Origin of the sequence: Limimaricola cinnabarinus (assembly GCF_002723615.1) — a bacterium.
GTDB classification, from domain to species: Bacteria; Pseudomonadota; Alphaproteobacteria; order Rhodobacterales; family Rhodobacteraceae; genus Limimaricola; species Limimaricola cinnabarinus_B.
Genome location: NZ_KZ304954.1, coordinates 1 through 111,851 on the forward strand (window position 1 = coordinate 1; position 111,851 = coordinate 111,851).

Annotated in this window: 105 protein-coding genes and 1 tRNA gene; 53 read left to right on the forward strand and 53 right to left on the reverse strand. The window is 68.9% G+C overall.

Going from position 1 to position 111,851, the window contains the following annotated elements:
- The coding region (locus CJ301_RS05770) for an alpha-ketoglutarate-dependent dioxygenase AlkB family protein (RefSeq protein ID WP_099275240.1) at positions 1-608 on the reverse strand (608 nt) is incomplete at its 3' end.
- A 202-nt stretch (positions 609-810) separates the two neighbouring features.
- Between CJ301_RS05770 and dnaK the strand changes: the two genes are divergently transcribed.
- The 3 genes from dnaK to radC all read left to right on the forward strand — a co-directional run bounded on the left by dnaK (position 811) and on the right by radC (position 4,801).
- Positions 811-2,736, forward strand: coding sequence for a molecular chaperone DnaK (gene dnaK / locus CJ301_RS05775; RefSeq protein ID WP_099275242.1), 1,926 nt, complete (start codon positions 811-813; stop codon positions 2,734-2,736).
- Between the two features lie 82 nt (positions 2,737-2,818).
- Positions 2,819-3,976: a molecular chaperone DnaJ gene (dnaJ, locus tag CJ301_RS05780; RefSeq protein ID WP_099275244.1), complete on the forward strand. Its 1,158-nt coding sequence runs from the start codon at positions 2,819-2,821 to the stop codon at positions 3,974-3,976.
- 63 nt (positions 3,977-4,039) lie between these two features.
- Positions 4,040-4,801: a RadC family protein gene (gene radC, locus CJ301_RS05785; protein WP_099275246.1), complete on the forward strand. Its 762-nt coding sequence runs from the start codon at positions 4,040-4,042 to the stop codon at positions 4,799-4,801.
- Here the strand turns inward: radC and CJ301_RS05790 are convergent.
- The 3 genes from CJ301_RS05790 to secA all read right to left on the reverse strand — a co-directional run bounded on the left by CJ301_RS05790 (position 4,798) and on the right by secA (position 10,275).
- Positions 4,798-6,447, reverse strand: coding sequence for a phosphate ABC transporter substrate-binding/OmpA family protein (locus CJ301_RS05790; protein WP_254050081.1), 1,650 nt, complete (start codon positions 6,445-6,447; stop codon positions 4,798-4,800). The two genes, radC and CJ301_RS05790, sit on opposite strands and share 4 nt — an antisense overlap.
- Entirely contained in the window at positions 6,444-7,349 is a 906-nt protein-coding gene (locus CJ301_RS05795) for a hypothetical protein (protein ID WP_099275248.1), read from the reverse strand. The genes CJ301_RS05790 and CJ301_RS05795 overlap by 4 nt, the downstream gene beginning before the upstream one ends.
- A gap of 112 nt (positions 7,350-7,461) precedes the next feature.
- Positions 7,462-10,275: a preprotein translocase subunit SecA gene (gene secA / locus CJ301_RS05800; protein WP_099275250.1), complete on the reverse strand. Its 2,814-nt coding sequence runs from the start codon at positions 10,273-10,275 to the stop codon at positions 7,462-7,464.
- Between the two features lie 186 nt (positions 10,276-10,461).
- On the opposite strand from secA, the gene CJ301_RS05805 reads away from it, so the two are divergent.
- The 4 genes from CJ301_RS05805 (at position 10,462) to CJ301_RS18965 (ending at position 13,204) form a co-directional block, all read left to right on the forward strand.
- On the forward strand, positions 10,462-11,304 hold the full coding sequence (locus CJ301_RS05805) for a peptidylprolyl isomerase (RefSeq protein ID WP_099275252.1): 843 nt from the start codon (positions 10,462-10,464) through the stop codon (positions 11,302-11,304).
- A gap of 2 nt (positions 11,305-11,306) precedes the next feature.
- A complete protein-coding gene (argJ, locus tag CJ301_RS05810) occupies positions 11,307-12,524 on the forward strand; it encodes a bifunctional glutamate N-acetyltransferase/amino-acid acetyltransferase ArgJ (protein WP_099275254.1) in 1,218 nt (405 codons plus the stop codon).
- The gene (locus tag CJ301_RS05815; RefSeq protein WP_099275256.1) at positions 12,521-12,919 is read left to right on the forward strand and encodes a (deoxy)nucleoside triphosphate pyrophosphohydrolase; all 399 of its coding nucleotides are present in this window, start codon (positions 12,521-12,523) and stop codon (positions 12,917-12,919) included. The genes argJ and CJ301_RS05815 overlap by 4 nt, the downstream gene beginning before the upstream one ends.
- A gap of 141 nt (positions 12,920-13,060) precedes the next feature.
- On the forward strand, positions 13,061-13,204 hold the full coding sequence (locus CJ301_RS18965; RefSeq protein WP_099275258.1) for a hypothetical protein: 144 nt from the start codon (positions 13,061-13,063) through the stop codon (positions 13,202-13,204).
- A gap of 316 nt (positions 13,205-13,520) precedes the next feature.
- Here the strand turns inward: CJ301_RS18965 and infB are convergent, their stop codons facing one another.
- The 5 genes from infB to dps all read right to left on the reverse strand — a co-directional run bounded on the left by infB (position 13,521) and on the right by dps (position 19,560).
- Positions 13,521-16,019, reverse strand: a complete 2,499-nt coding sequence (gene infB, locus CJ301_RS05825) for a translation initiation factor IF-2 (RefSeq protein WP_099275261.1) — start codon at positions 16,017-16,019, stop codon at positions 13,521-13,523.
- Positions 16,020-16,024: 5 nt separating this feature from the next.
- Positions 16,025-16,648 (reverse strand): RNA-binding protein, encoded by a 624-nt coding sequence (locus CJ301_RS05830; RefSeq protein WP_162620432.1) that lies wholly within the window; start codon positions 16,646-16,648, stop codon positions 16,025-16,027.
- Between the two features lie 8 nt (positions 16,649-16,656).
- Positions 16,657-18,276 carry a transcription termination factor NusA gene (gene nusA / locus CJ301_RS05835; RefSeq protein ID WP_099275265.1) on the reverse strand — a complete coding sequence of 540 codons (1,620 nt, stop codon included), beginning with the start codon at positions 18,274-18,276 and terminating at the stop codon, positions 16,657-16,659.
- Entirely contained in the window at positions 18,276-18,854 is a 579-nt protein-coding gene (gene rimP, locus CJ301_RS05840) for a ribosome maturation factor RimP (RefSeq protein ID WP_099275268.1), read from the reverse strand. Before rimP ends, nusA begins: the two co-directional genes overlap by 1 nt.
- Positions 18,855-19,086: 232 nt before the next feature.
- Positions 19,087-19,560 (reverse strand): DNA starvation/stationary phase protection protein Dps, encoded by a 474-nt coding sequence (dps, locus tag CJ301_RS05845; protein ID WP_099275270.1) that lies wholly within the window; start codon positions 19,558-19,560, stop codon positions 19,087-19,089.
- Between the two features lie 330 nt (positions 19,561-19,890).
- On the opposite strand from dps, the gene CJ301_RS05850 reads away from it, so the two are divergent.
- On the forward strand, positions 19,891-20,166 hold the full coding sequence (locus tag CJ301_RS05850; protein WP_099275272.1) for a hypothetical protein: 276 nt from the start codon (positions 19,891-19,893) through the stop codon (positions 20,164-20,166).
- Positions 20,167-20,308: 142 nt separating this feature from the next.
- On the opposite strand, the gene CJ301_RS05855 is transcribed toward CJ301_RS05850, so the two are convergent.
- The 5 genes from CJ301_RS05855 to pip form a co-directional block, all read right to left on the reverse strand.
- Complete coding sequence (locus CJ301_RS05855; RefSeq protein WP_099275274.1) at positions 20,309-21,853, reverse strand: ABC transporter substrate-binding protein; 1,545 nt, start codon at positions 21,851-21,853, stop codon at positions 20,309-20,311.
- A 57-nt stretch (positions 21,854-21,910) separates the two neighbouring features.
- The gene (locus tag CJ301_RS05860; RefSeq protein ID WP_099275276.1) at positions 21,911-23,554 is read right to left on the reverse strand and encodes an ABC transporter ATP-binding protein; all 1,644 of its coding nucleotides are present in this window, start codon (positions 23,552-23,554) and stop codon (positions 21,911-21,913) included.
- Positions 23,551-24,723, reverse strand: coding sequence for an ABC transporter permease (locus CJ301_RS05865; protein WP_099275278.1), 1,173 nt, complete (start codon positions 24,721-24,723; stop codon positions 23,551-23,553). The genes CJ301_RS05860 and CJ301_RS05865 overlap by 4 nt, the downstream gene beginning before the upstream one ends.
- Complete coding sequence (locus CJ301_RS05870; protein WP_099275690.1) at positions 24,720-25,712, reverse strand: ABC transporter permease; 993 nt, start codon at positions 25,710-25,712, stop codon at positions 24,720-24,722. The genes CJ301_RS05865 and CJ301_RS05870 overlap by 4 nt, the downstream gene beginning before the upstream one ends.
- 119 nt (positions 25,713-25,831) lie before the next feature.
- Positions 25,832-26,833 (reverse strand): prolyl aminopeptidase, encoded by a 1,002-nt coding sequence (gene pip, locus CJ301_RS05875; RefSeq protein WP_099275280.1) that lies wholly within the window; start codon positions 26,831-26,833, stop codon positions 25,832-25,834.
- A 63-nt stretch (positions 26,834-26,896) separates the two neighbouring features.
- Between pip and ubiG the strand changes: the two genes are divergently transcribed.
- A complete protein-coding gene (gene ubiG, locus CJ301_RS05880) occupies positions 26,897-27,664 on the forward strand; it encodes a bifunctional 2-polyprenyl-6-hydroxyphenol methylase/3-demethylubiquinol 3-O-methyltransferase UbiG (RefSeq protein WP_099275282.1) in 768 nt (255 codons plus the stop codon).
- A 22-nt stretch (positions 27,665-27,686) separates the two neighbouring features.
- Here the strand turns inward: ubiG and CJ301_RS05885 are convergent, their stop codons facing one another.
- The 4 genes from CJ301_RS05885 to CJ301_RS05900 are packed head-to-tail and all read right to left on the reverse strand — an operon-like array spanning position 27,687 to position 29,984.
- Positions 27,687-28,130: a MarR family winged helix-turn-helix transcriptional regulator gene (locus CJ301_RS05885; protein WP_099275284.1), complete on the reverse strand. Its 444-nt coding sequence runs from the start codon at positions 28,128-28,130 to the stop codon at positions 27,687-27,689.
- Entirely contained in the window at positions 28,127-28,960 is an 834-nt protein-coding gene (locus CJ301_RS05890; RefSeq protein WP_099275692.1) for a carbon-nitrogen hydrolase family protein, read from the reverse strand. Before CJ301_RS05890 ends, CJ301_RS05885 begins: the two co-directional genes overlap by 4 nt.
- Complete coding sequence (gene grxC / locus CJ301_RS05895; protein WP_099275286.1) at positions 28,960-29,229, reverse strand: glutaredoxin 3; 270 nt, start codon at positions 29,227-29,229, stop codon at positions 28,960-28,962. Before grxC ends, CJ301_RS05890 begins: the two co-directional genes overlap by 1 nt.
- 35 nt (positions 29,230-29,264) lie before the next feature.
- On the reverse strand, positions 29,265-29,984 hold the full coding sequence (locus CJ301_RS05900) for a ComF family protein (RefSeq protein ID WP_099275694.1): 720 nt from the start codon (positions 29,982-29,984) through the stop codon (positions 29,265-29,267).
- A gap of 22 nt (positions 29,985-30,006) precedes the next feature.
- Here CJ301_RS05900 and CJ301_RS05905 point away from each other — a divergent pair, with 22 nt between their 5' ends.
- Both CJ301_RS05905 and hemH read left to right on the forward strand, forming a co-directional pair.
- Positions 30,007-30,846 carry a methyltransferase domain-containing protein gene (locus CJ301_RS05905; RefSeq protein WP_099275288.1) on the forward strand — a complete coding sequence of 280 codons (840 nt, stop codon included), beginning with the start codon at positions 30,007-30,009 and terminating at the stop codon, positions 30,844-30,846.
- 127 nt (positions 30,847-30,973) lie between these two features.
- Positions 30,974-32,023 carry a ferrochelatase gene (gene hemH / locus CJ301_RS05910; protein WP_099275290.1) on the forward strand — a complete coding sequence of 350 codons (1,050 nt, stop codon included), beginning with the start codon at positions 30,974-30,976 and terminating at the stop codon, positions 32,021-32,023.
- Positions 32,024-32,133: 110 nt separating this feature from the next.
- Here the strand turns inward: hemH and CJ301_RS05915 are convergent, their stop codons facing one another.
- Together CJ301_RS05915 and CJ301_RS05920 are read right to left on the reverse strand one after the other, a co-directional pair.
- Positions 32,134-32,532 carry a cytidine deaminase gene (locus CJ301_RS05915; RefSeq protein ID WP_099275292.1) on the reverse strand — a complete coding sequence of 133 codons (399 nt, stop codon included), beginning with the start codon at positions 32,530-32,532 and terminating at the stop codon, positions 32,134-32,136.
- Positions 32,533-32,729: 197 nt separating this feature from the next.
- Entirely contained in the window at positions 32,730-33,329 is a 600-nt protein-coding gene (locus CJ301_RS05920) for a L,D-transpeptidase (protein WP_099275294.1), read from the reverse strand.
- Between the two features lie 165 nt (positions 33,330-33,494).
- Between CJ301_RS05920 and CJ301_RS05925 the strand changes: the two genes are divergently transcribed.
- Positions 33,495-34,004: a CAP domain-containing protein gene (locus CJ301_RS05925; protein ID WP_099275298.1), complete on the forward strand. Its 510-nt coding sequence runs from the start codon at positions 33,495-33,497 to the stop codon at positions 34,002-34,004.
- A 79-nt stretch (positions 34,005-34,083) separates the two neighbouring features.
- Here the strand turns inward: CJ301_RS05925 and CJ301_RS05930 are convergent, their stop codons facing one another.
- From CJ301_RS05930 to CJ301_RS05960, 7 genes are all read right to left on the reverse strand, one after another.
- Complete coding sequence (locus CJ301_RS05930; protein WP_099275696.1) at positions 34,084-34,578, reverse strand: L,D-transpeptidase family protein; 495 nt, start codon at positions 34,576-34,578, stop codon at positions 34,084-34,086.
- 87 nt (positions 34,579-34,665) lie between these two features.
- Entirely contained in the window at positions 34,666-35,916 is a 1,251-nt protein-coding gene (locus CJ301_RS05935) for a class I SAM-dependent RNA methyltransferase (protein WP_099275300.1), read from the reverse strand.
- A gap of 17 nt (positions 35,917-35,933) precedes the next feature.
- The gene (locus tag CJ301_RS05940) at positions 35,934-37,766 is read right to left on the reverse strand and encodes an ABC transporter ATP-binding protein (RefSeq protein ID WP_173812330.1); all 1,833 of its coding nucleotides are present in this window, start codon (positions 37,764-37,766) and stop codon (positions 35,934-35,936) included.
- On the reverse strand, positions 37,763-39,628 hold the full coding sequence (locus tag CJ301_RS05945; RefSeq protein ID WP_099275302.1) for an ABC transporter ATP-binding protein: 1,866 nt from the start codon (positions 39,626-39,628) through the stop codon (positions 37,763-37,765). The genes CJ301_RS05940 and CJ301_RS05945 overlap by 4 nt, the downstream gene beginning before the upstream one ends.
- An 81-nt stretch (positions 39,629-39,709) precedes the next feature.
- The gene (locus CJ301_RS05950) at positions 39,710-40,867 is read right to left on the reverse strand and encodes a CCA tRNA nucleotidyltransferase (RefSeq protein ID WP_099275304.1); all 1,158 of its coding nucleotides are present in this window, start codon (positions 40,865-40,867) and stop codon (positions 39,710-39,712) included.
- A complete protein-coding gene (locus tag CJ301_RS05955) occupies positions 40,864-41,472 on the reverse strand; it encodes a CoA pyrophosphatase (RefSeq protein WP_099275307.1) in 609 nt (202 codons plus the stop codon). Before CJ301_RS05955 ends, CJ301_RS05950 begins: the two co-directional genes overlap by 4 nt.
- Positions 41,459-42,502, reverse strand: a complete 1,044-nt coding sequence (locus tag CJ301_RS05960; protein WP_099275309.1) for an Hsp33 family molecular chaperone HslO — start codon at positions 42,500-42,502, stop codon at positions 41,459-41,461. Before CJ301_RS05960 ends, CJ301_RS05955 begins: the two co-directional genes overlap by 14 nt.
- Positions 42,503-42,572: 70 nt before the next feature.
- Here CJ301_RS05960 and CJ301_RS05965 point away from each other — a divergent pair, with 70 nt between their 5' ends.
- From CJ301_RS05965 to msrA, 3 genes are all read left to right on the forward strand, one after another.
- Positions 42,573-43,076, forward strand: a complete 504-nt coding sequence (locus CJ301_RS05965) for an NUDIX domain-containing protein (protein WP_099275311.1) — start codon at positions 42,573-42,575, stop codon at positions 43,074-43,076.
- Positions 43,077-43,098: 22 nt separating this feature from the next.
- A complete protein-coding gene (locus CJ301_RS05970) occupies positions 43,099-44,325 on the forward strand; it encodes an argininosuccinate synthase (RefSeq protein ID WP_017927770.1) in 1,227 nt (408 codons plus the stop codon).
- 105 nt (positions 44,326-44,430) lie between these two features.
- Positions 44,431-45,072 carry a peptide-methionine (S)-S-oxide reductase MsrA gene (gene msrA / locus CJ301_RS05975; protein WP_099275313.1) on the forward strand — a complete coding sequence of 214 codons (642 nt, stop codon included), beginning with the start codon at positions 44,431-44,433 and terminating at the stop codon, positions 45,070-45,072.
- Positions 45,073-45,076: 4 nt separating this feature from the next.
- Here msrA and CJ301_RS05980 read toward each other — a convergent pair whose 3' ends face one another.
- The 7 genes from CJ301_RS05980 to tsaD form a co-directional block, all read right to left on the reverse strand.
- On the reverse strand, positions 45,077-45,667 hold the full coding sequence (locus tag CJ301_RS05980) for an HD domain-containing protein (protein ID WP_099275315.1): 591 nt from the start codon (positions 45,665-45,667) through the stop codon (positions 45,077-45,079).
- Positions 45,668-45,736: 69 nt separating this feature from the next.
- On the reverse strand, positions 45,737-46,471 hold the full coding sequence (locus tag CJ301_RS05985) for a hypothetical protein (RefSeq protein ID WP_099275317.1): 735 nt from the start codon (positions 46,469-46,471) through the stop codon (positions 45,737-45,739).
- Positions 46,472-46,697: 226 nt separating this feature from the next.
- Positions 46,698-47,093: a DUF1761 domain-containing protein gene (locus CJ301_RS05990; RefSeq protein WP_099275319.1), complete on the reverse strand. Its 396-nt coding sequence runs from the start codon at positions 47,091-47,093 to the stop codon at positions 46,698-46,700.
- 49 nt (positions 47,094-47,142) lie between these two features.
- The gene (locus CJ301_RS05995) at positions 47,143-47,568 is read right to left on the reverse strand and encodes an EVE domain-containing protein (RefSeq protein ID WP_099275321.1); all 426 of its coding nucleotides are present in this window, start codon (positions 47,566-47,568) and stop codon (positions 47,143-47,145) included.
- Positions 47,568-47,840 (reverse strand): YciI family protein, encoded by a 273-nt coding sequence (locus CJ301_RS06000; protein ID WP_099275323.1) that lies wholly within the window; start codon positions 47,838-47,840, stop codon positions 47,568-47,570. The genes CJ301_RS05995 and CJ301_RS06000 overlap by 1 nt, the downstream gene beginning before the upstream one ends.
- Entirely contained in the window at positions 47,837-48,805 is a 969-nt protein-coding gene (locus CJ301_RS06005; protein ID WP_099275325.1) for an NAD(P)H-dependent glycerol-3-phosphate dehydrogenase, read from the reverse strand. The genes CJ301_RS06000 and CJ301_RS06005 overlap by 4 nt, the downstream gene beginning before the upstream one ends.
- Complete coding sequence (tsaD, locus tag CJ301_RS06010) at positions 48,802-49,893, reverse strand: tRNA (adenosine(37)-N6)-threonylcarbamoyltransferase complex transferase subunit TsaD (protein ID WP_099275327.1); 1,092 nt, start codon at positions 49,891-49,893, stop codon at positions 48,802-48,804. Before tsaD ends, CJ301_RS06005 begins: the two co-directional genes overlap by 4 nt.
- A gap of 79 nt (positions 49,894-49,972) precedes the next feature.
- Here tsaD and CJ301_RS06015 point away from each other — a divergent pair, with 79 nt between their 5' ends.
- From CJ301_RS06015 to CJ301_RS06030, 4 genes are all read left to right on the forward strand, one after another.
- Complete coding sequence (locus CJ301_RS06015) at positions 49,973-50,704, forward strand: uroporphyrinogen-III synthase (protein ID WP_099275329.1); 732 nt, start codon at positions 49,973-49,975, stop codon at positions 50,702-50,704.
- A gap of 86 nt (positions 50,705-50,790) precedes the next feature.
- Positions 50,791-52,356 carry a COG4223 family protein gene (locus CJ301_RS06020; protein WP_162620433.1) on the forward strand — a complete coding sequence of 522 codons (1,566 nt, stop codon included), beginning with the start codon at positions 50,791-50,793 and terminating at the stop codon, positions 52,354-52,356.
- Between the two features lie 10 nt (positions 52,357-52,366).
- Positions 52,367-53,932: a heme biosynthesis protein HemY gene (locus tag CJ301_RS06025; protein ID WP_099275333.1), complete on the forward strand. Its 1,566-nt coding sequence runs from the start codon at positions 52,367-52,369 to the stop codon at positions 53,930-53,932.
- A gap of 42 nt (positions 53,933-53,974) precedes the next feature.
- Positions 53,975-54,050: transfer RNA gene (locus CJ301_RS06030), tRNA-Thr, on the forward strand.
- A gap of 68 nt (positions 54,051-54,118) precedes the next feature.
- Here the strand turns inward: CJ301_RS06030 and CJ301_RS06035 are convergent.
- Both CJ301_RS06035 and CJ301_RS06040 read right to left on the reverse strand, forming a co-directional pair.
- Positions 54,119-54,670, reverse strand: coding sequence for an ActR/PrrA/RegA family redox response regulator transcription factor (locus CJ301_RS06035; protein ID WP_099275335.1), 552 nt, complete (start codon positions 54,668-54,670; stop codon positions 54,119-54,121).
- Positions 54,671-54,722: 52 nt separating this feature from the next.
- Entirely contained in the window at positions 54,723-55,349 is a 627-nt protein-coding gene (locus CJ301_RS06040; protein WP_099275337.1) for an SCO family protein, read from the reverse strand.
- 91 nt (positions 55,350-55,440) lie between these two features.
- Between CJ301_RS06040 and regB the strand changes: the two genes are divergently transcribed.
- The 10 genes from regB to hslU all read left to right on the forward strand — a co-directional run bounded on the left by regB (position 55,441) and on the right by hslU (position 69,489).
- The gene (gene regB, locus CJ301_RS06045) at positions 55,441-56,841 is read left to right on the forward strand and encodes a sensor histidine kinase RegB (protein WP_254050082.1); all 1,401 of its coding nucleotides are present in this window, start codon (positions 55,441-55,443) and stop codon (positions 56,839-56,841) included.
- Positions 56,842-56,899: 58 nt separating this feature from the next.
- Positions 56,900-58,540 carry a PAS-domain containing protein gene (locus CJ301_RS06050; protein ID WP_099275339.1) on the forward strand — a complete coding sequence of 547 codons (1,641 nt, stop codon included), beginning with the start codon at positions 56,900-56,902 and terminating at the stop codon, positions 58,538-58,540.
- 48 nt (positions 58,541-58,588) lie between these two features.
- Positions 58,589-59,056, forward strand: coding sequence for a tRNA (adenosine(37)-N6)-threonylcarbamoyltransferase complex ATPase subunit type 1 TsaE (gene tsaE / locus CJ301_RS06055; RefSeq protein WP_099275341.1), 468 nt, complete (start codon positions 58,589-58,591; stop codon positions 59,054-59,056).
- Complete coding sequence (locus CJ301_RS06060) at positions 59,049-59,996, forward strand: aminoglycoside phosphotransferase family protein (protein ID WP_099275343.1); 948 nt, start codon at positions 59,049-59,051, stop codon at positions 59,994-59,996. The genes tsaE and CJ301_RS06060 overlap by 8 nt, the downstream gene beginning before the upstream one ends.
- Positions 59,993-60,694, forward strand: coding sequence for a nucleotidyltransferase family protein (locus CJ301_RS06065; protein WP_254050083.1), 702 nt, complete (start codon positions 59,993-59,995; stop codon positions 60,692-60,694). Before CJ301_RS06060 ends, CJ301_RS06065 begins: the two co-directional genes overlap by 4 nt.
- Positions 60,684-63,653, forward strand: coding sequence for a double-strand break repair protein AddB (gene addB / locus CJ301_RS06070; RefSeq protein ID WP_099275345.1), 2,970 nt, complete (start codon positions 60,684-60,686; stop codon positions 63,651-63,653). The genes CJ301_RS06065 and addB overlap by 11 nt, the downstream gene beginning before the upstream one ends.
- Entirely contained in the window at positions 63,650-67,024 is a 3,375-nt protein-coding gene (gene addA / locus CJ301_RS06075) for a double-strand break repair helicase AddA (RefSeq protein ID WP_099275347.1), read from the forward strand. The genes addB and addA overlap by 4 nt, the downstream gene beginning before the upstream one ends.
- 58 nt (positions 67,025-67,082) lie before the next feature.
- Positions 67,083-67,403 carry a thioredoxin gene (trxA, locus tag CJ301_RS06080; RefSeq protein ID WP_099275349.1) on the forward strand — a complete coding sequence of 107 codons (321 nt, stop codon included), beginning with the start codon at positions 67,083-67,085 and terminating at the stop codon, positions 67,401-67,403.
- Between the two features lie 195 nt (positions 67,404-67,598).
- Positions 67,599-68,153 carry an ATP-dependent protease subunit HslV gene (hslV, locus tag CJ301_RS06085; RefSeq protein WP_099275351.1) on the forward strand — a complete coding sequence of 185 codons (555 nt, stop codon included), beginning with the start codon at positions 67,599-67,601 and terminating at the stop codon, positions 68,151-68,153.
- Between the two features lie 37 nt (positions 68,154-68,190).
- Positions 68,191-69,489: an ATP-dependent protease ATPase subunit HslU gene (gene hslU, locus CJ301_RS06090; RefSeq protein ID WP_099275353.1), complete on the forward strand. Its 1,299-nt coding sequence runs from the start codon at positions 68,191-68,193 to the stop codon at positions 69,487-69,489.
- Here the strand turns inward: hslU and CJ301_RS06095 are convergent.
- Positions 69,486-70,274 carry a metallophosphoesterase family protein gene (locus CJ301_RS06095; protein WP_254050084.1) on the reverse strand — a complete coding sequence of 263 codons (789 nt, stop codon included), beginning with the start codon at positions 70,272-70,274 and terminating at the stop codon, positions 69,486-69,488. The two genes, hslU and CJ301_RS06095, sit on opposite strands and share 4 nt — an antisense overlap.
- On the reverse strand, positions 70,271-71,227 hold the full coding sequence (locus CJ301_RS06100; protein WP_099275355.1) for a diacylglycerol/lipid kinase family protein: 957 nt from the start codon (positions 71,225-71,227) through the stop codon (positions 70,271-70,273). Before CJ301_RS06100 ends, CJ301_RS06095 begins: the two co-directional genes overlap by 4 nt.
- A gap of 117 nt (positions 71,228-71,344) precedes the next feature.
- On the opposite strand from CJ301_RS06100, the gene CJ301_RS06105 reads away from it, so the two are divergent.
- Positions 71,345-72,592 carry an MFS transporter gene (locus CJ301_RS06105; protein WP_099275357.1) on the forward strand — a complete coding sequence of 416 codons (1,248 nt, stop codon included), beginning with the start codon at positions 71,345-71,347 and terminating at the stop codon, positions 72,590-72,592.
- On the opposite strand, the gene CJ301_RS06110 is transcribed toward CJ301_RS06105, so the two are convergent.
- Genes CJ301_RS06110 through CJ301_RS06120 form a run of 3 tightly spaced genes read right to left on the reverse strand, consistent with a single transcriptional unit; the run spans position 72,589 to position 74,872 of the window.
- Positions 72,589-73,185 (reverse strand): Smr/MutS family protein, encoded by a 597-nt coding sequence (locus tag CJ301_RS06110; RefSeq protein ID WP_099275359.1) that lies wholly within the window; start codon positions 73,183-73,185, stop codon positions 72,589-72,591. The two genes, CJ301_RS06105 and CJ301_RS06110, sit on opposite strands and share 4 nt — an antisense overlap.
- Positions 73,185-74,216, reverse strand: coding sequence for a murein transglycosylase A (gene mltA, locus CJ301_RS06115; RefSeq protein ID WP_099275361.1), 1,032 nt, complete (start codon positions 74,214-74,216; stop codon positions 73,185-73,187). The genes CJ301_RS06110 and mltA overlap by 1 nt, the downstream gene beginning before the upstream one ends.
- A complete protein-coding gene (locus tag CJ301_RS06120) occupies positions 74,213-74,872 on the reverse strand; it encodes a Tim44/TimA family putative adaptor protein (RefSeq protein ID WP_099275363.1) in 660 nt (219 codons plus the stop codon). The genes mltA and CJ301_RS06120 overlap by 4 nt, the downstream gene beginning before the upstream one ends.
- A gap of 141 nt (positions 74,873-75,013) precedes the next feature.
- Between CJ301_RS06120 and CJ301_RS06125 the strand changes: the two genes are divergently transcribed.
- Complete coding sequence (locus tag CJ301_RS06125; RefSeq protein WP_099275365.1) at positions 75,014-75,526, forward strand: FxsA family protein; 513 nt, start codon at positions 75,014-75,016, stop codon at positions 75,524-75,526.
- Between the two features lie 53 nt (positions 75,527-75,579).
- Positions 75,580-76,125, forward strand: coding sequence for a protein-export chaperone SecB (gene secB, locus CJ301_RS06130; RefSeq protein WP_099275367.1), 546 nt, complete (start codon positions 75,580-75,582; stop codon positions 76,123-76,125).
- Positions 76,126-76,128: 3 nt separating this feature from the next.
- On the opposite strand, the gene dnaQ is transcribed toward secB, so the two are convergent.
- From dnaQ to CJ301_RS06150, 4 genes are read right to left on the reverse strand one after another with little or no spacing between them, the layout of a single operon-like run.
- The gene (gene dnaQ / locus CJ301_RS06135; protein ID WP_099275369.1) at positions 76,129-76,818 is read right to left on the reverse strand and encodes a DNA polymerase III subunit epsilon; all 690 of its coding nucleotides are present in this window, start codon (positions 76,816-76,818) and stop codon (positions 76,129-76,131) included.
- Complete coding sequence (gene coaE / locus CJ301_RS06140) at positions 76,811-77,404, reverse strand: dephospho-CoA kinase (RefSeq protein WP_099275371.1); 594 nt, start codon at positions 77,402-77,404, stop codon at positions 76,811-76,813. Before coaE ends, dnaQ begins: the two co-directional genes overlap by 8 nt.
- Entirely contained in the window at positions 77,401-78,231 is an 831-nt protein-coding gene (locus tag CJ301_RS06145; RefSeq protein ID WP_099275373.1) for a shikimate dehydrogenase, read from the reverse strand. The genes coaE and CJ301_RS06145 overlap by 4 nt, the downstream gene beginning before the upstream one ends.
- Positions 78,228-78,827, reverse strand: coding sequence for a Maf family protein (locus CJ301_RS06150; RefSeq protein WP_099275375.1), 600 nt, complete (start codon positions 78,825-78,827; stop codon positions 78,228-78,230). Before CJ301_RS06150 ends, CJ301_RS06145 begins: the two co-directional genes overlap by 4 nt.
- A gap of 417 nt (positions 78,828-79,244) precedes the next feature.
- On the opposite strand from CJ301_RS06150, the gene hemJ reads away from it, so the two are divergent.
- The 7 genes from hemJ (at position 79,245) to CJ301_RS06185 (ending at position 86,559) form a co-directional block, all read left to right on the forward strand.
- Positions 79,245-79,694 carry a protoporphyrinogen oxidase HemJ gene (hemJ, locus tag CJ301_RS06155; RefSeq protein WP_099275377.1) on the forward strand — a complete coding sequence of 150 codons (450 nt, stop codon included), beginning with the start codon at positions 79,245-79,247 and terminating at the stop codon, positions 79,692-79,694.
- Between the two features lie 129 nt (positions 79,695-79,823).
- Positions 79,824-81,098 carry a transcription termination factor Rho gene (rho, locus tag CJ301_RS06160; protein WP_099275379.1) on the forward strand — a complete coding sequence of 425 codons (1,275 nt, stop codon included), beginning with the start codon at positions 79,824-79,826 and terminating at the stop codon, positions 81,096-81,098.
- A gap of 20 nt (positions 81,099-81,118) precedes the next feature.
- Positions 81,119-82,399 (forward strand): tRNA uridine-5-carboxymethylaminomethyl(34) synthesis GTPase MnmE, encoded by a 1,281-nt coding sequence (mnmE, locus tag CJ301_RS06165; protein WP_099275707.1) that lies wholly within the window; start codon positions 81,119-81,121, stop codon positions 82,397-82,399.
- A gap of 3 nt (positions 82,400-82,402) precedes the next feature.
- On the forward strand, positions 82,403-84,268 hold the full coding sequence (gene mnmG, locus CJ301_RS06170) for a tRNA uridine-5-carboxymethylaminomethyl(34) synthesis enzyme MnmG (protein WP_099275381.1): 1,866 nt from the start codon (positions 82,403-82,405) through the stop codon (positions 84,266-84,268).
- Positions 84,265-84,894 carry a 16S rRNA (guanine(527)-N(7))-methyltransferase RsmG gene (rsmG, locus tag CJ301_RS06175; protein ID WP_254050085.1) on the forward strand — a complete coding sequence of 210 codons (630 nt, stop codon included), beginning with the start codon at positions 84,265-84,267 and terminating at the stop codon, positions 84,892-84,894. Before mnmG ends, rsmG begins: the two co-directional genes overlap by 4 nt.
- The gene (locus tag CJ301_RS06180; RefSeq protein ID WP_099275383.1) at positions 84,887-85,669 is read left to right on the forward strand and encodes a ParA family protein; all 783 of its coding nucleotides are present in this window, start codon (positions 84,887-84,889) and stop codon (positions 85,667-85,669) included. The genes rsmG and CJ301_RS06180 overlap by 8 nt, the downstream gene beginning before the upstream one ends.
- Before the next feature lie 8 nt (positions 85,670-85,677).
- Complete coding sequence (locus CJ301_RS06185; RefSeq protein WP_099275385.1) at positions 85,678-86,559, forward strand: ParB/RepB/Spo0J family partition protein; 882 nt, start codon at positions 85,678-85,680, stop codon at positions 86,557-86,559.
- Positions 86,560-86,566: 7 nt separating this feature from the next.
- On the opposite strand, the gene hemW is transcribed toward CJ301_RS06185, so the two are convergent.
- Genes hemW through rph form a run of 3 tightly spaced genes read right to left on the reverse strand, consistent with a single transcriptional unit; the run spans position 86,567 to position 89,035 of the window.
- Positions 86,567-87,718, reverse strand: a complete 1,152-nt coding sequence (hemW, locus tag CJ301_RS06190; RefSeq protein ID WP_162620444.1) for a radical SAM family heme chaperone HemW — start codon at positions 87,716-87,718, stop codon at positions 86,567-86,569.
- Positions 87,719-87,722: 4 nt separating this feature from the next.
- On the reverse strand, positions 87,723-88,328 hold the full coding sequence (locus CJ301_RS06195; RefSeq protein WP_099275389.1) for a non-canonical purine NTP pyrophosphatase: 606 nt from the start codon (positions 88,326-88,328) through the stop codon (positions 87,723-87,725).
- Positions 88,328-89,035, reverse strand: a complete 708-nt coding sequence (rph, locus tag CJ301_RS06200; RefSeq protein WP_099275391.1) for a ribonuclease PH — start codon at positions 89,033-89,035, stop codon at positions 88,328-88,330. Before rph ends, CJ301_RS06195 begins: the two co-directional genes overlap by 1 nt.
- Positions 89,036-89,233: 198 nt before the next feature.
- On the opposite strand from rph, the gene hrcA reads away from it, so the two are divergent.
- A complete protein-coding gene (hrcA, locus tag CJ301_RS06205) occupies positions 89,234-90,268 on the forward strand; it encodes a heat-inducible transcriptional repressor HrcA (RefSeq protein WP_254050086.1) in 1,035 nt (344 codons plus the stop codon).
- Between the two features lie 15 nt (positions 90,269-90,283).
- The gene (locus CJ301_RS06210; RefSeq protein WP_099275395.1) at positions 90,284-90,844 is read left to right on the forward strand and encodes a nucleotide exchange factor GrpE; all 561 of its coding nucleotides are present in this window, start codon (positions 90,284-90,286) and stop codon (positions 90,842-90,844) included.
- 102 nt (positions 90,845-90,946) lie between these two features.
- On the opposite strand, the gene mutS is transcribed toward CJ301_RS06210, so the two are convergent.
- Positions 90,947-93,601: a DNA mismatch repair protein MutS gene (gene mutS / locus CJ301_RS06215; RefSeq protein ID WP_099275397.1), complete on the reverse strand. Its 2,655-nt coding sequence runs from the start codon at positions 93,599-93,601 to the stop codon at positions 90,947-90,949.
- A gap of 144 nt (positions 93,602-93,745) precedes the next feature.
- Between mutS and CJ301_RS06220 the strand changes: the two genes are divergently transcribed.
- The 6 genes from CJ301_RS06220 to CJ301_RS06245 all read left to right on the forward strand — a co-directional run bounded on the left by CJ301_RS06220 (position 93,746) and on the right by CJ301_RS06245 (position 101,051).
- The gene (locus tag CJ301_RS06220; protein WP_099275399.1) at positions 93,746-96,007 is read left to right on the forward strand and encodes an NADP-dependent malic enzyme; all 2,262 of its coding nucleotides are present in this window, start codon (positions 93,746-93,748) and stop codon (positions 96,005-96,007) included.
- Positions 96,004-96,873, forward strand: a complete 870-nt coding sequence (locus CJ301_RS06225; protein ID WP_099275401.1) for a ribokinase — start codon at positions 96,004-96,006, stop codon at positions 96,871-96,873. The genes CJ301_RS06220 and CJ301_RS06225 overlap by 4 nt, the downstream gene beginning before the upstream one ends.
- A gap of 20 nt (positions 96,874-96,893) precedes the next feature.
- Entirely contained in the window at positions 96,894-97,664 is a 771-nt protein-coding gene (locus CJ301_RS06230) for a sulfite exporter TauE/SafE family protein (protein WP_099275403.1), read from the forward strand.
- 93 nt (positions 97,665-97,757) lie between these two features.
- Positions 97,758-98,546, forward strand: coding sequence for a hypothetical protein (locus tag CJ301_RS06235; protein WP_099275405.1), 789 nt, complete (start codon positions 97,758-97,760; stop codon positions 98,544-98,546).
- A 185-nt stretch (positions 98,547-98,731) separates the two neighbouring features.
- Positions 98,732-99,568 (forward strand): flagellar motor protein MotB, encoded by an 837-nt coding sequence (locus tag CJ301_RS06240; RefSeq protein ID WP_099275407.1) that lies wholly within the window; start codon positions 98,732-98,734, stop codon positions 99,566-99,568.
- 70 nt (positions 99,569-99,638) lie between these two features.
- Positions 99,639-101,051, forward strand: a complete 1,413-nt coding sequence (locus CJ301_RS06245; RefSeq protein ID WP_099275409.1) for a flagellar hook protein FlgE — start codon at positions 99,639-99,641, stop codon at positions 101,049-101,051.
- A 213-nt stretch (positions 101,052-101,264) separates the two neighbouring features.
- Here the strand turns inward: CJ301_RS06245 and CJ301_RS06250 are convergent, their stop codons facing one another.
- Together CJ301_RS06250 and CJ301_RS06255 are read right to left on the reverse strand one after the other, a co-directional pair.
- Positions 101,265-101,615: a hypothetical protein gene (locus CJ301_RS06250; protein WP_099275411.1), complete on the reverse strand. Its 351-nt coding sequence runs from the start codon at positions 101,613-101,615 to the stop codon at positions 101,265-101,267.
- Entirely contained in the window at positions 101,612-101,923 is a 312-nt protein-coding gene (locus CJ301_RS06255; protein ID WP_099275413.1) for a rod-binding protein, read from the reverse strand. The genes CJ301_RS06250 and CJ301_RS06255 overlap by 4 nt, the downstream gene beginning before the upstream one ends.
- Before the next feature lie 2,092 nt (positions 101,924-104,015).
- On the opposite strand from CJ301_RS06255, the gene CJ301_RS18650 reads away from it, so the two are divergent.
- Both CJ301_RS18650 and CJ301_RS06265 read left to right on the forward strand, forming a co-directional pair.
- Complete coding sequence (locus tag CJ301_RS18650; RefSeq protein ID WP_162620435.1) at positions 104,016-104,474, forward strand: flagellar hook-length control protein FliK; 459 nt, start codon at positions 104,016-104,018, stop codon at positions 104,472-104,474.
- Between the two features lie 9 nt (positions 104,475-104,483).
- Positions 104,484-105,146 carry a flagellar hook capping FlgD N-terminal domain-containing protein gene (locus tag CJ301_RS06265; protein ID WP_099275417.1) on the forward strand — a complete coding sequence of 221 codons (663 nt, stop codon included), beginning with the start codon at positions 104,484-104,486 and terminating at the stop codon, positions 105,144-105,146.
- Here the strand turns inward: CJ301_RS06265 and ubiB are convergent.
- On the reverse strand, positions 105,143-106,669 hold the full coding sequence (gene ubiB, locus CJ301_RS06270; protein WP_099275711.1) for a 2-polyprenylphenol 6-hydroxylase: 1,527 nt from the start codon (positions 106,667-106,669) through the stop codon (positions 105,143-105,145). The genes CJ301_RS06265 and ubiB overlap by 4 nt on opposite strands.
- Complete coding sequence (gene ubiE / locus CJ301_RS06275) at positions 106,666-107,463, reverse strand: bifunctional demethylmenaquinone methyltransferase/2-methoxy-6-polyprenyl-1,4-benzoquinol methylase UbiE (RefSeq protein WP_437438408.1); 798 nt, start codon at positions 107,461-107,463, stop codon at positions 106,666-106,668. The genes ubiB and ubiE overlap by 4 nt, the downstream gene beginning before the upstream one ends.
- A 30-nt stretch (positions 107,464-107,493) precedes the next feature.
- Between ubiE and mutM the strand changes: the two genes are divergently transcribed.
- The 4 genes from mutM (at position 107,494) to dnaA (ending at position 111,761) form a co-directional block, all read left to right on the forward strand.
- A complete protein-coding gene (mutM, locus tag CJ301_RS06280) occupies positions 107,494-108,345 on the forward strand; it encodes a bifunctional DNA-formamidopyrimidine glycosylase/DNA-(apurinic or apyrimidinic site) lyase (protein ID WP_099275421.1) in 852 nt (283 codons plus the stop codon).
- Positions 108,346-108,399: 54 nt separating this feature from the next.
- Complete coding sequence (locus CJ301_RS06285; protein ID WP_099275423.1) at positions 108,400-109,176, forward strand: enoyl-CoA hydratase-related protein; 777 nt, start codon at positions 108,400-108,402, stop codon at positions 109,174-109,176.
- A 110-nt stretch (positions 109,177-109,286) separates the two neighbouring features.
- Positions 109,287-109,553 (forward strand): 30S ribosomal protein S20, encoded by a 267-nt coding sequence (rpsT, locus tag CJ301_RS06290; RefSeq protein WP_085895157.1) that lies wholly within the window; start codon positions 109,287-109,289, stop codon positions 109,551-109,553.
- Positions 109,554-110,405: 852 nt separating this feature from the next.
- Complete coding sequence (dnaA, locus tag CJ301_RS06295; protein WP_216823251.1) at positions 110,406-111,761, forward strand: chromosomal replication initiator protein DnaA; 1,356 nt, start codon at positions 110,406-110,408, stop codon at positions 111,759-111,761.
- Positions 111,762-111,851: the final 90 nt, after the last annotated feature.

The window sequence follows — 111,851 nt, forward strand, 5'->3', positions numbered from 1 at the left end:
GCCCGCACCACGCGCAGCGTGACGTTGATCCGCCCGCCGCCCGGGATCAGTGTCGAGGAGCCCTCGCGCAGCCGGTCGATGCCGTGATGCACCAGCCGCGCCGCGCCGGCCATCACCGCCACGTCGCCCGAGCGCAGCCAGAGCGAGGCGGTCGGGCCGCCCTTCTCGACCGAGCCGACGCGAAACAGCGCCTCGTCGCCAAGCGAGATCGACACCACCGGGAAGGAGAAATCCCCCTCGTCGCGATCCTGGTGCATCCCCATCCTCGCCCCTTCGCGGTAGAGGTTGACGAGGCAGCTGTCGGGATCGGCCTCCACGCCCGAGACCGCGCGCCAGACCGCCAGCACGCTGTCGGGGATCGGCGGCCAGGGCGCGCCCGTCTCGGGATGCACGGCCTCGTAGCGGTAGCCGCGCCGGTCGGCGACCCAGCCCAGCCGCCCGGCCGAGGTCATGCGCACGCTCATCGGCCCGCGCCGGGTCACGGGCCGCATCACCGGGGCGGCGCGCGCCACCTCGCGCAGATCGGCCAGCATCGCCGCCTGCGCCCCGGCTTCGATGAGGCCGGGCAGCACGCGCACCCCGCGCAGGTCGATCTCGGGCTCGCCCATGTGCCTTCCCCCGGCTTTGGTTCCATCCGCATCAGAAAATGGCGCTCTCGCACCACCTCTGCCAGTTGCAGCCCGAAAACGCCCTCCCTATATAGCCCAGTGATCCGCGACGGGCTCCAGTTCCGTCGCTTCTCTCCTGTCCGGGGCAGATGCCTCAACGGGTCCGCACCGGAAAACCGCCTAGAGCTAGAGGGTTTTGAACATGGCTAAAGTAATCGGCATCGACCTCGGGACCACCAACTCCTGCGTCGCGATCATGGACGGCTCGCAGCCCCGCGTGATCGAGAACTCCGAAGGCGCGCGCACCACGCCGTCGATCGTCGCCTTCACCGATGACGAGCGTCTGGTCGGCCAGCCCGCCAAGCGGCAGGCCGTCACCAACCCGTCCAACACCATCCACGCGGTCAAGCGCCTGATCGGCCGCCGCATGTCCGACGCCGCGGTCGAGAAGGACCGCAAGCTGGTCCCCTACACCATCGTCGACGGCGGCAATGGCGACGCCTGGGTCGAGGTGAAGGGCGAGAAGTACTCGCCGTCGCAGATCTCCGCCTTCACGCTGCAGAAGATGAAGGAAACCGCCGAATCCTATCTCGGCGAAGAGGTGACGCAGGCCGTCATCACCGTTCCCGCCTATTTCAACGACGCCCAGCGTCAGGCGACCAAGGACGCGGGCAAGATCGCCGGCCTCGAAGTGCTGCGCATCATCAACGAGCCGACCGCCGCGGCGCTGGCCTACGGCCTCGACAAGAAGGACAGCAAGACCATCGCCGTCTACGACCTCGGCGGCGGCACCTTCGACGTCACCATCCTCGAGATCGATGACGGTCTGTTCGAGGTGAAGTCGACCAATGGCGACACCTTCCTCGGTGGCGAAGACTTCGACATGCGGATCGTCAACTACCTCGCCGAGGAGTTCAAGAAGGAGCACGGCACCGACCTGACCGGCGACAAGATGGCGCTGCAGCGCCTGAAGGAAGCCGCCGAGAAGGCCAAGATCGAGCTGTCCTCCTCGAACCAGACCGAGATCAACCAGCCCTTCATCTCGATGGACGGCAAGACCGGCACGCCGCTGCACCTCGTCATGAAGCTGACCCGCGCCAAGCTGGAAAGCCTCGTGGGCGACCTGATCAAATCCTCGATGAAGCCCTGCCAGGCCGCGCTCAAGGATGCCGGCATCTCGACCTCCGAGATCGACGAGGTCGTGCTGGTCGGCGGCATGACCCGCATGCCCAAGGTGATCGAGGAGGTGACCAAGTTCTTCGGCAAGGAGCCGCACAAGGGCGTGAACCCCGACGAGGTCGTGGCGCTGGGCGCGGCGATCCAGGCCGGCGTGCTGCAGGGCGACGTCAAGGACGTGGTGCTTCTCGATGTGACCCCGCTGAGCCTCGGCATCGAGACGCTGGGTGGCGTGTTCACCCGTCTGATCGACCGCAACACCACGATCCCGACCAAGAAGAGCCAGATCTTCTCGACCGCCGAGGACAACCAGAACGCGGTGACCATCCGGGTCTTCCAGGGTGAGCGCGAGATGGCCCAGGACAACAAGATGCTGGGTCAGTTCAACCTCGAGAACATCCCGCCCGCGCCGCGCGGCATGCCGCAGATCGAGGTGACCTTCGACATCGACGCCAACGGCATCGTGTCGGTCTCGGCCAAGGACAAGGGCACCGGAAAGGAGCAGAAGATCACCATCCAGGCCTCGGGCGGTCTCACCGACGAGGACATCGAGAAGATGGTGCGCGAGGCGGAGGAGAACGCCGATGCCGACAAGCAGCGCCGCGATCTGGTCGAAGCCAGGAACCAGGCCGAGAGCCTGATCCACTCGACCGAGAAGTCGCTCGAGGAGCATTCCGACAAGGTCGATCCCTCGACCGTCGAGGCGATCGAGCTGGCCATCGCCGCGCTCAAGGACGAGCTGGACGGGGACAACCCCGAAAAGATCCGCTCGGGCATCCAGAACGTCTCCGAGGCCTCGATGAAGCTCGGCGAGGCGATCTACAAGGCCAGCCAGGAAGAGGCCGGCGAGGAAGAGCCGCAGGGCACGGACGCCAAGTCGAAGGATGCCGATGACGACGGTATCGTGGACGCCGACTTCGAGGATCTGGACGACGACAAGCGGAGCCGCTGAGGCGCCGCGCGAGCTCTAGTCCAAGGAGCCGGCCCGGCGACCGGGCCGGCTCCTTTCCGTTTCAAGAATGTTGGATGATCCCATGGCCAAACGCGACTATTACGAAACGCTCGGGGTCTCTAAGGGCGCCTCCGCCGACGAGATCAAGAAAGCCTATCGCCGCAAGGCCAAGGAGCTTCACCCCGACCGCAATTCCGACAATCCCAACGCCGAAGAGCAGTTCAAGGCCGCCAATGAGGCCTATGACGTCCTCAAGGACGCCGACAAGAAGGCCGCCTATGACCGCTACGGCCACGCCGCCTTCGAGGGCGGCATGGGCGGCGGTCGTCCGGGCGGCGGCGCGGGCGGCTTCCGCGGCCAGGGCGATTTCGCCTCGGCCTTCTCGGACGTGTTCGACGACCTGTTCGGCGATTTCATGGGCGGCCAGCGCGGCGGTGGCGGTCGCAGCCGGGCCGCGCGCGGCAACGATCTGCGCTACAACCTGCGCATCAGCCTCGAAGACGCCTTTGCCGGCATGCAGAAGACCGTGACGGTGCCCACCTCCGTCACCTGCGGCAAATGCTCGGGCTCGGGCGCCTCCGACGGCTCGGAGCCCGCCACCTGCCCGACCTGTTCGGGCATGGGCAAGGTGCGCGCGCAGCAGGGCTTCTTCACCGTCGAGCGCACCTGCCCGACCTGCAACGGCATCGGTCAGATCATCAAGGACCCTTGCCGGGTCTGCCAGGGCGCGGGCCGGGTCGAGAAGGAGAAATCCCTCTCGGTCAACATCCCCGCCGGTGTCGAGACCGGCACCCGCATCCGGCTCGCCGGCGAGGGCGAGGCCGGGCTCAGGGGCGGCCCCTCGGGCGATCTCTACATCTTCATCGACGTGGCCGAGCATCAGCTCTTCAAGCGCGACGGCCACGATCTCTATTGCCGCGTGCCCGTCTCCATGGCGACGGCGGCGCTGGGCGGCGACATCGAGGTGCCGACCATCGATGGCGGCAAGAGCCGCGTGAAGATCCCCGAGGGCAGCCAGTCGGGCCGGCAGATGCGGCTCAGGGGCAAGGGCATGCCCGCGCTCAGGGGTGGCCAGCGCGGCGAGATGTTCATCGAGCTCGCGGTCGAAACGCCGGTGAACCTCACCTCGCGCCAGCGCGAATTGCTGCGCGAATTCGACGAGGCGAGCGAGAAGAACAACCCCGAAAGCTCGAACTTCTTCTCCGCCGTGCGCGGATTCTGGGATTCGATGAAGGGCTGAGCCCGGCCCCCGCCGCTCTGGCGTTAAGCCTGCATTAACCATGCCCGCGAGACACTCGCGGGCATGGATTTCGACCCTTCATTCGCCGAGCGTTCCCTGCCCTTCGACCATGACGAGGTGGCCGAGGTCGCGCCGCTGCCGAAGGGGCGCATCCCCTCCTACATGGCCGATCATCGCCGCCGCTTGCGCGAGAGGTTCCTCTCGGGCGGGGCCGACGCCATGCCCGATTACGAGCTGCTGGAGCTTTTGCTGTTCCGCGCCATTCCGCGCCGCGACGTGAAGCCATTGGCGCGCCGCCTGATCGACGCCTTCGGCGATCTCAACCGCGTGCTCGCCGCGCCTGCGCCCCGGCTGTCGGAGATCGAGGGCGTCGGCCCGGCGGTGCTTTGCGAGATCAAGGTGGCCGAGGCGGTGGCGCACCGCATGGCCCGCGCCCGGGTGATCTCGCGTCCCGTGCTCTCGGGCTGGGAGCCGCTCCTGGACTACTGCCGCACCGTGATGGCGCATCGCGACACCGAGCAGTTCCGCGTGCTGTTCCTCGACCGGCGCAACGTGCTGATCGCCGACGAGGCGCAGGGGCGCGGCACGGTCGACCATGTGCCGGTCTATCCGCGCGAGGTGGTCAAGCGGGCGCTGGAGCTCAACGCCTCGGCGCTGATCCTCGTGCACAACCACCCCTCGGGCGACCCGACCCCTTCGCAGGCCGACATTACCATGACGGCACAGATCGAGGCGGCGGCGCGGGCGCTCGGGCTGGTGCTGCACGATCATCTCGTCATCGGCAAATCGCGCGAGACCAGCTTTCGCGCCGACGGGCTGCTCTAGTCCAGCGGCGCGACCCAAAGCTCGACCCGGCGGTTGATGCCGCGCCCGGTCGCGCTGTCGTCGCAGCCCATCGGCATCGCCTCGCCGAAGGCCGCCACATCGAGCGTCACCCCCGGCGGCAGCGCGCCGCCCAAAAGCGACAGCACCGCCGCGCGCACCGCCGTCGCGCGGTCGAGCGAGAGATCCTGATTGGCGACCGGCCCGCCGCGCCCGTCCGAAAAACCCGCGAGCAGCAGCGCGTCGCCATTGTGGCGCCCGTCGCGGATCGACTGGGCGAGCTGCACCACGCGGCTACGCGACACCGCGTCGAGCACGGCCTCCCCCGCCTCGAAGCGGAAGGTGGTGGAGAGCCTTTGATGCCCATCGAGGGTTTCGAGCATCCGCTGCAGATCCGCGAGCCCGACATCCTCCCCGGCCGACAGCACCGCGCCGGCCAGCCGCGCGCCCTGATCCTCGATCGGGATCGGGATCGGCGCCAGCCCGGTCACGCCGGCGCGGCGCAGCACCAGCTGCGCCTCCGCCGTGGCGATCCAGCCGAGAAAGGCTTCCGCCGCGTCGGGCAGGCGGCGCATCGGGCGGTAGAGCACGAGCGGCAAAGTCAGCGGGAAATCCCCGGTGGAGACGGTTTCGGGCCGCGCCGTGCTGCGCAGCCCGCATGGACCGCTCAGCGCCAGCGGCTGCGTCGCCCCCAACTGCCCGAAGGGCAGCATGCCGATCGCGCCGGGATCGGCCGCGACCGCCTCCGCCAGCGCCGCGGCATCGGGATGGCGGATCACCTCTTCGGACAGCGCGCGCCCCATCCCCTCGATCACCAGCGCCTCGAAGCCCTGCATCTGGCCGCTCGTCCCGGCCTCCAGATGCAGCCGCACCGGCCCCGCCGCGCCGCCCAGCCGCGACCAGTCGGCGATCTCGCCCGCAAAGAGCCGCGACAGCTGCGACAGCGACAGCGCGCGCAGATCATGGCCCGGCGCCACCACCGGCACCAGCGCATCGAGCCCGACGAGTTGCAGCCGCCCCGGCGCGTCGAGCCGCCCGAGCCCGGCATCGCGCGCCAATGACAGCTCCTCGGCATCGAGCAGCCGCTCGGCCATCGCCATGTCGGCCTCGTTGGCCAGCAGATCGGCAAAGCCGTCATCGGTCGAGGTCAGCCGGAACGAGATGCGCAGCCGCTCGCGCCCGGCGCTCTCCGCCGCGTCCGTCTCCTCGGCCCCTTCGGTCTCCCGCGGCAGGGCAAGGCTGTAGAGCGCGTGTCCGTCATCGGTCTCGATGCGGGCGGGCTCCCAGCCGCGGGCGCGGGCATAGCCCTCGACCAGCGCCGGCAGCACCAGCTCGCCCAGCCGCCCCGCCCCCGAAAGCCGCAGCTCGGGCACCCATGTCTCGGGATCGGGGCAGTCCGCCCCCTCGCAGATCACGCTCGCCAAGGGCAGCGTCAGTTCGCCATGTTCGGTGGCGATCCGCAGGTAGCGGCCGTCATAGCCCAGAAAGCTGCCCGTGAGGCTCAGCGAGCCGCTGCGCGAGGTCAGCCGCAGCCGGCCTTCGGGCTCCTGCGCGAAAGCCGCCTGCGGCGCAAGCGTCAGCGCGGCCCAGAGGGCCGCGCATCGCAGGATCTTTGCTGGAAAGAAAAATGGGGATCTGTCGGGCGTCATCTTGCCGCAAGTGTCAGCTCCGCCCCGAGATTTTGCAAGACGAGAAGCTCGCCCAGGGCCTCGCAGCCCGGAAGCGTGACTTCGAGGTCGAGGCTGGAGAGCCCGCCCGCGCCGTCGCTGCGCACCATCTCGGCCAGCACCGGCGCGCCGCAATTGCTCTCGGTGACCTCGATCTCGACGCGCAGGCTGCGCCTCTCCTCCGCCGGGGCGGAATAGACCTGCGCCAGCCGCGCCGCGGGGGCCGCGGCATGGCCCAACGCGGTCACCCGCGCCGCCATCGGCCCTGCCGCCTCGGGGGTCGAGAGGCCGAGGTCGCCCGCCCCGCCGGGCCGCCCGCCCGGGGCCAGCGCATGCAGCGAGACGCCATCGCTTTCGCGCCATTGCAGCGCCACGCGCTGCCATTCGGCCATGTCGGGCAGATCGACGCTGGCGATCGCGGTCTCGCCACCGGTTTCGGCCATGAAGACGGCGCTTTCAGCAAGGGCGGGAAACAGCGTCTCGGCCCGGCCCTGCGCGTCGGTGAGCAGGGTGACGCTGAGCCCCTGATGGCGCAGCACGACGCGCGCCTCGGGCGCGCAGGGCGCCTTGAGGCGCAGCGCGGCCATCGCGCCGGGGCGGGCCTCGGCCGAGAAGGACAAGGCGCAGGCGGCGCGGGCCTCCGGCACCGGCAGCCGGACCAGAGGCGCGGGCGCGCGCATCGGCACCGGCCTGTCGAAGGCGATGGCGGCGGGCGGGGCGGTCTCGGGCATCGGACCCACCATCATCGGCGGTTCGGGATAGGTGACGGGCAGGTCCACGGGGGTGGCGGAGGCGCGCGAGACGCCGGTCTGCATGAACTGGCCGATGGCCAGCGCCGCAGCGGCGCAGGCCCCGGCGGTGGCGAAAAAGCGCAATACGGCCATGACGTGCTCCTTACCCTTCTGCTGGCTCCAGCCTAGAGAAGGCAAAAGGCCGGCCTGCGACGGCAAGCCGGCCCCTTGGGGGAGTCATGCGGGCGAAATTGCGGCAGGCGCTTCAGATCCGCCCGTGGCAATGCTTGAACTTCTCGCCCGAGCCGCAGGGGCAGGGCCCGTTGCGCGAGGGCGAGCCCCAGCTTGCCGGGTCGTTCTCGTCGAAGCCCGGCGCCGGGGCGCGCGACGGCGCGGCAGCGGACGCATCAGCCCCGGCTCCGGCCATCTCGGGCGTCGCCGGTTGCGCGGCAGCCGAAGACGCGGCGGCGGCGGCGGGTGCCGCGGCCTTCGCGCCCTGTGTCGCAGCGCCCTGTGCGCCCGCGCCCGTGCCGGAGGCCTGGGCGCGGGCGGCCTGCGCCTGCATCGCGCGCTGCAGCATCGCCTGCTGCTCTTCCTTGGAGATCGGGCGCACCTGCGCCAGCTTCTCGGTCACCTCGGCGCGCAGCCCGTCGAGAAGGCCCTCGAACAGCTGGAAGCTCTCGGTCTTGTATTCGTTGAGCGGATCGCGCTGCGCATAGCCGCGAAAGCCCACCACGGAGCGCAGATGTTCGAGCATCAGCAGATGCTCGCGCCACTTGGCGTCAATGGTCTGCAACAGCACCTGCTTTTCGATGCTCTTCATGGTCTCGGGGCCGAAGGCCTCGGTCTTCTCGGCCATCAGCTTGTCGGAGGCCTCTTCGAGCCGCTCGCGGATCACCGCGTCGTCGACGCCCTCTTCCTGCGCCCATTTCATCACCGGCACGTCGATGCCGAGCCGCTGGATCGCCTGGGCATAGAGCCCTTCGGTGTCCCATTGGTCGGCATAGGCCTTGGGCGGGATATGGGTGGCGACGAGATCCTCGATCACCTGATGGCGCATGTCGGCGACGATCTCGCTCAGATCCTGCGCCTCCATGATCTCGCGGCGCTGGGAGAAGATCACCTTGCGCTGCTCGTTCATCACGTCGTCGTATTTCAGGAGCTGCTTGCGGATGTCGAAGTTGCGCCCCTCGACCTTGGCCTGCGCGCGCTCGAGCGACTTGTTCACCCAAGGGTGCACGATCGCCTCGCCTTCCTTCATGCCAAGACCGGCGAGCACCTTTTCCAGCCGCTCGGAGCCGAAGATCCGCATCAGGTCGTCTTCGAGCGACAGGAAGAAGGACGAGCGGCCCGGGTCGCCCTGACGGCCCGAGCGGCCGCGCAGCTGGTTGTCGATGCGGCGGCTCTCGTGGCGCTCGGTGGCGAGCACGAAGAGACCGCCCGCCTCGAGCACGGCCTTCTTCTCGTCGGCATGCTCGGCCTCGATCCGCGCGCGGATCTCGTCGGGGTTGGCCTCGGGATCGGCGGCCAGCGCCTCGAGCACCTTCAGCTCGACATTGCCGCCAAGCTGGATGTCGGTGCCGCGCCCGGCCATGTTGGTGGCGATGGTCACCGCGCCGAGCTTGCCCGCATCGGCAATGATCTGCGCCTCCTGCTCGTGCTGGCGGGCGTTCAGCACGTTGTGCCTGATGCCCTCCTTTTCGAGCATCTGGCTCAGGAACTCGGATTTCTCGATCGAGGTGGTGCCGACGAGGATCGGCTGGCGCTTTTCATGCGCCTCCTTGATCGCCTTGACCACGCCCTCGAACTTCTCGCGCGCGGTGCGGTAGACCTGATCATGCTCGTCGATCCGCTGGATCGGGCGATTGGTCGGCACCTCGACCACACCGAGGCGGTAGATCTCGAAGAACTCGTCGGCCTCGGTCAGCGCCGTGCCGGTCATGCCGGCGAGCTTGTCGTAGAGGCGGAAATAGTTCTGGAAGGTGACGGAGGCCAGCGTCACGTTCTCGGGCTGGATGTCCAGCTCCTCCTTGGCCTCGATCGCCTGGTGCAGGCCGTCCGACAAGCGGCGGCCCTGCATCATGCGGCCCGTGAACTCGTCGATCAGCACCGCCTGCCCGTCGCGGACGATGTAGTCCTTGTCGCGGGTGAAGAGCTTGTGCGCGCGAAGCCCCTGGTTGACGTGGTGCACGATGGTCGTGCTCTCGGGGTCGTAGAGCGTCTGGCCTTCGGGCAGGATGCCGAGCGCCTGCAGCCGCTCTTCGAGAAACTCGTTGCCCTCGTCGGTATAGGTGACCGAGCGGGTCTTTTCATCGAGCGTGTAATGCTCGTCGGTCAGGTCGGGGATCACCCGGTCGATGGTGCGGTAGAGGTCCGAGCGGTCCTCGCTCGGGCCGGAGATGATCAGCGGCGTGCGCGCCTCGTCGATCAGGATGCTGTCGGTCTCGTCGACGATCGCGAAGTTGTGGCCGCGCTGGTTCATCTGGCTCAGCTCGGACTTCATGTTGTCGCGCAGATAGTCGAAGCCCAGCTCGTTGTTGGTCGCATAGGTGATGTCGGCGGCGTAGGCGCCCTTCTTCTCGGCCTCGGGCTGCTGCGGATAGACCACGCCCGTGGTCAGGCCGAGCGCGCCATAGACCTTGCTCATCCATTCGGCGTCGCGCTTGGCGAGGTAGTCGTTGACGGTGACGACATGCACGCCCTTGCCCGACAGACCGTTGAGATAGGCCGGGAAGGTCGCGACCAGCGTCTTGCCCTCGCCGGTCTTCATCTCGGCGATGTTGCCCTGATGCAGGAAGATGCCGCCCATCAGCTGCGTGTCGAAGGCGCGAAGCCCCAGCGCCCGGCGCGCGGCCTCGCGGCAATTGGCGAAGGCCTCGGGCAGCAGGTGGTCGAGGCTCTCGCCCTTTTCGATCCGGTCCTTGAATTCCGCGGTCTTGGCCTTGAGGCCCTCGTCGTCGAGCGCCTGGAACTCGGGCTCGAGCGCGTTGATCTTGTCGATCAGCGGTCGCGTGGACTTGATCTTGCGGTCGTTCGGCGTGCCGAAGACCTTCTTGGCCAGCGATCCGATACCCAGCATTGGCGATTGTCTCCTGCCGTCGTCCATTGATCTGCAAGGAGGTCGCTTGTCGCCCCCGCATGTGGGGCATAGATAGGGCGCAAGTGCCGCCCTTTGCCAGCCCATCCGGCGATGTAAGGGGCGGGAGACCGAGTGTCAACGTCGCGCCCGGGATGCGGTCCCCGCGCGGCCAGGGAAGGAAACCACATGATCCGCACGCTGCCCGCCGCCGCCCTGATGGCCGGCCTCGCCTCCATGGCCTCCGCGCAGCAGGCCTCCGATGTCGTCGCCACCGTGAACGGCACCGAGATCACGCTGGGCGAGATGATCATCACCCGCAGCCAGCTGCCGCAGCAATACCAGCAGCTGCCGCCCGAGGCGCTGTTCCAGGGCATCCTCGACCAGCTCGTGCAGCAGCAGGTGCTGGCCGACACGCTCGACGAGACCCCGGCCCGCGTCGAATACGCGCTCGAGAACCAGCGCCGCTCGCTGCTCGCGGGCGAGGCGATCAACGCGATGATGACCGAAGAGGTCTCGGAGGAGGAGCTGCAGGCCGCCTATGACGAGGCCTTCGCCGATGCCGAGGCGACCAAGGAATACAATGCCAGCCACATCCTCGTGGAGACCGAGGAAGAGGCTGAGGCCGTGATGGAGCGGCTCGAGGCGGGCGAGGATTTCGCCGAAGTCGCCAAGGAGGTCTCGACCGATCCGGGCTCGGGCGCGCAGGGCGGCAGCCTCGGCTGGTTCGCCGATGGCATGATGGTCGCCCCGTTCCAGGAGGCGGTGGCGTCGCTGGAGACGGGCGAGACCACCGAGACCCCGGTCGAGACGCAGTTCGGCTTCCACATCGTCCGGCTCGACGACACCCGCACCCAGGAGCCGCCGGCGCTCGACGACGTGCGCGACGATCTCGCCAGCCAGATCCAGCAGGGCAAGATCGAGAGCCGCTTGGCCGAGCTCGAGAGCGACGCCGACGTCACCCGCCCCGATGAAGGCGCCTTCGACCCTGCGGTGCTGACCGATCTCGGTCTGCTCGAAGATGGCAACTGATCATGGCCGGTCCGGTCTCGCCCCTGGCGCCCGCCGCCTTTCCCGCCCTGCCCGAGATCGCGGGCCTGCGCTTCGCCTCGCTCGCGGCCGGGGTGCGATATGCGAACCGGACCGACGTGATGCTCGCCGAGCTGGCGGAGGGCTCGGCGGTGGCGGGGGTGTTCACGCGCTCCTCCACCCGCTCGGCCCCCGTCCGCGACTGCGAGGCCAAGATCGGCACACAGACCTCCCGCGCCGCCTTCCTCGTGAATTCGGGCAATTCCAACGCCTTCACCGGGGCTGCCGGAGAACGCTCCGTGGCCGAGATCTGCGCCGCCGTGGCGCAGGCCACCGGCATCGACGCGGACCGCGTCTATACCTCCTCGACCGGCGTGATCGGCGAGCCGCTGCCGCATGAGCGGATCGTGGCGAAGCTCGGTGAGCTGAACGCCGCGCTCGACCCTTCGGGCATCGAAGGCGCCGCGCGCGCCATCATGACCACCGACACCTTTCCCAAGGGCGCGACCGAAACGGTCGAGATCGGCGGGCGCGAGGTGAAGATCGTCGGCATCGCCAAGGGCTCGGGCATGATCGCGCCCGACATGGCGACGATGCTGGTCTACATCTTCACCGATGCGAAACACGACCAGCCCGCCTTGCAGAGCCTGCTGCGCGAGATCACCGACCGCACCTTCAACTGCATCACCGTCGACAGCGACACCTCGACCTCCGACACGCTGCTGATGGCCGCGACCGGGGCCTCGGGCGTGGACGCCACCGGCAACAGCGATTTTGCCGCCGGGCTGGAGCGCGTCATGCTCGACCTCGCGCATCAGGTGGTGCGCGACGGCGAGGGCGCGACCAAGTTCGTCGAGATCCGCGTCACCGGCGCGGCCTCCGACGCCGATGCGCGCAAGGTCGCCATGGCCACCGCCAATTCGCCACTGGTGAAGACCGCGATCGCGGGCGAGGACCCGAACTGGGGCCGCGTCGTCATGGCCGTGGGCAAGTCCGGCGCCGAGGCCGACCGCGACCGTCTCTCGATCCGCTTCGGCGATCTCCTCGTGGCCGAAAAGGGCTGGGTCAGCCCGTCCTACAGCGAGGAGAAGGCCGCCGCCTACATGAAGGGCGACGAGATCGTCATCGCCGTCGATCTCGGGCTGGGCACGGGCGAGGCCGTGGCCTGGACCTGCGATCTCACCCATCGCTACATCGAGATCAACGCCGACTACCGCTCGTGAAGATCGTCCTCGTTTCCGCCGTCGCCCTGATCGACGCCGATGGAAGGGTGCTGCTCGCGCAGCGCCCCGAGGGCAAGCCCATGGCCGGGCTGTGGGAGTTTCCGGGCGGCAAGGTCGAGCCGGGCGAAAGCCCCGAGGCGGCGCTGATCCGCGAGCTGCACGAGGAGCTGGGCATCGACACGCAGGAAAGCTGCCTCGCGCCGCTGACCTTCGCGAGCCACGCCTATGAGAGCTTTCACCTGCTGATGCCGCTCTTCGCCTGCCGCCGCTGGCAGGGCACGGTGCAGGGCCGCGAGAATCAGGATCTGGCATGGGTGCGCCCCAACCGGTTGCGCGACTATCCGATGCCGCCGGCCGACCTGCCGCTCATTCCCGTATTGCGCGACTGGCTGTAAGAGGCGCACATCCTCACCGATCCCGCACCGCGCAGGCGCGGCACATTTGGTTCCAATCCGTCTCACAAAAGCGTCACATGGAATAGGTTGTCCACCATTCAGAGCTTATAATGGACCTACGGCAGAGCTGAGGAGTCCATCATGCTGCAAACCATCATCATCGGTAGCTGCATTTCGGTGCAGGGTCTTTTGGTCAAGCAACTGGAAAACGGCCGGATGCTGATCCGCGTCGGCGAGCGCCTCTATGAGGGCCGCCCCGCCAATGCCCCGGCCGCAGCCGCCTGACGCCCTTTCGCGTACAGAGTTTCACGAGTGTCCGAACGCGAAAGGGACGGCCCATGCCGTCCCTTTTTCCGTTCAGCGGTGCGGCAGTCCGAGATTGCCGCCCGCCACCATCTGCGGCAGCCCGCGCGTACAGCTTCGCGCGCATCGAGCGTCCCGCCTGCCGGATGAAGGCCGGGCCGGGCCGCTCCGGGCCGCCCGGCGATCATCACCCGCTTCATGCGCAGTGCCCCGCGATGCGGAAGGCCCCGGTCAGGCCCAGACATGAAAAAGGGCGGCCCGAAGGCCGCCCCCTTGTCGCTCGATGGCGAAACCCGGATCAGAGCGAACGCTCGACCGATTCCCGCTCGAAGATCTCGATGACGTCGCCGGGGCGGATGTCCTCGTGGTTCTCGAAGGCCATGCCGCATTCCTGGCCCGACTGCACCTCGGACACTTCGTCCTTGAAGCGCTTCAGGGTCTTCAGCGTGCCCTCGTGGATCACGACGTTGTCGCGCAGCAGGCGGACACCGGCGGAGCGGCGCGCCACACCTTCGGTGACGAGGCAGCCCGCGACCTTGCCGACATTGGAGACCTTGAAGACCTCCTTGATGTTGGCATAGCCGATGAACTTCTCGCGGATCTCGTTCGACAGCAGGCCCGAGGCCGCCGCCTTCACGTCGTCCACGAGGTCGTAGATCACGCTGTAGTAGCGGATCTCGACGCCCTTCTGGTTCGCGGCCTGACGCGCCGGTGCATTGGCCCGGACGTTGAAGCCGAAGACCGGCGCACCCGACGCCTCGGCAAGGCCGATGTCGCTCTCGGTGATCGCGCCGACGCCCGAATGCAGCACCCGGACCCGGACCTCGTCATTGCCGATCTTCTCCATCGCCTGAACGATGGCCTCGGCCGAGCCCTGCACGTCCGACTTCACCACCACCGGCAGCTCGGAGACGTTCTTGTCGTCCTTGGCCTTGGCCATCAGCTGCTCGAGGCTGGTCGCGGCACCGGCGGCGGCGCGCTTCTCCTTGGCGGCGTTGGCGCGGTACTCGGCAATCTCGCGGGCCTGCGCCTCGGTCTCGACGACGTTGAGCACGTCGCCCGCCTCGGGCGTGCCGTTGAGACCCAGCACCTCGACCGGAACCGAGGGACCGGCCTCGTCGACGCGCTCGCCCTTGTCGTCCACCAGCGCGCGGACCTTGCCCCACTGCTCGCCCACGACGAAGATGTCGCCGCGCTTGAGCGTGCCGTTCTGCACGAGCACGGTCGCGACCGGGCCGCGGCCCACATCGAGCTGCGCCTCGATCACGGCGCCCTGCGCCGGACGGTTCGGGTTGGCCTTGAGCTCGAGGATCTCGGATTGCAGCGCGATCGCTTCGAGCAGCTGGTCGAGACCCTTGCCCGAAATCGCCGACACCTCGACATCCTGCACGTCGCCCGACATCTTCTCGACGATGACCTCGTGCTGAAGCAGGTCGGTGCGGACCTTGTCGGGGTTGGCCTCGTGCTTGTCGATCTTGTTGATCGCTACGATCATCGGCACCTTGGCGGCCTTGGCGTGGTTCAGCGCCTCGATGGTCTGCGGCATGACCGCGTCATCGGCCGCGACCACCAGAACCACGATGTCCGTCACATGCGCGCCGCGGGCCCGCATCGAGGTGAAGGCGGCGTGGCCCGGCGTGTCGAGGAAGGTCAGCCGCGTGCCATTGGCCGCGTCGACCTGGTAGGCGCCGATATGCTGGGTGATGCCACCGGCCTCGCCCGAGACGACCTTGGTCTTGCGGATCGCGTCCAGAAGCGAGGTCTTGCCGTGGTCGACATGGCCCATGACGGTGATGATCGGCGCGCGATCCTGCAGGTCCTCGGGCTTGTCCTTGACCTGCTCGATCACCTGCTCGACATCGGCGTCCGAGACACGGACGACGCGGTGGCCGAAATCCTCGATGATCAGCTCGGCGGTGTCGGCGTCGATCGACTGATTCTGGGTCGCCATGATGCCGTTCTGCATCAGCGCCTTGACCACGTCGGCCACGCGCTCGGCCATGCGATTGGCCAGCTCGCCCACGGTGATCACCTCGGGCAGCTGCACGTCGCGCGTCACCTTCTCGCGCTGGACGGGGCCGCCCATCGCCTTCTGGCGCGCGCGCTCCTGCTTGCGCTTCATCTGCGCCATGGAACGCTGGCGGCCGCCCTCGCCCGAGAGCGCCTGGTTCAGCGTCAGCTTGCCCGAGCGACGGTTGTCGCCGCCGCCCTTGCCGGCGGGCTTGGATTTCTTGTCGGCGCGGTCGCGGTCGCCGGCCTTGCGCGGGCCGGAGCCGGGGCGCGGGCCGCCGGCCGGGGCCTCGCCGGGCTGGGCCGGCTGGGCGGCGGGCTGCTGGGGCGCGGGCTGGGAGGCCTTGCGCGCGGCCTCGGCGGCCTCGCGCTTCTTGCGCTCCTCTTCCTCGGCCTTGGCCTTGAGCGCTTCCTCGCGCTCGCGGTCCTCGCGTTCCTTGGCCTCGATCTCGGCGCGGCGACGCTCGCGCTCGGCGGCGCGGGCGGCCTCCTCGGCGGCGCGCTTCTCGGCCTCTTCCGATTCGCGGGCACGGGCGAGCGCGAGCGCGCGCATGCGGCGCTCGAGTTCGGCCTCGCTGATGCCTGCCGGGCGCTTGGAGGGATCGCCCCTCACAACGCCGGTCGCGGCCGAGCCCTGCGCCGCGCCACCGGGCTTGGGCACCACGACGCGCTTGCGTTTGGTCTCGACCACGACGTTCTTGGTCCGGCCATGACTGAAGCTCTGCTTGACGTTCCCCGGACGGGACCCGTGCAGACCAAGAGGTTTCTTGCCGTCGGTATCGCTCATCAGATTTACATATCCTTCCCGGAGGCCGTATCGCCGCCGTTGCTCTCTCGCAGACCGCGCAGTTTCGCGGCCTCCTCTACAACACGGTCGCTGAGTCCGCCAGCCGCGAGCGCGCCGTGTATCACACTTTGCCGGCCGAAAGCCAAACCCAATTCATCCGAGGTCAGGCAGCCGTAATATCTTGCCCCCGTGGGGGTCCACAATTTGGTCTTGCCGCGCTCGGAGCCGTCCGAGGCCTGCAACAGCACGCGGACGTGATCGCCCGCGAGCGCCGATTTGACCTTTTCGAAGCCCGCGATGGCGAGCCCCGCCTTGCGCGCCAGCGCGATCAGATCGACCACGCGCCGCGCCTGCTGGCGCTCCACCTCCGCCGCGAGCCCCTCGGGCACCGTGACCGGCGCCTTGGCCGCGCGGGCGAACTGCCCGCGCCTGGCCGTCTCGATCACCGCCTTTTCGGCGATGACGTAGATCCCCCGCCCCGGCAGCTTGCCGAGGATGTCTGGGACCACCTGGCCGTCGGGGCCGATCACGAAGCGGATCAGACCGGATTTCGGCTGCACGTCACCCGTGACGATGCATTTCCGTTCCGGCCCGTCGGCCCGCTCCGCCTTCATTCCACCGCGACCCATCTCGTGTCTCAGGCCTCTTCCTCTTCGTCGCTCGCGGCCGCAGCCGCGGCCTCTTCGGCGGCCAGCTCGTCGGGATCGACCCAACCCAGCGCCACCCGCGCGGTCATCACCAGCTCCTGCGCCTCCTCGAGGCTGACCTCGAAGGGCTCCAGCACGCCGTCATCCTTCACGCGCTCGCCGTTCTGGGTGGTCCAGCCGCCGGCCAGCTCCCAGTCGGCGCAGGTCGCGAAGTCCTCGAGCGTCTTGACGCCGTCCTTGGCCAGCGCCTCGACCATCTGCGGGCTGAGGCCCGGAAAGCCGATCAGGCTGTCCTCGGCGCCCAGCTCGCGGGCGCGCTCCAGCGCGGCCTTGTTCTGGGCGTCGATGTAGTCGCGGGCGCGCGCCTGAAGCTCGGCGGCGGTGTCGCTGTCGACTCCGTCGATCACCAGAAGCTCGTCCTGATCGACATATGCGACCTCTTCGAGATTTGTGAACCCCTCGGAGACGAGAAGTTGCGCGAAGAACTCGTCGAGATCGAGCGTGTCCATGAACAGCTTGGTGCGGGTCTCGAACTCGGCCTGACGGCGCTTGCTCTCCTGCTCCTCGGTCATGATGTCGATGTCGAGCCCGGTGAGCTGGCTGGCCAGACGCACGTTCTGGCCGCGCCGGCCGATGGCGAGCGAGAGCTGCTCCTCGGGCACGACCACCTCGATCCGCTCGGCTTCCTCGTCGAACACGACCTTGGAGACCTCGGCGGGCTGCAGCGCGTTGACGAGGAAGGTCGGCATGTCCTCGTTCCACGGGATGATGTCGATCTTCTCGCCCTGAAGCTCGCCCACCACGGCCTGCACGCGGGAGCCGCGCATGCCGACGCAGGCGCCGACCGGGTCGATCGAGCCATCATAGGAGATCACGGCGATCTTGGCGCGGCTGCCGGGGTCGCGGGCCACCGACTTGATCTCGATGATGCCCTCGTAGATCTCGGGCACTTCCATCTTGAACAGCTCGGCCATGAATTCGGGCGCGGTGCGCGACAGGAAGATCTGCGGGCCGCGCACCTCGCGGCGCACATCCTTGACGTAGCAGCGGATGCGGTCGCCGGGGCGGTAGGCCTCGCGGCCGATCTTCTCGTTGCGGCGCAGCACCGCCTCGCCCGCGCCGGGAAGCTCGACGACGATGTTGCCGTATTCCTCGCGCTTGACGGTGGCGTTGATGATCGTGCCGGCGCGGTCCTTGAACTCCTCGTATTGCCGGTCGCGCTCGGCCTCGCGGACCTTCTGCAGGATCACCTGCTTGGCCGATTGCGCGGCGATGCGGCCCAGCTCGACGGGCGGCACCTCCTCCTCGAAGGTGTCGCCGACCTTGGGGTCGTCCATGTACTGGCGCGCCTGCTCGACGGTGAACTCGGCCTGGTAGTTCTCCAGATCCTCATCCTCGACCACGGTGCGCACGCGGGTGAAGCGGGCGCGGCCGGTCTTGCGGTCGATGCTGACGCGGATGTCCATCTCGGCGCCGTAGCGCGACTTGGCGGCCCGCGCGAGGCTCTCTTCCATCGCCTCGACCACGAGCGCGGGGTCGATCATCTTCTCGCGCGCCACCGCCTCGGCGGTCTGCAGAAGCTCCAGCTGGTTTGCGGACGTGATGGCCATCAGTCGTTCTCCTCATCACCATCAATGATGGTTTCAACATCGTCGAATTGGGTCTCGTCGATCTGCCCGGCATCCTTGCGGCTGCGCAGCACCTCGCGAATGAGATCGTCGGTCAGCACCAGCTTGGCGTCCGAGAGCCACTCGAACTTCAGCCCGATCGTGCCTTCCTCGATCTCGATCAGCACCTCGTCATCCTCGACGCCCTGAAGCTCGCCCTTGAAGCGGCGGCGGCCGTCGATCAGCTCCTCGGTCTCGATCTTGGCCTCGTAGCCCTTCCACTGCTCGAAATCCTTGAGCCGGGTCAGGGGCCGGTCGATGCCGGGCGAGGAAACCTCGAGCGTATAGGCGTCGAGAATCGGGTCCTCGACGTCGAGCACGGCCGAAACGGCGGTGGAGATCTGGCCGCATTCGTCGACCTCGATCGTGCCGTCGGGCTTCTGCGCCATGATCTGCAGCGTCGTGGACTTGCCCGACATCAGCCGCACGCGCACCAGCTCGAAGCCCATGTCGGCAATGACGGGCTCGATGATCTCCTGGACGCGGCGGTCGATCGCGGCCTTGGCGATGAGGTCGGACATGGGGTCCTCCAAGCACAAAAAAACGGGCCAGCGGCCCGTCGATCTTTCCCGGTGGGCGCCGGTTTCGAAGGCCGGCGCGCCGCTGTTCTGAAGGGCATATAGGGGTGTTGGCGCAAATAGGCAAGAGTGATCGCCTCGGCCCGCGTTTCGCCCGCGTTCCGACTGCCGCTCGAAGCGCCGCCCAAGGCCATGCGCGGCTTTGGGCGGCGGCTGCGGGCGGCGGCGGGCCCGGTCAGGCGTTGGCGCCGATGAACCAGGCATCCTTGTCGAGCGTGCGGCTGACTTCGGTGAAGAGATCGGCGGTGTCCTCGTCGCCCGCGTCGCCCGCTTCCTCCATCGCCTTGCGGACCTCGCCGCCGACGAAGACATAGCGTGCCTTCAGCTCCTCGACATGCTGCTTGATGTCGGAAAGCTCGACCGGGTAGGCATCCATCTGCGCCTTTTCGGCCGCGACCTCGACCGTGCCGCGGGCATAGCCGCCGAGGATCACGGCGCGCTCGGCCATCAGGTCCGCGCCCTCGCGCAGCCGGTCGGCCGCTTCGTCCAGAAGCTCGTGCACGCCGATGAAGCCCGGCCCCTTGAGGTTCCAATGCGCCTGCTTCACCGCCAGCGTCAGGGCCAGCATGTTGACGAGGTTCTTGTTGAGCAGGTCGACCATCTGCGTGCGGACGTCCTGGTTCAGCTCTCCTGCGAAATTCTCGGGCATGGGTATCCTCTCTCAAAGCGAGACTGCGTGCGTTGTGCATCCAACGCCCATATGACAGAGCGGTTCCTGTCGGCGCCGGGATCGGACCACCCCCCATCGGACCGCCGCCTGCCAACAGCGCCCGTCACCCCGCCGCCGCGGGCCGCCTGCCTTGCCCGGCGCGAAGCGGGACGCTTCGACAGCGCCTGTCGCTGCGCTATCTGGTGGTTGAACGGTGACAGGCCTCCCGCGGCCATGGCGGCCCGAAGCGGCGGGCGGCCCGGCGTATCGCAGGCCCCGGCCCCGGCCCCGGCCATCCACCTCTCCGAACAGCCCGCAAAGGACCCCCTCATGCAATCCCAGCTGATCGCCATCCTCATCCTCCTGCCGATCACGGTGGTCATCCTCCTGGCCGGCATCCACGAGTTCCGCCGCTACAAATCCGAGGGACGCGCGAATTACGGGCTCGCCTACGACGAGAAGACCGGCACGACCTATGTGACCGGCATCGCCGATGACGAGGAGGCCTTCGACCCCGAGGATTTCGACCCCAGCTCCTATGACGAGCTGAAGGCGAAGCGGGAAGAGGACGAGAGCGACGAGACCGGCGAGACCGGCAAAGGCTGAGGCTCCCGACCGGCCCCCCGCCCGAGGGGGCAAGCGCGCCTCACACGCGGCCCCGAACATCACCCCGGCCAATGGCCGCATGAAAACGCGCCGCCCGGGGGGGACGGCGCGTCGGGTCATGCGGCGGTGACGACGGCCCCGGTCAGGCCATCCACCACCGTTCGCAGATGCGGTTGCTGTCGAGATCGAACACGTTGCCGACCACATCCGGGTGGCCGAGCTTGGTGTTGTAGCCATCGACGAAGTTGGCATACATCGGGATCGCCGTCGCGCCCTCCTTGGAGCACAGGCGCTGCATCTCGTGATACATGTCGCGGCGCTTGTCGCTGTCGAGCTCGGCGCGGGCCTCCTTCAAGAGCGTCTGGAAGCGCTCATTCTCCCAATGCGTGTCGTTCCACGCGGCCCCCGTCTCGTAGCCCAGCGTGAACATCCAGTCCTCGGTCACGCGGCCCGACCAGTAGGAGGCGCACCACGGCTTCTTGATCCAGACATTGGACCAGTAGCCATCCGCCGGCTCCTGCACGACGTTGATGTCGATGCCGCAATCGCGGGCGCTGGCCTGATAGAGCAGGCCTGCGTCGATCGCGCCCGAGAAGGCGGCCTCGGAGACCGAAAGATCGATGCTCAGCCCGTCGAGACCGGCCTCCTTCAGCAGCGATTTCGACTTCTCCGGGTCGTAGTCGTTCTGTTCGAGATCGGCGAAGTAATACTGGTTCGCCGGGCCGATCGGGTGGTCGTTGGCGACCGCGCCATGGCCTTGCAGGATCTTCTCGACCAGCTCCTCGCGCCGCACCGCGTGCTTGAGCGCCTGGCGGACCTTGAGGTTGTCCATGGGGCTCAGGTCGGTGAGCATCGGGAAGGTGTAGTGCTGGTTGCCCGTCACCTCGTTGAGCGCGAGGTTGGGGTTGGCCTTCAAGAGCGGCTCGACCTGGAACTCGACATTGTTGACCGCGTCGACCTGCCCGGTCATCAGCGCCGTCATCCGGGCCGAGCCGTCATTGATCGCGATGACCTCGATCTGGTCGAACCAGCCCGCGCGGCCGTCCTTGTAATGGCCGTCGACGCGCGTGAGCAGCGTGCGCACGCCGGGATCGAAGCTCTCGACCTTGTAGAGGCCGGTGCCGATGCCCTGCGCGATCGCCTCCTCGACGTTCTCATGCGGATACATCAGCAGGTGATAATCCGACATCAGGAAGGGGAAGTCGGCGTTGCCCGCCTCCAGCGTGAACTGCACCTGATGCTCGCCGAGCTTCTTCATCTCGGTGATCGGCGCGACGATCGGGCGGGCGGCGGATTTCGCGTCCTCGTCGAGATGCAGCTTGAGCGAGGCGATCACGTCATCGGCGGTGAAGGGCGCGCCGTTGTGGAAGGTCACGCCCTGTCGCAGGTCGAAGGTCCAGGTCTTCGCGTCGGGGGTCGATTCCCACGAGGTCGCCAGCTCGCCCACCAGCTCGCCATTGGCGGCGATCTCGGTCAGGCAGTCGAACACCGCGCCATAGGCGGTGGTGATCATGTAGGTGTCCGAATGGGTGCGCCCGTCCCAGCTGTCGGAGGTGTTGGCCCCGGCGAGGCCGAGGCGCAGCGTGCCCCCGCGCGACTGGGCGCGCAGCGGCAGGCCGGTGACGGACAGAAGGCCCGCGGCGGCCCCGCTCCTGAGCAATCCGCGACGGCTGATCTGTGGCAGCATGATGGTCTCCCTCTTGGTTCCCTGCCCCTCTGGCGGGGGCCGATTCGTGCGATTCGCCTACATCTTACCCGTGGCCGCCTCGCCGAGATCCTCAACTCCGCGTTCGGCCAGAAGATTGTCGAGCCAGTCGGGGTCCATCTCGGGCACCGAGGACAAGAGCAGGTCGGTATAGGGGTGGTGCGGGGGCGTGAACATCTCGGTCTTGGGCCCCTGCTCGATCACCCGGCCCTCCTTCATCACCACCACCTCGTCGGCGATCGCCTTCACCGTGGCGAGGTCGTGGGTGATGAACATGTAGCTTAGCCCCAGCTCGTCCTGCAGCCGGGCCAGCAGCTTGAGGATGCCCTCGGCCACCAGCTGATCGAGCGCGCTCGTCACCTCGTCGCAGATGATCAGCCGCGGCTCGGCGGCAAGCGCGCGGGCGATGCCGACGCGCTGCTTCTGCCCGCCCGACAGCTCGCCCGGCAGGCGGTCGCGGTAGATCGCGGGATCGAGCTCGATCTGTTCCAGCAGCTCGTCGACGCGGGCGCGCAAGCGGCGGCCCCGGAGCCCGGAATAGAACCGCACCGGCCGGCCGATGATCTGCGCGATGCTCTGGCGCGGATTGAGCGCGGTGTCGGCCATCTGGTAGATCATCTGGATCTGCCGCAGCTGATCCTTCGACCGCTGGCGGTAGCTCGCGGGCAGCGGCTCGCCCTCGAAGCGCACCGCGCCGCCGCGCGGCGGCAAAAGCCCGGTGATGACCCGCGCGGTGGTCGATTTGCCCGAGCCGCTTTCGCCCACCACGGCGACGGTGCGGCCGGGATGGATGTCGAAGGAGACGTCTTCGAGCACCACCTGTTCGCCGTAAGCCGCCGTCACCCCCTCGACCGAGAGGATCGGCACGCTGTCCGGGCCGGGGGCGGGCTTTTCGGGGCGGTGAAAGCCGCGCACCGCCCAGAGCGAGCGGGTGTAGTCCTCGCGCGGATGCTCCAGCATCTCGCGCGTCGGCGCGGTCTCGACCTCGTCGCCCTTCAGCAGGACCTTGATGCGGTCCGCCATCTGGGCAACCACCGCGAGGTCGTGGGTGATGTAGATCGCCGAAGTGCCGAACTGGTCGACGATGTCGCGGATCGCGGCCAGAACCTCGATCTGCGTGGTCACGTCGAGCGCCGTCGTCGGCTCGTCGAAGATGATGAGATCGGGGCGGCAGGACATCGCCATCGCGGTCATCGCGCGCTGCAGCTGCCCGCCGGAGACCTGATGCGGGTAGCGGAAGCCGATCTCGTGGGGGTCGGGCAGGCGCAGCTTGGCATAGAGCTCGATCGCGTCCTCGACGCTTTCGCCGCGGTGCTGCACGCCGTGGCGCACCGGCGCCTCGACATGCTGGTCGATCAGCTTGTGGGCGGGGTTGAAGCTCGCCGCCGCCGATTGCGCGACATAGGCGATGCGGCGGCCCAGAAGCGAGCGCTTCTCCTCGGCCGAGGCATTCATCAGGTCGATGCCGTCGAACATCACCGAGCCGCCCGAGATCCGCACCCCGTCGCGCACATAGCCCATCGCGGCGAGGCCCAGCGTCGATTTGCCCGCCCCCGATTCCCCGATCAGCCCGAGCACCTCGCCCCGGCCCAGCGTCAGGTCGACGCCGTTGATGATCGGGTGCCACGCCTCGTCCGAGCGCCCCTCGATCCGAAGATCGCGAATGTCCAGCAGCGGCGTCATGATTTCAGCCCCGAGGAGCGGTGCAGCATCCAGTCCACCACGAAATTCACCCCCACGGTGAGCACCGCGATGGCAAGCGCGGGCAGCAGCGGCGCCAGCGCCACCATCGGCGCGAAGGCGGCGAAGTTGATGAACTGCGCGAGGTCGCGCACCATCGTGCCCCAGTCGGCCAGGGGCGGCTGGATGCCGACGCCGAGGAAGCTCAGCGAGGCGATGGTCAGGAAGACGAAGCAGAAGCGCAGGCCGAACTCGGCCAGAAGCGGCGCCATGGCGTTGGGCAGGATCTCTCGGAACACCAGATGCCCCATGCCCTCGCCGCGCAGTTTCGCGGCCTCGACATAATCCATCACCACGATGCCGATCCCGACCGCGCGGGCGAGGCGGAACACGCGGGTCGAGTCGATCACCGCGATGATCAACACCATGTAAAGCGTCATCAGCCCGCGCGCGCCATCGGCCCAGACGGAGGCGATGGTGAGCAGCAGAAGCGCGAAGATCAGCGAGGGGATCGCCATCAGCACGTCGACGCCGCGGCTCAGCAGCTGGTCGAGCCAGCCGCCGACGACCGCCGCCAGCAGCCCCAGCGCGCCGCCGAGAAAGAAGGCGAGAAGCGTCGTGGCAAAGGCCAGACCCACGGTGTTCTGCGCGCCGTAGATGAGGCGCGAGAGGATGTCGCGGCCGATCCGGTCGGTGCCGAGCGGAAAGGCCGGATCTCCGCCCATCGCCGGATCGCCCCCCGGCACGATGTTGGCCGCGCCCAGCACCGCCTCCTGCCCATGCGGCGCGATCCAGCCCGCAAAGATCGCGACGATGGCGTAGAGGATGATCACGAGGATGCCGAAGGCCGCCGTCAGCGGCATCCTGCGAAACTGCCGCTTCAGCCCGGCGGGCCCGATATGCCGCCCCGCGAGGCGGAAGAGATAGGCCGCGACGGCGCAGATCGCAAAGCCCATCACCGCCCAGCGGAAATAGACCGCGCCGGGCTTCATCCATAGCCAGACGCCGCCGATGATCGCGGCGAGCGCCAGCGCGTAGCCCAGCGCCTCGCCATAGGACATGTCGCGAAAGCGCGGGGCGTCGCCCGAGAGCCGGCGCGCGGCCCACAGGCCCGCCCGGGCCAGCGCCGCGATGACCGCGAGGGCCGTGACGATCCAGAGCCAGATGCTCATTTGGGGTGCCTCAGCCGCGGGTTGGAGACGATCGACAGGATGTCGGCCGTGAGGTTCAAAAGGATATAGGCGGCGGCGAAGATCAGGCAGCAGGCCTGCACCACCGGAATGTCACGCAGCTTCACGCTGTCGACGAAGAGCTGGCCGATGCCGGGATAGACGAAGACCACCTCGACCACGACGACGCCGGTGACGAGATATGCGAGGTTCAATGCCACCACGTTGACGATCGGCGCCAGCGCGTTCGGCAGCGCGTGGCGCAGGATCACCCGAAGCGGGCGCATCCCCTTCAGCCGCGCCATCTCGATATAGGGCTGGGCCATGAGGTTGAGGATCGCGGCGCGGGTCATCCGCATCATGTGCGCGGTGACGACGAGGGTGAGGGTCAGCGCCGGAAGCAGGGTCCTTTCCAGCCGCTCACCGAAGCTCATGCCGGGAAAGATGTTCGACAGCGACGGCAGCACCGGGTTCACCACCGCCAGAAGCAGGATCAGGATGTAGGCCACGAAGAATTCGGGGCTGGAGATCGAGGACAGCGTCGCGATGTTGGCGCCCTTGTCGAAGGGCGTGTCGCGCCAGAGCGCGGCGAGAATCCCGAGGCCCACCGCCAGCGGCACCGCGATCGCCGCCGTCACGCCTGCGAGGAACATGGTATTGGCAAAGCGCGGCGCGATCTGCGCCAGCACGGTGGCCGAAGGGTCGACCCGTCCCGTGAAGCTCGCGAAATTGGCCTGCGCGAAGCTGACGCCGAGATCGCCGCGCGCGGCATCCCACAGCCACCCGGCGTAGCGGACCGGCAAGGGCTGGTCGAGGCCGAGCTGGGTGCGGATGGCGGCCACGGCCTCGGGCGTCGCGGATTGTCCCAGCACGGCCTGCGCGAAATCGCCGGGCAGCAGGTTCACCGCTCCGAAAATCACCGCCGAGACGATCAGCAGCGTCAACAGGCCAAGCGCCAGACGCTGCAGGACGATCCTGATCACGCTCCCCAAGCTTTCGAGGTCTCCCCTGTGGCCCGAAACGGACCGCATCGGCGCGGTTTCGCGCCCTTCTTTGTTGGGGGCCTAGGTTAGCGACGCATGGAAATCTGTAAAGCCTTGTAAAGATTACGCTACGTCGCGCGTCCGAAGATCGGGCCGTCATTGCCGCGGCCCAAAGCGTCGGTCGCGCGCACCAGCTCGGCCGAAATCCCCGGCTCCGACAGCGCATGGCCCGCGCGCGGGATCATCCTGAGCGTCACGGCGGGCCAGAGCGCCGCCAGCCGGTGCGCGCCCGCGGGCGGGCAGATCATGTCGTAGCGCCCCTGCACGATCAGACCGGGGATCTGCGCGATCCGGTCCATCCGTTCGAGAATGCCCTGCCCCGGCGCGAGAAAGCCGCGATTGTGGAAATAATGGTTCTCCAGCCGGGCGAAGGCGCGGGCATATTCCGCCGGCCCCTCGCCCATCGGCCCGTCATTGTCGATCGAGGCGAGCGCGTTCTCCCAGCCCGCCCAGGCCCGCGCATGGCGCAGCTCGCAGCCGCCGTCGCCCGAAAACAGCCGCCGGTGATAGGCGGCGATGAGATCGTCATGCTCGTCTTCGGGGATCAGCCCGGCAAAGCGCGCCCAGAGCTCGGGCCAGAACTGCCCCGCGCCGCCGCCATAGAACCATTGCAGCTCGGGCTCGGTCATCAGGAACACGCCGCGCAGGATGAGGGCCGCGGCCCGCTCGGGGTGGGTCTGCGCATAGATCAGCGCCAGCGTCGCCCCCCATGAGCCGCCGAACAGCACCCATTTCCCGATCCCGAGCATCTCGCGGATATGCTCCATATCCGCCACGAGATGCCATGTCGTGTTGGCCTCGACGCTGGCATGCGGGCGCGAGCGGCCGCAGCCGCGCTGGTCGAACAGGATGACGCGCCATTGCGAGGCATCGAAATAGCGCCGCATCGCCGGGCTGCAGCCGCCGCCCGGCCCGCCATGCAGCACCACCACGGGCTTGCCATCGGGGTTGCCGCATTGCTCGACATAGATGCGATGCCCGTCGCCGACATCGACCATGCGCTGATCGAAAGGCTCGACGGGGGGGTGAAGATGCGCGATGGCGCGGCGGTGACCTGAGACCTTGTCCATGTCCGACCTATATAGGCACAAGAGCCATGCCGTCACCCGCCCGCGCCGAAGAAGGACCAGATCATGCCGCAGCCAGACGCCCCCCGCTCCACCATCGATGCCGAGGAGGTCGCCAAGTTCGAGGCGATGGCCGCCGAATGGTGGGACGAGAACGGCAAGTTCAAGCCGCTGCACATGCTCAACCCCTGCCGGCTGGGCTACATCACCGACCAGATCGCGGCGCAGTTCGGGCGCGACCTGTCGGCCAGGCAGCCCTTCGATGGGCTGCGCATTCTCGATATCGGCTGCGGCGGCGGGCTCTTGTGCGAGCCGATGGCGCGGCTCGGGGCTGAGGTGGTCGGTGCCGATGCGGCCCCTCGCAACATTCCCGTGGCGCGGCTCCATGCCGAACAATCGGGCCTCGAGATCGACTACCGCCACACCACCGCCGAGGACATGGCCGCGGCGGGCGAGCGCTTCGACGTGGTGCTCAACATGGAGGTGGTCGAGCATGTCGCCTCGCCGATCGACTATCTCACCGCCTGCCACGACCTGCTGCGCCCCGGCGGGCTGCACATCTGCTCCACCCTCAACCGCAACGCCAAGAGCTTCGGCATGGCGATCCTCGGGGCGGAATGGGTGATGCGCTGGCTGCCCAAGGGCACGCATGACTGGAAGAAGTTCATCACCCCCGACGAGCTCTTCGACCTGCTGAAGCGCGCAGGGTTCACCCCGGTGGACCGCAAGGGGATGGTGTTCAACCCGATCTCGTGGAGCTGGTCGCTGTCGGAGCGCGACCTGTCGGTGAACTACGTCACGGCGAGCCTGCGCCCCGAGCGGGTGACGCTCTAGGCCGAAGGGCGCGGATGGGGCTCTAATCCACGTCGGAGAGACGAAGCCGCAGCTCGCGCAGCACCGGCAGCGCCGCGCGGGCGCGCTCGACACCGACCCGCTCGACCACGTCCGAGACGATCGGCGTGATCGCGGCGACGGCGGCGTTGCGCGCCCCGAGCCCGGCGGGGCTGATCGCCACCAGCTTGCGCCGCGCATCGTCCCAATCGGGACGGATATGCACCCAGCCCGCCCATTCGAGCTTGCCCAGCGTGTTGGTCATCGCGCCGCGCGTCAGGTGGAAGGTTTTCGCAAGCTGCGCGGGCGTACGCTCGCCGCCCGAAAAGGCGAGGTGGTTGAGCACCGAGAAATGCGACAGCTCCATCCCCTTGGGCAGCACCTTGGACATGGTGTTGCGCGCCAGCTGGTCGACCGCGAGGATCTCGCTGAAGAGCGTGATGGCGAGGTTGTCGACAGGCTGGGTCATGCGGGTCCATCATAGGCGCGGTCATGGGTAAGCGCGGGAACGCGCTGCCGCGCTTGTGCCACCTCCGTCGGGTCCAGATCAACGATGGTGACGCCGCATGCCGTCCCGGCATCGGCCAGCACCTTGCCCCAAGGGTCCACCGCGAGGCTGTGACCCCATGTCTCGCGCACCCGTCCCGCGCTTGCGGGGTGCCGCCCGGTCTGTGCCGCCGCCAGCACGAAACAGCCGGTCTCGATCGCGCGGGCGCGCAGCAGCACCTCCCAATGCGCGGCGCCGGTGACAGGCGAGAAGGCCGACGGCACGAGGAGGATCGCCGCGCCCGCCTGCGCGAGATCACGGTAGAGATGCGCGAAGCGGACGTCGTAGCAGATCGTCAGCCCGAGCGGCGCCAGCGGCGTCTCGGCCAGCACCGCGCGGCCCCCGGGGCGGTAGCCGGCGCTTTCGCGGTAGGTCTCGGTCTCGCTCACCGCGACGTCGAACATGTGGATCTTGTCGTAGCGGGCGTGGATCGCGCCATCCGGCCCGATCAGCAGCGAGCGGTTGGCGAAGCGCCCGTCGGCATCGCCGGTCTTGACCGCGATGGAGCCCAGCGCCAGCCAGATCCCGGCCCGCGCCGCCTCCTCGCGCATCGCCGCGAGCATTCCATCCTCTGCCTCCGGGCGCAGCACCTCGTCCTGCCGCGCGCGGCTCGAAGAGACGCAGTTCGAGACCTCGGGCGTGCAGACCAGATCCGCCCCCTGCGCCACCGCCTCCCGGACCATCCCGCGCAGGGTTTCGGTGTTCTGCGCGGGATCGTCCGAGGCGGTGGTCTGCAAGAGCGCGGCGCGGATCACTTGCCCAGCATCGGGTCGAGCCCGCCGCGCCGGTCAAGCAGCGCCATGTCGTCATAGCCGCCGACATGGGTGCCGCCGATGAAGATCTGCGGCACGGTGCGGCCGCCATTGGCGCGGCGCTGCATCTCGGGGCGGCGGTCGGGATGGGCCACCACGTCGATCTCGGTATAGCTGACGCCCTTCTGCGCCAAGAGCCGCTTGGCGGCGTGGCAATAGCCGCAGGTGGGCGAGGTGTAGATCTCGATCTGGGGGGTCGCGTCGGGCATGTCCGGCCTCCGGAATTGGGGTGGTTTCCCCTGATCTAGGGGTCCGGGGCGGCGCGGGCCAGTGCCACGACGCAGATCGCGCGCGCGCCGGCGGCCCGCGCGGCCCGCGCGCAGGCGCCCAGCGTGGCGCCCGAGGTCAGCACGTCATCGACCAGAAGCACCATCCGTCCGCCCATCCGCACCCCGCGCCTTGGATGCGGCCGGATCGCGCCGTCGAGCGTGGCGCGCCGCGCCTCGGCGTCCTGCCCGGCGAGCGTGGCGGTGGCGCGGTGCCGCCAGAGCGCATCGGCGCAGACCTCGCGGCCCAGCGCGCGGGCGATGCGCGCGGCCAGCAGCGCCGACTGGTTGTAGCGCCGCCGCCAAAGCCGCCCGCGATGCAAGGGCACCGGCACGACCAGCGTGTCGGGCTCCGCCAGATCCGCCGCCGCCCGCGCCATCCACAGCCCCATGGGCCGTGCCAGATCGGTCCGGTCGGAATGCTTGAGCCCAAGCACCAGCCGCCGCGCACCATCGCGGTACTGCAGCACCGCGCGCGCCCGCCCCCATGGCGGCGGCGCGGCAAGGCAGGCGTCGCAGCGCAGATCGGGCTCCGCCTCGCCCGGCAGGGGCCGCGCGCAAAGATCGCACAGCGCGCCGCCAAGAAACGGCGTCTCGCGCCAGCAGGCGCCGCAAAGCGCGTGATCCGCCTCGGTCATATCGCCGCAGCCCATGCAGGCCGGGGGGTAGATCGCCCTCAGGACGCTTTGCATTCCCATCATCGCCCCCTATCTCGGGCGCATGTCACCGACCTCAGATCCGGCCCAGCGCCCCGCCCTGTTCGACCGCCCCGCCATCGCGCGCCACCGCGCCCGCGCCGCCCGCGCGCCAGCGCTGTTCCTGCAGGAGGCGGTGGCCGATGATGTCGAAGATAGGCTCGCGGAGGTTAACCGCGCCTTTACCGACGTGGCGGTGGTCACGCCCTGGCCCGATCTCTGGTCCCGCCGCCTGCCCCATGCGCGGATCATCCCCGATGACGAGACGCTCGATCTCGTCCCCGGCGCGCAGGATCTGGTCATTCACGCCATGGCGCTGCACTGGGCCGAGGACCCGATCGGCCAGCTCATCCAATGCGCCCGCGCGCTGCGCCCCGACGGGCTTTTGATCGCGACGCTGCTGGGCGGAGAGACGCTGTCGGAGCTGCGCACAGCCCTCACCGCCGCCGAAACCGCCGTTACAGGCGGGCTGTCGCCGCGCGTCGCCCCGATGGGCGAGATCCGCGATCTCGGCGCGCTGTTGCAGCGCGCGGGGCTGGCGCTGCCCGTGGCCGACGGCACACCCTATGACGTCAGCTACGAGACCCCGTTCCACCTGATGCGCGATTTGCGCGCCATGGGCGAGACCAACGCCATGGCCGGACGGCTGCGCCGCCCGACCCGGCGAACGGTGCTGGCCGAGGCGGCGCGGCTCTATGCCGAGACCAACAGCCGCGCCGATGGCCGCGTGGGCGCGCGGTTCGAGGTGATCACCCTGACCGGCTGGGCGCCCTCGGCCGACCAGCCGCAGCCGCTGCGCCGCGGCTCGGCCACGCACAGCCTCGAGGAAGCGCTGCGCCGCGCCCGCGACGAAAGCGCCGATTGACCCCGCCGCCCTCGTCTCAGACCCTGTTGCAGTGAGATGCCTTGTTGGCCGGGCCCGTAATCCCGCTACTTCGCTTCGATGGAACACCCGCCGAACGCCCGCCGAACGCCAGACCCGAGGACAGACGATGCTCGACGCGACCCGCCCGACCCATGCCCCCACCGATCACCCGGCCCTGCCGACATCGCGCGTGGGCATCCTCGTCGCCAATCTCGGCACGCCCGACGGCACCGATTACCGCTCCATGCGGCGCTACCTGTCGGAGTTTCTCTCCGATCGCCGCGTGGTCGACACGAATCCGCTGATCTGGCAGCCGATCCTGCAGGGCATCGTCCTGTCGAAGCGGCCGCAGAAATCCGGCGCGGCCTATCGCACGATCTGGAACGAGGAGCTGAACGAAAGCCCGCTGCGCACGATCACCCGCCAGCAGGCCGACGCGCTGCGCGCCCGGTTCGAGGCGGAATACGGCGAGGGCGTGCAGGTCGAGTTCTGCATGCGCTACGGCAATCCCTCGACCCGGTCGGTGGTGCGCCGCATGGTCGAGAATGGCTGCCGCAAGATCCTGTTCTTCCCGCTTTACCCGCATTACGCGGGCGCGACCTCGGCCACCGCCAATGACGCCTTCTTCAAGGCTCTCTCCAAGGAAAAGTGGCAGCCCACGGCCCGCGTGGTCGACCCCTATTTCGACCGGCCCGACTATATCGAGGCGCTGGCCAACTCGGTCCGCCGTGCGCATCCCACCCCCGAAAGCCGCCCCGAGGTGCTGGTCTGCTCCTATCACGGCCTGCCCAAGCGCTACCTGCTCGAAGGCGATCCCTATCATTGCCAGTGCCAGAAGACGACGCGGCTGTTGCGCGAGGCGCTGGGCTGGGAGGAGACGCGGGTCGTCACCACCTTCCAGTCGGTCTTCGGCCGCGAGGAATGGCTCAAGCCCTACACCGTCGAGGAGGTGGCCCGGCTGGCCAAGGAGGAGGGCGTGCGCAAGCTGTCGATCTGCGCCCCCGCCTTTTCGGCCGACTGCATCGAGACGCTCGAGGAGATCAACGAGGAGATCCGCGAGAGCTTCGAGCATGCGGGCGGGGAGAGCTTCACCTACATCCCCTGCCTCAACGATCATGCCGAGCATATCGACATGCTGGAGCGGGTGATCCGCGAGAATCTCTCGGGCTGGATCTGACACGAAGATGGGGCCTCACGGCCAGCCCTTTGCATGTCGTGGTGCGGGTGACCGATACCAAGGCTCCGAGTGGAATGCCCGCTCGGAGTTCTTGTCTGCTTCGCTTGCCGCTATCTGTAGGCAGCCGACCAATGAAAGGGCTGAAGCTCCGCGAGACGACGGAAATCGAGCTTGTTGTCAGGGTTCGTAACAGCGACGAACACGTCAGGACCCCAGAACCTGAGCCGTTCCTGGCAAATGCCACAGGGGCTGAGTATCTTGAAAGGCTTTCCTTCACACTCTCTGTAAATGCAAAGGCTATGAGTAACTGACTGATTCTGCTTGTGAGCTTCCAGGATGCCGCCGACTTCCATGCATAGGGAAAGAGCGTCCAACTCCACATCAGGCGCGACGCTGGTGATTATCTTGCCCGACATCAAGCGGATCGAAGCCGCGCCTCCCCAACCGGTTTCGTACCGGGCTTCTATGAGTTCAACGGCTGCTTGAAACAATTCTTCTTCGACGGTCATACCCCGACGATACAGGCTCTTCGAACGACAGCAAACTCCGCCGGGCGGACATCAAGCATGCATGGTTCCCGTAGGTTGTTCAGGACCCCGCGCTCGGGATACCTTTGCGCTTGCAAGAGCCTTCGCCGAAGGCCGCATCACGAATTCCGAGGGGCCGGGCCCTCCGGCCCCCTTTGTCATGCAGAGGTCCGGTCGCCTCAGATCAGCATGACCTGCGTGCCCACCTTCGACAGAACGAACAGCTCGGCGATATGCTCGTTGTAGAGACCGATGCAACCATTCGAGGAGCGCCGCCCGATCTTGCGCGTGTCATGCGTGCCGTGGATGCGGTAATACTGCCATGTCAGCCACAGCGCATGGGTGCCGAGCGGGTTGTCGGGACCGGCGGGGATGTATTCGGGCCATTCGGGATTGCGCTCGCGCATCGAGGGGGTGGGCCGCCAATCGGGGCCTTCGACCTTCTTGATGATCTCGGTCCGGCCCAGCCGGGTCAGATCCGCCGTCAGCGGCACCGAGCTGGGAAAGAGCCGGTAGACGCTCTCATCCTCGCTCCAGAAATGCAGCGCCCGGCTTTGCGTGTCGGCGAGGATCGCGCCGCCCCGCAGATCCGCGAAATAGGGCCGCCAGTCGAGCGCGCGAAAGCTCGACAGGTTGCGGCTGACGGCGCCCGAAAGGTCGCTCTCGATTTCGGTGGAGCCGGTCAATGCCAGCGCCGGGCTGGCGAGGGCGGTGGCGCCGAGTGCGGCGGTGGCGGCGAGGAAGCCGCGGCGGGTGGGGGCCTTGGGGTCGTGACCCATGCGAATCTCCGGCAAAGGGGGTGACGTCACGCCACTTGCGTAAGCCGCGCCCCCCTGTCGCGCAATCGGCCTCGCGCGGCGCTGGGCGGCGCGGCGCCGATCCCGTTTGCCCTGCCGCACCGCTGCCGCTAATCAGGCGCAAGTTCTGATTTTCACAGGTGACGCATGCAGCGACGCGAGCTCATTCTCGGCCTTCTTCTCACCGGTCTTTCGGCCTGCGCGGCCCCGTCGGGCCGGATCGGCCCCGACGGGCTGCCGTTGCCGCAGGTCTACCGCATCAAGCCCGAGGACGAGGCGCAGATCCCGTTCCGGATGCTCGACGCGGTCAACACGCTGCGCCGCGCGCGCGGGCTCTCCGCGCTCACGCTCAATGCGCAGCTCAACGCCGCCGCCGCGACCCATTCGCGCGACATGAGCATCCAGAACCGGCCCTGGCATTTCGGCTCGGACGGCTCCTCGCCGGTGGACCGGCTGCGGCGCGTGGGCTTCACCGGGCGGCTGGTGGGCGAGACGATCTCGGAAACCTACGAGACCGAGCTCGAGACCCTTGCCGCCTGGATGGAGGAGCCCGCCACGCGCGACGTGATCCTCGATCCGACCGCGACGCGCCTGGGGCTTGCGTGGTTCCAGGAGCCCGCCGGCAAGATCTGGTGGACCATGGTGCTCGGCGCCTGAGCCGTTCGGAGGGCCGCAGATGAAACAGGGGCGCCGCGGCGCCCCTTTTCGTGTTCGGTCATTCGGAAGCGTGCCGGGCTCAGGCCTTGACGAAGACGGGCGTATAATCGCCCACCATCGTATAGATCTCCTCGACCTCGTGGTTCATCACGGCGATGCAGCCCGCGGTCCAGTCCTTCTTGCCGACGACCTCCTCGGGCGTGCCGTGGATGAAGATCTCGCCACCGGGGCTGCGGCCATGGGCGGCGGCAAAGGCGCGGTCGCGGGCGTTGGGATAGGAGATGCCGACCGAGAGGTGATAGGCGCTCTGCGGGTTGCGGCGGTCGATGATGTAGGTGCCCTCGGGCGTCTTGCCGTCGCCCTCGAACCGCTTGTGCCCGACGGGGGCGAAACCGAGCTGGAACGGGTAGCTCTTCAGCGCGGTGTTGCCATGCATCAGATAGAGTTTGCGCCGCTCCTTGAAGGCCATGATCGAGGTGACCTGCGGCCCGTTGTAGCTCAGCATCTTGCTGCCCGAGCAGGCGGCGAGAAGCGCCGGCGCGGCGAGAAGGATCTTGCGTCTGTCGATGGTCATGCTGCCCATTGCCCCGGTCTGAAGCCGTTTCGCGATATCTAGCAAATCCGAAAAATCGCGCCTAGGGGCCAGCTTCTCGCGGCAGGGTTAGCCTCTGGTGAATCGTGTCGCCAACTCCACATGCGGCGACCAGCGGAATTGGTCGACCACGGTGACGGGGCCCATCTCGAACCCCTTCTCCACAAGGGTCTTCGCGTCTCGGGCAAAGCTCGCGGGGCTGCAGGAGACCATCGCGATCACGGGGATGTGAGATGCGGCCAGCGCCGCCACCTGCGCCTGCGCGCCCGCGCGGGGCGGGTCGATCACCGCGGCGTCGAATCGCGCCAGCTCATCGGGCAGCAGCGGCCGGCGGAACAGGTCGCGCGGCTCGGTCGTGATCCGCTTGAGCCCCGGCGCGCCGCGCCAGCCCCGGTCGAGTGCCGCGAGCATCGCGGCCTCGCCCTCCACGGCGTGGATCTCGGCCCGCTCGGCCAGGGGCAGCGAGAAGGTGCCGCAGCCCGCGAAGAGATCGACGATCCGCTCGGCCCCCGCGACGGCCCCGGTCACGCAATCCAGAAGCGCCGCCTCGCCATGCGCCGTGGCCTGCAGGAAGGCGCCGGGCGGCGGCACCACGCGGGCGCGGCCCATGCGCTGCACCGGCGGCTCCAGCTCGGCCACGATCTCCTCGGCCCAGACCAGCCGCGCCAGCCCCGCCTCGCGCGCGACCTCGGGCAAGGACAGGCGCAGCTCCTCGGTCAGCGGCTTGTCGGTGTCGATATGCAGGTCGGGGCCCGCCTCGCTGTCGGTCACGGTGAGCCCCGCCTCGCCCTTGCGCGAGGCGGCGAGCATGGCGATCCGCTCCAGCGCCGGGATCAGCGCGGTAAGCTCGGGCAGCAGCAGGCGGCAACCGGGCACCTCGATCACCGTGTCCGAGGCGCGGGCGTGAAAGCCCACCAGCGCGCCCTTCTTGGTGCGCCGCCCGGCGAGCCGGGCCCGCCTGCGGCTGTCGGCGGGAGAGGTGAGGACGCGGGCGATCTCGCCCTCCAGCCCTTGGGCGCGCAGCGCGGTGCGCACGATCTCCGCCTTCCAGCCTTCGACGAAGCCGTCGCTCGCATGCTGCATGGCGCAGCCGCCGCAGGCCTTGAAATGGCGACAGGGCGGCGCGACCCGCTCGGGCGAGGGCGTCACGATCTTCGGGCCGTCCTTCGAGAGTGTCACCACCTCGCCGGGCAGCACGCGCGGCACCAGCGTGCCGCCTTCGGTGCGGCCCATGCCGTGATGGGTCACCGATACGATGCTCACCTCGCCCTCGGGCGCGGGATCGGGCTGCGGGGTCTTCGGCGGCAGGGTCTCGGTCATGGCGTCATCCTCAGGCTTTATTCCGCGGCCTCCTGCCCGAGAAAGCCGCCCGATTGCCGGGCCCAGTATCGGGCATAGACCCCATCGCGCGCCAGCAGCGCCTCATGCGTGCCCTGCTCGACGATGCGGCCGCCCTCCATGACCACGATCCGGTCCATGCGCGCAATGGTCGAAAGCCGGTGCGCGATGGCAATGACGGTCTTTCCTTCCATCGCCTCCTCCAGCGCGGTCTGGATCTGCGCCTCCACCTCCGAATCGAGCGCCGAGGTCGCCTCGTCGAGCACGAGGATCGGCGCGTCCTTGAGCATGGCGCGCGCGATGGCGATGCGCTGGCGCTGCCCGCCCGAAAGTTTCACCCCGCGTTCGCCCAGATGCGCGTCATAGCCCCTGCGCCCCTTGGCATCCGCCAGATCGCGGATGAAGCCATGCGCCTCGGCCCGCCGCGCCGCGCGCTCGACCGCCTCCTGCCCGGCATCGGGGTAGCCGTAGCGGATGTTGTCGCGGGCCGAGCGGTTGAACATCGCGGTGTCCTGCGTGACCATGCCGATCTGGCGGCGCAGGCTTTCCTGCGTCACGCCCGAGATGTCCTGCCCGTCGATCTCGATCCGGCCCTGTTCCACGTCATAGAGCCGCAAGAGCGCCGCGACGAGCGTCGACTTGCCCGCGCCCGAAGCCCCGACGATGCCGATCTTTTCGCCCGGGGCGATGTCGAGATCGATGCCGCGCAGCCCCCCCGCGCCGCCGCCATAGGTGAAACGGACGCCGTCGAAGCGCACCCGCCCCTCGCGGACCTCGAGCGCATGCGCGCCCTCGCGGTCGGTCAGCCCATGCGCGGGCGAAAGCGTGTGGATCGCGTCCTCGACCTCGCCGAGATTGGAATACATCCCCATCAGGGTGAAGCTGACCCAGCCGGTCATCTGCGCCAACCTGAGAGAGATCGCGCCCGCGGCTGCGATGTCGCCCGCGCTGGCGCCGCCGCGGGTCCAGAACAGGAGCGTCGCCCCGGTGACGATCACCGGCAGCACGCCCGCCAGCGCCATCAGCCAGAACCGGAACCCCGCCGAGACCGCGCCGAAGCCCAGCGCCCGCTCGCGGTATTCATGCATCGCGCCCAGCGCCGCGTGGTCCTCATGCTCGGAATGGCCGAAGAGCTTCACGGTCTTGATGTTGGTGATGGTGTCGACGACCTGCCCCGTCACCATGGCGCGGGCCGAGGCGCGGGCAGTGGAGGAGGCGCGGATCTTGGGCATGTAGAGCCGGATCAACGCGACATAGCCCAGAAGCCAGAGCGTCAGCAGCCCCGCCGTCAGCCCGTCGATGGTCAGCAGGAGCGCCGCCGAGCCGATGAGCGAGGCCAGCGCGAAGAACACGGTCTGGATCGTGTCGACGGTGAGCTCGGTCGTGGCGCGCGCGGCCTGCATCTGCTTTTGCGCGATGCGGCCCGCGAAATCATTGTCGAAGAAGCTGACCGCCTGGCCCAGCGTGTGCCGGTGCAGCCGCGACAGCACCAGCGTATAGATCGAAGGCGAAAGCACCACGCTCTGCATCAGCCCCGACAGCCCCATGACAACGGGGCGCAAGAGGATGAAGAAGGCCGCGACGCCGAGCAGAAGCCCCGTATTGCCGGAAAAGAAGCCGCCCGGCTCCGAGGCCAGCGCCGTGTCGATCACCCGGCCGAGGATCAGCGCCGAGAGCACCTCCAGCACGCCCGCCGCCATGGAGATCGCGGCGCCGAGGCCGGTGACGGCGAAGCTGCCCGAGAGCGCCCAGCGCAGGAAATGCCACAGCGTGCCGGGGGGCGGGCCGTTCGCGGGGCGAAACGGCGCGATCAGGCGCGAGACATCGATCATTCGGCAGCCTCCGTGGATTTCTTGTCGCGCGCGTCCAGCCCGAGAAAACCGCCCGACTGGCGCGTCCAGAACCGGGCATAGATGCCGCCCCGGGCGAGCAGCGCGTCATGCGTGCCGTCCTCGACGATCCGCCCCTCCTCCATCACCAGCACCCGGTCCATCCGGGCGATGGTCGAGAGGCGATGCGCGATGGCGATGACGGTCTTGCCCTCCATCATCTCGTGCAGGGTCGACTGGATCGCGGCCTCGACCTCGCTGTCGAGCGCCGAGGTCGCCTCGTCGAGCACGAGGATCGGCGCGTCCTTGAGGATCACGCGCGCAAGCGCGATGCGCTGGCGCTGACCGCCCGAGAGCTTCACGCCGCGCTCGCCCACCTGCGCGTCGTAGCCCGCGCGCCCTTCGCCATCGACGAGGTCGAGGATGAAGTCATGCGCCTCGGCCTGTTTCGCGGCGGCGATCATCTCGGCCTCGCTCGCCTCGGGTCGGCCATAGAGGATGTTCTCGCGCACCGAGCGGTGCAGGAGCGCGCTGTCTTGCTGCACCATGCCGATCGCCTGCCGCAGGCTGTCCTGGCTGACGCGGGCGATGTCCTGCCCGTCGATCTCGATCCGGCCCTGCTCGGGGTCGTAGAAGCGCAAGAGCAGCTTCACGAGGGTCGATTTGCCCGCCCCCGACGCGCCGACGAGGCCGATCTTCTGGCCTGCCGGGATGGTCAGGTCGAGCGGGCCGACGCCGCCCGCGTCGCGGCCATAGCGGTGGTTGAGACCCGACAGGGCGATCTCGCCGCGCGTCACGTTCAGCTGCCCGGCGCGCTCGTCATCGGTGAGGGTGATCGGCTGGGCGATGGTGCGCATGCCCTCGGCGATGACGCCGAGATTCTGGAAGAAGTTGGTCACCGCCCACATGATCCAGCCGGTCATGGCGTTGAGCCGCAGGCACAGCGCCGTGGCCGCCGCCACCACGCCGACGCTGGCAAAGCCCCCCGCCCAAAGCCAGATCGCCCAGCCGACCACGCCGACGATCAGCAGGCCGTTCAGCACCGAAAGCGACACGTCCATGATCGTGTAGAGCCGCATCTCGCGCTGGAAGGTGGCGCGGGCCTGTTCGATCACCTCGCGCGCGCCGTCGAGCTCGCGGTCGTGATGGGCGAACATCTTGACCGAATGGATGTTGGTATAGGTGTCGACCACCCGTCCCGTCACCGCGCTGCGCGCGTTCGAGGCGGCCTCGGAGGCCGGGCCGATCCGTTTCACGGTCCAGCGCATCAGCGCGGCATAGAGCGCGAACCACAGCAGGAGCGGCAGCAGCAGCCGCGGATCGGCGCCCCACAGGAGCACCGCGGCACCGGCGACATAGGCCAGCGCATAGGTGATCGCGTCGAAGACCTGGAACACCACCTCGCCCGCGGCGGGGGGCGTCTGCATGATGCGGTTGGCGATGCGGCCCGCGAAATCATTCTCGAACCAGCCCACGGACTGGCGCAGCACGTGCCGATGCGCCCGCCAGCGGACGGTGGTGCCGAAATTGGGCAGGATCGCGTTGTTCAGGAGCAGCACGCTCGCCGCCTGCAAGGCGGGCCTGAGCAGCAGGATGAAGGCCGCGACCGCGATCAGCTCGGCCCCGTGCTCGGCCAGCACCGCGCCCGGCGCGCCGCCGCTCAGCATGTCGACCAGCCGGCCCATATAGGCCAGGAGCCAGATCTCGACCACGGCGACCACCACCGACAGGATGCCGGTGATCCAGAAGACACGCGCGAAAGGCCGGGCATAGCCCTTCAGGAAGGGCCAGAGCCGGGTCGGTGGCGTATCGGTCTGCTCGTAGGGTCCGTAAGGATCGACGAGGCCTTCGAAGAAACGGAACATGGGACGCCTCGCTTGCGTGCCACCGGCATATAATCCGGATCGCCGCGAAGGAAAACGCAAGGCGGGATCTCCGCCCGCCGCTCAGGAGAGAAGCGCGTCCCGATCGAGCGCGAAGCCCGAGGCGATCCAGCGCGCCTCGATCTCGCGCAGCTTCTCGCCCAGCGCCGGGCCGCTATGCTCCGGCATCAGGTCGGCCGCCCTGACCGGCAGCCGGGCCTCTGCCCCGCCAAGGGCGGTTTCCCGTGAAACAGCGTCGATTTCGCGGCCCGACAGCGCCGCATTGAGCGCCAGCACGTCGAGCGCGCGCGCGGCCCCGAGCCGGTAGCCCAGCTCGCCCGGCCCCCAGCCCGCCTCCATCGCGTCGCGCAGGCTTTGCAGCGCCGCCTCCTGCGCCCGGCTGAGCCGCAGGCAGGGGCCGACATCCTCGCCGCCCACCAGCGCGAGGCGGCGGATCGGGTCGGGGTCGAGTCCGGCCTCCTCCTCGACATGCACCAGCACCGAAAGCGGATCGGAGGCGCCGCCCGGCAGCACCCGCATCAGCACCCCCGACATCGCCATGGAGGCCACGGCGGGCGCAGGGTCGGGGGCGGCCATCAGCTTGAGCATCTCCGCGCCGATCCGCTCGCGCGACAGCCCCTCTATCCCCTCGGCCAGCTCGGCGCAGGCGGCGAGCCCCTCGGCGTCGATGCCGCCCTCGGTCTCGCCATACCAGGCGAAGAAGCGGAAAAAGCGCAGGATGCGCAGGTAATCCTCGCGGATGCGCTCATGCGGCTCGCCGATGAAGCGCAGGTGCCGCGTCCTGAGATCCGAAAGGCCGGTGCCGAGCGGATCGGCCACCTCGCCCCGCGCATCGGCATAAAGCGCGTTCATCGTGAAATCGCGCCGCGCCGCATCCTCGGCGATCTCATCGGAATAGGCGACGGTGGCGCGCCGCCCGTCGGTCTCCACGTCGCGGCGAAAGGTGGTGACCTCGATCGGCGTGCCATGCGCGACGACGGTGATCGTGCCATGGTCGATGCCGGTCGGCACCGGCTTCAGCCAGGCCGCGCGTGCCAGCTCCATCACCCGCTCGGGCCGGGCATCGGTGGTCAGATCGAGATCGGAGACCGGCGCGCCCAGAAGCGCGTTGCGCACGCAGCCGCCGACGAACCAGGCTTGGTGGCCCGCCGTCTCCAGCATGTCCGTCACGGCACGCGCCGGTGCGGTGTCCAGCCAGTCCGCCTCGATCCGTTCGCTCATCGGTTCATCCTTTCGGCCAGGCTGCGCAGCATGCGCGCGGTCGCACCCCAGATGTAATAGGGGCCCCATGGCACCACATAGTAGTGCCGCCTGCGCCCCTGCCAACGCCGCCCCTCGATGCGAAACCGCGCCGGGTCGGTCACGTGCGACAGCGGCACCGAAAAGACCTCGGCCACCTCGCCCGCCTCCGGCACCGGCTCGAAGGCCCCGCGCAAAAGCCCGACCACCGGCGTCACCGAAAACCCCGTCACCGTCTCATGCGGCGGCAGGCTGCCCAGAACCTCGACCCGGCCGGGGGGCAGGCCGATCTCCTCATGCGCCTCGCGCAGCGCGGCCCCGGCGGGGCCGTCATCCACCGGCTCGACCTTGCCGCCCGGAAAGGCGATCTGGCCGGGGTGATGGCGCAGCTTCGCCGAACGCTTGGTCAGCAGAAGACGCGGCGCGCCGCCATCGAGATGGATGGCAGCGAGCACGCCCGCCTGCCGCAGGGCGCGGCCCTCGGGCACGGGCAGGCGCGGGTCGATGTCGTAATCCGACGAGGCGTCGCCCCGCCGCGCCAGCGCCCGCGCCAGCCGGGCCTCTATGCCCGCCTCAGCCCCGTCCACCGGCGGCCTTGCCCTCGGCTTCGGCCTCGGGGCTCTTGGCATCGGGCCCCTCGGTCGCCTCGAAGCCGAGCGTGTTGGGCGAGAATTCGTAATGCGCGCCGCAGAACTGGCAATCGGCGGTGACGATGCCCTCATCGGTGGTCATGTGCGCGATGTCCTTGGCCGAGTAGATCGACAGGCTCTGGCGCACCTTGGCCTCCGAACAGGTGCAGCCGAACTGCACCGGCTGCGTCTCGAACACCCGCGGCGCTTCCTCGTGGAACAGCCGCACCAAGAGGTCGGTCGGCGCCACGCTCGGCCCGATCAGCTCCAGCTGGTCGACCGTGTCCAAAAGCACGTTGGCGCGGGTCCAGTTCTCGCCCTCGTCCTCGTCGAGGATGTCGCGCGCCTCCAGAAGCCCGTCCTCGCCCGAGCCGCCCTCGGGATTGGCCAGCGGCGAGGCCTTGGGCATCTTCTGCAGCATCACGCCGCCCGCGCGCCAGCTCTCGCCCCGGCCCGGCTCGGTCGATTTGCCGAAGCTGAGCGAAAACCGGGTCGGCAGCTGCTCGGACTGCGCGAAATAGGTCTCGGCGCAGGAGGCGAGCGAATCTCCGGTGATCGGCGTGATCCCCTGGTAGGGCTGGTTGCCCTGCCCCTGGTCGATCAGGATCGCGAAGTAGCCCTTGCCGATCAGCGCGTAAGGATCGGCGCTCTCGTCGAGGCGGCTTTCGTCGAAGCTGGCCCAGGCGCGGATGCGCGCGGGCGCGCCGTCCTTGCTCGGGGCGTAGTAATCGGTGGCGATCAGCCGCGCGGGCCCGTCGCCGCGCACCTGCAGCGACAGCTTCCAGCGCAGCTTCATGGTCTGGCCGATCAGCGCGGTCAGAAGCGTCATCTCGGCCACCAGCGCCTCGATCCGGGCGGGGTAGTCATGCTGTTCGAGAACCCGGTCGAGCACGCCGTCGAGACGCGCGACCCGGCCGCGGATGTCGGACTGGTCGAGCTGGAAGGGCAGGACGGTGTCGTCCCAGGCAATGCGGGCGCCGAGGCTCATGGGGTTTCCTTGCGTGTCGGGGATGGGCATACCGCGACCATATAGGAAGCTTGCCCGGAGACAAAAAGGGATGATCCCGCGCTATGGCGAACAGGTAAGGCGCGGTCGGCGCTACAGGCACCGCGCCGGGGTCTATGCGATCCTGCAGCGCGGCGGCGACTGGCTGCTGACCTGCAAGGAAGACGACCCCGAGGACATCCAGCTTCCGGGCGGCGGCATCGATCCGGGCGAAAGCCCGCTCGCCGCGCTGCACCGCGAGGTGTTCGAGGAGACCGGCTGGCGCATCGGCGGCGCGCGCCGCCTCGGCGCGTTCCGCCGCTTCGTCTGGATGGGCGATTACGGCTATTGGGGCGAAAAGCTGTGCCATATCTACAGCGCCCGCCCCGTCCGCCCGCATGGCCCGCCCTCGGAGCCGGGGCACCGCGCGCTGTGGATGCCGGCCCGCGAGGCCGCGCCGCGTCTGGGCAATGCGGGCGACCGCGCCTTTGCCCGGGCCTTCGTCGCGGGCCGCCTGCCGCGCCTGCGCGGCCCGCGCTTGCCCCAAGGGTCGAAAGCCATTAACCCACGCCCCTGAACGCCCATACGGAGAATTGCCCATGGCCGCCCAGCCCGCCCCGAAGAAGGTCGTCCTCGCCTATTCCGGCGGCCTCGACACCTCGATCATCCTCAAATGGCTGCAGACCGAATATGGCTGCGAGGTGGTGACCTTCACCGCCGATCTCGGCCAGGGCGAGGAGCTGGAGCCCGCGCGCAAGAAGGCCGAGATGATGGGCGCCACCTCGATCCATATCGAAGACCTGCGCGAGGAATTCGTGCGCGACTTCGTCTTTCCGATGTTCCGCGCCAACGCGCTCTACGAAGGGCTCTACCTCCTGGGCACCTCGATCGCCCGCCCGCTCATCTCCAAGCGCCTCGTCGAGATCGCCGAGGCCGAGGGCGCCGACGCGGTGGCGCATGGCGCGACCGGCAAGGGCAACGACCAGGTGCGCTTCGAGCTGGCGGCCTACGCGCTCAACCCCGAGATCAAGGTGATCGCGCCGTGGCGCGAATGGGACCTGACCTCGCGCACCAAGCTTCTGGAGTTCGCCGAGCAGAACCAGATCCCGATCGCCAAGGACAAGCGCGGCGAAGCGCCCTTCTCGGTCGATGCGAACCTGCTGCACACCTCCTCCGAGGGCAAGGTGCTCGAAGACCCGGCCGACGAGGCGCCCGAATATGTCTACCAGCGCACCGTCGCGCCGGAGGACGCGCCGAACGAGCCCGAGATCATCGAGATCGGCTTCGAGAAGGGCGACGCGGTATCGATCAACGGCGAGGCGATGAGCCCGGCCACGATCCTCACCAGGCTCAACGAGCTGGGCGGCAAGCACGGGGTGGGGCGTCTCGACCTCGTGGAGAACCGCTTCGTCGGCATGAAGAGCCGCGGCATCTACGAGACGCCGGGCGGCACGGTGCTGCTTGAGGCGCATCGCGGCATCGAGCAGATCACGCTCGATTCCGGCGCGGGCCACCTCAAGGATTCGATCATGCCGCGCTATGCCGAGCTGATCTACAACGGCTTCTGGTTCAGCCCTGAGCGCGAGATGCTGCAGGCGCTGATCGACCGCAGCCAGGAGCACGTCACCGGCACCGTGCGGGTGAAGCTCTACAAGGGCTCCGCGCGCACCATCGCCCGCTGGTCGGACCACAGCCTCTATTCCGAGGCGCATGTGACCTTCGAGGAGGATGCGGGCGCCTATGACCAGGTCGACGCCAAGGGCTTCATCCAGCTCAACGCGCTGCGCCTGAAGCTTCTGGCCGCGCGCGACCGCCGGGTGAAGTGAGCGGTTCGGCGTCGCGCCATCGGGCGCGGCGCCGATCACGCAGCCTTGTCTTGCTCCGGGCGCCGCGCGGCGCAGCATTGGCGGGGACCGACAGGGAGACCCGCCATGACACGCAGACCGCTTCTCGCCCTCGCCGCCGCGCTCGCCCTCGGCGCGCCATTGGCCCATGCCCAATCCACCGAGACCATCACCGTCGCGGGCGGCTGTTTCTGGTGCGTCGAGGCCGATTTCGAAGGCGTCGATGGCGTGATCGAGGCGGTTTCGGGCTTTGCCGGCGGCACGACCGACAACCCGACCTACGAGGAGGTCACCGGCGGCGGCACCGGCCATTACGAGGCGGTGGAGATCACCTATGATCCGGCCCGCGTTGAGGCCCGTCAGCTCTACGACCTGTTCTTCCGCTCGATCGACCCGACCGATGCGGGCGGGCAGTTCTGCGATCGCGGCCCCTCCTACCGCACCGCGATCTTCGCCGATGCGGGCGACAGGGAGGCCGCCGAAGCCGCCAGGCAAGCCGCGCAGGCCGAGCTGGGCCAAGAGATCGTCACGCCGATCCTCGACGACGCGCCCTTCTACCCCGCCGATGCCTATCACCAGGACTACTACAAGAGCAACGAGCGTCTCGCCGTCTCATCGGTCGGGATCTTCGTCCCGAAATCCGAAGCCTACAAGCGCTACCGCTCGGGCTGCGGCCGCGATGCGCGGATCGTGGAGCTTTGGGGCGCGGAGGCGCCTTTCGTGAATTGAGGCTCTAAAGCAGCGCCGACAGGCTCTCGAAACGGGCGATGAAGGCCTCGCGCGCGGCGCGTGGCGGCCTGAGCCGGATCTCGAACCGCGCCGCCAGATCGCGGTCGACCCGCCCGAACAGCCTATCGGCCTCGCTTTCGGAAAACCCGGCGATGCGCACCGCTTCGAGCCAGGCCGAGAGCTTGTCGGCGCGCTTGATCCGGCGCTTGAGCTCGGCGGGCAACACCGCGGGCAGGCCGAAGCGCAGATGGATCGCGGCCGCGAGCCGCGCGTCGAGCGCGCCGTAGCCCGGACCCACCGCCGCCTTCACCGGCGAGATCATGTCGCCGATCACGTATTCGGGCGCGTCATGCAGCAGCGCGGCCAGCCTGTCGCGCGGCGAGGCCGAAGGCTGGCACAGCGCGAAGATCTCCTCGACCAGCAGCGAATGCTCGGCCACCGAATAGGCGAAGTCGCCGCGCGTCTGCCCGTTCCAGCGCGCCACGAAGGCCAGCCCATGCGCGATGTCCGAAATCTCGACATCCACCGGGGTCGGGTCGAGCAGATCGAGCCTGCGCCCCGAAAGCATCCGCTGCCACGCCCTGCCCTTCGCCATGCCGCTCATCTCCCCCCGGATCGCGGCATGGGCTAGCACGCCCGCCGGGCCGCGGACAATCGGCCGCCGTTACAGCGCCAGCAGCAGCGCCGCATAGAGCGCGGCCCCGAGCGCAAAGGCCCAAAGACGGCTTTCGCGCTCCTCGGGCAGCTCCTCCTTGATGACGTTGAGCACCACCGACCCGGCCAGAAAGCCGAAGCCCCCCGCGATCCAGGCTTCGGGGATCTCGTAGCCCAGGCTTGCCAGCCAGCCCGCCGCCACCGCGCCCGCGAGCAGCCAGCGCCCATGGCGCAGGTAGCGCGCCCCGTGATGGCCATAAAGCGCGCGGTCGTTGACCACGAAATGCAGCCCCAGCGCCCCGGCATAGAGCAGCATGCCGAAGACCCCCTCCTCGCGCAGCTGCTCCTCGAGCAGGTAGCCCACGAGGAAATTGTAAAGCGCAAAGCCGCCCAGATGCAGCCAGAAGGCGCCGGCCGGCGAGGTCGCACCGCGCTGCCCGGCCTGCTGCTGCGCCATCCGTTCCAGCGCGTAGAAGACGACGAGGCCGGTCAGCGCCATGAGATAGATCCATGGCGCGGAGCTTTCATGCGCGCCTGTTTCGTCGCCCGGTTCGAGCAGGCTCGAGAAATGCGAAAGCTCGGGCAGCAGGTGCACGAAGACATAGGCCACCGAAACGCCCCCCGCCGCCGACAGCCAGATGCTGCGCGGGGTATGGTCGAGAAACACCAGCTTGGGGCTGAACAGATGCACCGAGGCAAAGATCAGCACGACGAGCGCGGCGCCCGATTGGATCAGCGGTTCCATGCGGCCTCCCGGGTCGGATCCCCGTCTCAACCCGGCCCTGCTTGCCGGGTTCCTAAGGAAGTGGAGGGGATTCGCCGCATAGAAACCTTGCGTCGAATCGGCCCATGCGGCTATCTCCCCCCTGTCGGCCAGAAGGTCAGACCCCAGAGTTTCATGGTTCCGCCGGGTGGGAGTCCGCGGGTGAGACGGGGGGTGCTGGTCTGGTCAGTCGCCCCCCGATACCGCTTCAGAACAGCCCCAGAACGAGCCCCATCGCCGTGCAGCTCAGCGCCGCGTAGCCGCCATCGATCACCGCGAGCGACCAGGGCCGGTTCGAATAGCCGGTGTTGAGCGTGATCCAGGGCGCGATGAACAGCGCCCCCACCGCCAGCCCGCCAAAGGCCCCGCCGAGCCCGCTGTCGATCCTTGCTAGCCCGAAACCATAGCGCATCGTCGCCGCGATGATCAGCATCGCGATGAAGGAGACGAGATAGGGCAGAGGCGAGCCGCTGTTCTCGGGCTTGCCATCCGCGCCCAGCGGCACGCCCGAGGCGGCCATCCACGGCCCGGCCAGCGCCATGTACCAGACCGCGCCCAGCGCGAATGAGACGAGCGCCGCCAGCAGGATCGAGAGAAGTGCCATGTCAGGGTCCTTCGGTTTCCCCCAGCATGGCCCGAACCGGCCCGCGGCGCTAGGCGTCGGCCAGAGAACCCGCCAGCTCGTGGATCACGCGCCACTCATCCTCGGTCACCGGCTGCACCGAAAGCCGCGAATTGTTGACCAGCACCATCTGCGCCAGCCGCGGCTCGGTCTTGATCTCGTCGAGGCTCACCTCGCGCCCGAGCTTGTAGAGCGCGCGAATGTCGACGCATTCCCAGCGCGGATCATCCGCCTTGCTGTCGGGATGCACGGTGGCGCAGACCTCGACCACGCCCACCGCCGCCTTGCCGATGTTGGAGTGGTAGAAGAAGCCGCGATCGCCGATCTCCATCTCGCGCATGAAGTTGCGGGCCTGGTAGTTGCGGATCCCGTCCCACTCCTCGCCTTCATCGCCCTTGGCGACTTGCTGATCCCAGGACCAGACATTCGGCTCGGACTTGAACAGCCAGTAGCGCATCAGCCGATCACCTTCTTCCAGGCGCGGATCTCGACGCTCTCGAACAGCCCGGCGCGGGCATAGGGGTCGTTCCCGGCCCAAGCCTCCGCCGCCGTCCTGTCGGCCACGTCGAGGATCACCAGCGAGCCGTCCATCTCGCCATCCTCGCCCAGAAACGGCCCGGCCATCAGCACGACGCCGGTGGATTCGATGTATTCGAGATGCGCCTCGCGCGTGTCCTTGCGGATCTGCAGCGCGCCGGGCTTGTCGCGGGTGATGACGGCAAAGCTCATTCTCGTTCCTCCTTGAGGGGTCTGTTGATCAGCGCGTCGAGCGCCTGAAGCGGTGTGAGATCGCCCGCCACCATGCGCGCGGTCACCGCCGAGATCGGCAGGTCGAGCCCGCGCGCGGCGGCAAGGTCCGTGACGGCGCGCGCCGTGGCTGCGCCCTCGACCGTCATGTGGCTGTCGAACGCCTCGCCTCGGCCCAGCGCGAGGCCGTAGCGGTAGTTGCGCGACAGCTCGGACGAGCAGGTCAGGACGAGATCGCCGAAGCCCGACAGGCCCATCAGCGTCTCGGGCGCGGCCCCCAAGCTCGCGGCGAGGCGCTGCATCTCGGCAAAGCCGCGCGTCATCAGCGCGGCGCGGGCGCTGTCGCCAAGGCCTGCGCCGATGCAGGCGCCGCAGGCGATGGCGATGACGTTCTTGAGCGCGCCGCCCAGCTCCGCGCCGATCACGTCGGCGCTGCGATAGAGCCTGAGCGTCGGGGTGGAGAGCGCCTGCTGCAGCGCCGCGCCGCAGCCATCATCGGCGCAGGCCAGCGTCAGCGCCGTGGGCAGGCCGCGCGCGATATCGGCGGCAAAGCTCGGCCCGGTCAGCAGCGCGGGCGTGGCCGATGGCACCGCCTCGGAGATGATCGCGGTCTGGCCGGTGAGGCTGTGCAGGTCGATGCCCTTGGCGCAGGCGACGAGCACCTTGCCCGCGAGCGCGCCCGCGTGCTCGGTGACGAAGACCCGCGTCGCCTGCGCGGGCAGCGCCATGAGGATCGTGTCGCAGGCAAACAGGCTTGAAAGCTCCGAAACCGGCTCGATTCCCTCCGGCAGCTCGATCTCGGGCAGCCGCGCCACCCGGCGCGTGCGGCGCATCTCCTCGACCGCCTCCGCATCGCGCGCCCAAAGCGTCACCGCCTGCCCCGCCTGCGCCAGCGTCACCGCCAGCGCCGTCCCGAACGCGCCCGCCCCCGCGATCCCGATTCTCATGCCTTGGCCCCCTTCTTGCCCGATCCGATCATCGGCGCCGCGCGCGCATCGAGCGGCCAGCGCGGCCGGGCGGAAAGGCCGAGCCCGTCCGCCTCTCCCGCCGCGAGCCGCGCCAGCCCGGCATGGGCGATCATCGCGGCATTGTCCGTGCACAGGCTGAGCGGCGGAGCCGAAAACGCGACCCCGCGTTCGGCGCAGAGCGCCTGCAGCGCCGCGCGGATCGGCCCGTTGGCCGCCACGCCCCCGGCCACGGCCAGCGCCGGGCGCGCGGGCGCCAGTTCGAGATAGAGGTCGAGCGCGCGGCGGGTCTTCTCAGCGAGAATATCGACCACCGCCTGCTGGAAACTCGCGGCGAGATCGGCGCGCGCGCTTCGGGTCAGCCCGCCGGCCTGTGCCATCTCGGCATCGCGCGCGCGCAAGAGCGCCGTCTTCAGCCCCGAAAAGGACATGTCGCAGCCGGGCCGGTCCAGTAGCGGACGGGGCAGCGAAATCCGCTCCGCGTCGCCCTGCCGCGCCTCGGCTTCGACCGCCGGGCCTCCGGGCTGCGGCAGGCCGAGAAGCCGCGCGGTCTTGTCGAAGGCCTCGCCCGGCGCGTCGTCGATGGTGCCGCCCAGCCGGCGGAAGGCGTCCTCGCCCTCGACCACGAGAAACTGGCAATGCCCGCCAGAGACCAGCAGCATCAGATAGGGAAAATCGAGCCCGTCGGTCAGCCGCGGCGTCAGCGCGTGCCCCGCGAGATGATTGACCCCGATCAGCGGCAGGCCGGTCGCGGCCGACAGCCCCTTGGCCAGCATCACCCCCGACAGCACCCCGCCGATCAGCCCCGGCCCGGCGGTCACCGCGATCCCGTCGAGATCGCCCATGCCGAGACCGGCCTCCGAAAGCGCCGCCTCGACGCAGTGATCGAGCACCTCGGCATGGGCGCGCGCCGCGATCTCGGGCACGACGCCGCCGAACGCCGCATGCAGGTCGGCCTGACCGCGCACGATGGAGGACAGCACCCGCGGGCCGTCCTGCGTTTGGCGCACCACCGCCGCCGCGCTGTCGTCGCAGCTCGATTCGATGCCGAGAATGGTGAGTCCGGTCATGTCCGCCCCGCTTGCGCCCGCGCTCTGCGCAGCTACCATCCCGCTTCGCTTCGAACAATGCCGCGAGGGGAGTGACGCGATGACCGAACCGATGTTGCTGCTGACCCGACCCGAGCCCGCGGCGCGGCGGTTTCTCGCGGAGCTTGAGCTTGCCGCCGGGCGGCATGTGCCCGCGCTGATCGCACCCCTGCTTCGGATCGACGAGATGACCCCGCCGCGGCCCGAGCTTGCCCCCGCCGCGCTGATCCTGACATCGGAGCGCGGCGCGCGGGGTGCGGCGCGGATGGGCTATGCCGGTCTGCCCGCCTGGTGCGTCGGGCCGCGCACCGCGCAGGCGGCGCGGAGCGCGGGGCTGATCCCGCGCGAGGGCGGCGGCTTTGCCGAGGCGCTGCTCGCCGAGATCCTCGCCGCCCCCGACGAGGGCCCGCTCCTGCACCTGCGCGGCGATTACCAGCGCGGCGATCTGGTCGCCCGGCTGCGCGCGGCGGGCCGCGATTGCGCGCAGGCGGTGGTCTATGCCCAGTCGGCCCGCCCGGCCCCGGCCGAGGCGCGCGCGCTGCTCGACGGCACAGCGCCGGTCCTGGCCCCGGTCTTCTCGCCGCGCAGCGCCGCGCTGCTCGCCGGCTGCGCCCCCGTGGCGGCGCCTTTGACGCTGGTGGCGATCAGCGCGGCGGCGGCGGCGGCGCTGGCGCCGCTGGGTGGACGTGTCGTCACCGCCACGCGCCCGGACGCCGAGGCGATGATCGACGCAACCCTCGGCGCCCTTGCGACGTTCGGTAGCACGGACCCGGTGGGCGGCAGCAGCGCTTGAGGCCCCGCACGGGGCGGGCTAGGGTCTGCAAATGCCGTGGCGGCATGGATAAAACCGACACGGTCGGGGACGGAAGGGACAGGGCATTGGCACGCAAGACGACAGGCACCCCCGGCAGGCCGGCCGGCGCGAAGACGGGCACGAGGACGAATGGCAAGCCGGAGACGCCCGGCACGACGTCGAAAACAGGGCCACAGACGGGGCCGCAGAAAGGGCCACGGACCGAGCCGAAGACCGGCACGACGCCCGACCTCCCCGAGACCGCCGCCACGCCCCCGAAACCGAACGAACCGGATGACAAGGGCCCGGGCGCCGCGGCGCCCGAAGCTGCGTCCGCTCCAAAGACGGATGCCGCCGAAGGCCCGGCCAAGCCGCGCCCGGCAAGTGCTGCGGTCGATCTCGGCACGACCGCCCGCCCCGCCGCCGCCCCCGGCACGAGCGGGGTGCCCGCCGTCAAGCGCGCGACGCGAAGCGAGGAGACCGCCGGCGCCGAAACCGCACAGGCCAAACCCGCGCAGTCCAGCCCCGGACAGACCAGCCCCGCGCAGGCCAAGCCCGCCCCCTCGGAGGCCGCCGGCTCTAGCAAGCCGCGCGATCCCGCCACTGCCACCACAACACCGCCCCAGCCTGCGCCGCGCCGCTCCGGCGGGCTCGGCGCCGGGCTGATCGGCGGGCTGATCGGCGCGGGGCTGGTGCTCGGCGCGGGCTGGCTCTGGCTCGACCGCAACCCGCGCGCAGACGAGTTCGACACCCGCCTCGCCGCGCTGGAGCGCGACACCGCGCCCTTGGCCGACGAGATCGAGGGGCTGCGCGGCGAGACCGAAACCCGCCTGTCGGAGATCGACACCCGGCTCGGGGCGGCCGAGACCGGCCTGTCCGACATCGGCGCCCGGCTCGATGCGAGCGCGGACGACCTCGGCACCCGGCTTGCCGCGCTCGATGCCCGCCTGACCGAGACCGAGGCCAATGCCGGCCCCGACGGCACGCTGGCGCGCGAGGCCGTGGCCCGCTGGCAGGGAGAGGTCGACGCGCTGCGCGCCGATCTCGAAGCGCAGGCGCGGGAGATCGCCGCCATGGCCGAAGAGGCCGCGCAGCAGGTCAGCGAAGCCGAACGCACCGCCGAGCAGATCGAGGCCGAGGCCGCCGCCGTCGCCGCCCGCGCCCGCGCCCGCGCCACGCTGGCCGAGATCGAGGCGGCGCTGGAGACGGGCGAGCCCTATCCCGCCCTGCTCGAAGAGCTGCAGGCCACCGCGCCCGCCGAGATCCCGGCCGCGCTCACCGCGCCCGCATCCGAGGGCGTGGCCAGCCGCGCCGAGCTGATCGAGGCCTTTCCCGAACCCGCCCGCGCCGCGCTCGCCACCGCGCGGCGCGAGGGGCTCTCGGGCGAGGAGGGCGGCCGCGTCGCGGGCTTCTTCCGCGATACGCTGCAGCTGCGCTCGACCGCGCCGGGCGCTGGCGCCACCACCGATGCCGTGTTGTCGCGCGCCGAGGCCGCGCTGCGCGATGGCCGCCTGGCCGAGGCGCTCTCCGAGATCGAGGCGCTTCCCGAACCGGTCCGCGCGGCGATGTCCGACTGGATCGCCCCGGCCCGCACCCGTGCCGAGGCGCTCGCCGCCGCCGACACCCTGTCGCAATCCCTGACCGAGAACTGAGGCGCCGCACATGCTCCTGTCCCTGATCAAGATCCTGGCCTTCGTCGCTGTCGTCGCCGGCCTCACATGGGGTGCCGCGCGGCTCACCGACGTGACCGGCGGGGCCGAGATCGCCATGGCAGGCTACGAGGTCACCCTCGGGCCGCTCCAGCTCGTGCTGGCCATCGCCCTGCTCGCGCTGCTCGGCTGGCTGCTGTTCAAGGCGCTGGGCCTGCTGCTGGCCCTGGTGCATTTCATCAATGGCGACGACACCGCCGTCAGCCGCTGGTTCTCGCGCTCGCGCGAGCGCAAGGGCTACAAGGCGCTGGGCGACGGCATGATCGCGCTCGCCGCCGGCGAAGGCGAGACGGCGATGGCCAAGGGCCGCCGCGCCGAGCGCTACCTGCGCCGCCCCGACATCACCTCGATCCTCGTGGCGCAGGGCGCGGAGCTGACCGGCGACCGCAAGACCGCCGAGGGCGCCTATCGCGACCTGGTGAAGATCGACCGCACCCGCTTTGTCGGCATTCGCGGGCTGATGCGCCACCGTCTCGCCGAGGGCGACACCGACACGGCGATGAAGCTCGCGCAGAAGGCCTTCGAGATCAAGCCGCGCCATGTCGAGACGCAGGACACGCTCCTGCGGCTGCAGGCCGAGGCGCATGACTGGTCCGGCGCGCGCGCCACGCTCGACGCCAAGCGCCGCTCGGGCAGCCTGCCGCGCAATGTCGTCAAGCGGCGCGACGCGGTGCTGGCGCTGTCGGAGGCGCGCGACATCTTCGACGAGACCGCCAGCATCGAAGCGCGCGAGAAGGCGATCGAGGCCAACCGGCTCTCGCCCGGCCTGATCCCCGCCGCCGTGATGGCCGCGCGCAGCTACCTCGCCGTCGGCAACACGCGCTACGCCACGCGGGTGATCCGCAAGGCCTGGGAGATGGAGCCGCATCCCGACCTCGCGCAGGTCTTTGCCGAGATCGCCCCCGAGGAAGACCCCAAGGCCCGCCTCGGCCGCTTCGCGCCGCTGCTCAAGGCGCGGCCCGAACATGCGGAGACGCGCATGCTCGAAGCCGAGCTGCTGATCGCGGCCGAGCAGTTCAACGAGGCGCGCCGCGCGCTGGGCGATCTCGTCGAAACCGACCCGACCGCGCGGGTGCTGACGCTGATGGCGGCGATCGAACGCGGCCGCGGCGCCGATGACGCGGTGGTGCGCGGCTGGCTGGCGCGGGCGCTGACCGCGCCGCGCGGGCCGCAATGGGTCTGCGAGAACTGCCACAACGTGCATCCGCACTGGGAGCCGGTCTGCTCGAACTGCCACGCCTTCGACACGCTGGCCTGGACCCGCCCGGCCGAAAGCGGCACCACCCTGCCGCGCGGCACGGAGATGCTGCCGCTGATCGTCGGCGGTGGCGCGGGCGCTGCCGCGGCGGTGCCTGCGGTGCGCGAGGGCGCGGCCACGGCCTCGCCGCTGCCCGCGGACGAAACCGCCTCCCCCGCCCCGCGGGCCGAGGCGGTGAGTGAGGCCGAGATCGTCGAGCCCAAGGAGACGATCGCGCCCGAGCGGAGCGAGGCGGACGCCGTCACGCAGGGGCGAAAATAGCCCTTTTCCCTCCGGCGTCCGGGTGCTAAGAGGCGCCCGGGCGCCGCTGTAGCTCAGCTGGTAGAGCACGTCATTCGTAATGATGGGGTCGGGGGTTCGAGTCCCTTCAGCGGCACCACCGCCCAAGCGGACGAAAAAAGGGCGCACCCCTCGGGGCGCGCCCTTTTTCGTTTCAGCGAAGTGCCCCTAGCGCGGGCTGCGCTTGGCGAGGATGCGCTGCAGCGTGCGGCGGTGCATGCCCAACCGCCGCGCCGTTTCGCTCACATTGCGGTCGCACAGCTCGTAGACCCGCTGGATATGCTCCCAGCGCACCCGGTCGGCGCTCATCGGGTTTTCGGGCGGCGGCGGCAGCGCGTCGCCGCGCGCCAGAAGCGCATTGGTGACCTCGGTCGCGTCGGCGGGCTTGGAGAGGTAGTCGGTCGCGCCGATCTTCACCGCCGCGACGGCGGTGGCGATGGCGCCGTAGCCGGTCAGCACCACGATCCGCGCCTCGGGGCGGCTTTCGCGCAAGACCTCGACCACGTCGAGCCCGTTGCCGTCCTCGAGCCTGAGATCGACCACCGCATAGGCGGGCGGGCTCTGCGTGGCGACACGCCGCCCCTCCTCGACCGTGCCGGCGAGGGTGACCGCGAAGCCGCGCTTTTCCATCGCCTTGCCGAGACGCTTGAGAAAGGCCTCGTCGTCATCGACGAGCAGCAGGCTCGGATCGGGGCCGAGGTCGATCGCCTCTGCGTTCATGTCGGGATCTCCTCTTGCGCGTGCGGGAAACCTAGCGTCGCCCCCGGCGGGGTCAATCCACCGCCTCGACCAGGCAGGCGGTGCGGCGCGCCACTTCCTCGGGGCTGTCGTCGCGCTTGAAGAACTCCACCGTGCCCTCCTCGGGCAGCACCAGATAGGTCATCGTCTGGTGGTTCATCAGGTAGTAATCGGGGTCGTCATCGGCGCGGGCGTAATAGGTCGAATAGGCCTTGGCCGCGGCCTCGATCTGCGCCTCGCTGCCCGACAGCCCGACCATCTCGGGGTGCATGTTGGCGGCGTAATCCCCCATCACCTCGGGCGTGTCGCGCGTGGGGTCCACGGTGATGAAGACCGGCTGCGCCGCGATGCCGTGATCCTCGGCAAGGATGTCGACGGCCGCCGCGTTGCGGGCATTGTCGACCGGGCAGACATCCGGGCAGGAGGTATAGCCGAAATAGACGAGGCTCGGCTCGGTGATGACATCGGCATCGGTGACGGTGCGGCCCGCCCCGTCGAGCAGGGTGAAGGGCCCGCCGAGCTGGTCGAAGCCGCCGGCGACATTGCCGGTGCGGCAGGCGGCGAGACGGTCCGACGGGGCGAGGATCGTGGTGGCGACCAGGGCGCCGCCGACGATGGCGGCGACAGCGGCGGCGGCGGCGATGGCTACGGGGCGTTGCATGCGAACTCCTGTGAGACGGGGCGCCGCATTGATGGCGGTGCGCGGCGCACCTATCAATGGTCGTCATTGACGCACAAGCCGGAGCCGCGCCTTGCCCCTTCCCGATACCGAGCTGGCGATGCTGCGCGACCTGGGCCGGCGCAACAGGGTGCGGCTCAAGACCCAGATCCTGCTGCGCTGGATCGCGCTTGCGGGGCAGACCGCGGCGGCGCTGGTGGCAGCGCTGGTCTACGGGCTGGTGTTTCCCATCGGGCCGGTGGCGATCACCATCGGCGCGGCGGGCATCCTCAACCTGCTCGCCGGCTTTCTGCTGCCCGCGACGCGACGGCTGAGCGAGGGCGAATCGACCGCGATGCTGGTCTTCGACATCGCCCAGCTCTCGGTGCTGTTGTGGCTCACCGGCGGGCTCGACAACCCCTTCGCGCTCCTGATGCTGGCCCCGGTGACGATCTCGGCCACGATGCTGCGCCTGCCGGGCGTGCTGCTGATCAGCGGGCTGGCGCTCGCTTCGGTGACGGCGCTGTGGCTGTGGAACCGGCCGGTGCTGTCGCCGCAGATGGTGGCGCTGACCCTGCCCGAGCTTCTGCGCTTCGGCTTCTGGCTGGCGCTGGCGATCGGCATCACCTTCATCGCGCTCTACGTGCGGCGGGTGACGCTCGAGATGCAGGCGATGGGCGATGCGCTGGCCGCGACGCAGCTGGCGCTGGCGCGCGAGCAGAAGCTGACCGATCTGGGCGGCGTCGTCGCCGCCGCCGCGCATGAGATGGGCACGCCGCTGGCGACCATCACCCTGACCGCCTCGGAGCTGGTCGACGATCTGTCGGACAACCCCGAGCTTGCCGAGGACGCGGCGCTGATCCGCACGCAGGCGATGCGCTGCCGCGACATCCTGCGCTCCATGGGCCGGGCGGGCAAGGAGGACACGCATCTGCGCCAGGCCCCGCTCGAGGCGGTGGTGCGCGAGGCGGCCGAGCCGCATCTGGCGCGCGGGCGCGAGGTGGTCTTCGCGGTGGGGGCCGAGGCCGGCAACGGGGCGGGCGAGGAGCTGGAGGCGCAGCCGCTGATCCATCGCCGTCCCGAGATCGTGCACGGGCTGCGCAACCTGATCCAGAACGCCGTCGATTTCGCCGAAGGCCGGGTCGAGATCGACCTGTCCTGGACCGAGAGCAGCATCATGGTGAAGATCGAGGATGATGGGCCGGGCTTTCCGCCGGGGCTGATCGGCCGGATCGGCGATCCCTTCATGCGCTCGCGCCGCAGGCCGGGCTATGAGGGGATGGGGCTGGGGCTGTTCATCGCCAAGACGCTGCTGGAGCGTTCGGGCGCGCGTCTGAGCTTTGCCAATGGCGGCGAGAGGCTGCGCGCCAGCGGCGCCGCCGCGGGCGGGGCCATCGTCATGGTGGCCTGGCCGCGCCAGACGCTCGAAGCCGCCGCCACCGTCCGGCCCGCCAATCCACATTTCCTGCCCTGGGACGGCGCGCCCCGTAGTTAACCTCTGGTTAAGACTTCCTGACCAGTCTGGCACACACCCGCCACAGTTGCGTGCCCCCATGTTTTTTACACCGCCTGCCTCGTTGCTGATCGTGATCTTCGTGTCGACCCTTTCGGCGGCCGCGATCGTCTCCCTGATGACCTGGTGGCGCGACCCGAACCGACGCGACAGGGGGGCGGGCGAGGCCGGGCAGAGCATCTTTCTCTTCGATGGCGATTGCCTGATCGACGCCAGCCCTCCGGCGCGGCGGCTGCTCGACCGGCTCGACGGCATCGGCACGGAACGCGCCCGGCTCTGCGCCCTGCTCGAACACCGGTTTCCGGGGCTCGGCGCGCGGCTCGACGCGGTCGAGGGAGACGGCAATTTTCGCAGCGAAGCGCGCGGCGGGCTCGGGCGGATCGAGGTCGAGCATTGGAGCGGGCTGCTGCGGCTGACCCTCGATTCCAACCAGGAGGCCGCCGCCGTCATCGACGCGATCGCCTTCGCGGCGCTGCAAGACGAGCTCGAGACCTTGCGCTGCATCGGCGAAGACGCGCCGCAGCTGATCTGGAAGCTCGACGAGAGCGGCCGGCTGAGCTGGGCCAACAGGGCCTACATGGCGCTGGCCGAACGCATGACCCGCCCGCCCGGTGGCCGCTCCGACAGCCGGTCCGACGGCCCGCCGCGGGAGTCGGTCGGCTGGTCGCCCGAAGAGCTGTTCCAGGAGTTCGATTTCACCCCCGCCGGCCCGGATGCGGAAAGCTGCCGGGTCAATCTCGTCCTGCCCGGCGAGACCCGCCGCCGCTGGTACGAGATCACCCGGCTGCGGCGCGGCACCGAGCGGGTGCATTTCGCGCTGGAGATCACCGAGATCGTCGAGGCCGAGCAGGCCCGGCGCAAATTCGTGCAGACCCTGACCAAGACCTTCGCGCAGCTCGCCATCGGCCTTGCCATCTTCGATCGCGAGCGCAAGCTCGTCATGTTCAACCCCGCCTTCCACGACCTCACCGGCCTGCCGATCGCCTTTCTCAGCTCGCGCCCGCAGGTGCAGACCGTGCTCGACCGGCTGCGCGACGGCAACATGCTGCCCGAGCCCAAGGATTACGCCAGCTGGCGCGAGCAGGTCGCGGCGCTGGAGGCGGAGGCCGCGCGCGGCACCTATTGCGAGACCTGGTCGCTGCCCAGCGGCCAGACCTACCGCGTCACCGGGCGGCCGCATCCCGACGGGGCGGTGGCCTTCCTGTTCGAGGACATCACCGCCGAGATCTCGCTCACCCGGCATTTCCGCGCCCAGATCGACACCGGCCGCGCCGTGCTCGACACGCTGCCGGAGGCGATCGCCGTGTTCTCTGCGGGCGGGACGCGGCTTTTGCACAACAGCGCCTATGACGCGCTCTGGGGCGAGACCGGCTCCGACCTTGCCGAGACGGGGCTGACGGATGAGATCCGGCGCTGGCAGGGGATGCTCGCCCCGACCCCGGTGCTGGGCGAGCTGCGCGATTTCGTGGCCGCCTTCGGAGAGCGGGCCGAATGGAGCGACCAGCTGCGGCTGATCGACGGGCGCGGCCTGACCTGCCGCTTCACGCCGCTGCCCGGCGGCGCGACGCTGACCAGCTTTTCGCCCGAAATGCCAGACCGGCCCCGCATTGCCCTGCGCACCACCACGCTCGAGGAAGCCGGGCGCGAGAGCGAAGGGATGATCCGCCTGCAACGCGGCTGACCGGGCGTTTCGGCTTGCAGCAGGCCGCCCAGCGCCTAGTTTGCGGCCATGAGCCTGATCGCCGGACCCATAGCGCTTCGCGACGAATCGCACAGCCTCGCGCTGGCGCGCGCCCTCGCGCCGCATCTGCGCGCGGGCGACACGCTGCTGCTGTCGGGGCAGATCGGGGCGGGCAAGAGCTTTTTCGCCCGCGCGCTGATCCGCGCCCGCACCGGCAACCCCGACGAAGAGGTCCCCTCGCCCACCTTCACGCTGGTGCAAAGCTACGAGGCCCCGGGCGCGGAGATCTGGCATTGCGATCTCTACCGTCTGGGCGATCCCTTCGAGCTGGTCGAGCTGGGGCTCGAAGAGGCGCTGGGCCGGGCGATCTGCCTGATCGAATGGCCCGACCGGATGGGCGACATGGCCCCGCCCGAGGCGCTTTCGCTCGGCTTCGAGGCTCGGCCCGACACGCATATGCTCACCATGACAGGCAACGCGGCATGGCGCGCGCGGCTGGAGCCGGTGCTTGGCTGAGATCGCGCGCTTCCTCGCCCGGCACGGCCTGTCGGGCCATGCCCGGACGCCGCTGGCGGGCGATGCCTCGGCCCGGCGCTACGAGCGGCTGAGCGGGCCCTCGGGCGAGAGCTTGATCCTGATGATCTGCCCCGAGGACGGGCGGCCCGCGCTCGACGCCTTCGTCGCGCTGGCGCGCCACCTGTGCGGCCTCGGCCTCTGCGCCCCGGCAGTCCACGCGCTCGACCGCGAGGCGGGCCTCGCGGTGATCGAGGATCTCGGGCCCGTGCAGGTCGCGCAATGGGCCGAGCGCCACCCGCGCGACACGGCCCCCTACGAGACCGCGATCGACGTGCTGTCCCGGCTGCAGGCCGCGCCGCCGCCGGACGGGCTGGCGCATCTGACGCCGAAGATGGGCGCGGAGATGATCGCGCCCCTTGGCGAATGGTACGCCCCCGCGCTCGACCTCGCGCCGCTGCAATCGGGCCTGCGCGATGCGCTGGAGCGGCACGCGCCAGAGGCTTCGGTGCTGGCGCTCAGGGACTACCACGCCGAGAACCTGATCTGGCGGCCCGAACGCGCGGGCACCGACCGGATCGGCCTGCTCGATTTTCAGGACGCGCTCTGCGCGCCGCCCGAATACGATCTGGTCTCGCTTCTGCGCGACGCCCGCCGCGATGTGTCTGAAAGCTTGCGCGAGGAGATGATCGCGCGCTTCGCCGCCCGGACGGGGCGCGAGGCGCCAGCCGTCGCCGCCGCCTGCGCGGTGCTGGGGCTGCAGCGCAACCTGCGCATCCTTGGCATCTTCGCCCGGCTCGCCCGGCGCGACGGCAAGACCCGCTATCTCACGCTGATGCCCCGCGTCTGGGGCCAGATCCGCGCCGATCTGCGCCACCCCGCCCTGTCGGATCTCGCCCCCCACGCCGCCGCCATTCCCGCCCCCGAGGAGACCGCCACATGAGCCCGAACGGGATGCCCAGCGCCGTCATGATCTTTGCCGCCGGCCTCGGCCGCCGCATGGGGCCGCTCACCGCCCAGCGCCCCAAGCCGATGGTCGAGGTGGGCGGACGGCCCCTGATCGACCACGCGCTCGATCTCACCGCGCCGCTGATGCCGCTCCGGCGGGTCGTCAACCTGCACCACAAGGGCGAGGTGCTGCGCGACCATCTCGCGGGCCGCGACGTGATCCTGTCGGACGAGACCGAGCGCTTGCTGGAAACCGGCGGCGGGCTGAGAAAGGCGCGGCCCCTGCTCGGCCCCGGCCCGGTCTACACGCTCAATTCCGACGCCATCTGGTCGGGCCCCAACCCGCTTCTCGCACTGCGCCGCGCCTGGGACCCGGCGCGCATGGAGGCGCTTCTTCTGCTGCTGCCGCGCGAGAACGCGATGGGCCATACCGGGCAGGGCGATTTCATCGCGGCCCCCGACGGGCAGCTCACCCGCGGGCCGGGCCATGTCTATTCCGGCGCGCAGATCATCCTGCCCGACGGGCTCGACGCGATTGCCGAAGAAGCCTTCTCGCTGAACCTGCTGTGGAACGAGATCGCGGCGCGGGGGAAGCTCTACGGCGTGGTGCATGAGGGGCGCTGGTGCGATGTCGGCCGCCCCGATTGCATCCCGATCGCAGAATCGATGCTGCAGGGCGATCATGTCCTCTGAGACCTTTCCCGACGCCGGAACCGCCCATCTCTACGCCCTGCCCTGCGGCGTCGATTTCGCCGAAGGTCTGGTGGCTGGCTTGCGCGCGCGCTTTGGCGATCGGGGGCCCGAGGCGATGGCCCGCGTCACGGTCTATCTCGGCACCAACCGGATGCGCCGCCGGGTGCGCGACATCTTCGATCAGGGCCCCGCGACGCTGCTGCCGCGGCTGCGGCTGATCACCGATCTGGCGCTCGATCCCTTGGGGCCGGAGCTGCCGCTGCCGGTGGCGCCCCTGCGCCGCAGGCTGGAGCTGACGCAGCTCGTCTCGCGGCTGATCGAGGCGCAGCCCGATCTGGCACCCCGCGCCGCGCTCTACGATCTTTCCGACAGCCTCGCCGGGCTGATGGACGAGATGCAGGGCGAGGGCGTGTCGCCCGACGATATCGCGGGTCTCGACGTCACCGACCTTTCGGGCCACTGGGCGCGGTCCTTGCAGTTTCTCAACATCGTCAACATCTGGTTCGGCCCCGACGCCGCCCCCGACCGCGAGGCGCGCCAGCGCATGGCGGTGGAGCGCCTGATCGCCACATGGGCCGAGACGCCGCCTTCGGACCCGGTGATCGTCGCCGGTTCCACCGGCTCGCGCGGGGCGACGGCCATGTTCCTCGAAGCGGTGGCGCGACAGGAACAGGGCGCGGTGGTGCTGCCCGGCGTCGACATGAACCAGCCGCGCGAGGTCTGGGAGCGGCTCGACGAGGCGCTCGCCGCCGAGGATCACCCGCAGTTCCGCTTTCGCCGCATCCTGCGGATGCTCGGCATGGAGGCCGATGAGCTGCGGCTGTGGCACGACACGCCCGCGCCGTCGCCCGCGCGCAACAAGCTGGTCTCGCTGTCGCTGCGCCCGGCTCCGGTCACCGACCAGTGGCGCGACGAGGGGCCGGGCCTGGGCGATCTCGGCCCCGCGACCGAGGGGCTGACGCTTCTTGAAGCCCCCTCGCCCCGGATGGAGGCCGAGACCATCGCGCTGCGGATGCGCGCGGCGGTGGACGAGGGCAAGACCGTGGCGCTGGTGACCCCCGACCGGATGCTGACGCGGCAGGTCTCTGCCGCGCTCGACCGCTGGGATCTCGTGGCCGATGACAGCGCCGGCGTGCCGCTGCCGCTGACCCCGCCGGGGCGGTTCTTGCGGCTCGTGGCCGAGATCATGGGCGAACGGCCCGGGCCTTCGGCGATCCTGTCGCTCCTCAAGCACCCCTTGTGCCATTCGGGCCGCGACCGTGGCCCGCATCTCAGACGTGCCAGAGAGCTCGAACTTGAGCTACGAAGAAGAGGGGCAGCCTACCCCGATCCCCAACTACTCAAAGAGTGGGCCGTAAGAACCGCAGGTAAGAAGCCAGGGCGGATCGAATGGGCCGATTGGCTCTGCGAGGCGCTGGGCCTCGTGCCGGAGGCGGGCGACAAGCCGCTCTCGGGGCATCTGGACTGTCACCTCGCGCTTGCCGAATGCCTCGCCTCCGGGCCGGGGGCCGAGGGCAGCGGCGGGCTGTGGGACGAGGCGGCGGGCCGCGCGGCGCGGCAATGCTGCGACCGGCTGGCCGAACATGCCGAGGCCGCGGGCGAGATGGGCACGCGCGATTACCGCTCGCTGTTTCTGGGCGTGATGCGCCGGGTGGAGGTGCGCAATCCCGATATCGGCCACCCCCAGATCCTCATCCGCGGCACGCTGGAGGCGCGGGTGCAGGGCGCGGACCTGACGATCCTTGCCTCGATGAACGAAGGCTCATGGCCCGAGGCCCCGCCCGCCGATCCGTGGCTCAACCGCAAGATGCGGGCGCAGGCGGGGCTGTTGCTGCCCGAGCGCCGCATCGGGCTTTCGGCGCATGACTACCAGCAGGCCGTCGCGGTGCGCGAAGTCTGGATCACCCGTTCGACCCGCTCCTCGGACAGCGAGACGGTGCCGTCGCGCTGGATCAACCGGCTGACCAACCTGCTCGAGGGCCTGCCCGATCAGGGCGGGCGTGCCGCCTTGGCCGAGATGCGCGCCCGCGGGGCCGACTGGCTGGCGCGGGCCACCGCGCTTTCGGTGGCGCAGGCCCGCGTGGCCCCCGCGCCGCGCCCCTCGCCCCGCCCGCCCGTCGCGGCCCGGCCCGACCGGCTTTCGGTCACCGCGATCCGCACGCTGATCCGCGATCCTTACGCCATCTATGCGCGGAACGTGCTGCGGCTGCGCAGCCTCGATCCGCTGACGCCAGAGCCCGACGCCGCGCTGCGCGGCACGGTGCTGCACGAGGTGTTCGAGAAATTCCTGAAGGAGCGCCTCGCGCCCACCGATCCGCGCGCCAAGGCGCGGCTGATGGAGGTCACCGAGGAGGTGCTGGAGGCACAATGCCCCTGGCCCACCGTGCGCAGGCTCTGGATCGCCCGGATCGCCCGGATCAGCGACTGGTTCCTGACCACCGAGGCCGCGCGGCAGAAACGCGCCACGCCGCGCCATTTCGAGATCGACGGATCGGCGGTGATGAAGGATCTGAACTTCACCCTCACCGCGCAGGCCGACCGGATCGACGAAGGCCCCGAGGGGCTGCTGATCTACGACTACAAGACCGGCGCGCCGCCGACCAAGAGCCAGCAGAAGACCTTCGAGAAGCAGCTCCTGCTCGAGGCCGCGATAGCCGAGCATGGCTCTTTCGTGAGCAAGGCGGCGCAGGAGATCGAGGTGAGGGGCCGCGTCGCGGGCGCGGCCTATATCGGGCTGGCGGGCAAGGGCACGACCGTCGACGCGCCGCTCGACGAGATCCCTCCCGCGCAGGTCTGGGCCCAGCTGCGCGAGCTGATCGCGCGCTGGCAGGAGCCTGAGCGCGGCTATTCGGCCCGCATGGCGATGATGAGCGACAAGGACCGCAGCGATTACGACCACCTGTCGCGCTTCGGCGAATGGGATTTCTCGCACGAAGCCCGAGGGGAGGATGTCGGATGATCCGCGACGACGCGACAGAGCGACAGGTCCGCGCCGCCGATCCGGCCAGTTCCACTTGGCTTTCGGCCAATGCGGGGTCGGGCAAGACCCGCGTGCTGACCGACCGGGTGGCGCGGCTGCTCCTGGACGGCACCGATCCGCAGAACATCCTGTGCCTGACCTACACCAAGGCCGCCGCCTCGGAGATGCAGAACCGGCTGTTCAGGCGGCTTGGCGAATGGGCGATGATGGAGGACGGCGCGCTGCGCGAGGCGCTGGAGCGGCTCGGCACGCCGCAGGCGATCACGCTGCGCTCGGCCCGCACGCTGTTCGCCCGCGCGATCGAGACGCCGGGGGGCCTGCGCATCCAGACGATCCACTCCTTCTGCGCGGGCCTGCTCAGGCGCTTTCCGCTGGAGGCCGGGGTCAGCCCGCAATTCACCGAGATGGAGGACCGCACCGCGCAGCTTCTGCGCGCAGAAGTGGTCGATGCCATGGCGTCGGGGCCGGAGCGCGGCCTCGTCGATGCGTTGGCGCTGCAGGCCTCGGAGGGAGACTTCGACAAGCTGCTGATGGATATCACGGCGCGGCGCGAGACCTTTCTCACCGCGCCCGACGACGCGGCGCTGGCGCGCTATTTCGACCTGCCCGCCGGGCTGACGCTGGAGCGGTTCTACGACGTCTGTTTGGAGCCGGATGATTTCGACACGCTGGAGGCGCTCAGGCTCTTGCTGCGCAAGGGCGGTGTGACCGATCAGAAGGCGGCGGCCCGGCTCGACGCCGTGGATCTCAAGGCCGCCCCCGATGCCGCGCTGCTCGACCTTCTCGAAAGCCTCATGCTGTTCGGAGCCTCCGCCGCCGCGCCCTTCGGCGCGAAGATCGGCAAGTTTCCGACCAGGAAGCTGCGCGAGAGCGATCCCGCGCTGATCGAACGGCTCGACGATCTGATGGCGCGGATCGAGGAGGGGCGCGGCACGCGGCTGGCGCTGAACGCGCTGGACAAGACCCGCAGGCTCGACGCCTTCGCCCGCGCCTTCGTCCCGGCCTATGAGCGGCAGAAGCTCCTGCGCGGCATGCTCGATTTCGACGATCTGATCGGCAAGGCGCGCAGGCTGCTGACCGATCCGGCGGTGGCGCAATGGGTGCTGTTCCGGCTCGATGGCGGGATCGACCATATCCTCGTCGACGAGGCGCAGGACACGAGCCCGGCGCAATGGGCGGTGATCGAACGGCTGGCGCAGGAATTCGCCGCAGGCGAGGGCGCGCAGCCCGAACGCCGCCGCACCATCTTTGTCGTGGGCGACAAGAAGCAGTCGATCTATTCCTTCCAAGGTGCCGACCCCGAGGGCTTCGACCGGATGCAGGAGCATTTCCGCGCGCGGCTGGAAGCGGCGGGCGCGGGCCTGAACCGGCTCGATCTCGAACATTCCTTCCGCTCTTCCGAGGCGATCCTGCGCGCGGTGGATGCGACCTTCGTCGGCCCGCACCGCGAAGGCTTGGGTGGCGAGGTGCCGCACCGCGCCTTCAAGTCCGAGATGCCGGGCCGGGTCGATCTCTGGCCGCCGGTCGAAAAGCCCGAGGCCGAGACCGAGGAGCCCGACTGGACCGACCCGGTGGACCGCCCCGGAGAGACCGACCCGGCGGTGGTGCTCGCCCGCCGCATCGCCGACGAGATCGTGCGGATGAAGGCCCATGAGACGATCCCGGTCGAGCGCGGTCATTCGGGCGTCTATGACCGCCGCCCCGTCAGCGAGGGCGACGTGCTGATCCTCGTGCAGCGGCGCTCGGCGCTGTTTTCCGAGATCATCCGCGCCTGCAAGGCGGCGGGGCTCAATGTTGCCGGGGCCGACCGGCTGCGGATCGGCGGCGAGCTTGCGGTCAAGGACATCGCCGCGGTCCTGCGCTTTCTCGCGCTGCCCGAGGACGACCTGTCGCTTGCCTGCGCGCTGCGCTCGCCGCTTCTGGGCTGGAGCGAGGCCGATCTCTACCGCCTCGCTCATGGCCGCCCCGGCCATCTTTGGCCCCGGCTGAGGGAGGCGCGCGAGCGTTACCCCGAGACGCTGGCCCTGCTCGACGACATGCGCCGGCAGGCCGACTACCTGCGCCCCTATGACCTGATCAACCGGCTGCTCCTGCGCCATGACGGCCGCCGCCGCCTGCTTGCCCGGCTCGGCCCCGAGGCCGAGGACGGGATCGACGCGCTGCTGAGCCAGGCGCTCTCCTACGAGCAGGCGCAGGTGCCGGGTCTGACCGGCTTTCTCGAATGGCTGGAGACCGACGATCTGGAGATCAAGCGGCAGGCGGAATCCGCGGGCGACCGGCTGCGCGTGATGTCGGTGCATGGCGCCAAGGGGCTGGAGGCGCCGATCGTGATCCTGCCCGACGCCGCCAAGCGCCGGGTGGATCTGCGCGACAGGCTCTATGACGCGGGCGCGGCGCAGCTTTGGGCCGGGCCTGCCGCCGAGATGCCCGAGCCGATGCGCGCGCTGCGCGAGGGGCTGATCGAGGCGCAGGAGCGCGAGCGCCGCCGCCTGCTCTATGTGGCGATGACGCGGGCCGAAAGCTGGCTGATCCTCTGCGCGCCGGGCGATGTGGGCGAGGCGGGCGAGAGCTGGCACGCCACCGTGGCCGAAGGGCTCGAGCGGATCGGGGCGGCGCCCGCGCCGATGCCCGGCGGCGAGGGGCTGCGCTACGCGCATCTCGACTGGGCCTGCGGCGATCTGCTCGCCCCCCGCGCCGCCGCCGCCGCTTTGCCCGCGCCGCCCGCCTATCCACCCGTCGTCCTGCCCGAGGCGCAGGCCGCGACGCTCTCGCCCTCGGATCTCGGCGGGGCCAAGGTGATGCCGGGCGATGCGGGCGAGGAGACCGATGGCGAGACGGCGCGCGCGCGCGGCACGCTCATGCACCTGCTGCTCGAACACCTGCCCGCCCTGCCCGAGGACAGCCGCGCCGCCCAGGGCCGCCGTCTTCTGGCCAATGCCGAGGAGGCCGAGGGGCTCGACGAGACCGAGAGCCTGCTCACCGACGCGCTGGGCCTTCTGGCGGCCCCCGGTCTTGAGGCGGTCTTCGCCCCCGGCACGCTGGCCGAGGCCGGGATCACCGCCGCCCTGCCCGAGCTGGGCGGGCTGCGGCTGCATGGCGCGATCGACCGGCTGCTGATCGAGGCGGACCGCGTCACCGCCATCGACTTCAAGACCAACCGCGTGGCGCCTGAGCGCCCCGAGGACACGCCCGAGGGCATCCTGCGGCAGATGGGTGCTTATGCCGCGATGCTGGAGCAGCTCTGGCCCGGCCGCAGGGTCGAGGTGATGGTGCTGTGGACGGCGCGGGCGGCGCTGATGCCCCTGCCGCGCGATCTTGTCATGGCGGCCTTGCGCCGGGCCGCCCATTGACGCGCCAGGCCCGCGTCCTTACGTCTCTGATCCAACCCGAGACCCAAGGAGAGCCCCGATGGCCACCGTTGCAGTCAATGACGCCAATTTCGACGCCGAAGTGCGTCAGTCCGATGTCCCCGTCGTGGTGGATTTCTGGGCCGAGTGGTGCGGCCCCTGCAAGATGATCGGCCCCGCCCTCGAGGAGCTGTCCGAGGAGTATGGCGACAAGATCAAGATCGTGAAGGTCAATGTCGACGAGAACCCGAATTCGCCCGCCCAGCTCGGCGTGCGCGGCATTCCGGCCCTGTTCCTGTTCAAGGATGGCGAGATCGTCTCGAACCGCGCCGGCGCCGCCCCCAAGGCCGCGCTGAAGGGCTGGATCGACGAATCGGTCTGATCCTCGGACAAACGACGACGATCGAGGCGCCTTCGGGCGCCTTTTTCGTGCCTGATCCCCTGTCTGATCCGGGGCAAACTTGCCCTCGCCCGCCCCGGCCCCCATATCGGCCCGGATGGCGAAGGGGGCCCTCCCCTTCATCTTTCGACAAATACGCATGGCGCGCGGGTTCACCCGCGCCCGACAGGAGGCAAGATGAGCGACGAGTTTCCCGGCTGGCACGGCACGACCATCATCGGCGTGCGCAAGGGCGGCAAGGTGGTGATCGCCGGCGACGGGCAGGTGAGCCTCGGCCAGACCGTGATCAAGGGCACCGCGCGCAAGGTGCGCAGGCTGTCGCCCGGCGGCTACGATGTCATCGCCGGTTTCGCGGGCTCGACGGCGGATGCCTTCACCCTGCTGGAGCGGCTGGAAAAGAAGCTCGAAGCCACGCCCGGGCAGCTTGCCCGCGCCAGCGTCGAGCTTGCCAAGGACTGGCGCACCGACAAGTACCTGCAGAAGCTCGAGGCGATGCTGATCGTCTCGGATGGCAAGGATCTTCTGGTCATCACCGGCGCGGGCGACGTGCTCGAGCCCGAGCATGACGTCACCGCGATCGGCTCTGGCGGCAATTTCGCGCTCGCCGCGGGGCGCGCGATGATGGAGACCGATCTCGATGCCGAGGAGGTGGCGCGCCGCGCCATGGCGATCGCCTCCGACATCTGCGTCTACACCAACGGCAAGCTGACCGTGGAGACGCTCGAGGCCTGAGCCTCGCGTCTTCCCTCCCCATACGAAGGACAGTCCCATGAGCGACCTGACCCCCCGCGAGATCGTCTCCGAGCTCGACCGTTTCATCATCGGCCAGAAGGAGGCCAAGCGCGCCGTCGCCGTCGCCCTGCGCTCGCGCTGGCGGCGCAAGCAGCTCGGCGCGGATCTGCGCGACGAGGTGTATCCCAAGAACATCCTGATGATCGGCCCCACCGGCGTCGGCAAGACCGAGATCTCGCGCCGCCTGGCCAAGCTGGCGCAGGCCCCCTTCCTCAAGGTCGAGGCCACGAAATTCACCGAGGTCGGCTATGTCGGCCGCGACGTGGAGCAGATCATCCGCGATCTCGTCGAGGCCGCGATCTTCCAGACCCGCGAGCAGATGCGCGAGGAGGTGAAGTCCAAGGCGCATGAGGCGGCCGAGAACCGCGTCATCACCGCCATCGCCGGCACCGATGCGCGCGACCAGACGCGCGAGATGTTCCGTCGCAAGCTCAAGGGCGGCGAGCTCGACACCACGATGATCGAGATCGAGGTGACCGACAGCTCCAACCCGATGCAGGGCATGGACATCCCCGGCCAGCCCGGCGGCATGATGAATCTCGGCGACATCTTCGGCAAGGCGATGGGTGGCCGCAAGGTCAAGAAGCGCGTCACCGTGGCCGAGAGCTACGACCTCCTGATCGCCGACGAGGCCGACAAGCTTTTGGACGACGAGACGGTCACCAAGGCCGCGGTCGAGAACGTGGAGCAGAACGGCATCGTCTTTCTCGACGAGATCGACAAGGTCTGCGCCAAGTCGGATGCGCGCGGCGCGGATGTCAGCCGCGAGGGCGTGCAGCGCGACCTGCTGCCGCTGATCGAGGGCACCACCGTGACCACCAAGCACGGCCCGATCCGCACCGACCACATCCTGTTCATCGCGTCGGGCGCTTTTCACGTGGCCAAGCCCTCGGACCTTCTGCCCGAGCTTCAGGGCCGCCTGCCGATCCGGGTCGAGCTGCGCGCGCTGACCGAGGAGGATTTCGTCCGCATCCTGACCGAGACCGACAACGCGCTGACCCGCCAGTACACGGCGCTGATGGGCACCGAGGAGGTGACGGTCGAGTTCACGCCCGAGGGCATCGCGGCCTTGGCGCGGATCGCGGCGGAGGTGAACCGCTCGGTCGAGAATATCGGCGCGCGCAGGCTCTATACCGTGCTGGAACGGGTCTTCGAGGAGCTGAGCTTCACCGCGCCCGACCGCGCGGGCGAGACGATCACCGTCGACGAGGCCTTTGTCGAGGCGCATCTGGGCGAGCTGTCGCGCTCGACCGACCTGTCGCGCTACGTGCTCTAGACCTCGCGCCAGACCCCCTTGGTCTTGGCGAAGCGCGCGGTCTGGATGATCCCGAAGCGGGGCCGGTCCTCGGCCCCGTATCGCTCCACCTTGATCGCGTCGGGCGCGATGTGCAGCAGGTTGAAGTTGTTGGTCTCCTCGCGCAGCCGCGAGGACAGCCCCGTCCCCGCCTGCACCAGAAGCACGCCCGGCGCCGCGGTGAGCGGGGCGACGGCGGCGTTGTGCAGATGGCCCGAAAGCACCACGTCGGCGCCGCAGCGTCCGAGACAGGCGACGGCGGCGCGCGCGCCGCGCATCAGCCGCTTTTCGGTGCCCGGATCATGTTCGAGCGGGTGGTGCATCATCGCCAGATGGGTCCGACCGTCCTTCACCTCCGAGAACGCATCGCAGATCCGCCTTATGGTGCGCCGGCTGATCTTGCCCGACTGCCAGGCGAAGCGGTTGACGGTGTTGACCCCGACCAGCGCCACTTCCTCGTCGGCATATTCGGGTTCCAGATCCTCGCTGATGATCTTCTGGTAGCGGTGGAACGGCTTGACGAAGCGCAGCCACGGATTGTCGATCGGCGTGTCGTGATTGCCCGGCACGGTGAAGACCGGCGGCGTCAGCCGCGAGATGAACTCGGCGGCCTGGGCGAACTGGCTTTCGCGCGCGCGCTGGGTCAGGTCGCCGGAAAAGGCCACGAGATCGGGCGAAAGCGCGTTGATCGTCTCGATCAACGGATCGAGCAGGTCCTCGCGGGTGCGGCCGAAATGCAGGTCCGAGATATGCAGCACGCGCCTCATGCCGCGCGCCCGCCCGGCTGGACCTTGTCCTTCGCCTCCTCCGGCACGATCACCTCGAAGGCATCGCGGATCATCTCGAATTCCAGCGGCCCGCGCATGGTGAACTTCTCGCCGTCGCAGGCGACGAGCTGTTGCGCGCGCCTGAGATGGATCGTCAGCCGGTCGGTGCAGATCAGCTCGAAATCCTCGCCCAGCCGCATCTGCCGCACGGCAAGGCGCAGCGCGTCGGACAAGAGCCCCATCCGCCCCTCATTGGGCGCGACGAAGACCGAGAACTTGCCATCGCGGATGCAATCGGCGCCCTGCAGCCCGAAATGTTCGAGCTGAAAGGCCGAGCGCGCGGCAAAGACCAGCGGTGTGCGGAAGCGGCGGCGCTGCCCCTCGACCTCGATCTCGACCTTGAGCGGACGCCGGAACCGCCAGAAGGTCTTGAGCACCGACCAATGCGCGGCGATGCGGCGGCGGCCCCAGCGGCGATAGACGGTCTCGCGCTCCTTGAGGATGGCGGGATAGACACCGATGCTGGCATTGTTGAGAAAGAGCTGCCCGTTCACCGCGCCCAGATCGACCTTGCGGCGATGCCCGGCGGCGATGACGCGGGCCGCGCTTTCGGGGTCTTCGGGGATGCCGTAGCCACGGGCGAAGAAGTTGAAGGTGCCCAAGGGCAGGATGCCCAGCGCGCAGCCCGAGCCCCTAAGCGCCGAGGCGACGGCCATGATCGTGCCGTCGCCGCCCGCCGCGACCACGGTGCCGACGCCCTCGCCGACGGCCGCCTGCGCCGCCCCGGCGATGTCGCGGCCCTTGACGTGGCGCAGCTCGGCCTCGGGGCCGAGCACCTTCATCGCCCGGTCGATGGCCTCGGCTTCGCGGCTGTTGCGGCCCGAATGATCGTTGCAGATCACACGGATCCCGGCCCGGTCCGGGGTGGGTCGGGCAGCGATCGGATCGGACATGTCCGGTGGACTCCTTGCAGGCTTCGTCCCACAAACGCCTGGAGTCGGGGAAGGTTTCGATCCCCTTCATTGCCCCCGGCCCTGCCCCCCGGCCCCGTGACTTCGAAAGACGCCTGCATGAGCTTCCTGCGATTCCTGCGCGACAACGCGCCCTTCCTCGCCGCGGGCGCGCTGCTGAGCTTCGGCTCCTCCTTCGGCCAGACCTTCTTCGTCTCGATCTTCGCAGGCGAGATCCGCGCCGAATTCGGGCTGAGCCACGGCGCCTGGGGCGGGATCTACACGGCAGGCACGACGCTTTCGGCGCTGGCGATGATCTGGGCGGGCGGGCTGACCGACCGGTTTCGCGCGCGCCGCCTCGGCCCGGCGGCGATGGCGCTTCTGGGGCTGGGCTGCCTTGCCATGGCGCTGCTGCCGGGGGGCTGGGGCTGGGCGCTGGTGCCGGTGATCTTCGTGCTGCGCTTCGCGGGTCAGGGGATGATGGTCCATATCTCCGCCGTGGCCATGGCGCGCTGGTTCGCCGCCGGGCGGGGCAAGGCGCTGTCGGTCGCCTCGATGGGCGTGGCGCTGGGTCAGGCGGTGCTGCCGGTGCTCTTCGTGGCGGGGCTGGGGCTGGTGGACTGGCGCGCCCTGTGGGTCGTGGCCGCGGGGCTGTCCTTCCTCGCCATGCCGCCGGCTCTGGCGCTGCTGCGGCAGGAGCGGACGCCGCAGAGCATCGCGCAGGCGGGCCAGTCGTTCGGCATGGCCGGGCGGCACTGGACCCGCAACGCGGCGGTGACGCATTGGCTGTTCTGGCTGATCGTGCCCGCATTGCTCGGCCCGCCCGCATGGGGCACGGCGCTGTTCTTCCAGCAGGTGCATCTGTCGGAGCTGAAGCCCTGGAGCCTCGGGCAATGGGTGGCGCTGATGCCGCTCTTCACCGCGCTCACCATCGGCGCCAATTTCGCCACCGGCGCAGCACTCGACCGGTTCGGCACGGCGCGGCTGATGCCGTTCCTGATGGTTCCGTGGACGCTGGCCTTCCTCGTGCTCTCGCAGGCCGACGGGCTGGGCATGGCGGCGCTGGGCCTCGCGGTGCTCGGGATCGGCACCGGGGCGCAGGCGGTGCTGCCCGGCGCCTTCTGGGCCGAGTTCTACGGCACGCGCCATATCGGCGCGATCAAGTCGGCGGCGGCGGCGGTGATGGTCTTCGGCTCGGCGGTGGGACCGGGGGTCAGCGGGCTGCTGATCGACCGCGGCGTCGATTTCCCGGACCAGATGCTGGGCATCGCGGCCTATCTCGGCCTTGCCGGGCTGCTCGCCGCCTTTGGCGTGCGCCGCGCGGCGCGGCTCCTGCCCCGCGCGCAGGCGCAGCCCCGCGCCGCCTAGCGGGCGCGGCGCAGATAGACGTAATAGGCGCCGTCGCCGCCATGGCGGATATGCGCCGGGGTGATCTGCAGCACCGCCTGTCTGAGCGGCGACAGGCCGAGCCATTGCGGCACCTGATGGCGCAGCACCCCGTGGCGCACCGGCATCGGCGCCTCGTAGTCCTTTTCCCGGCCCTTGCCGGTGATCACCAGCACGAGCCGGCGGCCCATCGCCTGGCTCGACAGGATGAAGGCCACCAGCTCGGGATGCGCCTCGGACATGGTCATGCCGTGCAGGTCGAGCCGCGCCTCGGGCCTGAGCTTGCCGCGGGTCATGCGGCCATGCGCCTTGGCATCCATCGCCACCGGGGCGGCGCGCAGCCGGTCGCGCAGGCCGGGCAGGAGATCATCCTTGCGCGCGGTCTCGGCCTTCTGCCCGACCCTGAACCGGGGCAGCGGATCGAACGCCTCCGGGGGGGCGGGGTCCACGGGCTTGGGCGCGGGCTTGGCCTCGGGGGCGGGCGCGCGCGGCTTGCGCATCGGCGCGGCCTGTCGCGCGACGCTGTCCCACAGGGCCTTCTCCTCGGGCGACAGGTGCCGGGGCTTGCGCGCCATCAGGCCGGGTCGGCCAGCGTCTGGGGCAGCATGTCGAGCGCGCGCTGGATCGGCAGCAGCATCACCATCCGCCCGGTGTCGCGGGTCCGGCCCGCGCGCTTGCCCGCGAGCTTGCCGGTGCCGAAGAAGATGTCGGCGCGCTGGGCGCCCTTGATCGCCGATCCGGTGTCCTGCGCGATCATCAACCGGCGAAACCGGTCCTCGCCCTCGGTCTCGATCCAGACCGGCGCGCCGAGCGGCACGATCGACGGGTCCACCGCGATGCTGCGCAAGGGCGTGATCGAGCGGTTCATCGCGCCCAAGGGGCCGCGCTCGGGCGGGACCTCGTTCACCTCGCGGAAAAAGACGTAGGAGCGGTTGGTCCATAACAGCTCGCGCCCGTCGACCGGGTTGCGCCTGACCCATGAGCGGATCACGTCGGCCGACACTTGGTGCGGCTCGTAGATGCCGCGCGCGACCAGCTCCTGCCCGATCGAGGAATAGGGCTGGCGGTTAGCCGCGCCGTAACCGAGCCGGATCACCTGCCCCGATGGCAGCCGCACCCGGCCCGAACCCTGGATCTGCAAGAAGAACAGCTCGACCGGATCGACATAGGCGATCTCGAGCCCGCGCCCCTTGAGCGCGCCGCCTTCCTCGATCTGTTGCCGGGTGAGCCACGGCTCCTCGGAAGGCAGATCGTCGGGCACGCGGTAGACCGGGGCGACATGGCGCCCGTCGGGCACCTCGGAGCCGCGCAGCTCGGGCTCGTAATAGCCGGTGAAGAGCGCATCCGCCCCGTCCTCGACCATCACCGGCAGGAAGAACAGCTCGAAGAAGCTCCTGGCGTCCTCGGCCTCGCCCGCCACGCCGCACAGCGCCTGCCAATCGCGGTCGCGCAGGTCCCGGCAGGTTTCGAGAAAGGCGGTCAGCGCGGCGGCGTGGTCATCGGCGGCCCAGCCGTCGAGTTGCTGGAACCCCAGAAGCTTCGGGCTTGCCGCCGCGCCGAGCGGCAGCCCGAGGGCCAGCGCCAGTGCCGCCGCGCGCCGGATCATTCCCCGGTCGCCACCAGTTTCCAGTTGGGATCCTCGGTGCCCATCACGCGGCCGAAGGTCCAGACATCGCGCTGGCGCTTGATCTCGGAGGTCGAGCCCTCGACGATCTCGCCCGCGGCGTTGCGCACCACGTAAGTCAGCTCGCCGGTGAAGCGCACGGCGATCTCGCCCTCGCGCGTATCGGCATCGAAGCTCGCATCGCGCACCGCGACCTCGCCCAGACCGACGAAGGTCGCCTCGACCTTGAGCCCCTCGCGCTCGCGCGCGGCGACCACCTCGGCAAAGGCCTCGTGGACGTCATCGGAAAGAAACGGCTTCACGCTTTCGAGATCGCCGTTCTCGAAGGCCATGAGGATCATCTCGTACGCGCCGCGTGCCCCTTGCAGGAACTCGCTCAGGTTGAACGACGGATCCGCGGCCTTCATCGCGTAGAGCGCCTTGGCGGCGTCGCTGCCCTCGGGAACGTGATCGGTGATGTCGCGGTCGGGGCCGCCCTCGATCACCTCGAATTCGGGGCGCGCGCGGCGCTTTTCGGTCTGCGCGGGAAGGCTCGGCTTTTCGAAGCCCTCGCGCGTGCCCAGCACCCCGCGCAGCCGCAGGATCAGGAAGATGGCGATGCCTGCGAGCACCAGAAGCTGGATGATGGGAGAGTTCATTCGGCGCCTCATGTCAGCACGGGCCTCGCACCGGACCCATGTCGCACCTATGTAAGCCACGCGAACCTTCAAGTCCACCGACCCACCGGCGCGGATCGTCGCGGGGCGCGGGGACGCTCACAGACCTTCGGGAGACCGCCCATGTGGCTCTTCATCGCCTTCCTCGCCGTGCCGCTGATCGAGATCGGCCTGTTCATCCAGGTCGGCGGTCTGATCGGGCTCTGGCCGACGCTTCTCATCGTGGTGCTGACCGCGATCGCCGGGACCGCGCTGGTGCGCGGGCAGGGGCTTCAGGCGGTCGCCCGGCTCAAGCGGTCGATGTCCGAGCTGTCGGACCCTTCGCGCGCGCTGGCCGATGGCGCGATGATCCTGTTCGCGGGCGCGCTCTTGCTGACGCCGGGCTTCTTCACCGATGCCTGCGGCTTCGCGCTGCTGGTCCCGGCGGTGCGCGGCCGGGTGTTCAAGCTTTTGAAGGACCGGGTGAAGGTGGCGAGCTTCGAGATGGGCCAGCCGCCGCATGGCGCCCATCCCCGCCAACCGGGCGGCTATCCGGGCAGCCATGAGCGTCCGCGCGACACGGTGATCGACGGCGATTACCAGGAGCTGGGCGAGGGCCCGGCGCCGACGCATCCCTCGGGCTGGACCCGCCATTGAGGGGGGGCGCGGGGGCTGATAGATAAGGCCTAACTGACACCGGAGGATCCCAGATGACCGACACGCCCGACGCCCCCGCCAGCCCGCAGCCCGAAGGCCAGGCGCAACAGCAGCCCAAGGTGACGCAGCGCATCGTCGCGCAATATATCCGCGACATGTCCTTCGAGAACGCGCTGGCGCAGAAGGGCCTGTCGGGCGACCTGCAGCCCGAGGTCTCGGTTCAGGTCAACCTCGATGCGCGCAAGCGCGGCCAGGAAGGCCAGTACGAGGTCATCACCAAGCTCAACATCACCTCGAAGGCCAAGGAGTCGGGCGAGCCGCTGTTCATCTTCGAGATCGAATATGCCGGCGTGTTCCAGATCTCCGGCGTGCCGGACGACCAGCTGCACCCCTATCTGCTGATCGAATGCCCGCGCATGATCTTCCCCTATCTGCGCCGGATCGTGTCGGACGTGACCCGCGATGGCGGCTTCCCGCCGCTGAACCTCGAGCAGATCGACTTCCTGCAGCTTTACCGCAACGAGCTTCAGCGCCGCGCGCAGCAGCAGCAGGCCCAGAAGGCTGCCGAGGCCGAGCAGGGCCCGTCGGGCACCGCCTGAGGCCTAGCCGAACCTCTTCCAAAGCGCGTCGTCGCCCAGCTTGCCGATGAATTCGGCATGGGCGGCGGCCTCTTCCTCGGTGATCCGGGGAGGCAGCGGCGCGGATCGCGGACGCGGGCGCCATTCGGACTGCGCCGCATCATTGCCGCCTCCCTGCGCGACACCCAGCGCGAAATCGGGCTGCCGCCCGCCGATCAGCTCCAGATAGACCTCGGCCAGGATCTCGCTGTCGAGCAGCGCGCCGTGCAGCGTGCGCGCGCCGTTGTCGATGCCGAAGCGACGGCACAGCGCGTCGAGCGAGGCGGGCGAGCCGGGAAAGCGCTTGCGCGCGATGGCCAGCGTGTCGAGCGCGCGGTCCATCGGGATCCTGGGCTTGTTGACCCAGCCCAGCTCGGCGTTGAGGAATTTCATGTCGAAGGCGGCGTTGTGGATCACCAGCCGCGCATCGCCGATGAAATCGAGGAAATCCTGCGCGATGGCGGCGAATTTCGGCTTGTCGCGCAGGAAATCGTCGCCCAGCCCGTGCACCTCGAAGGCGCCCTTGGGCATGGAGCGTTCGGGGTTGATGTATTGGTGATAGGTCCGGCCCGTGGGCATATGGTTGAGCAGCTCGACCGCGCCGATCTCGACGATGCGGTCGCCCTCGGCGGGCTCGAAGCCGGTGGTTTCGGTGTCGAGTACGATCTCACGCATCGCGCAGCTCTCTCCTGATCCGGTCGATCACCTCTCGCACGGCGGCGCGGGCCGCGTCGAGTGTCACCGTCTCGATCAGGTAGTCGGCGCGGGCGCGTTTCTCAACATCCGGCATCTGCCGCGCGAGGATCGTATCGAGCTGCGCGCGCGTCATGCCGGGGCGGGCGAGCACGCGGGCGGCCTGCACTTCGGGCGGGGCGCTGACCACCACGACGGCGTCCATCTGCGCCTCGCCGCCGGTTTCGTAGAGCAGCGGGATGTCGAGCAGGGTGATATCGGCGCTCTGCGCCGCGACGAAGGCCTCGCGGTCTTCCTGCACCAGCGGATGCACGATGGCTTCGATGCGGGGCAGGGCGGCGGGATCGGCGGCGATGATGCGCTTGAGCGCGTCGCGTGAAACTGCCCCCTCGGCGACGGCTTCGGGGAAGGCCGCGCGCATCGGTTCCACGGCCGCACCGCCCGGCCCGTAGAGCCGGTGCACGGCGGCGTCGGCATCCCAGACCGGCAGGCCCTCATCGGCGAACATCGCCGCCGTCGTGGATTTGCCCATGCCGATCGAGCCCGTGAGGCCGAGGCGGAAGGTCACGCCAGCACCTTCGCGCGCAGCGCCTCCGTCACATTCGGCGTCGCGCCGAACCAGCGCTCGAAGCCCGGCACGGCCTGGTGCAGCAACATGCCGAGCCCGTCCACCGTGCGGCAGCCGCGGGCGCGCGCGGCGATCAGCATCGGCGTGTCGAGCGGGGTGTAGACGATATCGGTCGCCAGCGCCGAGGCGGGCAGGGCGGAGAGGTCGAGATCGAAGGGATCGGCGCCCGCCATGCCGAGCGATGTGGTGTTGACGAGGGTTGCCGCGCCCTCCAGCGCCGGGGCGGCCTCGGCCCAATCGACCACGCGGATCTTCGGCCCGAAGGCCTCGGCCAGCGCCTCGGCCCGGGCGCGGGTGCGATTGGCGAGCCGGATCTCGGGCGTGCCGGCCTCGATCAGCGCGTCGAGCACCGCGCGCGCGGCCCCGCCCGCGCCCAGCACCACCGCCGGACCGGCGCTTGCCGTCCAGTCGGGCGCGGAATGGCGCAGATTGGCGATGAAGCCATGGCCGTCGGTGTTGTCGGCATGGATGCCGTCCTCGCGGAAGGTCAGCGTGTTGGCCGCACCGATGCGCTTCGCGCGGTCGCTGACATGATCGGCGATCTGCAATGCCGCGAGCTTGTGCGGCAGCGTCACATTGGCGCCGCGAAATCCCATGCGGGGCAGGGTGCGAACGACATGGCCGAAATCATCCGGCTCCACGTGGAGCGGGGCGTAATGCCCCTCGATCCCCATCTCCGAGAGCCAATGCGCGAAAAGGCGCGGCGAGCGGGAATGGGCGATGGGGGCGCCGAGCACCCCCGCCAGCGGAATGCGATGCGCGCTCATCTGTCGAGATCTCCCCTCAGCACCAGCCAGTTTATCAGCTCGACCAGCGGCAGGCCCAGCACGGTGAAGTAATCGCCCATCACCCGCACGAAGAGGCGCACGCCCTCCTCCTCGAGCTTGTAGCCGCCCACCGAGTGGCGGATCGAGTCCCAGTTGCGGTCGACGTAATCGCGCAGGTAGCGCTCGGAGCATTTCGCCATGTCGAGCCGGACCACGCCGACATGGCGCCAGACCGGCTCCCCATCGAGGCAGACCACCGCCGCCGAAAGAAGCTGATGCGTGCGGCCCGACAGGCGGGTGAGCTGCTCGACCGCCTCATCGGGGCTTTCGGGCTTGGAGAAGACTTCGCCCCCGAGGTTCAGCACCTGATCGCAGCCGAGCACCAAGGCACCGGGGCGGCGGGCCGAGACCTTAAGCGCCTTCATCTCGGCGAGCTTGTCGGCGAGATCGCGCGGCGGCGCGCCTTCGGCCAGAAGCGCGGCCTTCAGCGCGGCTTCGTCGATGCGGGCCTTTTCGATCTCGAAGGGGATCGCGGCGCCCTTCAGCAGATTGGCGCGGATCCGGGATCCGGAGGCAAGGACGAGGTTTTGGGTCATGGCGGCCTGTGGACGACTCTAGGGAGGAATCGGGATCGAATCATGAGCACGACTCGGTGGAGAGTTGTGACCGCTGTCGCGACTCGGGACAAGCGGGGTGAGTCGCCGGTGCGACTCAGCGACTTATCCACTGGGGGCGAGAACAAGACGCAGTCTGGGGCCGATTGTGGGCAAAAGCGGGAGTCAAGCGCGCGACTCGGGGCTTCACAGCGGCAAGTCCTAAATTTTTTGCACTCTATAACAACGAGATAACCGATGTAGCCGAGTCGTTCCGAGTCCTCGTGGGAGTCGATCATCCTGTGGACGACTCTGGGGATGGGCGTTCAAACCCCGCTTATCCACCTCCCTACTACTCTCTTCATCTTTTCTTTTATCCTTATTCATTTGAGAAGGGGCCGGTCTGAGAAGGGGACCGAGATGACCGACCTGCTGGCTGCGGCCTATCCGTGGATAAAGACCGGACACATCCTGTCCTTCGTGGCGTGGATGGCTGGGATGTTCTACCTGCCGCGGCTCTTCGTCTATCACGCGGAGCGGGCAGAGAAGGGCTCGGAGCTCGATGAGACCTTCCAGATCATGGAAGCGAAGCTGCTGCGGCTGATCATGAGCCCGGCGATGATCTCGACCTGGATCTTCGGTCTTCTGCTGATCTCCACCGGGGTGGTCGACTGGTCGCAGCCCTGGCCCTGGATCAAGGCGGTGGCGGTGCTGGCGATGACGGGGATGCATGGCTGGCTGTCGAAGCGGCGCCGCGAGTTCGCGGCGGGCACCAACAGCCGCACCGGGCGGCAGTACCGCATCGCCAACGAGGTGCCGACGCTGCTTTTGCTGGTGATCGTGGTGGCGGTGGTGGTCCGCCCGTTCTGAGGGCCCCCCAGCAGCGTTGACGCGCGACTTGTCCACGCCTAAGACTTCTCCCCGCTTGCCCGTCCGGGCAAAGCGATTCCATTTTCACGACTGACAAGAGCGGCCCGAGGGCCGCCGCAGGATCGTTGCATGTCCCAGGACCGCCTGAATCTCGCCGACCTCAAGGCGCAGAGCCCGAAGGATCTTCTCTCCTTGGCCGAAGAGCTGGAGATCGAGAACGCCTCGACCATGCGCAAGGGCGACATGATGTTCGCCATTCTCAAGGAGCGCGCCGAGGAGGACTGGGTCATCGGCGGCGACGGCGTGCTCGAGGTGCTGCAGGACGGCTTCGGCTTCCTGCGCAGCCCCGAGGCGAACTACCTGCCGGGCCCCGACGACATCTATGTCTCGCCCGACATGATCCGCCAGTTTTCCCTGCGCACCGGCGATACGGTCGAGGGGGTGATCCAGGAGCCGAACGAGAACGAGCGCTACTTCGCGCTGGTCAGCGTCGAGAAGATCAACTTCGAGGCGCCCGAACGCGCGCGCCACAAGGTCGCCTTCGACAACCTGACGCCGCTCTACCCCGACGAGCGGCTGAAGATGGAGGTCGAAGAAGAAGCGGCGACCAAGGACCGCTCGGCGCGGATCATCGATCTCGTCTCGCCGATCGGCAAGGGGCAGCGCTCGCTCATCGTGGCGCCGCCGCGCACCGGCAAGACGGTGCTGTTGCAGAACATCGCCCATTCGATCGAGAAGAACCATCCCGAGTGCTATCTCATCGTGCTCTTGATCGACGAGCGGCCCGAGGAGGTCACCGACATGCAGCGCTCGGTCAAGGGCGAGGTCGTCTCCTCGACCTTCGACGAGCCCGCGACGCGGCACGTTGCCGTCTCCGAGATGGTGATCGAGAAAGCCAAGCGCCTCGTCGAGCACAAGCGCGACGTGGTGATCCTGCTCGATTCGATCACCCGCCTTGGCCGCGCGTTCAACACCACCGTGCCGTCTTCGGGCAAGGTGCTGACCGGCGGTGTCGATGCCAACGCGCTGCAGCGCCCGAAGCGGTTCTTCGGCGCGGCGCGCAACATCGAGGAGGGCGGCTCGCTCACCATCATCGCGACCGCGCTGATCGACACCGGCAGCCGGATGGACGAGGTGATCTTCGAGGAGTTCAAGGGGACGGGCAATTCGGAGATCGTGCTCGACCGCAAGGTTGCCGACAAGCGCGTCTTCCCGGCGATGGACATCCTCAAATCCGGCACCCGCAAGGAGGACCTGCTGGTCGAGAAGGTCGATCTGCAGAAGACCTATGTGCTGCGCCGCATCCTCAATCCGATGGGCACCACGGATGCGATCGAGTTCCTGATCTCGAAGCTGAAACAGACCAAGACCAATTCCGATTTCTTCGACTCGATGAACACCTGACGCGGAGCGCGGCGATGGATGTGGAGACGATCTACGCCTTGGCGACCGCGCGTGGCCGGGCAGGGGTCGCCGTGATCCGGATCTCGGGTCCCGCGGCGCATGGCGTGGCCGAACGGATGGCGGGGCCCTTGCCCCGGCATGGGCGGGGTCTGCGGCGGCTTCGGTCGGCCGAGGGCGAGGTTCTCGACGAGGCGCTGGTCCTGACCTTCGAGAAGGGGCGCAGCTTTACCGGGGCGCCGGTCGTCGAACTGCATCTGCATGGCAGCCGGGCGGTGATCAACGCCGTTCTGAATGAGCTTTCGGGGCAGCCGGAGCTGCGCCTGGCGCTCCCGGGCGAATTTACCCGCCAGGCGCTGGAAAACGGCCGGTTGGATCTTTCGCAGGTCGAAGGCTTGGCTGACCTTGTCGATGCGGAGACCGAAGCGCAGCGCCGTCAGGCGATGCGGGTGATGTCCGGCGGGCTGGGGCGGAAGGCCGATATCTGGAAGCGTGACCTTCTGCGCGCGATGGCGCTGCTGGAGGCGACCATCGACTTCGCCGATGAGGATGTCCCTGTCGATGTCACGCCGGAGGTGCTGGACCTGCTCTCGCGCTGCGAGACGGCGATGCGCGCGGAAGTCCAGGGGGTCGGGGCCGCGGAACGCATCAGGGATGGGTTCGAGGTCGCGATCATCGGCGCACCCAATATGGGAAAATCCACGCTTCTCAATCACTTGGCTGGCCGAGACGCCGCGATCATCTCGGACATACCGGGCACCACGCGCGATGTCATCGAGGTTCGGATGGATCTTCGTGGCTTGCCTGTCACCTTGCTCGATACGGCGGGGCTCAGGGATGCGGGTGACGAGATCGAAGCGATCGGGATTGCCCGGGCGAAGCAGCGTGCGGAGAATGCCGATATTCGCGTGCATCTTGTGACCGCCGAAGACTACAGGGATGGCGGCGATCATCCGAATGACCTTGTTCGGGTGGGGCTGGCGGATCGGGACCGATCCGGGCACCCCGGCATTTCCGGTCTGACCGGGCTGGGCGTGCCGGAACTGCTCGATGAAATTGCCAGTCGTCTCGAGAAGCGGAGCGAAGGGGCGGGGGTCGCGATTCGGGAGCGGCATCGCGAAGCCTTGCTTTCCGGCATTGCCGCTCTGGAAGAGTGCCGCTCCAAGGCGGAATCCTCCGATCTGCTCGATCTGGCGGCCGAAGACCTTCGGCTTGCCGTGCGCGCGCTTGACACTTTGGTGGGTCGGGTCGATGTGGAGGATGTCCTTGGCGAAATCTTCTCGAGCTTCTGCATCGGAAAATAGGGGTTGTTTCACGTGAAACACGGAACCTACGATATCATCGTGGTCGGCGGTGGGCATGCCGGCGTCGAAGCCGCAGCCATCGCTTGCCGCGTGGGGGCCAAGACGGCCCTGATCACCATGAAAGCCGCGACCATCGGCGCCATGTCCTGCAACCCCGCGATCGGGGGGCTTGGCAAGGGTCACTTGGTGCGCGAAGTCGATGCGCTGGATGGCCTTATGGGTCGTGTCGCCGATGCGGCAGGTATCCAGTTTCGGCTGCTCAACCGCAGGAAAGGGCCGGCGGTCCAAGGGCCGAGGTTGCAGGCCGACCGGGAAATCTACCGCAATACGATGCAGCGGGAGCTGGCGCAGATCGAGCTTCTTGACGTTCTCGAGGGCGAGGTTGCCGATCTCGAGTTGAAGCAGGGACGCGTGTCTGGCGTGATCCTGGCCGATGGATCGCATGTCGGGGCGGCCGCCGTCGTTCTGACCACCGGAACCTTCCTCGGCGGGGTTCTCCATTTCGGCGGAGAAACCCGCCCCGGCGGGCGGCTGGGCGATGCGGCGTCGAACCGACTTGCGGAGCGGATCAGGAGCCTCGACCTTCCGATGGGCCGGCTTAAGACCGGAACGCCCGCCCGCCTCGATGGGCGAAGCATCGACTGGGCGCGCTTGGAGTCTCAGCCCGGGGATGACGCGCCGGTCATGCTGTCGTTTCTGAACGACGCGCCGACGGCACGGCAGATTTCCTGCGGGATCACCCATACCAATCCGCAGGCCCATGAGATCATTCACGCCAATCTCGAAAAATCGGCGATGCATAGCGGAAATATCTCCGGTTCCGGTCCGCGCTACTGCCCCTCGATCGAAGACAAGGTCGTCCGTTTCGCCGAGAAGGACAGCCATCAGGTTTTCCTGGAGCCCGAGGGCCTCAACACCGACACGGTCTACCCGAACGGTATTTCTACCTCGCTTCCACTGGATGTTCAGGAAAGCTTCATCCGCAGCATGGTCGGTTTGGAGAATGCTCGGATCGAGCAACCCGGTTATGCCATCGAGTATGACTATATCGACCCGAGGGCGCTCGATTCCGGGTTGGAGCTGAAATCTCTGCCGGGGCTGTATCTGGCCGGGCAGATCAATGGAACGACGGGCTATGAAGAGGCGGCGGCGCAGGGCTGTGTTGCCGGGTCTTCTGCTGCTGCCGCCGCACTCGGTCTGCCCGGTTTGTCGTTTAGCCGAACGACCTCCTATATCGGCGTGATGATCGACGACCTGATCACCCGCGGCGTAACGGAGCCCTACCGCATGTTCACATCGCGGGCAGAGTTCCGTCTTTCATTGCGCGCTGACAATGCCGACCAAAGGCTATCGCCCGAGGGGCGGAAGGCCGGTTGCATCGGCGAAGCCCGCTGGGCGGCATTCTCGGCCAAGATGGACAAGTTGGAAGCAGGTCGCGCGGCCTTGTCCTCCGTCAAGTTCCCGGCCGCCGAACTGGCGCGCCGCGGTGCCAAGCTCAACCCGGAACGCCAAGCCAAGACGGGGATGGAAGCTCTTTCTCTGACGGATGTCGAGTTCTCGACCTTGGTCAATATGGCACCTGATCTGGGAGAGATCGAACCCGCAATCGGTGCGCAGATCAAGAACGAGGCCATTTACAGTGCCTATCTCAAGCGGCAGAGCCGCGATGCTGACGCGATCCGCCGCGACGAAGAGCGCAAGTTGCCCCGTGATCTCGATTATACAACCATTTCGGGGCTGTCGGCCGAGCTGCGCGACAAGCTTCAGAAGGCGCGCCCGGCTTCGGTGGGCGAGGCGGGGCGTATCGAGGGAATGACCGCCGCCGGTCTGCTGCTGCTGATGAATGTCAGTCGCAGGCTCGCGGCATGATGACGTCGGAAACTCCGCGGGCCCTCGACGAAATAAATGTTTCACGTGAAACAGATGCCCGTCTCGACGCATATGCCGCTCTCGTTCGGAAATGGTCCCGGTCGATCAACCTCGTGTCAAAGAACGATCTCGATCATGTCCGGGAACGCCATATCGAAGATTCGCTGCAACTGGCGTCCTTCCTGCCCAAAAACCGGGCCAATTGGCTCGATATAGGCTCGGGCGGCGGGTTTCCGGGGATCGTCATGGCCATCGTCGCCCGAGAACAGGCGCCGCAAACAAGGTTTGAATTGGTCGAAAGCGATGCGCGAAAGGCTGCCTTTCTTCGCACGGTCATCCGCGAATTGGAGTTGAACGCGACAGTGTCCTGCGAGCGTATCGAGGCGATGACGCCCCGCGCGGCCGATATCATGAGCGCCCGCGCCCTCGCACCGCTTGATATGCTGCTGTCCTATGCCGACAGGCATCTCGCCCCCGGTGGAACCTGCCTGTTCCTCAAAGGAAAAACCGTCGAGACCGAGATCCATGTCGCGCGCGAGAAATGGGCTTTCGATCTTTCCTCTTACGTCAGCCGCACAGATGCTTCCGCCCGCATGCTTTCCATAACTGGCATTCACCATGTCTGAAACCTGTCGCATCATAGCCTTGGCCAACCAGAAGGGCGGGGTCGGAAAGACAACCACCGCGATCAACCTTGGCGCCGCATTAGCCAAGGCCGGGAAGCGCGTTCTCTTGGTGGATATGGACCCGCAAGGCAATGCGTCGACCGGCCTGGGCCTCGCCGCAAGCGATCGAAGATCGACCAGCTACGATCTTCTTCTGGAGGACGAACCGGCCACCGCCGGCATCCACGGCACCCAGGTCGTGGGGCTCGACATCATTCCCGCCACGACCGATCTGAGCTCCGCCGATGTCGATCTCATTTCGTCGAAGGGCAGAAGCCGCAGCCTGCGCAACCGCCTTGCCGAGCTTCTGCGCGATCGGCCCGATTACGACTATGTCCTCATAGATTGCCCGCCCGCGCTGAACCTGCTGACCATCAACGCCATGGTCGCCGCAGGCTCGATCATCGTCCCGCTCCAGAGCGAGTTCTTCGCGCTCGAAGGTCTGTCGCAGCTCATGCTCACGCTGCGCGAAGTGCGGGCTTCGGCCAATGAGAACTTGCGGATCGAGGGCGTCGTCCTGACCATGTATGACCGCCGGAACAACCTCTCCCAGCAGGTGGAGGCCGACGCGCGTGGCACGCTGGGCGATCTCGTGTTCCGAACCGTCATCCCGCGCAACGTGCGCTTGAGCGAAGCGCCGTCTCATGCCATGCCGGTTCTCGATTACGATCCCGCCTGCGCGGGAAGCATGGCCTATCTCGAACTGGCTGCTGAAGTGATACAACGCGAAGGGTAGGGGTCGACATGGCCGAAAGACAAAAGACGCGCGGCTTGGGGCGGGGGCTCTCGGCGCTGATGGCCGATGTATCCCAGGACCAGACAGCCGCGGAAGAGGCGAGGCGCCCCGATATGATGGTTCCGATCGAAAGAATCCGTCCCAACCCCGATCAGCCGCGCCGTCATTTCGACGAAACGGCGCTCGAGGAGCTGGCCGCATCCATTCGCGAAAAAGGCGTGATCCAGCCGCTCATCGTGCGCCGTGACCCGTCCCGTGAGGGCCATTTCGAGATCGTTGCAGGCGAACGTCGCTGGCGCGCCTCGCAGCTCGCCAAGCTGCACGAACTGCCCGTCCTGATCCGCGAATACAGCGACACCGAGGTTCTCGAAGTCGCCATCATCGAGAACATCCAGCGCGCCGATCTCAACGCCATCGACGAGGCCGCGGGCTACCGGCAGCTCATGGACCGTTTCGGCCATACCCAGGAGCAGCTCGCCAGCGCCCTTGGCAAAAGCCGCAGCCATATCGCCAACCTGATGCGCCTGTTGTCTCTGCCCGAAGACGTGCAAGAGATGCTGACCTCCGGCCAGCTGACCGCGGGACATGCGCGAACCCTCGTCGGAAACGAGCAGGCGTCCAGCCTCGCGCGGCAGATCCTGCTCAAGGGAATGTCCGTCCGCGATGCGGAATCGCTGGTGCGCAAACCGGGCAAGGCCCCATCCCCCCGCGCCGCGCGCAAATCCGGCAAGGATGCCGACACGGTGCAGATCGAGAGCGATCTCTCGGCAACGCTCAAGATGCCGGTGAGCATAGATCACGATGCCCATGGCGAAGGCGGCAAGGTCACGCTGCGTTACCGCGACCTCGCCCAGCTCGATGATCTGTTGCGGCTGCTATCGGGGAACTGACCAAGCTTCAGGCCAGAAGCTCGCGCAGAATCCCGTTGAGAACAGGTCGCCCGGCAGGCGTCGCAGCAAGCCGGTCGCCTCTGCGGTGCAGCAGCCCGAGCTCCGCCAAACCGTCGACATTGGTGTCGAATGCAGTCAGTCCATCGACCAGTTCGGGCGAAAGCTCGATGCCCTCGCTGAGCCGAAGCCCCATCATCAGAGCCTCTTCCTGGCATTCAAGCGGCGTCAACAGCGACCGGTCAAGCTCGCCGCCCGAACCGGTCTCGACACCCTTCAGCCAAGCGCCGGGAGCTTTCGGAGCCTCGGTCGCCCAGCGTCCGACATCAAAGGTCAGACGGCCATGCGCGCCCGGCCCGATGCCGAGCCAGTCTCCGGCCCGCCAGTAGATCAGGTTGTGCCGGCTTTCCGCGCCCGACACGGCATGGTTCGAAATCTCATAGGCGGGTAGCCCCGCGGCAGAGGCAAGCTTCTGCGTAATCTCATACATGTCTGCCGCGTGGTCTTCGTCAGGCAGACCGCGAAGACCGCCGCGCGCCAGACGATCCCCGAAGGCCGTCCCGTCCTCCACCGTCAGCTGGTAGAGCGACAGGTGATCGGCGCAAAGCCCGAGCGCACGTTGCAGCTCGGCGGCCCAGTCTTCCGGTGTCTGGTCCTGCCGGGCATAAATGAGATCGAAGCTGACCCGCTCGAAGGCAGATCGGGCGATATCGAAGGCCTGCAGGCCTTCATCGACACTATGCAGGCGTCCGAGCCGCTTCAGATCGGCATCGTTCAGCGCCTGCATCCCCATGGAGACACGGTTGACCCCGGCCGTCCTGTAGCCCGCAAAGCGGTCCGCCTCGATCGAGGTGGGGTTCGCCTCCAAGGTCACTTCGAAATCATTGCGCAGCCGCCAGCGCCGTCCGATCCGATCGAGGATCTGCCCGACGATCCGCGGCTCCATGAGGCTCGGCGTGCCGCCACCGAAGAAGACCGATCCGAGGATCCGGTCTCCGGTCTCTTCGGCCAGCCGGTCGATCTCCTTAAGATAGGCCGCGGCCCAGCGGTCCTGATCGATCGACTGCGCCACATGGCTGTTGAAGTCGCAATAGGGACACTTCGCCTGGCAGAAGGGCCAATGCAGATAGAGCCCGAACCCGCCCCGCTGCCAGTTCTGCAAGGTCTCAGCCAAAACAGCCTCGAAGCTTTTCCACGGCGCGCGCGCGGTGGCTCATCGCGTTCTTCGTATCGGCATCCATCTGCGCAAAGGTGACGTCGTGCCCCTCGGGGACGAAGATCGGGTCGTAGCCATGCCCGCGCGCCCCGCGCATGGGCCAGATCACCTCGCCCCCGGCATGGCCTTCGAAGATCTCCTCGTGCCCGTCGGGCCAGGCCAGTACGAGCGTGCAGCAGAACCGCGCGCGGTGCGGCGCCGGGGCGCCGGAGGCCAGGAGCTCGTCATGCACCCGCTTCATGGCAATGTCAAAATCGCGGCCTTCGCCGGTTTCGGCCCAATCGGCGGTATGAACGCCGGGGCGTCCACCCAGGTCAAAGACCTCCAGCCCGCTGTCATCGGCAAGCGCCGGCAGACCGGTCGCCGCCACCGCCGCGCGCGCCTTGATGCGGGCATTGCCGACAAAGGTCGTTTCGGTCTCCTCGGGTTCGGGCAGGCCATGGTCGGCATTGCCCGTCACGGTAACGCCGAAGGGCGACAGAAGCGCGCGAAACTCGTCGAGCTTGCCCGCGTTATGCGTGGCGACGACAAGCGACGTCTCGGTGAACCGGCGCATCAGGCCACCGCCCCGAGCTGCTTGCGGGCCAGCTCGGCGCAGCCCGCTTCCGCCAGATCGAGAAGCTGCCCCATCTGCTCGCGTGAAAAGGTCGAGCCTTCGGCCGACATCTGCACCTCGATCAGCCGCGCGCCCGACATGACGAAGTTTCCGTCGACACCCGCTTCGCTGTCCTCGGGATAGTCGAGATCGAGCACGGGTTGCCCGGCATAGAGACCGCAGCTCACCGCGGAGACCGGATCGGCCAGCGGATCGGTCTTGACCAGCCCCGCGGTCATCAGCTTCTGCACTGCCAGTTTCATGGCCACCCAGCCGCCGGTGATCGCCGCGCAGCGCGTGCCGCCATCGGCCTGGATCACGTCGCAATCGATGGTGATCTGCCGCTCGCCCAGAGCGTGGAAATCGACGCCCGCGCGCAAGCTGCGCCCGATCAGGCGCTGGATCTCCTGCGTGCGGCCCGATTGCGCCGCCTTGGCCTCGCGCCGCATGCGGCTGTTGGTGGCGCGCGGCAGCATGCCGTATTCCGCCGTGACCCAGCCCTGGCCCGAATTGCGCCTGAAGGGCGGGACGCGCTCTTCCACGGTGGCGGTGCAGATCACATGGGTATGGCCGACGCGGATCAGGCAGGAGCCTTCCGCATGGCGGTTGAAGCCCGTTTCGATCTCGACGTCGCGCAGCGCGTCATTGGTCCGGCCGGAGGGGCGCATGGTCTCATCCTTTCATGTATCGGGCTTGCGCATACGCCTTGCCCGCCCCAAATCCAAGGCCGGCCCAAGTCCAGACCGACCCAAATCCAACATGGGCATGGGCCCGCATTGACCTTGGCCCGGTGCCGCCCCTAATGTGCCGTGCCCCCATGAGGACCCGAGCCCGCGATGCCAGACAGATCGCCCCGAATCGAGGATATGAACGACCGCTCCCGCGAGGTGTTCCGCCGCGTGGTCGAGGGCTATCTCGAAACCGGCGCCCCCGTCGGCTCGCGCAGCCTGACGCGCCACATGTCCGAGAAGGTCTCGGCCGCGACGATCCGCAACACCATGCAGGATCTCGAACATCTGGGCCTTCTGGGGAGCCCGCATGTCAGCGCCGGCCGCATCCCGACCCAGTCGGGGCTGCGCATGTTCGTCGACGGGCTGCTCGAGGTCGGCGATCTTGATGGCGAGGACAGGCGCCGCATCGACCGCTCTATGGAGGAGGCCGATGGCGACGTGGCCGCGTTGCTCGACCGGGTGGGCCATGCGCTGTCGGGGATCACCCATGGCGCCTCGCTGGTGCTGACGCCCAAGCACGAGGCGCCGATCAAGCATGTCGAGTTCGTCTCGCTGGCGCCCGAGCGCGCCCTCGTCGTGCTGGTCTTCGCCGATGGCCATGTCGAGAACCGCATCTTCACCCCGCCCGCCGGTCAGACGCCCTCCTCGATGCGCGAGGCCGCGAATTTCCTCAATGCCATCGCCGGGGGGCACACGCTGCGCGAACTGGCGGGCGTGATCTCGCGCGAGATCGCGGCGCGGCGGCAGGAGATCGACCGGCTCGCCGCAGATCTGGTCGAATCCGGTCTCGCCACATGGGTCAATCCGGGCGAGCAGGGCGAAAGACTGATCGTGCGGGGACGCGGCAATCTTCTGGGCGAGACCGCCGAGGCCGAGGATCTCGACCGGATCCGATCGCTCTTCGACGATCTCGAACGCAAGCGCGATCTGGCGCAGTTCCTCGATCTGGCCGAGGAGGGCGACGGGGTGCGCATCTTCATCGGCTCCGAGAACAAGCTTTTCTCACTTTCGGGTTCCTCTCTGGTCGTTTCTCCTTATATGAACGCCGACCGTAAGATCATCGGCGCCGTGGGCGTCATCGGCCCGACCCGTCTCAATTACGGGCGGATCGTGCCCATCGTGGACTACACAGCACAGCTGGTCGGGCGCCTCGTCTCCGACCGCTCCTGAAGGGAAAGACAGCAAATGGCAGAGCAAGACGAACCGCGCAGCCTCGACGAGCTGGCCGCAGAGGTCGACGAAAACGGCGAGGTGAGCGCCGAAGCCGCCGAAGGCTCGGACGATCTGGAGATTCTCAAGCGCGAACGCGACGAGATCCGCGACCGCTTCATCCGCGCGCTGGCCGATGCCGAGAACACCCGCAAGCGGGCCGAGCGCGACCGGCGCGAGGCCGAGAATTACGGCGGCTCCAAGCTCGCGCGTGATCTGCTTCCGGTGCATGACAATCTCGAGCGCGCGCTCGGCGCGATCGCCGAAGACCAGCGCGAGGCGCAAAAGGCGCTGATCGAGGGGATCGAGCTGACCATGCGCGAGCTTCTGAGCGTCTTCAAGAAGCACGGCATCCACCCGGTCGCGCCGCAGGTCGGCGACAAGTTCGACCCGCAGGTGCATCAGGCGATGTTCGAGGCCCCGGTGCCGGGGACCAAGGCGGGCGAGATCATCCAGGTCGCGGCGCAAGGCTTCCTGCTGCACGATCGGCTGCTGCGCCCGGCGCAGGTCGGCGTGTCTTCCTTTAAGGAAAGCTGATAATTTTCCGGAACTTCCGGGCCGCCTGCCCGTTGGTGGGGCAAGTGATATTTGAACGGTTTCAAAGGCGCGGCCCTCAGGGCCGCGCCTTTCTTTTTGCCGTCATGACGAGGCAGAGGGCAAAAGCCCCCGCAGCTCGTAGAGCAGCTCCAGCGCCTCGCGCGGCGAAAGCTCGTCCGGCTGCACCCCGCGCAGCCGCTCCTCGACCGGCGAGGCGGCCGCAGGGCCGGGCTGCGGCGCCGGCGGCACGGCGGCGAAGAGCGGCAGATCGTCGATCAGCGCCTGCCGCGCCCCGCGGCCCGGCCCCTCGCTCTCGCCTTGTTCGAGCGCCTGAAGCACCACCCGCGCGCGGTCGACCACCGAAGCCGGCAGCCCCGCCAGCCGCGCCACCTGCACGCCGTAGCTGCGATCCGCCGTGCCGCGGCGCACCTCGTGCAAAAAGATCACCTCGCCCTGCCATTCGCGCACCGCGACCGTGGCCGTCGCCACGCCGTCGAGCTTGGCGGCAAGCTGGGTCATCTCGTGGTAATGGGTGGCAAAGATGCCGCGGCAGCGATTGACCTCGTGCAGATGCTCCAGCACCGCCCAGGCGATCGACAGCCCGTCATAGGTCGCCGTGCCGCGCCCGATCTCGTCGAGGATGACCAGCGCGCGGTCATCGGCCTGGTTGAGGATCGCCGCCGTCTCGACCATCTCGACCATGAAGGTCGAGCGCCCCCGCGCCAGATCGTCCGACGCGCCGACCCGGCTGAAGATCTGGCTGACGATGCCGATATGCGCCGCAGCCGCGGGCACGAAGCTGCCGATCTGCGCCAGAACGGCGATCAGCGCGTTCTGCCGCAGGAAGGTCGATTTGCCCGCCATGTTGGGCCCGGTGAGCAGCCACAAGGGCGCGTCGCCCAGATCGCAATCATTGCCGACAAAGCTCTCACCGGCCCGGCGCAGAGCCTGTTCCACCACCGGATGCCGCCCGGCCTCCACGTGAAACGCGCGGCTGTCGTCGAGCCGGGGGCGGCACCAGTCGGCGCCGCGCGCCAGATCGGCAAGGCCACAGGCCAGATCGATCTCCGACAGCGCCCGCGCGAGCTGGCCCAAGGGTCCGGCGGCGTCGAGAATCGAGCCTTTCAGCCTGTCGAAGACCCGCTTTTCCAGCTCCAGCGCATGGCCGCCCGCATTGAGGATGCGGGTTTCGATCTCGTTGAGCTCGACCGTGGTGAAGCGGACCTGGTTCGCCGTGGTCTGGCGGTGGATGAAGCGCTCCGAATGCGGCGGGGCGAGCATCTTGGCGGCATGGGTGGCCGTGGTCTCGATGAAGTAGCCCAGCACGTTGTTGTGCTTGATCTTCAGGCTCTGGATGCCGGTCTCGGCGGCATACTCCGCCTGCATCCCCGCGATCACGCCGCGCCCCTCGTCGCGCAGGCGCCGCGCCTCGTCGAGCTCCTCGTCATAGCCCGAGGCGACAAAGCCGCCATCGCGCGCCAGAAGCGGCGGCTCGGCCACCAGCGCCTGGTCGAGCAGCTCGTGCAGCGCCGCATGCCCCGACAGATCGCGCACCGCTTCGGCCAGCGGGGCGGGCAGGTCGCGCCCTTCGGCCAGCGCGCCGATCTCGTCGGCGACGTCGAGCGTCGCGCGGATCGCCGCCATGTCGCGCGGGCCGCCCCGGTCGAGTGCGAGGCGCGACAGCGCCCGGTCGAGATCATGCGCGCCGCGCAGATGGCGGCGCAGATCCTCGCGCAGCCGGTCCTCGCCCACCAGATGCGCCACCGTTTCCTGCCGCGCCGAAATGGTGTCGAGATTGCACGAGGGCGAGGCCACGCGCCGCTCCAGAAGCCGCGCGCCGCCCGCCGTCACGGTGCGGTCGATTGCATGCAGGAGCGAGCCGTCGCGCCCGCCGCCCATCGCATGGGTCAGCTCCAGCGAGCGGCGCGTCGCGGCGTCGATCCGCATCGCCGACATCCGCGCCTCCTGCTGCGGCGGGCGCAGAAGCGGCAGCTTGCCCTTCTGCGTCAGCTCCAGATACTCGACCAGCGCCGCCATGGCGGAGATCTCGGCGCGCGAGAACGATCCGAAGGCGTCGAGCGAGGCGACCTGCCACAGCGCGGCGAGCCGCTTCGCTCCGCCCGCGCTGTCGAAGGCGCCCCGGTGCAGCGGCGTGACCGAAAGATCGAAGCCCTCCGTGACCTCGCCGAGCGCCTGCTCCATGCTGTCCTCGACCAGAAGCTCGCGCGGGGTAAGCCGCGCCAGCTCCGGGCCCAGCGCCAGCCTCTCGCAGCCCAGCACCGACAGCGCGCCGGTGGAGATGTCGACCCAGGCCAGGGCGCAATCCTCGCGCAGTTCGGAGAAGGCGGCGAGGAAATTGTGCCGCCGCGCGTCCAGAAGGCTCTCCTCGGTCAGCGTGCCGGGGGTGACGAGGCGCACCACGTCGCGCTTCACCACCGATTTCGAGCCGCGCTTCTTGGCCTCCGCCGGGTCTTCGAGCTGCTCGGCGATGGCCACGCGAAAGCCCTTGCGGATGAGCGTGAGAAGATAGCTCTCGGCCGCATGGACGGGGACGCCGCACATGGCGATGTCCTGCCCCATATGCTTGCCGCGCTTGGTCAGCGCGATGTCGAGCGCCTCTGCCGCCGCCACCGCGTCGTCGAAGAACATCTCGTAGAAATCGCCCATCCGGTAGAACAGCAGCGCGTCGCCATGCGCCGCCTTGATCTCCAGATACTGCGCCATCATCGGCGTCACGGTGCCGGCTTGCGTGTTCATGCGTCTCTCCCGGGGGTGCAGCGGCGCGACACTAGCTTTTGCGGGCTCCGTGCGAAACCCCGCAGCCGCGCTGACGCTAGGGCGTTGCGCCGCGCCGCAGCATCCCGCTATGCCTGTCCGTCCAAAGGCAGGAGGGACGACAGAATGGCCAAACCCCGTTTCACGCGCGAGGACGCGCTGAACTTCCACGAGGCCCCCAGCCCGGGCAAGTGGGAGGTGACGGCCACTGTCCCCATGACCACCCAGCGCGACCTGAGCCTCGCCTACAGCCCAGGCGTCGCCATCCCCTGCGAAGCGATCGCCCAGGCGCCGGAGACCGCCTATGACTACACCAACAAGGGCAACCTCGTCGCGGTGATCTCGAACGGCACCGCCGTTCTGGGCCTCGGCAATCTCGGCGCGCTGGCCTCCAAGCCGGTGATGGAGGGCAAGTCGGTGCTGTTCAAGCGCTTCGCCGACGTGAACTCGATCGACCTCGAGCTCGACACCGAGGATGCGGACGCCTTCTGCGAAGCGGTGAAGCTGATGGGGCCGAGCTTCGGCGGCATCAATCTCGAGGACATCAAGGCGCCCGAATGCTTCATCATCGAGCAGCGCCTGAAGGAAGAGATGGACATCCCCGTCTTTCATGACGACCAGCACGGGACGGCGGTGATCTGCGCCGCCGGCCTGATCAACGCGCTGCACATCTCGGGCAAGAAGATCGAGGATGTGCGCATCGTGCTCAATGGCGCGGGTGCCGCGGGCATCGCCTGTCTCGAACTGCTGAAGGCGATGGGCGCGCAGCACGACAACTGCATCATGTGCGACACCAAGGGCGTGATCTGGCAGGGCCGCAGCGAGGGCATGAACCAGTGGAAATCGGCCCATGCCGCCGACACCCCGCTCAGGACGCTCGAAGAGGCGATGGACGGGGCCGACGTGTTTCTCGGCGTCTCGGCCAAGGGGGCGGTGACGCAGGCGATGGTGAAGTCCATGGCGCCGAACCCGGTGATCTTCGCCATGGCCAACCCCGACCCCGAGATCACGCCCGAGGAGGCGCATGAGGTGCGCGAGGACGCGATCGTGGCGACCGGGCGCTCGGACTACCCCAACCAGGTCAACAACGTGCTGGGCTTTCCCTACCTCTTCCGCGGCGCGCTCGACATCCACGCCCGCGCGATCAACGACGAGATGAAGATCGCCTGCGCCGAGGCGCTGGCCGCGCTGGCGCGCGAGGAGGTGCCCGACGAGGTGGCCGTCGCCTATGGCCAGAAGCTGAGCTTCGGGCGCGACTACATCATCCCGACGCCCTTCGACCCGCGGCTCATTCACCGCATTCCCCCCGCCGTCGCCCGCGCCGGCATGGAGACCGGCGTGGCGCGGCGCGAGATCGAGGACATGCAGCAATACGAGCACGCGCTGATGGGCCGGATGGACCCGACGGCCAGCGTGCTGCGCGGCCTCAACGCCCGCGCCCGCGCGGCGCAGGCCACCATGATCTTCGCCGAGGGCGACGATCCGCGGGTGCTGCGCGCCGCGGTGCAGTACCAGCGTTCGGGCTTCGGCAAGGCGTTGGTGGTGGGGCGCGAGGCCGACGTGGCCGAGAAGCTCGCCGCCGAGGGCATGGCCGAAGCGGCCTCCGAGCTTGAGGTCGTCAACGCCGCCAACACGCCCCATCTCGATACCTACAAGGCGTTTCTCTACAAGCGGTTGCAGCGCAAGGGGCTCGACCAGCACGACATCCACCGCCTCGCCGGGCGCGACAGGCATGTCTTTGCCGCGCTGATGCTGGCGCATGGGCATGGCGACGGCATGATCACCGGTGCCACTCGCAAATCGGCGCATGTGATGGAGCTGGTGAACCACGTCTTCGACGCAGGCCCCCATGACGGCGCGGTCGGCGTTTCGGTGGTGATGCATAACGGGCGGATCGTGCTCATCGCCGATACCTTGGTGCATGAATGGCCCGACGAGGAGGATCTCGCCGACATCGCGACGCAGGGCGCGCAGGTGGCGCGTGAGCTGGGGCTGGAGCCGCGTGTCGCCTTCGTCAGCTTCTCGACCTTCGGCTACCCGGTCTCCGAGCGTGCGACCAAGATGCATGTGGCGGCTTCGGTGCTCGATCGCCGCGGGGTCGATTTCGAATATGAGGGCGAGATGACCGTCGATGTCGCGCTGAACGCACGCGGGCAGGAGAACTATCCCTTCTCGCGGCTCACCGGCCCGGCCAACGTGCTTGTGGTCCCGGCGCGGCACTCGGCCTCGATCTCCGTGAAGCTGATGCAGGAGATGGCGGGGGCCACGGTGATCGGCCCGATCCTGTCCGGCGTCGACAAGCCGATCCAGATCTGCTCGACCGTCTCGACCGTGAACGACATCGTCAACATGGCCGTCATGGCCGCTTGCAAGGCGAGGCGCGCATGATCTGGAACCTGGGCTCGATCAATGCCGATCACGTCTATGCGGTGCCGCATATCCCCGCGCCGGGCGAGACGCTGGCCGCGACCGCGCTGACCTACGGGCTGGGCGGCAAGGGGGCGAACATGTCGGTGGCGGCGGCGCGCGCGGGCGCGCGGATCGCGCATCTGGGGGCCGTGGGCGCCGATGGCGGCTGGATGGTCGAACGGCTGGAGAGCTACGGCGTCGATTGCGCCCATGTGCAGCGCCGCGAAGGGCCGTCGGGCCATGCGATCATCGCCGTCGATGCACGGGCCGAGAACGCCATCACGCTCTTTCCCGGCGCCAATCGCGAGATCGATCTCGACGCCGTGAAACAGGCTCTGGACAAGGCCGATCCGGGCGATCTGCTCATCACGCAAAACGAGACCAACGGCCAGGTCGAGGCGGCGGCGCAGGCGCGGGCGCGCGGGCTCAGGGTCGTCTATGCCGCCGCCCCCTTCGAGGCCGGGGCGGTGCGTGCGGTGCTGCCGCATCTCGATCTTCTGGTGCTCAACGAGGTCGAGGCGCAGCAGCTCTCGCAGGCGCTGGGCACGCCGATCGAGGAGCTGCCGGTGCCGCAGGTGGTGGTGACGCTGGGCGCCGCGGGCTGCGACTGGATCGAGACGGCGACCGGCGCGCGGCACCATGTCGATGCGCCGCGCGTCGAGGCGGTCGACACCACCGGCGCGGGCGACACCTTCACCGGCTACCTGCTCGCCGGGCTGTCCGAGGGGCTGGAGATGCAAGCGGCGCTGAAGCTGGCCACGCAAGCGGGCGCGCTCAAGGTCGGGCGGCACGGCGCGGCCGATGCGATCCCCTCGCGCGAGGAGGTCGCGCAAGCGGCGTTCTGAGGGCGCGCGCGGCGGTCATCATGCAGGATTTCGTCTTCTCCGACCCTTGGGCGCTTCTGGCGGGCTGCGTCGCGGTGGTGCTGGTCGGGCTTTCCAAGGGGGGCCTGGGCGGCGCTCTGGCGCTCCTGGGCGTGCCGATCATGGCGCTGGCGATCCCGCCGGTGCAGGCGGCGGGCATCCTGCTGCCGATCCTTCTGGTGATGGACGCGATCAGCCTCTGGGCCTGGCGCGGGCAGTATCACATGGCGACCCTGAAGCGGATGCTGCCCGGCGCGGCGCTGGGCATCGGCATCGGCTGGCTGACGGCAGCGCTGGTGTCGGATGCGATGGTGCGGCTGATCGTCGGGGTGGTGGCGTTGGCCTTCTCGGCGCGCTGGCTCCTCTCGGGGCAGACCCGCCGCGCCGCGCCCCGGCCGCAGAACGCGGCCCGCGCCTCGCTCTGGGCGACGCTGGCGGGCTATACCAGCTTCGTCGCCCATGCGGGCGGCCCGCCCTTTCAGGTCTATGCGCTGCCGCTCAGGCTCGATCCAAAGCTCTTCACCGGCACCAGCGTGATCTTCTTCGCGGTGGTCAACCTCATCAAGGTGATCCCCTACGCCGCGCTGGGCCAGTTCGACGCCACCAATCTCATCGCCGCCGCGGCGCTGCTGCCGCTGGCGGTGGTGGCGACGCTGTCGGGCGCGTGGGTGGTCCGCCGGATGCGGGCCGAGATCTTCTACCCGGTGATGTATGTCATGGTGGTGCTCGTCGGTCTCAGATTGTGTTGGGAGGGCCTCTTTGCGCCCATTTAGGCTCGATCGGGCTTTGACAGCGCGGGCCGGGGCCGCGCATTCTGCTTCATCGAATGCCAAGGCCAGACCGGCAGGCCATCGAAAGGTCCACTCATGCAGATCTCCGTCAGCCTCGCGCCCCCCTCTGATCCCGGCCCCGGGACCGGCCCCGTCACGGTCGGCTGGTGTCTGAGCGAAACCAAGGGCGGCCTGATCTACGCCCCGCCCGAGCGGGTCCGCTCGACCGATCTCGACCGGCGCCACGCCAAGTCGGCCTCGCGCTGCCCGGCGGTGATCAATCTCGAAAGCCGCTATTTCCTGATCCGCTGCCCCTTCGACATCAATGTCGGCTTCGACCGCGACGAGAAGGGCGCGCCGCGCCTGCGCAACCTGAGCGGCCCGGCAAGCGCGATCCGCGGCTCCAAGCTCGGCGAAAAGCTGCATGTCGTCTCGGAGGCCGAATGGCGCCACAAGGGCGTGCCAACGCTGCAGCTGGCGCTGCCTTACGTCTTCCTGTGCGACGCGCCGGTCTATCTCAGCCAGGTCTCGCCCTTCATGCACTACACCCCGAACCCGCTGCCCGGCACGATCTTCGGCGGGCGCTTTCCGATCAATGTCTGGCCGCGGCCCCTGATGTGGGCCTTCGAATGGCACGAGCCCGAAAAGCCCCTGAAGATCTCGCGCGGGGACCCGCTGTTCTATGTCGGCTTCGAGACGATGCCGCAGGATCGCGGGGTGGCGATGGTCGAGGCGCAGCGCACGCCCGAACTCGTGGAATATCTCGAGCTGATCTCGGGCGCGGTGAACTACGTCAACCAGACCTTCTCGCTGTTCGAGGCGGCCGAGGCCCGCCGCCCCGAGACGCTGGTCACCCCGGTGGCGCGCCGATCGCGCGGCACCTGAACGCGGCCCCCATGCCCGCCCGGCGGCGCGGCAGCGATCCCGCGCCCGCGCGCCGCTTTGTCCCCCTTGGCAACAGCCCCGCCCGGCGCCGCGCGCCGGCGGCGGCGCGCCCGCGCTACACCTCGGATTAACGCCGCCGCGCTATCGCCTGTCCCGGGGGCCATCCAGGGCCGAGGGGGAGCTGCATGTCCGGACAGAACGCGCCGATCATCATCAAACGCAAGAAGGTCATCGCCGGGGGCGGGCATCATGGCGGCGCCTGGAAGGTGGCCTATGCCGATTTCGTCACCGCCATGATGGCCTTCTTCATGCTGATGTGGCTGCTCAACGCCACCACCGAGCAGCAGCGCAAGGGGCTGGCCGACTACTTCGCGCCGACCATCGCGATCAGCCGCACCTCCGCCGGCGGCGCCGACGTGCTCAACGGCGACACGCTGCACCAGAGCGACGCGCTGAGCCAGTCGGGCACCGGCTCCAACATGGGGCTGCGCGGGGCCGTGCCGCCCGACCGAAGCCCGCCGCGCCTGCGCCCGGGCGAGGGCGCGGCGGCGGCCGAGGTGGCGGCGCTGCGCGAGATCGAGGAGATGCTGCTCGGCCGCGGCGGCGAGAGCCTCGTGGCGCGCAAGGCGCTGCGCCACGTGGTGACGAAGCTGACCGACGAGGGGCTGGTGATCGAGATCTTCGCCCGGCCCGGCGCGCCGATCTTTCCGCCCGGCGACACCGTGCCATTGCCGGTCACCCGGGCGCTGCTGGGCCTGGTGGCGCAGACCGCCGCGCTGGTCGACAACCCGGTCGCGGTTTCGGCCCATCTGGCCGCGCGCCCCGTCGTTCTGGCCGACAACCCGGTCTGGCGGCTTTCCTCTGGCCGGGCCGAGGCGGCGCGCGACGCGCTCGAGGCGGCGGGTCTGGCGCCGTCGCGGATGCGCCGCGTCACCGGCCTCGGCGATCGCAGCCCCGCCGCCGACGGCCCCGCCGCGCCGCGCAGCGACCGCCTCGAGATCACGCTGCTGCGGCGGCATTAGCACCGTCTTAAGCCTGTTGCTCTAGGCCATCGGGCAACCCTGTTCTCCCGTCTCAGCGGAAAGGTCCTTCATGACGATCTCCTCCTCCCTCAGCGCCGGTGTCTCCGGCCTCGCAGCCAATGCCCACCGGCTGGCCACGATCTCGGACAACATCGCCAATTCCGCCACTTACGGCTATCGCCGCGCGGTCACCGATTTCCATTCGCTGGTGATGGGCAATGATTCGGGGCGCTACGTGGCCGGCGGCGTCTCGGCCACCTCGCAAAGGCTGATCGACGAGAGCGGCGCGCTCTCCTCGACCACCAACCCGACCGACCTCGCGGTGCGCGGGCGCGGCTTTCTGCCGGTCAGCTCCTCGGTCATGGCGGGCGAGCGCGGCAGCGAGGATTTCCGCCTGACCACCACCGGCTCGTTCCGCGCCGACGAGGACGGCTACCTGCGCACCCCCGACGGGCAGACGCTGCTGGGCTGGCCGGCCGAGCTCGACGGTTCGATCGGCACCTATCCGCGCGACACCGCCAGCGGGCTGCAACCGGTGCGCGTGCCCGCGGGCGAGCTGTCTGGCATCGCCACCACCGAGGTGACGCTCGCCGTGAACCTGCCCGCAACCGAAACGCAAGAGGAGTCGCTCGGCCTGCCCGAGGAGCTGACGGTCGAATATTACGACAATCTCGGCACCACCCAGCAGCTCGGCCTGACCTTCACCCCGACCGTTCCGGCCGCCGGCGCGCCGCCGAGCAACGAATGGACCCTGCAGATCACCGACGGGGCCTCGGCCGACGCGGTGGTGGGCGAATACACGCTGGTCTTCGACGACAGCCGCGGCGCGGGCGGCAGCCTCGCCACGATGACCGCCATCACCGGCGGCCCCTTCGACCCCGCGACCGGCACGTTCAGCATCGACGTGGCCGGCGGCCCGATCGAGATGGATGTCGGCCTGCCCGGCGTCTCGGGCGGGCTGTCGCAGCTGGCGGGCGTCTTCGCGCCGCTCTCGGTCGGGCGCGACGGGGCGGCGACCGGCAACCTGACCTCGGTGGAGGTCGATCCGGGCGGCTTCGTCCATGCCTATTACGACAATGGCGAGAGCCGCCGCATCTACCAGGTGCCGCTCGTCGACGTCGCCAATTCCAACGGGCTGGAAACGCATGACGGCCAATCCTACTCGCTGACCCGCGAAAGCGGCGAGATGCTGTTGTGGAACGCGGGCGACGGGCCGACCGGCGACATCGTCGGCTTCGCGCGCGAGGAATCGACCGTCGACGTCGCCTCCGAGCTGACCCAGCTGATCCAGACGCAGCGCGCCTATTCCTCTAACGCCAAGGTGATCCAGACCGTCGAGTTGTCCTTGGCCGAGGAGACCGACTTGCCGGTCGAGATCTCGGTCTGGGTCTTGGAGAGATCGGAGTTGATCCCCTTGAGGGTCTGCAGCGCGACCATCGCGCCGTTGTTGGTCAGAATGCTGGACATGTGTGTGTGGTCCTAAAGCTCGGCGGCCATCGCACGCCGGGTTTCGATCAAGACCCCGGCTGGCGGGGCTGCTGACAGCCGTACTGACTATGCGCGGACCGGAGGGTTCCCCCCGCCGCATTTCGGTGCATCCCGGTTCGGGAGACGGGGCCTTTGTGACAGGCCGGGTTTAAGCGGGGCCTAACGCCAGAGGGGAAATGCGACGCATTCGATTCGAACCTGCCCCGGTTCAGGCCTTGTGCCGCAGCGCGCGGCCCGGCGCGGGCGCCGCCTCGGCCCGGCCCTCGCGGTCATAGGTGGCAAAGCCGCCGCGCGCGGCGCGCAGCGCCCGCGCCCGGGCCTGCCCCTCGCGCAGCCCCGCGAGCGCGGCTTCGAGCAGGCGCGCCACATGGGCGAGATCGCGTTCGAGATCGGCGAGGGCGGCGGGCGCGCCGGTCTCGGCCAGCTCCTTCTCCAGCTCTGCCATGACGGCGCGCTTGGGCGAGACCAGCGCGCCCAGCTCGGCCATGTCGCCCGCCAGCAGCGCCGCCTTCTCGCGCGCGAGCAGGGCCGCGAGCCGCATCGTCGCGGGGCCGCTCATCGCGCGGCCTTCGACAGGCCGGCATAGAGCCGCTCGGCAAGGCCGATCCCGCCCGCCTCGACCATCCGCTCGGCCTGGGCCTGAAACAGGAAGGAGCGGAACTGCTCCTCTCCCGCGCCGCCGCCGAAGCCGGTCTCCGGGGCGCCGGGATCGGACAGGCGCAGAAGCTCGGAGAGAAAGCCGGTCTCGAGCGCTTTGGCGGCCTGCCACGCCGGATCGTCCGGCGCGGCACCGCCCCTTGGCGCCGCGCCGGCGGGGCCGGGGCGGGGGAGAGGGGCGGCAATCGGCGAAAGGTCGAAAGGGGTCATGGGCGCGTTCCTTTGGAATGGCGACGCGCCCGACAATCCGCCGGGCCGGTAAATATACGGTAAGCCTTCTCTGTCATCTTGCCCCCGAGCCGCCGCCCGGAAAGGACCGTGCATGTTCAACCCGCTTCCTTCGGGGTACCACGCAGCCCCGATGCCGGTCCGGTCCGATGTTGCCGCCGAATCGGCGCTTCAGACGGATTTCTCGGCCCTGTTCGCAAGGATGCGGGCGGGGGCCGTGCAGGGGCCGGTGCCGGGCGTCGTTCCCCTGACCGACGGCCCGGCTGCGCGACCGGAGGAGGGACGCGCAGAGCAGGCGCTTTCCGCAGATGACGAAGGCGCATGGCCGGGCGGTGAGATGGCTGATTCGGAAGAGGAGCCTGGCCCCGTTGCCCTGCGCCCTGTGCCTTTCGGGAAGACAGGCGCGGCGTCCGCTCTCATGCCGTCCGATGCCCCCGGCTTGCCCCGGCCGAGCGCGCGCGCCCTGCCGGATGCGCTGCCCGGCGACGGGGGCGTTGGCGGGGCGGGCCCTGGCGCGCTCGAATGGCCCATATCCTCTCACCTCCCGGTGGCGCGAGAGGCTTTGCCTGCAAAGCCAGCCGTTCGGTCAACGGAGCGGGGCGCGCAGGCGCCAATGGAAGGTGACGCGCGGCGTGCTACGCTCGAAAGCGTCGCATCGGCCCCCTCGCATGGGCCGCCATACGCCCCTTTGCCCGTCCTCGTGCCCCGGGCAATCGCGGCGCCGGTGGCCGAAACGTCGGGCGGCCCGATGACAGGGCAGGGCGGCGATGAGGCCCGCGTGGTGTCTGCGCCGGTTCCGAAGGTGATGCCCGATCCGGTGGGGATGCCGGGGGGCGAGGTTCGGCCCGATCAAGCAGCGCGCCGGGAAATCGGTCCGGCTGCGCATGTCGGAGGGGGGCGGGGCGATGATCCCGGTCCCGTGATGAGGCACCACGCGCTGCCTGCTGTGCCGGCGCACCTTGAAGGAGCGCCGGCGTTGCCCGGGCGGGCCGATGTTCCATTGGGGGTGGCGTCGGTTTCGCCTGTGCCTCGCGGGGCGCAGGCGGAGGGGGGGCTTCCGCTGCGACCGGCGGCGGCCAACCTGCCGGGTGTCGCGGCACACGCGAAACTGCGCGTCAGCGATGCGCGGCCCATCCGGCAAGAGATGGCGATGGATGCCGGGGCGCGCGCGGTCCAGCCGGAGCGGGCATTGCCTCACATCGCTTTCGGTTCGCCCCCCGAGGCTGACCGGCAGGCGCCGATTGCGCGCGAGGCGGGGTCTTTCTCCATGGTTCGGGCGCCGGGGGGCATCGGCCAGCCGGAGGAGGGGGGCGAGCCGGGTTTGCCGGAGCCACGCGCTGCGCGGCTGGTGCCAGCGCCGGTTTCCTCGGTGGCGTGGCCGATGCGGGATGCCTCCCTTCCTCCGGCTCCAAACGGCGAGAACCCGCGTCCGGCTGCGATATCTTCAAGCACGGAGAAGACCATTTCGCGCGATGATGATGCCGCAAGACCCGAGCCGCGCGCCGTGCGATCCCGCGCTGTGGGCGAGGGGCGATCCAGCGCCGTGCCGCCGCGCGCCGGTTTCGTGACTTCGGAGGTTTCGACCGGGCAGCCGGTCGTGGAAGGGGCACGTTTCGAAGCCTTTTCTGCCATGAGGCAGGGCAAGGGGAGAGAGGCGGTACCGCCTGCGGGGGCGGAGGCCAGCGCAAGGAATACATGGCCCGTTTCGCGCATCGAGGGCTCATATGCGGACCGGCCCGCGCCGTGGCGTGAGTTGGACTTGCCCGGCGGCGGGCTTGCGCGAATGGCGGCCTTGCCCCCGGAGCGGTCCGATGCCTTGCCCCGGCCAGATCGCGCCGCGGTGGTCGAGCCCACCCAGGCGCGGGCCCCGGCGCTTGCCGCCACGCCGCCCGGCGATGTCAGGCCATGGCCCGTGAAGCCGGTGCCTGACGTAACGGCGCGGCCCGCCATGCAGGCCGCTCCGATCATGGCGCCTTCACCCGCGCCTGATCCGCGAGGCGAGCCACCCGCCCCCCAAGCCTCTTTGGGCGAAGCGGGGGGCTTCGAAGCGGCGCTGCCCGGCCCTTCAGCCACGATGGCGGTCGATCGCGCGCCCGGGGCCGATCCGCGGCCCGGGCCGGGGCCGTCGAGCCCGCCGCCGGTGGCGCAGCAGCTCGCCGCCGCGATCACCGGCACGGCCGAGGGGCGGATCGAGATCCGGCTCGATCCGGAGGAGCTTGGCCGCGTCGCGCTGCAGCTGCAGACCGATGGCGACAGGATCAGCCTCGTCATCACCGCCGAGCGGTCCGAGACCTCGGAGCTGCTGCGCCGCCACCTGCACGAGCTGGCGCAGGACTTCCGGGCGATGGGCTATCGCTCGGTCGATCTCGGTTTTGGCGGGCAGAATGGCGCGCATGACCGGAGCGGCGGCGCGGAGCGCGCCCGATCCGGCGCCGGGGCTGGGCCGCCATTACAGGACGCGGAGGACGAGACCCCCGCCGCGCCCATCCCTTCATCCGGCCCCGTCGGCGCCGGTCTCGATCTTCGCATGTAGGAGTTCAGCATGACCCTCATTTCGGATGCCGCCACGGCCAACACGATGCCTGCTCCGACGACCGGCGGTGCGGGCACGGACAGCGCCTCGGATTTCGACATGTTCCTGACGATGCTCACCGCGCAGATCCGCAACCAGGACCCGCTGGAGCCGATGGATTCGGCCGATTACGCGGTGCAGCTCGCCACCTTCTCGGGCGTTGAGCAGCAGGTGAAGACCAATGACGCGCTCGCCGCATTGGCGGCGGGGATGAATGCGGGCGGCCTGTCCGACATCGCGGGCTGGGTCGGGCGCGAGGCGCGCGCGCCGATGCCCGCGCTGTTCGACGGCGCGCCGATCCCGCTCGAGCTCGAGACGCAGATCGGCGCCGATGCGGGCGAACTGGTGGTGACGGACGCCACGGGGCGCGAAGTTGCCCGGCGGGCCGTGCCGGCGGGGGCGCAGGGCCTCGATTGGACCGGGGTGGATTCGGATGGCTACACCCTGCCCGACGGCGCCTATGGCTTCGAGCTGGTGAGCCTTGCCGAGGGCGAGGAGATCGGGCGCGCGGTGGTCGAGACCTATGGGCGGGTGCGCGAGGTGCGGCTTGGCGAGGCGGGGCCGATGCTGGTGATCGAGGGGGGCGGCGAGGTGGCCTCGGGCGCGGTCACCGCGCTGCGCGAGGCGCTCTAGACCAGCGAGGCAACCCAGCCCGCCGCCGCCGTCAGCGCCGCCCCCACGGCGATCCAGCCGATCGGCGGCAGATCGCGGCGGCGCGGCTCGGGCTCGGGGTGGGACTGGCGCACCAGCGCCGCCTCGGCCAGGGCGGGCAGGCGCGGGCCGAAGCGCGAGAGCACCTGCACCGTGCGCCCCAGATCGCGGGCCACGGCCTTGGGGCCGATGCTTTCGCGGATGTAATCCTCGACCACCGGGCGCGAGGCTTCCCAGATGTTGATATGCGGATCGAGCGTGCGCGCCACGCCCTCGACCACCACCATGGTGCGCTGCAGGAGAATCAGCTCGGTGCGGGTTTCCATACCGAAGCGCTCGGTCACCTCGAACAGGTAGTTCAAGAGCCGCGCCATGGAGATCCGGCTCGCATCCATGCCGAAGATCGGCTCGCCCACGGCGCGCAGCGCGGAGGCGAAGGCGTCCACGTCGCGGTCGGCGGGGACGTAGCCCGCTTCGAAATGCACCTCGGCGACGCGGCGGTAATCCTTGCGGATGAAGCCGAAGATGATCTCGGCATAGACCCGGCGGGTGTATTCGTCGATCCGCCCCATGATCCCGAAATCGAGCGCGATCAGCGTGCCGTCGGGGCCGACCTTGAGGTTGCCCTGATGCATGTCGCCGTGAAAGTAGCCGTCGCGCAGCGCATGGGCGAGAAAGAGCTGCAGCACGCGGGCGGCGAGGCGCTTGCGGTCATGGCCCGCGGCGTCGATCTGCGCCACCTCGGCCGCGCCGATGCCATTGATCCAGCCCATCGTCATGACGCGGCGGCCCGAGAGATGCCAGCGCAGCACCGGCACCTCGAAGCCCTCATCCTTGGCGGTGTTGGCGGAAAATTCGGCCGCCGAGGCCGCTTCGAGCCGCAGGTCGAGCTCGCCCAGCACCACGCTTTCGAAATGCGCGATGACCTCGACCGGCCGCAGCCGGCGCGAGGCGGGCGAGAGCCGCTCGATCATCCGCGCGGCGAAATAGAAGGCCTCGATGTCGCGGCGGAAGGCCTTTTCGATGCCCGGGCGCAGCACCTTGACCGCCACCGTCTCGCCCGTCTCGGCCAGCTTGGCGCGGTGCACCTGCGCGATGGAGGCGGCGGCGACGGGCTCCGAGAACTCGGAAAACAGCCGGTCCACCGGCTGGCCCAGCTCGATCGCGATCGCGCGCTTGGCCTGCGCGGTGGGAAAGGGCGGCAGGCTGTCTTGCAGCACGCGCAGCTGCACGGCAAGCTCGTCGCCCACCACGTCCGGTCTGGTCGAGAGGATCTGGCCGAACTTGATATAGGCCGGGCCCAGAGCGGTGATGGCGCGGGTGGCGGGCGGCATGGCCGGATCGCCCTCGTAGCCGAGCCAGCGGAAGGGCGCGGCGAAGAGCCGGATCGCCACGCGCAGGGGCTTCGGCGCGTCCATCGCGTCGAGCACCACGGCCATCGCGCCGGTGCGCTCGAAGGTGGCGCCGGTGCGGATCAGCCGGACGAGGTTGTGCGGCCCCCTCAGAGCTTCCATCCCGAATGCAGGCAGGCGACGCCCATGGTGAGGTTGCGATACTTCGCCTGCTCGAAGCCCGCCGCCTCGACCATGCCGAGAAAGCTCTCCTGATTAGGAAAGCGGCGGATCGATTCCACGAGATACTGGTAGCTGTCGCGGTCATTGGCGATGAGCTGGCCCATCGCGGGGATGATGTTGAAGCTGTAGAGGTCGTAGACCTTCTGCATCATCTCGTTGGGGATCTGGCTGAACTCGAGCACCATCAGCCGCCCGCCGGGGCGCAGCACGCGGTAGGCCTCGTCGAGCGCCTTTTGCGGGCGGGTGACGTTCCTGATGCCGAAGCTGATCGTGTAGACGTCGAAGCTGTTGTCGGGAAAGGGCAGGGCCATGGCGTCGCCCACCACCCAGTCGAGGCTCTCCTCCAGCCGCTCGGCCTCGGCCCGCTTGCGGCCCTCGACCAGCATGGATTCGGTCAGGTCGCAGACCGTGGCATGGCCGCGCCCGGCGCGCTTGAGAAAGCGGAACGACACGTCGCCCGTGCCGCCGGCCACGTCGAGCAGGCGCTGGCCGGGGCGCGGCGCCAGCCAATCCATCATCGCGTCCTTCCACAGCCGGTGGACGCCGCCCGACATGACGTCGTTCATCACGTCGTAGCGCGAGGCCACGGAGGTGAAGACGCCGCGCACGCGCTCGGCCTTTTCGTCCTCGCGCACCGTCTGGTAGCCGAAATGGGTGGTCTGGTCTTCGCTCAAGGGTCTTGTCCCGTGCCGCTGCGATGCCTTGATAGGGCTCAATGGCGGCATATAGGCCGCGCCGGACGAAAGAAAGAACCCATGCCCGAATTGCCGGAGGTCGAGACGGTTCGCCGCGGGCTCGTGCCCGCGATGGAGGGGGCGGTGATCGAAGCCGCCCATGTGAACCGGCCCGACCTGCGCTGGCCCTTTCCCGAAAGGATGGCCGAGCGGCTGACGGGGCAGCGGGTGGAGCGGCTGCGGCGACGCTCGAAATACATCCTCGCGGATCTGGAGAGCGGCGAGACGCTGATCGTGCATCTGGGCATGTCGGGGCGGATGACCGTCTCGGGCGTGAAGCTCGGTCGGTTTCACGTGGATCACCCGGCGCCCGCCAAGCACGACCATGTGGTGCTGGAGATGGCGGGCGGCGCGCGGGTGACCTTCAACGATCCGCGGCGCTTCGGGGCGATGGACCTCGCCCCGACCGACGGGCTCGACGACCACCGCCTGCTGCGTGGGATCGGGCCGGAGCCCTTGGGCAACCGCTTCGACGCGGCCTATCTCGTCGAGCGGCTCAAGGGGCGGATGGTGCCGATCAAGACGGCGCTGCTGGATCAGAAGATCGTGGCGGGGCTTGGCAATATCTATGTCTGCGAGGTGCTGCACCGCGCAGGCATCGATCCGCGCCGCAAGGCGGGGCGGATCTCGGCGGCGCGGGTGGCCTCATTGGTGCCGCTCATCCGCGTGGTGCTGGAGGAGGCGATCGCCTCGGGCGGCTCCTCGCTCAAGGATTACCGGCAGGCGGATGGCGCGATGGGCTATTTCCAGCATGGCTTCCGGGTCTATGACCGCGAGGGCGCGGCCTGCGGCACCGCGGAGTGCGGCGGCGCGGTGGAGCGGATCGTGCAGTCGGGGCGTTCCACCTTCCTGTGCCCGCGCTGCCAGAGGTGACTTGAATGCCCGCGGCGCGCGCGGCAGGTTTCGCCAAAGCACCGGAGACGCCCCATGGCCTACAGCACCATCCTCGTCGAAACCGCCGACGACATCGCCACCATCACGCTCAACCGCCCCGAGGCGATGAACGCCATCAACTCGACGCTGCTGCGCGAGCTGGTGGCCGCGCTGGAGGAAGCCGACCGCTCCGACAAGGTGCGCTGCATCGTGCTCACCGGCTCTGACAAGGCCTTTGCCGCCGGCGCCGACGTGGCCGAAATGGCGGAGCTGAGCTTTGTCGAGATGTATCGCCGCGCGCTCTATGCGGGCGACATGGCGCGGCTGGCGCAGACCCGCAAACCGATCATCGCCGCCGTTTCGGGCTATGCGCTGGGCGGCGGCTGCGAGCTGGCCATGGCCTGCGATTTCATCATCGCCGCCGACAGCGCCAAGTTCGGCCAGCCCGAAGTCAATCTCGGCATCATGGCGGGGATGGGCGGCAGCCAGAGGCTGACCCGCGCCGTGGGCAAGGCCAAGGCGATGGACATGCACCTCACGGGCCGCTTCATGTCGGCCGAGGAGGCCGAGCGCGCAGGCCTCGTGAGCCGGGTGGTGCCCGCGCGCCAGCTTGCGGGCGAGGCGCGCGCCGCGGCCGAGAAGATCGCCGAGAAGAGCCAGCTTTCGGTGCTCGCCATCAAGGACGCGGTGAACCGCAGCCAGGAGGTCGGGCTTTCGGAGGGGCTGGCCTATGAGCGGCGGCTGTTCGAGGCGCTGTTCTCGACCGAGGACCAGGCCGAGGGCATGGCCGCCTTCCGCGAAAAGCGCGAACCGCAATACCGCGACCGGTGAGCGGCGCGACAGAGGCTGTGGAAAAGACGGCGCGGCAGGTTGACTAGCGGGCGACTCGGCCTTAGAGACGCGGCTTCAGAACAGTTACCCCGCAAGTGGATTCTCGACACATGGCCAACACGCCCCAGTCCAAGAAGCGCGCTCGCCAGAACGAGCGCCGCTTCGCGATCAACAAGATGCGCCGGTCGCGCATCCGCACCTTCCTGCGCAAGGTCGAGGAGGCGATCGCCTCCGGCCAGCAGGACGCCGCCCAGGCCGCCCTGCGCGAAGCTCAGCCCGAGCTGATGCGCGGCGTCACCAAGGGTGTGGTGCACAAGAACACCGCCGCCCGCAAGATGTCGCGGCTGTCGTCGCGCGTGAAGGCGCTCGCCGCCTGATCTTGCCGAAAGGCCGATGAATGCAAGGGGGTGCTCCGAAAGGGGCGCCCCCTTTTTCGTGTCTCGTGAAAGGGGCCGGGCGGCGCCGAATCCTTGTCTCCCGGTGGGGTGCGAATGGCTGCCATGCGTCTTCGGAATGGCGATTCCCGGAGGCTTCCGGGGAGAGAAATCCGCAATGAGGTCAAGAGCATCGCGGTATCTTGGCACCTCATTGCCGCTGCGACACGGCGCGGAATCGCCGGGCGTGGCCGGGGCGGCGCTGTCAAGTTCGGGCGCAGCGACAGGCGGGCCAAATCGGGGCCGATGTGACCCGCCCGCCCGGCATTGCGCCCCGGCCCTTAGGATTCAGGGGAGTCGCGAAACCCCGCCGGATTCGATCTCGCGGAGTCTCCCGTCAAGCGCGTTGTTCGGTTGATGAGATCCGAGCGCAGGGGCTAACTTGTCCCTGCGATTCACATCGTTCCTGGGGGAACATGGACGAGTCGACGCCACGATGGTCCGAAGGCCAGCTGCACGGCCGAATGATCGGATCCGCGACGAGGTGTCAGCTCTCTTGAGCGTGACGGGCGCACGGCCTTGGCCGTGATATTCGCCGTCTCGCGCTTGTCTGCATTGCGTCCGCCGCTTTGGCGGGCGTCACTGCCGTCATGTCCCGATCCCGGGCCGAACTGCATGAGCGGATCGGCGGCATTGCCGTCTGTCCGTTCGGGCTCGGAGGTTAGGTCAGTCCGGTGCGGACCGGCGTCGGCGCTTGCGCGGCGGCGGCCGCACGAGCTGTGCCTGAATGTGAGGCGCAAGGCCGGGCGCGGCGGGCGCGTCCGGGTGACGATGAAGGCAGGTCGGGGACAGGTCATGACGAACGAAATCTGGGTACGGGTCAGCGAAGAGCTCAAGCAGACGGTGGGCGCCAACAACCACACCACCTGGATCGCGCCGCTGCGCTTCGAGGAGCTGGTCGACGGTGTCGCCCGCTTCCACGTGCCCACCACCTTCCATGGCAACTACGTCCTTCAGAACTTCGGCGACCAGATCCTGACGCAGCTGGCCCGCGCCGGCATCACCGTGCAGCGCCTGATCTTCGCCCAGTCCGCCAATGCCGCCGCCGCGCCGCGCCCCGCCGCGCCGCAGCAAGCGGCCCCCGCCCAGATCGCCGAGGAGGACGACGCCACCCCCTCGGCCACGCTCGACCCGCGCTTCACCTTCGACCGCTTCGTCGTCGGCAAGCCCAACGAGATGGCCCATGCCGCCGCGCGCCGCATCGCCGAGGGCGGCAGCCTCGGATTCAACCCGCTTTTCCTTTATGGCGGCGTGGGCTTGGGCAAGACGCACCTGATGCACGCCATCGGCCACGAGCTGAAGGCCAGCCAGCCGCATCTCAAGGTCGTGCTCACCTCCGCCGAGCAGTTCATGTATCGCTTCATCACCGCGCTGCGCGACAAGCGCATGATGGACTTCAAGCAGCTGTTCCGCTCGGTCGACGTGCTCATGGTCGATGACATCCAGTTCCTCGGCGGCAAGGATTCCACGCAAGAAGAGTTCTTCCACACCTTCAACGCGCTGATCGACGCCGGAAAACGGATCATCATCTCGGCCGACCGTGCGCCGGGCGCGATGAAGGACGTGGAGGAGCGGATCACCTCGCGCATGGGGTCGGGGCTGGTGGTCGATCTCTTTCCGACCGATTTCGAGCTGCGCGTCGGCATCCTTCAGGCCAAGGCCGACTATTACCGCGCGCAATATCCCGGCATCGTGGTCCAGCCCGGCGTGTTCGAATTCCTCGCCCAGCGCATCTCCAACAATGTCCGCGTGCTCGAAGGCGCGCTGACGCGGCTTTTTGCCTTCGCCTCGCTGGTGGGGCGCGAGATCTCGCTCGAGATGACGCAGGACTGCCTCGCCGACATCCTGCGCGCCTCGGACCGCAAGATCACCGTCGAGGAAATCCAGCGCCGCGTGTCGGAGCATTACAACATTCGCCTCAGCGACATGATCGGGCCCAAGCGGGTGCGCAACTATGCCCGGCCGCGGCAGGTGGCGATGTACCTGTCGAAGAAGCTGACCTCGCGCTCCCTGCCCGAGATCGGCCGCCGCTTCGGCGGGCGCGACCACACCACCGTCATGCACGGGGTGCGCAAGATCGAGGAGCTGAAATCCACCGACAGCCAGATCGCCGACGATATCGAACTGCTGCGCCGCGCGCTCGAGGAGTAATGCCGCGCCTCCGGCGCGAGGAATGACGCCACGCACCGCTGCCGAAATCGCTTGAGAACGGGCGGAAAACAGGTAGTTTTCCAGTCCCGG

Coding starts and splice junctions, on each gene's coding strand:
- dnaK (WP_099275242.1), top strand. CDS start 811: ATGGCTAAAGTAATCGGCATCGACCTCGGGACCACCAACTCCTGCGTC.
- dnaJ (WP_099275244.1), top strand. CDS start 2,819: ATGGCCAAACGCGACTATTACGAAACGCTCGGGGTCTCTAAGGGCGCC.
- radC (WP_099275246.1), top strand. CDS start 4,040: ATGGATTTCGACCCTTCATTCGCCGAGCGTTCCCTGCCCTTCGACCAT.
- CJ301_RS05790 (WP_254050081.1), bottom strand. CDS start 6,447: ATGACGCCCGACAGATCCCCATTTTTCTTTCCAGCAAAGATCCTGCGA.
- CJ301_RS05795 (WP_099275248.1), bottom strand. CDS start 7,349: ATGGCCGTATTGCGCTTTTTCGCCACCGCCGGGGCCTGCGCCGCTGCG.
- secA (WP_099275250.1), bottom strand. CDS start 10,275: ATGCTGGGTATCGGATCGCTGGCCAAGAAGGTCTTCGGCACGCCGAAC.
- CJ301_RS05805 (WP_099275252.1), top strand. CDS start 10,462: ATGATCCGCACGCTGCCCGCCGCCGCCCTGATGGCCGGCCTCGCCTCC.
- argJ (WP_099275254.1), top strand. CDS start 11,307: ATGGCCGGTCCGGTCTCGCCCCTGGCGCCCGCCGCCTTTCCCGCCCTG.
- CJ301_RS18965 (WP_099275258.1), top strand. CDS start 13,061: ATGCTGCAAACCATCATCATCGGTAGCTGCATTTCGGTGCAGGGTCTT.
- infB (WP_099275261.1), bottom strand. CDS start 16,019: ATGAGCGATACCGACGGCAAGAAACCTCTTGGTCTGCACGGGTCCCGT.
- CJ301_RS05830 (WP_162620432.1), bottom strand. CDS start 16,648: ATGGGTCGCGGTGGAATGAAGGCGGAGCGGGCCGACGGGCCGGAACGG.
- nusA (WP_099275265.1), bottom strand. CDS start 18,276: ATGGCCATCACGTCCGCAAACCAGCTGGAGCTTCTGCAGACCGCCGAG.
- rimP (WP_099275268.1), bottom strand. CDS start 18,854: ATGTCCGACCTCATCGCCAAGGCCGCGATCGACCGCCGCGTCCAGGAG.
- dps (WP_099275270.1), bottom strand. CDS start 19,560: ATGCCCGAGAATTTCGCAGGAGAGCTGAACCAGGACGTCCGCACGCAG.
- CJ301_RS05850 (WP_099275272.1), top strand. CDS start 19,891: ATGCAATCCCAGCTGATCGCCATCCTCATCCTCCTGCCGATCACGGTG.
- CJ301_RS05855 (WP_099275274.1), bottom strand. CDS start 21,853: ATGCTGCCACAGATCAGCCGTCGCGGATTGCTCAGGAGCGGGGCCGCC.
- CJ301_RS05860 (WP_099275276.1), bottom strand. CDS start 23,554: ATGACGCCGCTGCTGGACATTCGCGATCTTCGGATCGAGGGGCGCTCG.
- CJ301_RS05865 (WP_099275278.1), bottom strand. CDS start 24,723: ATGAGCATCTGGCTCTGGATCGTCACGGCCCTCGCGGTCATCGCGGCG.
- pip (WP_099275280.1), bottom strand. CDS start 26,833: ATGGACAAGGTCTCAGGTCACCGCCGCGCCATCGCGCATCTTCACCCC.
- ubiG (WP_099275282.1), top strand. CDS start 26,897: ATGCCGCAGCCAGACGCCCCCCGCTCCACCATCGATGCCGAGGAGGTC.
- CJ301_RS05885 (WP_099275284.1), bottom strand. CDS start 28,130: ATGACCCAGCCTGTCGACAACCTCGCCATCACGCTCTTCAGCGAGATC.
- grxC (WP_099275286.1), bottom strand. CDS start 29,229: ATGCCCGACGCGACCCCCCAGATCGAGATCTACACCTCGCCCACCTGC.
- CJ301_RS05900 (WP_099275694.1), bottom strand. CDS start 29,984: ATGGGAATGCAAAGCGTCCTGAGGGCGATCTACCCCCCGGCCTGCATG.
- CJ301_RS05905 (WP_099275288.1), top strand. CDS start 30,007: ATGTCACCGACCTCAGATCCGGCCCAGCGCCCCGCCCTGTTCGACCGC.
- hemH (WP_099275290.1), top strand. CDS start 30,974: ATGCTCGACGCGACCCGCCCGACCCATGCCCCCACCGATCACCCGGCC.
- CJ301_RS05915 (WP_099275292.1), bottom strand. CDS start 32,532: ATGACCGTCGAAGAAGAATTGTTTCAAGCAGCCGTTGAACTCATAGAA.
- CJ301_RS05920 (WP_099275294.1), bottom strand. CDS start 33,329: ATGGGTCACGACCCCAAGGCCCCCACCCGCCGCGGCTTCCTCGCCGCC.
- CJ301_RS05925 (WP_099275298.1), top strand. CDS start 33,495: ATGCAGCGACGCGAGCTCATTCTCGGCCTTCTTCTCACCGGTCTTTCG.
- CJ301_RS05930 (WP_099275696.1), bottom strand. CDS start 34,578: ATGACCATCGACAGACGCAAGATCCTTCTCGCCGCGCCGGCGCTTCTC.
- CJ301_RS05935 (WP_099275300.1), bottom strand. CDS start 35,916: ATGACCGAGACCCTGCCGCCGAAGACCCCGCAGCCCGATCCCGCGCCC.
- CJ301_RS05940 (WP_173812330.1), bottom strand. CDS start 37,766: ATGATCGATGTCTCGCGCCTGATCGCGCCGTTTCGCCCCGCGAACGGC.
- CJ301_RS05945 (WP_099275302.1), bottom strand. CDS start 39,628: ATGTTCCGTTTCTTCGAAGGCCTCGTCGATCCTTACGGACCCTACGAG.
- CJ301_RS05950 (WP_099275304.1), bottom strand. CDS start 40,867: ATGAGCGAACGGATCGAGGCGGACTGGCTGGACACCGCACCGGCGCGT.
- CJ301_RS05960 (WP_099275309.1), bottom strand. CDS start 42,502: ATGAGCCTCGGCGCCCGCATTGCCTGGGACGACACCGTCCTGCCCTTC.
- CJ301_RS05965 (WP_099275311.1), top strand. CDS start 42,573: ATGATCCCGCGCTATGGCGAACAGGTAAGGCGCGGTCGGCGCTACAGG.
- CJ301_RS05970 (WP_017927770.1), top strand. CDS start 43,099: ATGGCCGCCCAGCCCGCCCCGAAGAAGGTCGTCCTCGCCTATTCCGGC.
- msrA (WP_099275313.1), top strand. CDS start 44,431: ATGACACGCAGACCGCTTCTCGCCCTCGCCGCCGCGCTCGCCCTCGGC.
- CJ301_RS05980 (WP_099275315.1), bottom strand. CDS start 45,667: ATGGCGAAGGGCAGGGCGTGGCAGCGGATGCTTTCGGGGCGCAGGCTC.
- CJ301_RS05985 (WP_099275317.1), bottom strand. CDS start 46,471: ATGGAACCGCTGATCCAATCGGGCGCCGCGCTCGTCGTGCTGATCTTT.
- CJ301_RS05990 (WP_099275319.1), bottom strand. CDS start 47,093: ATGGCACTTCTCTCGATCCTGCTGGCGGCGCTCGTCTCATTCGCGCTG.
- CJ301_RS05995 (WP_099275321.1), bottom strand. CDS start 47,568: ATGCGCTACTGGCTGTTCAAGTCCGAGCCGAATGTCTGGTCCTGGGAT.
- CJ301_RS06000 (WP_099275323.1), bottom strand. CDS start 47,840: ATGAGCTTTGCCGTCATCACCCGCGACAAGCCCGGCGCGCTGCAGATC.
- CJ301_RS06005 (WP_099275325.1), bottom strand. CDS start 48,805: ATGAGAATCGGGATCGCGGGGGCGGGCGCGTTCGGGACGGCGCTGGCG.
- tsaD (WP_099275327.1), bottom strand. CDS start 49,893: ATGACCGGACTCACCATTCTCGGCATCGAATCGAGCTGCGACGACAGC.
- CJ301_RS06015 (WP_099275329.1), top strand. CDS start 49,973: ATGACCGAACCGATGTTGCTGCTGACCCGACCCGAGCCCGCGGCGCGG.
- CJ301_RS06025 (WP_099275333.1), top strand. CDS start 52,367: ATGCTCCTGTCCCTGATCAAGATCCTGGCCTTCGTCGCTGTCGTCGCC.
- CJ301_RS06035 (WP_099275335.1), bottom strand. CDS start 54,670: ATGAACGCAGAGGCGATCGACCTCGGCCCCGATCCGAGCCTGCTGCTC.
- CJ301_RS06040 (WP_099275337.1), bottom strand. CDS start 55,349: ATGCAACGCCCCGTAGCCATCGCCGCCGCCGCCGCTGTCGCCGCCATC.
- CJ301_RS06050 (WP_099275339.1), top strand. CDS start 56,900: ATGTTTTTTACACCGCCTGCCTCGTTGCTGATCGTGATCTTCGTGTCG.
- tsaE (WP_099275341.1), top strand. CDS start 58,589: ATGAGCCTGATCGCCGGACCCATAGCGCTTCGCGACGAATCGCACAGC.
- CJ301_RS06065 (WP_254050083.1), top strand. CDS start 59,993: ATGAGCCCGAACGGGATGCCCAGCGCCGTCATGATCTTTGCCGCCGGC.
- addB (WP_099275345.1), top strand. CDS start 60,684: ATGTCCTCTGAGACCTTTCCCGACGCCGGAACCGCCCATCTCTACGCC.
- addA (WP_099275347.1), top strand. CDS start 63,650: ATGATCCGCGACGACGCGACAGAGCGACAGGTCCGCGCCGCCGATCCG.
- trxA (WP_099275349.1), top strand. CDS start 67,083: ATGGCCACCGTTGCAGTCAATGACGCCAATTTCGACGCCGAAGTGCGT.
- hslV (WP_099275351.1), top strand. CDS start 67,599: ATGAGCGACGAGTTTCCCGGCTGGCACGGCACGACCATCATCGGCGTG.
- hslU (WP_099275353.1), top strand. CDS start 68,191: ATGAGCGACCTGACCCCCCGCGAGATCGTCTCCGAGCTCGACCGTTTC.
- CJ301_RS06095 (WP_254050084.1), bottom strand. CDS start 70,274: ATGAGGCGCGTGCTGCATATCTCGGACCTGCATTTCGGCCGCACCCGC.
- CJ301_RS06100 (WP_099275355.1), bottom strand. CDS start 71,227: ATGTCCGATCCGATCGCTGCCCGACCCACCCCGGACCGGGCCGGGATC.
- CJ301_RS06105 (WP_099275357.1), top strand. CDS start 71,345: ATGAGCTTCCTGCGATTCCTGCGCGACAACGCGCCCTTCCTCGCCGCG.
- CJ301_RS06110 (WP_099275359.1), bottom strand. CDS start 73,185: ATGGCGCGCAAGCCCCGGCACCTGTCGCCCGAGGAGAAGGCCCTGTGG.
- mltA (WP_099275361.1), bottom strand. CDS start 74,216: ATGATCCGGCGCGCGGCGGCACTGGCGCTGGCCCTCGGGCTGCCGCTC.
- CJ301_RS06120 (WP_099275363.1), bottom strand. CDS start 74,872: ATGAACTCTCCCATCATCCAGCTTCTGGTGCTCGCAGGCATCGCCATC.
- CJ301_RS06125 (WP_099275365.1), top strand. CDS start 75,014: ATGTGGCTCTTCATCGCCTTCCTCGCCGTGCCGCTGATCGAGATCGGC.
- secB (WP_099275367.1), top strand. CDS start 75,580: ATGACCGACACGCCCGACGCCCCCGCCAGCCCGCAGCCCGAAGGCCAG.
- dnaQ (WP_099275369.1), bottom strand. CDS start 76,818: ATGCGTGAGATCGTACTCGACACCGAAACCACCGGCTTCGAGCCCGCC.
- CJ301_RS06145 (WP_099275373.1), bottom strand. CDS start 78,231: ATGAGCGCGCATCGCATTCCGCTGGCGGGGGTGCTCGGCGCCCCCATC.
- CJ301_RS06150 (WP_099275375.1), bottom strand. CDS start 78,827: ATGACCCAAAACCTCGTCCTTGCCTCCGGATCCCGGATCCGCGCCAAT.
- hemJ (WP_099275377.1), top strand. CDS start 79,245: ATGACCGACCTGCTGGCTGCGGCCTATCCGTGGATAAAGACCGGACAC.
- rho (WP_099275379.1), top strand. CDS start 79,824: ATGTCCCAGGACCGCCTGAATCTCGCCGACCTCAAGGCGCAGAGCCCG.
- rsmG (WP_254050085.1), top strand. CDS start 84,265: ATGATGACGTCGGAAACTCCGCGGGCCCTCGACGAAATAAATGTTTCA.
- CJ301_RS06180 (WP_099275383.1), top strand. CDS start 84,887: ATGTCTGAAACCTGTCGCATCATAGCCTTGGCCAACCAGAAGGGCGGG.
- CJ301_RS06185 (WP_099275385.1), top strand. CDS start 85,678: ATGGCCGAAAGACAAAAGACGCGCGGCTTGGGGCGGGGGCTCTCGGCG.
- CJ301_RS06195 (WP_099275389.1), bottom strand. CDS start 88,328: ATGCGCCGGTTCACCGAGACGTCGCTTGTCGTCGCCACGCATAACGCG.
- rph (WP_099275391.1), bottom strand. CDS start 89,035: ATGCGCCCCTCCGGCCGGACCAATGACGCGCTGCGCGACGTCGAGATC.
- hrcA (WP_254050086.1), top strand. CDS start 89,234: ATGAACGACCGCTCCCGCGAGGTGTTCCGCCGCGTGGTCGAGGGCTAT.
- CJ301_RS06210 (WP_099275395.1), top strand. CDS start 90,284: ATGGCAGAGCAAGACGAACCGCGCAGCCTCGACGAGCTGGCCGCAGAG.
- mutS (WP_099275397.1), bottom strand. CDS start 93,601: ATGAACACGCAAGCCGGCACCGTGACGCCGATGATGGCGCAGTATCTG.
- CJ301_RS06220 (WP_099275399.1), top strand. CDS start 93,746: ATGGCCAAACCCCGTTTCACGCGCGAGGACGCGCTGAACTTCCACGAG.
- CJ301_RS06225 (WP_099275401.1), top strand. CDS start 96,004: ATGATCTGGAACCTGGGCTCGATCAATGCCGATCACGTCTATGCGGTG.
- CJ301_RS06230 (WP_099275403.1), top strand. CDS start 96,894: ATGCAGGATTTCGTCTTCTCCGACCCTTGGGCGCTTCTGGCGGGCTGC.
- CJ301_RS06235 (WP_099275405.1), top strand. CDS start 97,758: ATGCAGATCTCCGTCAGCCTCGCGCCCCCCTCTGATCCCGGCCCCGGG.
- CJ301_RS06240 (WP_099275407.1), top strand. CDS start 98,732: ATGTCCGGACAGAACGCGCCGATCATCATCAAACGCAAGAAGGTCATC.
- CJ301_RS06245 (WP_099275409.1), top strand. CDS start 99,639: ATGACGATCTCCTCCTCCCTCAGCGCCGGTGTCTCCGGCCTCGCAGCC.
- CJ301_RS06250 (WP_099275411.1), bottom strand. CDS start 101,615: ATGAGCGGCCCCGCGACGATGCGGCTCGCGGCCCTGCTCGCGCGCGAG.
- CJ301_RS06255 (WP_099275413.1), bottom strand. CDS start 101,923: ATGACCCCTTTCGACCTTTCGCCGATTGCCGCCCCTCTCCCCCGCCCC.
- CJ301_RS18650 (WP_162620435.1), top strand. CDS start 104,016: ATGGCGGTCGATCGCGCGCCCGGGGCCGATCCGCGGCCCGGGCCGGGG.
- CJ301_RS06265 (WP_099275417.1), top strand. CDS start 104,484: ATGACCCTCATTTCGGATGCCGCCACGGCCAACACGATGCCTGCTCCG.
- ubiE (WP_437438408.1), bottom strand. CDS start 107,463: ATGCCGCCATTGAGCCCTATCAAGGCATCGCAGCGGCACGGGACAAGA.
- mutM (WP_099275421.1), top strand. CDS start 107,494: ATGCCCGAATTGCCGGAGGTCGAGACGGTTCGCCGCGGGCTCGTGCCC.
- CJ301_RS06285 (WP_099275423.1), top strand. CDS start 108,400: ATGGCCTACAGCACCATCCTCGTCGAAACCGCCGACGACATCGCCACC.
- rpsT (WP_085895157.1), top strand. CDS start 109,287: ATGGCCAACACGCCCCAGTCCAAGAAGCGCGCTCGCCAGAACGAGCGC.
- dnaA (WP_216823251.1), top strand. CDS start 110,406: ATGACGAACGAAATCTGGGTACGGGTCAGCGAAGAGCTCAAGCAGACG.